Source organism: Paenibacillus sp. G2S3 (genome assembly GCF_030123105.1).
Taxonomy (GTDB): Bacteria; Bacillota; Bacilli; order Paenibacillales; family Paenibacillaceae; genus Paenibacillus_AQ.
In genome coordinates, this window is record NZ_CP126095.1 from 4,786,731 (window position 1) to 4,902,073 (window position 115,343).

102 protein-coding genes and 1 riboswitch (2 of these 103 cut by a window edge) are annotated in these 115,343 nt (G+C 43.9%); of the genes, 14 read left to right on the forward strand and 88 right to left on the reverse strand.

Translation table 11 applies throughout. From position 1 onward, the window contains the following. The 3 genes from QNH28_RS21095 to QNH28_RS21105 form a co-directional block, all read right to left on the reverse strand. A protein-coding gene (locus QNH28_RS21095) for an aliphatic sulfonate ABC transporter substrate-binding protein (RefSeq protein ID WP_283908406.1) crosses the window boundary here: on the reverse strand, window positions 1–531 show its 5' portion. It extends 480 nt beyond the left edge of the window; the window shows 531 of its 1,011 coding nt (coding positions 1–531); the start codon lies at window positions 529–531; its stop codon lies off the left edge, out of view. Between the two features lie 42 nt (window positions 532–573). Further along, window positions 574–1,350 carry an ABC transporter ATP-binding protein gene (locus QNH28_RS21100; RefSeq protein WP_283908407.1) on the reverse strand — a complete coding sequence of 259 codons (777 nt, stop codon included), beginning with the start codon at window positions 1,348–1,350 and terminating at the stop codon, window positions 574–576. A 292-nt stretch (window positions 1,351–1,642) separates the two neighbouring features. Continuing rightward, entirely contained in the window at window positions 1,643–2,131 is a 489-nt protein-coding gene (locus tag QNH28_RS21105) for a hypothetical protein (protein ID WP_283908408.1), read from the reverse strand. Window positions 2,132–2,442: 311 nt separating this feature from the next. Between QNH28_RS21105 and QNH28_RS21110 the strand changes: the two genes are divergently transcribed. Next, the gene (locus QNH28_RS21110) at window positions 2,443–4,185 is read left to right on the forward strand and encodes an ABC-F family ATP-binding cassette domain-containing protein (protein ID WP_283908409.1); all 1,743 of its coding nucleotides are present in this window, start codon (window positions 2,443–2,445) and stop codon (window positions 4,183–4,185) included. Window positions 4,186–4,353: 168 nt separating this feature from the next. Here QNH28_RS21110 and QNH28_RS21115 read toward each other — a convergent pair whose 3' ends face one another. The 27 genes from QNH28_RS21115 to QNH28_RS21245 form a co-directional block, all read right to left on the reverse strand. After that, complete coding sequence (locus QNH28_RS21115) at window positions 4,354–4,947, reverse strand: hypothetical protein (protein WP_283908410.1); 594 nt, start codon at window positions 4,945–4,947, stop codon at window positions 4,354–4,356. Window positions 4,948–5,355: 408 nt separating this feature from the next. Beyond that, on the reverse strand, window positions 5,356–6,171 hold the full coding sequence (gene spo0A, locus QNH28_RS21120; RefSeq protein WP_042129795.1) for a sporulation transcription factor Spo0A: 816 nt from the start codon (window positions 6,169–6,171) through the stop codon (window positions 5,356–5,358). Window positions 6,172–6,370: 199 nt separating this feature from the next. Then, window positions 6,371–7,483, reverse strand: coding sequence for a SpoIVB peptidase (gene spoIVB, locus QNH28_RS21125; protein WP_283908411.1), 1,113 nt, complete (start codon window positions 7,481–7,483; stop codon window positions 6,371–6,373). A 138-nt stretch (window positions 7,484–7,621) separates the two neighbouring features. Next, complete coding sequence (recN, locus tag QNH28_RS21130) at window positions 7,622–9,349, reverse strand: DNA repair protein RecN (protein WP_283908412.1); 1,728 nt, start codon at window positions 9,347–9,349, stop codon at window positions 7,622–7,624. Window positions 9,350–9,411: 62 nt separating this feature from the next. Next, window positions 9,412–9,861 carry a transcriptional regulator AhrC/ArgR gene (ahrC, locus tag QNH28_RS21135; protein WP_042190440.1) on the reverse strand — a complete coding sequence of 150 codons (450 nt, stop codon included), beginning with the start codon at window positions 9,859–9,861 and terminating at the stop codon, window positions 9,412–9,414. Window positions 9,862–10,009: 148 nt separating this feature from the next. Continuing rightward, window positions 10,010–10,375: a hypothetical protein gene (locus tag QNH28_RS21140; RefSeq protein ID WP_283908413.1), complete on the reverse strand. Its 366-nt coding sequence runs from the start codon at window positions 10,373–10,375 to the stop codon at window positions 10,010–10,012. Window positions 10,376–10,601: 226 nt separating this feature from the next. Beyond that, window positions 10,602–11,498 carry a TlyA family RNA methyltransferase gene (locus tag QNH28_RS21145; protein WP_283908414.1) on the reverse strand — a complete coding sequence of 299 codons (897 nt, stop codon included), beginning with the start codon at window positions 11,496–11,498 and terminating at the stop codon, window positions 10,602–10,604. 46 nt (window positions 11,499–11,544) lie between these two features. Then, the gene (dxs, locus tag QNH28_RS21150) at window positions 11,545–13,449 is read right to left on the reverse strand and encodes a 1-deoxy-D-xylulose-5-phosphate synthase (protein ID WP_283908415.1); all 1,905 of its coding nucleotides are present in this window, start codon (window positions 13,447–13,449) and stop codon (window positions 11,545–11,547) included. A gap of 99 nt (window positions 13,450–13,548) precedes the next feature. Beyond that, window positions 13,549–14,496 carry a polyprenyl synthetase family protein gene (locus QNH28_RS21155; protein WP_283908416.1) on the reverse strand — a complete coding sequence of 316 codons (948 nt, stop codon included), beginning with the start codon at window positions 14,494–14,496 and terminating at the stop codon, window positions 13,549–13,551. Next, window positions 14,483–14,740: an exodeoxyribonuclease VII small subunit gene (gene xseB, locus QNH28_RS21160; protein ID WP_283908417.1), complete on the reverse strand. Its 258-nt coding sequence runs from the start codon at window positions 14,738–14,740 to the stop codon at window positions 14,483–14,485. Before xseB ends, QNH28_RS21155 begins: the two co-directional genes overlap by 14 nt. Then, on the reverse strand, window positions 14,718–16,097 hold the full coding sequence (gene xseA / locus QNH28_RS21165) for an exodeoxyribonuclease VII large subunit (protein WP_283908418.1): 1,380 nt from the start codon (window positions 16,095–16,097) through the stop codon (window positions 14,718–14,720). Before xseA ends, xseB begins: the two co-directional genes overlap by 23 nt. Window positions 16,098–16,108: 11 nt before the next feature. Continuing rightward, window positions 16,109–16,966: a bifunctional methylenetetrahydrofolate dehydrogenase/methenyltetrahydrofolate cyclohydrolase FolD gene (gene folD, locus QNH28_RS21170; RefSeq protein WP_042129810.1), complete on the reverse strand. Its 858-nt coding sequence runs from the start codon at window positions 16,964–16,966 to the stop codon at window positions 16,109–16,111. A 50-nt stretch (window positions 16,967–17,016) separates the two neighbouring features. Beyond that, on the reverse strand, window positions 17,017–17,469 hold the full coding sequence (gene nusB, locus QNH28_RS21175; RefSeq protein ID WP_283908419.1) for a transcription antitermination factor NusB: 453 nt from the start codon (window positions 17,467–17,469) through the stop codon (window positions 17,017–17,019). Between the two features lie 299 nt (window positions 17,470–17,768). Continuing rightward, window positions 17,769–18,002: a DUF2273 domain-containing protein gene (locus QNH28_RS21180; RefSeq protein ID WP_094878590.1), complete on the reverse strand. Its 234-nt coding sequence runs from the start codon at window positions 18,000–18,002 to the stop codon at window positions 17,769–17,771. A gap of 15 nt (window positions 18,003–18,017) precedes the next feature. Further along, entirely contained in the window at window positions 18,018–18,557 is a 540-nt protein-coding gene (gene amaP / locus QNH28_RS21185) for an alkaline shock response membrane anchor protein AmaP (RefSeq protein ID WP_042129814.1), read from the reverse strand. A 74-nt stretch (window positions 18,558–18,631) separates the two neighbouring features. Further along, window positions 18,632–19,048, reverse strand: coding sequence for an Asp23/Gls24 family envelope stress response protein (locus QNH28_RS21190; protein WP_042132343.1), 417 nt, complete (start codon window positions 19,046–19,048; stop codon window positions 18,632–18,634). A gap of 114 nt (window positions 19,049–19,162) precedes the next feature. Then, the gene (accC, locus tag QNH28_RS21195; RefSeq protein ID WP_283908420.1) at window positions 19,163–20,506 is read right to left on the reverse strand and encodes an acetyl-CoA carboxylase biotin carboxylase subunit; all 1,344 of its coding nucleotides are present in this window, start codon (window positions 20,504–20,506) and stop codon (window positions 19,163–19,165) included. Window positions 20,507–20,560: 54 nt separating this feature from the next. Then, on the reverse strand, window positions 20,561–21,070 hold the full coding sequence (gene accB, locus QNH28_RS21200) for an acetyl-CoA carboxylase biotin carboxyl carrier protein (protein WP_283908421.1): 510 nt from the start codon (window positions 21,068–21,070) through the stop codon (window positions 20,561–20,563). A gap of 147 nt (window positions 21,071–21,217) precedes the next feature. Beyond that, a complete protein-coding gene (locus tag QNH28_RS21205) occupies window positions 21,218–22,135 on the reverse strand; it encodes a SpoIIIAH-like family protein (protein WP_283908422.1) in 918 nt (305 codons plus the stop codon). A gap of 67 nt (window positions 22,136–22,202) precedes the next feature. Next, the gene (gene spoIIIAG / locus QNH28_RS21210) at window positions 22,203–22,844 is read right to left on the reverse strand and encodes a stage III sporulation protein AG (protein WP_042190462.1); all 642 of its coding nucleotides are present in this window, start codon (window positions 22,842–22,844) and stop codon (window positions 22,203–22,205) included. A 40-nt stretch (window positions 22,845–22,884) separates the two neighbouring features. Further along, window positions 22,885–23,646 carry a stage III sporulation protein AF gene (gene spoIIIAF / locus QNH28_RS21215; RefSeq protein WP_283908423.1) on the reverse strand — a complete coding sequence of 254 codons (762 nt, stop codon included), beginning with the start codon at window positions 23,644–23,646 and terminating at the stop codon, window positions 22,885–22,887. 40 nt (window positions 23,647–23,686) lie between these two features. Then, window positions 23,687–24,928, reverse strand: coding sequence for a stage III sporulation protein AE (gene spoIIIAE / locus QNH28_RS21220; protein ID WP_283908424.1), 1,242 nt, complete (start codon window positions 24,926–24,928; stop codon window positions 23,687–23,689). A 42-nt stretch (window positions 24,929–24,970) separates the two neighbouring features. Next, entirely contained in the window at window positions 24,971–25,360 is a 390-nt protein-coding gene (gene spoIIIAD / locus QNH28_RS21225) for a stage III sporulation protein AD (protein WP_042129828.1), read from the reverse strand. Window positions 25,361–25,367: 7 nt separating this feature from the next. Further along, the gene (gene spoIIIAC / locus QNH28_RS21230; RefSeq protein ID WP_036682849.1) at window positions 25,368–25,571 is read right to left on the reverse strand and encodes a stage III sporulation protein AC; all 204 of its coding nucleotides are present in this window, start codon (window positions 25,569–25,571) and stop codon (window positions 25,368–25,370) included. A gap of 13 nt (window positions 25,572–25,584) precedes the next feature. Then, window positions 25,585–26,103 carry a stage III sporulation protein SpoIIIAB gene (gene spoIIIAB / locus QNH28_RS21235; protein ID WP_060622567.1) on the reverse strand — a complete coding sequence of 173 codons (519 nt, stop codon included), beginning with the start codon at window positions 26,101–26,103 and terminating at the stop codon, window positions 25,585–25,587. Next, window positions 26,096–27,097, reverse strand: a complete 1,002-nt coding sequence (gene spoIIIAA / locus QNH28_RS21240; protein WP_283908425.1) for a stage III sporulation protein AA — start codon at window positions 27,095–27,097, stop codon at window positions 26,096–26,098. Before spoIIIAA ends, spoIIIAB begins: the two co-directional genes overlap by 8 nt. A gap of 82 nt (window positions 27,098–27,179) precedes the next feature. Then, a complete protein-coding gene (locus tag QNH28_RS21245) occupies window positions 27,180–27,443 on the reverse strand; it encodes a YqhV family protein (protein WP_371915730.1) in 264 nt (87 codons plus the stop codon). Window positions 27,444–27,745: 302 nt separating this feature from the next. On the opposite strand from QNH28_RS21245, the gene QNH28_RS21250 reads away from it, so the two are divergent. After that, the gene (locus tag QNH28_RS21250) at window positions 27,746–28,612 is read left to right on the forward strand and encodes a YitT family protein (protein ID WP_283908426.1); all 867 of its coding nucleotides are present in this window, start codon (window positions 27,746–27,748) and stop codon (window positions 28,610–28,612) included. A gap of 97 nt (window positions 28,613–28,709) precedes the next feature. On the opposite strand, the gene QNH28_RS21255 is transcribed toward QNH28_RS21250, so the two are convergent. The 3 genes from QNH28_RS21255 to QNH28_RS21265 form a co-directional block, all read right to left on the reverse strand. Next, on the reverse strand, window positions 28,710–30,443 hold the full coding sequence (locus QNH28_RS21255) for an extracellular solute-binding protein (protein WP_283908427.1): 1,734 nt from the start codon (window positions 30,441–30,443) through the stop codon (window positions 28,710–28,712). 158 nt (window positions 30,444–30,601) lie between these two features. Further along, on the reverse strand, window positions 30,602–31,480 hold the full coding sequence (locus tag QNH28_RS21260) for a carbohydrate ABC transporter permease (protein WP_283908428.1): 879 nt from the start codon (window positions 31,478–31,480) through the stop codon (window positions 30,602–30,604). 11 nt (window positions 31,481–31,491) lie between these two features. After that, on the reverse strand, window positions 31,492–32,424 hold the full coding sequence (locus QNH28_RS21265; protein WP_283912222.1) for an ABC transporter permease: 933 nt from the start codon (window positions 32,422–32,424) through the stop codon (window positions 31,492–31,494). A gap of 180 nt (window positions 32,425–32,604) precedes the next feature. On the opposite strand from QNH28_RS21265, the gene QNH28_RS21270 reads away from it, so the two are divergent. Both QNH28_RS21270 and QNH28_RS21275 read left to right on the forward strand, forming a co-directional pair. Beyond that, the gene (locus QNH28_RS21270) at window positions 32,605–34,338 is read left to right on the forward strand and encodes a sensor histidine kinase (RefSeq protein ID WP_283908429.1); all 1,734 of its coding nucleotides are present in this window, start codon (window positions 32,605–32,607) and stop codon (window positions 34,336–34,338) included. A gap of 27 nt (window positions 34,339–34,365) precedes the next feature. After that, window positions 34,366–36,012 (forward strand): response regulator transcription factor, encoded by a 1,647-nt coding sequence (locus tag QNH28_RS21275; protein ID WP_283908430.1) that lies wholly within the window; start codon window positions 34,366–34,368, stop codon window positions 36,010–36,012. An 878-nt stretch (window positions 36,013–36,890) separates the two neighbouring features. Here the strand turns inward: QNH28_RS21275 and QNH28_RS21280 are convergent. The 4 genes from QNH28_RS21280 to QNH28_RS21295 form a co-directional block, all read right to left on the reverse strand. Beyond that, on the reverse strand, window positions 36,891–38,144 hold the full coding sequence (locus QNH28_RS21280; RefSeq protein ID WP_283908431.1) for an aspartate kinase: 1,254 nt from the start codon (window positions 38,142–38,144) through the stop codon (window positions 36,891–36,893). 302 nt (window positions 38,145–38,446) lie between these two features. Next, a complete protein-coding gene (gene efp, locus QNH28_RS21285) occupies window positions 38,447–39,004 on the reverse strand; it encodes an elongation factor P (RefSeq protein ID WP_042129835.1) in 558 nt (185 codons plus the stop codon). Between the two features lie 47 nt (window positions 39,005–39,051). Beyond that, window positions 39,052–40,122 (reverse strand): M24 family metallopeptidase, encoded by a 1,071-nt coding sequence (locus tag QNH28_RS21290; protein WP_283908432.1) that lies wholly within the window; start codon window positions 40,120–40,122, stop codon window positions 39,052–39,054. A gap of 74 nt (window positions 40,123–40,196) precedes the next feature. Further along, window positions 40,197–40,688, reverse strand: a complete 492-nt coding sequence (locus tag QNH28_RS21295; RefSeq protein ID WP_283908433.1) for a YqhR family membrane protein — start codon at window positions 40,686–40,688, stop codon at window positions 40,197–40,199. 205 nt (window positions 40,689–40,893) lie between these two features. Here QNH28_RS21295 and QNH28_RS21300 point away from each other — a divergent pair, with 205 nt between their 5' ends. Next, window positions 40,894–41,841 (forward strand): DUF1385 domain-containing protein, encoded by a 948-nt coding sequence (locus tag QNH28_RS21300; RefSeq protein WP_481858401.1) that lies wholly within the window; start codon window positions 40,894–40,896, stop codon window positions 41,839–41,841. Window positions 41,842–41,848: 7 nt separating this feature from the next. Beyond that, window positions 41,849–42,190 (forward strand): hypothetical protein, encoded by a 342-nt coding sequence (locus QNH28_RS21305; protein ID WP_042190481.1) that lies wholly within the window; start codon window positions 41,849–41,851, stop codon window positions 42,188–42,190. Window positions 42,191–42,271: 81 nt separating this feature from the next. Here the strand turns inward: QNH28_RS21305 and QNH28_RS21310 are convergent, their stop codons facing one another. The 3 genes from QNH28_RS21310 to mntR all read right to left on the reverse strand — a co-directional run bounded on the left by QNH28_RS21310 (window position 42,272) and on the right by mntR (window position 45,653). Further along, window positions 42,272–43,201, reverse strand: a complete 930-nt coding sequence (locus tag QNH28_RS21310; RefSeq protein ID WP_283908435.1) for a patatin-like phospholipase family protein — start codon at window positions 43,199–43,201, stop codon at window positions 42,272–42,274. Between the two features lie 91 nt (window positions 43,202–43,292). Continuing rightward, entirely contained in the window at window positions 43,293–44,924 is a 1,632-nt protein-coding gene (locus QNH28_RS21315) for a family 10 glycosylhydrolase (protein ID WP_283908436.1), read from the reverse strand. Window positions 44,925–45,227: 303 nt separating this feature from the next. Continuing rightward, window positions 45,228–45,653, reverse strand: a complete 426-nt coding sequence (gene mntR, locus QNH28_RS21320) for a transcriptional regulator MntR (protein WP_283908437.1) — start codon at window positions 45,651–45,653, stop codon at window positions 45,228–45,230. Window positions 45,654–45,846: 193 nt separating this feature from the next. Here mntR and splB point away from each other — a divergent pair, with 193 nt between their 5' ends. Then, complete coding sequence (gene splB, locus QNH28_RS21325) at window positions 45,847–46,923, forward strand: spore photoproduct lyase (protein WP_283908438.1); 1,077 nt, start codon at window positions 45,847–45,849, stop codon at window positions 46,921–46,923. Between the two features lie 62 nt (window positions 46,924–46,985). Here splB and QNH28_RS21330 read toward each other — a convergent pair whose 3' ends face one another. The 24 genes from QNH28_RS21330 to QNH28_RS21445 all read right to left on the reverse strand — a co-directional run bounded on the left by QNH28_RS21330 (window position 46,986) and on the right by QNH28_RS21445 (window position 83,484). Then, complete coding sequence (locus QNH28_RS21330) at window positions 46,986–47,699, reverse strand: cytochrome c biogenesis CcdA family protein (protein ID WP_283908439.1); 714 nt, start codon at window positions 47,697–47,699, stop codon at window positions 46,986–46,988. A 95-nt stretch (window positions 47,700–47,794) separates the two neighbouring features. Continuing rightward, the gene (locus tag QNH28_RS21335) at window positions 47,795–48,598 is read right to left on the reverse strand and encodes a metal ABC transporter permease (protein ID WP_060623240.1); all 804 of its coding nucleotides are present in this window, start codon (window positions 48,596–48,598) and stop codon (window positions 47,795–47,797) included. A 328-nt stretch (window positions 48,599–48,926) separates the two neighbouring features. Continuing rightward, complete coding sequence (locus QNH28_RS21340) at window positions 48,927–49,676, reverse strand: metal ABC transporter ATP-binding protein (protein ID WP_042129853.1); 750 nt, start codon at window positions 49,674–49,676, stop codon at window positions 48,927–48,929. 34 nt (window positions 49,677–49,710) lie between these two features. Continuing rightward, entirely contained in the window at window positions 49,711–50,700 is a 990-nt protein-coding gene (locus QNH28_RS21345; protein WP_283908440.1) for a metal ABC transporter solute-binding protein, Zn/Mn family, read from the reverse strand. A gap of 219 nt (window positions 50,701–50,919) precedes the next feature. Continuing rightward, the gene (metG, locus tag QNH28_RS21350) at window positions 50,920–52,932 is read right to left on the reverse strand and encodes a methionine--tRNA ligase (protein ID WP_283908441.1); all 2,013 of its coding nucleotides are present in this window, start codon (window positions 52,930–52,932) and stop codon (window positions 50,920–50,922) included. 350 nt (window positions 52,933–53,282) lie between these two features. After that, window positions 53,283–53,546 (reverse strand): membrane protein insertion efficiency factor YidD, encoded by a 264-nt coding sequence (yidD, locus tag QNH28_RS21355; RefSeq protein ID WP_283908442.1) that lies wholly within the window; start codon window positions 53,544–53,546, stop codon window positions 53,283–53,285. Window positions 53,547–53,548: 2 nt separating this feature from the next. Beyond that, on the reverse strand, window positions 53,549–54,010 hold the full coding sequence (locus QNH28_RS21360) for a Fur family transcriptional regulator (RefSeq protein ID WP_283912223.1): 462 nt from the start codon (window positions 54,008–54,010) through the stop codon (window positions 53,549–53,551). Between the two features lie 222 nt (window positions 54,011–54,232). Then, the gene (locus QNH28_RS21365) at window positions 54,233–56,479 is read right to left on the reverse strand and encodes a stalk domain-containing protein (protein ID WP_283908443.1); all 2,247 of its coding nucleotides are present in this window, start codon (window positions 56,477–56,479) and stop codon (window positions 54,233–54,235) included. 744 nt (window positions 56,480–57,223) lie between these two features. Next, window positions 57,224–58,015, reverse strand: a complete 792-nt coding sequence (locus tag QNH28_RS21370) for a response regulator transcription factor (protein ID WP_283908444.1) — start codon at window positions 58,013–58,015, stop codon at window positions 57,224–57,226. Next, a complete protein-coding gene (locus tag QNH28_RS21375) occupies window positions 57,990–59,846 on the reverse strand; it encodes a cache domain-containing sensor histidine kinase (RefSeq protein WP_283908445.1) in 1,857 nt (618 codons plus the stop codon). Before QNH28_RS21375 ends, QNH28_RS21370 begins: the two co-directional genes overlap by 26 nt. Before the next feature lie 28 nt (window positions 59,847–59,874). Then, on the reverse strand, window positions 59,875–60,705 hold the full coding sequence (locus tag QNH28_RS21380; RefSeq protein WP_283908446.1) for a carbohydrate ABC transporter permease: 831 nt from the start codon (window positions 60,703–60,705) through the stop codon (window positions 59,875–59,877). Next, a complete protein-coding gene (locus tag QNH28_RS21385) occupies window positions 60,705–61,589 on the reverse strand; it encodes a carbohydrate ABC transporter permease (protein WP_076120644.1) in 885 nt (294 codons plus the stop codon). The genes QNH28_RS21380 and QNH28_RS21385 overlap by 1 nt, the downstream gene beginning before the upstream one ends. A 127-nt stretch (window positions 61,590–61,716) precedes the next feature. Next, entirely contained in the window at window positions 61,717–63,126 is a 1,410-nt protein-coding gene (locus QNH28_RS21390) for an extracellular solute-binding protein (RefSeq protein ID WP_283908447.1), read from the reverse strand. 424 nt (window positions 63,127–63,550) lie between these two features. After that, window positions 63,551–64,288, reverse strand: coding sequence for a pyruvate formate-lyase-activating protein (pflA, locus tag QNH28_RS21395; protein WP_283908448.1), 738 nt, complete (start codon window positions 64,286–64,288; stop codon window positions 63,551–63,553). A gap of 215 nt (window positions 64,289–64,503) precedes the next feature. After that, window positions 64,504–66,765 carry a formate C-acetyltransferase gene (gene pflB, locus QNH28_RS21400; RefSeq protein WP_283908449.1) on the reverse strand — a complete coding sequence of 754 codons (2,262 nt, stop codon included), beginning with the start codon at window positions 66,763–66,765 and terminating at the stop codon, window positions 64,504–64,506. A gap of 252 nt (window positions 66,766–67,017) precedes the next feature. Continuing rightward, entirely contained in the window at window positions 67,018–69,639 is a 2,622-nt protein-coding gene (gene adhE, locus QNH28_RS21405; protein ID WP_283908450.1) for a bifunctional acetaldehyde-CoA/alcohol dehydrogenase, read from the reverse strand. 398 nt (window positions 69,640–70,037) lie between these two features. Beyond that, on the reverse strand, window positions 70,038–71,501 hold the full coding sequence (locus QNH28_RS21410) for an ABC transporter substrate-binding protein (RefSeq protein WP_283908451.1): 1,464 nt from the start codon (window positions 71,499–71,501) through the stop codon (window positions 70,038–70,040). A 132-nt stretch (window positions 71,502–71,633) separates the two neighbouring features. After that, window positions 71,634–72,506 (reverse strand): carbohydrate ABC transporter permease, encoded by an 873-nt coding sequence (locus QNH28_RS21415; protein WP_283908452.1) that lies wholly within the window; start codon window positions 72,504–72,506, stop codon window positions 71,634–71,636. Between the two features lies 1 nt (window position 72,507). After that, window positions 72,508–73,428, reverse strand: coding sequence for a carbohydrate ABC transporter permease (locus QNH28_RS21420; protein WP_283908453.1), 921 nt, complete (start codon window positions 73,426–73,428; stop codon window positions 72,508–72,510). A gap of 117 nt (window positions 73,429–73,545) precedes the next feature. Continuing rightward, a complete protein-coding gene (locus QNH28_RS21425) occupies window positions 73,546–74,874 on the reverse strand; it encodes a response regulator transcription factor (protein ID WP_283908454.1) in 1,329 nt (442 codons plus the stop codon). Between the two features lie 19 nt (window positions 74,875–74,893). After that, window positions 74,894–76,687, reverse strand: a complete 1,794-nt coding sequence (locus QNH28_RS21430) for a cache domain-containing sensor histidine kinase (RefSeq protein ID WP_283908455.1) — start codon at window positions 76,685–76,687, stop codon at window positions 74,894–74,896. Window positions 76,688–78,227: 1,540 nt separating this feature from the next. Continuing rightward, a complete protein-coding gene (gene pgmB, locus QNH28_RS21435; RefSeq protein WP_283908456.1) occupies window positions 78,228–78,866 on the reverse strand; it encodes a beta-phosphoglucomutase in 639 nt (212 codons plus the stop codon). Between the two features lie 32 nt (window positions 78,867–78,898). After that, complete coding sequence (locus tag QNH28_RS21440) at window positions 78,899–81,181, reverse strand: glycosyl hydrolase family 65 domain-containing protein (protein ID WP_283908457.1); 2,283 nt, start codon at window positions 81,179–81,181, stop codon at window positions 78,899–78,901. Further along, the gene (locus QNH28_RS21445; protein ID WP_283908458.1) at window positions 81,178–83,484 is read right to left on the reverse strand and encodes a glycoside hydrolase family 65 protein; all 2,307 of its coding nucleotides are present in this window, start codon (window positions 83,482–83,484) and stop codon (window positions 81,178–81,180) included. Before QNH28_RS21445 ends, QNH28_RS21440 begins: the two co-directional genes overlap by 4 nt. 418 nt (window positions 83,485–83,902) lie before the next feature. On the opposite strand from QNH28_RS21445, the gene QNH28_RS21450 reads away from it, so the two are divergent. Beyond that, window positions 83,903–84,628 (forward strand): Crp/Fnr family transcriptional regulator, encoded by a 726-nt coding sequence (locus QNH28_RS21450; RefSeq protein WP_042129903.1) that lies wholly within the window; start codon window positions 83,903–83,905, stop codon window positions 84,626–84,628. 174 nt (window positions 84,629–84,802) lie between these two features. Here QNH28_RS21450 and QNH28_RS21455 read toward each other — a convergent pair whose 3' ends face one another. The 9 genes from QNH28_RS21455 to QNH28_RS21495 form a co-directional block, all read right to left on the reverse strand. Further along, window positions 84,803–85,594, reverse strand: coding sequence for a formate/nitrite transporter family protein (locus QNH28_RS21455; RefSeq protein ID WP_283908459.1), 792 nt, complete (start codon window positions 85,592–85,594; stop codon window positions 84,803–84,805). A 53-nt stretch (window positions 85,595–85,647) separates the two neighbouring features. Continuing rightward, window positions 85,648–85,968, reverse strand: a complete 321-nt coding sequence (locus QNH28_RS21460) for a nitrite reductase (NAD(P)H) small subunit (RefSeq protein ID WP_481858333.1) — start codon at window positions 85,966–85,968, stop codon at window positions 85,648–85,650. A gap of 34 nt (window positions 85,969–86,002) precedes the next feature. Next, window positions 86,003–88,426 (reverse strand): nitrite reductase large subunit NirB, encoded by a 2,424-nt coding sequence (nirB, locus tag QNH28_RS21465; protein WP_283908461.1) that lies wholly within the window; start codon window positions 88,424–88,426, stop codon window positions 86,003–86,005. A 218-nt stretch (window positions 88,427–88,644) separates the two neighbouring features. Continuing rightward, window positions 88,645–89,355, reverse strand: a complete 711-nt coding sequence (locus QNH28_RS21470; protein ID WP_283908462.1) for a hypothetical protein — start codon at window positions 89,353–89,355, stop codon at window positions 88,645–88,647. A gap of 254 nt (window positions 89,356–89,609) precedes the next feature. Next, window positions 89,610–90,359, reverse strand: coding sequence for an iron-sulfur cluster repair di-iron protein (ric, locus tag QNH28_RS21475; protein WP_283908463.1), 750 nt, complete (start codon window positions 90,357–90,359; stop codon window positions 89,610–89,612). Between the two features lie 224 nt (window positions 90,360–90,583). Continuing rightward, window positions 90,584–91,315, reverse strand: coding sequence for a hypothetical protein (locus tag QNH28_RS21480; protein ID WP_283908464.1), 732 nt, complete (start codon window positions 91,313–91,315; stop codon window positions 90,584–90,586). Window positions 91,316–91,565: 250 nt separating this feature from the next. Further along, the gene (locus QNH28_RS21485; protein ID WP_042129916.1) at window positions 91,566–91,883 is read right to left on the reverse strand and encodes a winged helix-turn-helix transcriptional regulator; all 318 of its coding nucleotides are present in this window, start codon (window positions 91,881–91,883) and stop codon (window positions 91,566–91,568) included. Between the two features lie 124 nt (window positions 91,884–92,007). Continuing rightward, window positions 92,008–92,331, reverse strand: coding sequence for a protein YxiS (locus QNH28_RS21490; protein ID WP_283908465.1), 324 nt, complete (start codon window positions 92,329–92,331; stop codon window positions 92,008–92,010). Window positions 92,332–92,356: 25 nt separating this feature from the next. Next, window positions 92,357–93,292 (reverse strand): Gfo/Idh/MocA family protein, encoded by a 936-nt coding sequence (locus QNH28_RS21495; protein ID WP_283908466.1) that lies wholly within the window; start codon window positions 93,290–93,292, stop codon window positions 92,357–92,359. Between the two features lie 166 nt (window positions 93,293–93,458). On the opposite strand from QNH28_RS21495, the gene QNH28_RS21500 reads away from it, so the two are divergent. Together QNH28_RS21500 and msrA are read left to right on the forward strand one after the other, a co-directional pair. Continuing rightward, window positions 93,459–94,079: a TVP38/TMEM64 family protein gene (locus tag QNH28_RS21500; protein WP_283908467.1), complete on the forward strand. Its 621-nt coding sequence runs from the start codon at window positions 93,459–93,461 to the stop codon at window positions 94,077–94,079. A 99-nt stretch (window positions 94,080–94,178) separates the two neighbouring features. Further along, the gene (msrA, locus tag QNH28_RS21505) at window positions 94,179–95,165 is read left to right on the forward strand and encodes a peptide-methionine (S)-S-oxide reductase MsrA (RefSeq protein WP_283908468.1); all 987 of its coding nucleotides are present in this window, start codon (window positions 94,179–94,181) and stop codon (window positions 95,163–95,165) included. Between the two features lie 71 nt (window positions 95,166–95,236). Here the strand turns inward: msrA and QNH28_RS21510 are convergent, their stop codons facing one another. Further along, entirely contained in the window at window positions 95,237–96,367 is a 1,131-nt protein-coding gene (locus QNH28_RS21510; RefSeq protein ID WP_283908469.1) for a DUF4349 domain-containing protein, read from the reverse strand. Window positions 96,368–96,842: 475 nt separating this feature from the next. Between QNH28_RS21510 and QNH28_RS21515 the strand changes: the two genes are divergently transcribed. After that, window positions 96,843–96,995 carry a DUF1540 domain-containing protein gene (locus QNH28_RS21515; protein ID WP_076120659.1) on the forward strand — a complete coding sequence of 51 codons (153 nt, stop codon included), beginning with the start codon at window positions 96,843–96,845 and terminating at the stop codon, window positions 96,993–96,995. A gap of 138 nt (window positions 96,996–97,133) precedes the next feature. Here the strand turns inward: QNH28_RS21515 and metE are convergent, their stop codons facing one another. From metE to QNH28_RS21560, 9 genes are all read right to left on the reverse strand, one after another. Next, a complete protein-coding gene (gene metE, locus QNH28_RS21520) occupies window positions 97,134–99,434 on the reverse strand; it encodes a 5-methyltetrahydropteroyltriglutamate--homocysteine S-methyltransferase (protein ID WP_481858334.1) in 2,301 nt (766 codons plus the stop codon). Between the two features lie 154 nt (window positions 99,435–99,588). Beyond that, a riboswitch (cobalamin riboswitch) is annotated at window positions 99,589–99,794 on the reverse strand. Window positions 99,795–99,987: 193 nt separating this feature from the next. Then, window positions 99,988–100,848: an undecaprenyl-diphosphate phosphatase gene (locus QNH28_RS21525; protein ID WP_283908470.1), complete on the reverse strand. Its 861-nt coding sequence runs from the start codon at window positions 100,846–100,848 to the stop codon at window positions 99,988–99,990. A 50-nt stretch (window positions 100,849–100,898) separates the two neighbouring features. Beyond that, the gene (locus QNH28_RS21530; protein ID WP_283908471.1) at window positions 100,899–101,522 is read right to left on the reverse strand and encodes a DedA family protein; all 624 of its coding nucleotides are present in this window, start codon (window positions 101,520–101,522) and stop codon (window positions 100,899–100,901) included. A gap of 17 nt (window positions 101,523–101,539) precedes the next feature. Beyond that, the gene (locus QNH28_RS21535) at window positions 101,540–103,489 is read right to left on the reverse strand and encodes an ABC transporter permease (protein ID WP_283908472.1); all 1,950 of its coding nucleotides are present in this window, start codon (window positions 103,487–103,489) and stop codon (window positions 101,540–101,542) included. Further along, a complete protein-coding gene (locus tag QNH28_RS21540) occupies window positions 103,464–104,234 on the reverse strand; it encodes an ABC transporter ATP-binding protein (RefSeq protein WP_283908473.1) in 771 nt (256 codons plus the stop codon). The genes QNH28_RS21535 and QNH28_RS21540 overlap by 26 nt, the downstream gene beginning before the upstream one ends. A gap of 85 nt (window positions 104,235–104,319) precedes the next feature. Continuing rightward, on the reverse strand, window positions 104,320–105,318 hold the full coding sequence (locus tag QNH28_RS21545; RefSeq protein ID WP_283908474.1) for a sensor histidine kinase: 999 nt from the start codon (window positions 105,316–105,318) through the stop codon (window positions 104,320–104,322). Then, entirely contained in the window at window positions 105,315–106,016 is a 702-nt protein-coding gene (locus QNH28_RS21550) for a response regulator transcription factor (RefSeq protein ID WP_283908475.1), read from the reverse strand. Before QNH28_RS21550 ends, QNH28_RS21545 begins: the two co-directional genes overlap by 4 nt. 288 nt (window positions 106,017–106,304) lie before the next feature. Further along, on the reverse strand, window positions 106,305–106,775 hold the full coding sequence (locus tag QNH28_RS21555; protein WP_283908476.1) for an NlpC/P60 family protein: 471 nt from the start codon (window positions 106,773–106,775) through the stop codon (window positions 106,305–106,307). Between the two features lie 683 nt (window positions 106,776–107,458). Further along, window positions 107,459–107,647 (reverse strand): YitT family protein, encoded by a 189-nt coding sequence (locus QNH28_RS21560; protein WP_283908477.1) that lies wholly within the window; start codon window positions 107,645–107,647, stop codon window positions 107,459–107,461. 105 nt (window positions 107,648–107,752) lie between these two features. Here QNH28_RS21560 and trhO point away from each other — a divergent pair, with 105 nt between their 5' ends. Continuing rightward, window positions 107,753–108,649 carry an oxygen-dependent tRNA uridine(34) hydroxylase TrhO gene (gene trhO, locus QNH28_RS21565; RefSeq protein WP_283908478.1) on the forward strand — a complete coding sequence of 299 codons (897 nt, stop codon included), beginning with the start codon at window positions 107,753–107,755 and terminating at the stop codon, window positions 108,647–108,649. A 270-nt stretch (window positions 108,650–108,919) separates the two neighbouring features. Here the strand turns inward: trhO and QNH28_RS21570 are convergent, their stop codons facing one another. The 5 genes from QNH28_RS21570 to QNH28_RS21590 form a co-directional block, all read right to left on the reverse strand. Continuing rightward, a complete protein-coding gene (locus tag QNH28_RS21570; protein ID WP_283908479.1) occupies window positions 108,920–109,591 on the reverse strand; it encodes a YitT family protein in 672 nt (223 codons plus the stop codon). 317 nt (window positions 109,592–109,908) lie between these two features. Continuing rightward, a complete protein-coding gene (locus QNH28_RS21575; RefSeq protein ID WP_283908480.1) occupies window positions 109,909–110,409 on the reverse strand; it encodes a Crp/Fnr family transcriptional regulator in 501 nt (166 codons plus the stop codon). A gap of 175 nt (window positions 110,410–110,584) precedes the next feature. After that, window positions 110,585–112,513: a PTS fructose transporter subunit IIABC gene (locus tag QNH28_RS21580; protein ID WP_283908481.1), complete on the reverse strand. Its 1,929-nt coding sequence runs from the start codon at window positions 112,511–112,513 to the stop codon at window positions 110,585–110,587. Window positions 112,514–112,551: 38 nt separating this feature from the next. Further along, window positions 112,552–113,463: a 1-phosphofructokinase gene (gene pfkB, locus QNH28_RS21585; protein ID WP_283908482.1), complete on the reverse strand. Its 912-nt coding sequence runs from the start codon at window positions 113,461–113,463 to the stop codon at window positions 112,552–112,554. Between the two features lie 112 nt (window positions 113,464–113,575). Further along, window positions 113,576–114,376 (reverse strand): DeoR/GlpR family DNA-binding transcription regulator, encoded by an 801-nt coding sequence (locus QNH28_RS21590; protein ID WP_349655005.1) that lies wholly within the window; start codon window positions 114,374–114,376, stop codon window positions 113,576–113,578. 282 nt (window positions 114,377–114,658) lie between these two features. Between QNH28_RS21590 and QNH28_RS21595 the strand changes: the two genes are divergently transcribed. Together QNH28_RS21595 and QNH28_RS21600 are read left to right on the forward strand one after the other, a co-directional pair. Next, on the forward strand, window positions 114,659–114,961 hold the full coding sequence (locus QNH28_RS21595; RefSeq protein WP_283908484.1) for a hypothetical protein: 303 nt from the start codon (window positions 114,659–114,661) through the stop codon (window positions 114,959–114,961). Between the two features lie 200 nt (window positions 114,962–115,161). Then, window positions 115,162–115,343, forward strand: the start of a protein-coding gene (locus QNH28_RS21600) for an AI-2E family transporter (RefSeq protein WP_283908485.1). It continues 928 nt past the right edge of the window; only the first 182 of its 1,110 coding nucleotides appear in the window; it begins with the start codon at window positions 115,162–115,164; the stop codon falls past the right edge of the window.

A 115,343-nucleotide genomic window follows, 5' to 3' on the forward strand; every position in this document is an offset into this window, starting at 1 on the left:
TAGCTGAATCACTTCAAAATCCGTATCTTTAAGTCCTGATTCCTCAATACCGCGATAAAGGAAGTTGTATGCATTGCTGCCTTTTGTAACAGCTATCTTCTTCCCTTTCAAATCCTCTAATTTCTGAGCAGTACTGCTGCTAGGCACAAGAAGAGCAACGTTATTCGTTCCTTCTAATACTTGTGAGATGATCTTGATGGGGATACCCGCAGCTTGCGCTGCAATGATTGGCATATTACCAAGAGTCGCTATGTCCAGCTTATTAGAAGCAATCGCCTCAGTCATTGGAGGTCCACTCTGGAACTCCGTCCATTCTACTTTGACGCCCAGCTTATCAAACTCTTGCTCATACCATTTTTCCTCACGGGCTTTGCCAAACAATCCTCCGCTGCCCTGCACGCCAATCTTAATGGTTACACCTTCATATTTGTTGGCGTCGTTCTTAGCCGCACTCTTCTCATTAGAAGCGCAACCCGTTGCAAATACGGTCAAGACAAGCATAACAAGTAATAAATTGCGAAATAATTTCATGGATCATTTCTCCCCTTTTTATAAAAAATGGACTCTCTTTATCTAGATACCAGCTCCAACATCGATTGCCGGTTCTTCTACCTTCTCAAATTCACTCAGAACCAGTCGACGTAGCTCTTGGAATGAAGTACTGGATCTTTTTCGCGGAAACGGTAAATCGATAGGAAGAATATTGCGAATATGTCCAGGTCGAGGATTCATAATGACTACCCGCTCTGCCAGGAATACAGCTTCATCCAGATCATGAGTTACAAATAACATAGTCGTCTTATTGCTCTGCCATATATCAAGAAGCACCTCTTGCAGATGTGATCTAGTAAAAGCGTCTAGGGCACCAAAAGGTTCATCGAGCAGTAATACATCCGGATTACGGAGCAACGCCCTAGCAATAGATACCCGTTGTGCCATCCCACCTGACAACTCACGTGGATAGGATTTCTCAAAGCCCTTTAAGCGTACGAGTTCAATCAGTTCATCCACTTTTTTGCGAACCTCCGGGTCTTTAAGGGATAAATTCGCTGCAATATTATGCTCCACTGTTAACCATGGAAAGAGTCTTGGCTCTTGAAAAATAAATCCCTTCTCAATACTCGGACCGTCAATCTGCTTACCATTCAGTAGAACCGTACCGCTATAGCTTGTATCCAGTCCTGCCACAATTTTTAGCAGAGTGCTCTTTCCACAGCCGCTGGGGCCAATAATCGTAATCAATTCGCCCTTGTTCACCTTCAGCTGAATATTACTTAAAGCAATAACATCACCCGCAGGAGCAGCGAATACTTTGTTCAAATGTTCGATAACCAGCGTTTCTTTAGACACTCCGTCCACCCTTTCCATGAATAAATATCAATTATACATATGCGTTTAATTGGTATTGAATTAAAAAAAGAACGGGATCTTAAGAGATCCTAGAAAACCCTTTTATCCGATTATTCGCCTCGGTTTAATTTTAATTATCTTATCAGTGATATTCCTCACGTGTCAAACATTATTTGCCAAATCGGTGTCTATTATGTGATGTAGGGCTTTGTATGAATGGCAGGGATTTATCTAATTGCAAGTAAAAAAAGCCACACCAGTAATGGTGAGACTCTTCGTCATTATTCATTTATTAATCGCCGAGCTGCTCATTGAGCTGCGCAATTTCTGTTTCCATAAACTCAACACGTTTATTCAACTCCGCGATATAGTTTCTTCGAGCCTCTTGGTCTGCTGCGCTTGTTAGGTCGGCCGCAGTAGTTTCCACCAGTTTGATGGCTTCTTTGAGAACTTGAACGCTTGATTCTGCCCCTGCTAATCTTTCCCGGAGTTTAGCCACTGCAATACTTACTTTTAGCGCTGCCTTCTCAGTCTCCTTACTCTCCAATATTATCGTCTTTCCTTCTACCGTCAACCCTGCTCCGGTCGCTTCGGACATCGTGCGCACAGGTACGTAGGCCGAGTTATTTACTACAATCGCATCTGCAATCTTCTTTCCGTCTTGTTTTATCGTATACATTCCGGAAACTTTAGCGCCAATTAAAGACGAGCTCGCTGCGAATCCTATTGAACCACCAAGTAACAACGCCGCTGCTACAATCCCTACTATTTTCTTCTTCATATCTACGAACCTCCTGAGCTTATTATTCTTCCAATTATAACCAATAGATTCGTAACATGAAAGATATACTAAGAGACTCTGCCACAGCCAACCCAACTACTGGCCATATGTAATCTAGCTATAAGAAGCCATCTGAGTAAGCCTGATCCTATTGTTCTAAGTTGTGTTTTTCGATTTCACAAACAACTTTATTTCGAAATGATTGAAGTTGTATGTAAACAGTGTTACTCTATCAACGGTAAACTCAAAATCTATGATCTTCAATCCTTCTATTCATATTCACTAATTTAGTTATAAAGAAAGGTAATACTATGATAAAAGTTGATAACTTATCCTTCGCATTTCCGCAAAAAGAACTATATAAAAACATTTCATTTACGTTAGAAGAAGCACAACATTGCGCTTTTATAGGAACAAGTGGCAGTGGTAAAAGTACACTGATCGATATACTGATGGATCCAGAAAAATATTTGTTCGAAGGCAAGCTAGAGATGGACCCAACCTGCAAAATTGGGTATGTAAGTCAGTTTTCGCAACTAGACAAATCTAAAGAAACAACCGTTTTTGAATATATAGGAGAAGAATTTATTAAGATACAAAATGAAATAACAGCTATTCTCACTGAAATGGAAACATCATCAGATATTGATTCATTACTCGAAAAGTATCAATTAGCTCTAGATGCCTTTGATTTAATGGATGGAAATGATTTTGAAAGCAATATTAATAAGAAACTAAATTTAGCCAACCTCTTGAAGCTAAAAGATGCTAGGGTATCCGACCTAAGTGGTGGAGAATTCAAGCTTATTCAAGTGATGAAGGAAATGCTGACTAGTCCAGACTTAATGATTATGGATGAGCCCGATGTATTTTTAGATTTTGAAAACCTAAATGCACTTAAAAATCTTATTAATGCTCACAAAGGAATATTGCTAGTTGTTACGCATAACCGTTATCTATTGAATCATTGTTTCAACAAAATTATACACCTTGAAAACATGGAGATCCAAGAGTTCGATGGGCGATATATTGAGTATAACTTCTCATTACTTCAGACCAAAATTGAATTACAAGAAATCGCAGTCGCTGAACAAGAAGAAATTGAGAGATACGATAACATTATTGATAATCTTAGAGCGATCGCAACCTATAATTCAGAAGCATCTAGAGGGAGAGCGTTAAAAGCTAGGGTTAAGTTTCAAGAACGATTGGAAGCGCGAAAAATTAAAGCGCCATTCGTTGATATTAAGCAACCGAAAATCAGTTTTGGTGTGGACAATGAAATTGAAGAAGACATCACTCTTTTAAATGTGAATAATTATAGTGTTTCCTTTGATGAGTTGATTTTAGAAAATGTTAACTTTGAGATGAAACCTACAGATAAAGTAGCCCTTATCGGTCCAAACGGTACCGGGAAAACGACTTTACTCCGAGATATCTTTAAAAATAATCGTGATTCAATTGAAATAAATGCTGATATTAAAGTGACTTATCTTTCTCAGCTTCAAGACGAAGTGCTAAAGGATTCTAATACCATACTAGAAGACTTCATCGATGCTGGGTTTGCAACTTATGACGAGATTAGAGCACATCTTTCAAACTATGGTTTTGAAGGAGAAATTCTTAATCAAAAGATAGAATCTTTATCTGGTGGCGAAAAAAATATACTGCAATTGGCAAAAGTTTCTGCAAGCAAAGCAAACTTATTGCTTCTTGATGAACCGACAAGCCATTTAGACACCTATACACAAATCGCACTGGAGAAAGCCATTGAAGACTATAAAGGTGCGATTCTCATGATTTCTCATGATTTCTATTCTGTAGTAAATGGTATGGATTATGTATTAATCATTGAAGATAAGACGATTAGAAAAATGAGTATGCGAAAATTCAGAAAGATGATTTATGCCAGTCATTTTGATAAAGATTATTTAGAAAATGAACAAAATAAAAAAGCAGTTGAAATGAAAATAGAATTAGCTTTAAAAGACAATAATTTTGAACTTGCAAAAGGTATGGTTGACGAGCTAGAAGAGCTGATTAAGCTGCTTTAAACTACAAACCTCTGGTGGGAAAATGTCTATTAAAAAGACACTGATGAATAAGATCTCAGTGTCTTTTTACTGCATTGATTTGTTGATAGTTCTTGCCGCGGACAGTGGTTCACTTATCATTAAAAATCTTTTCCAACATATCAACGGGATTTTCAGAATCGCATTCATTTAATCAGTAATTTTTTTAAGTTCAAAAATAGTTGCCTCTGATAACAAGATAAGCCTATCGTTATTAACAACAAAAAAACTTAAAGGTATTCCAAGGTTTGTAGAAGGGTCACTTATATTTATTACTTTTACTACATCATTTATATTTAAGTCTGGGATATCTATTTTATATAATCTATAAAAAGAGTCAGAGTTATAACATGTCGCTGTAATCTCATATAATGGGTTTTTTAGTTCATATTGATAAACACTATAGTTTTTAAGTCCTTTTGATGAAAAAAAGTCTTTTTTGATGATAATTTCATCTCCAATAATTTTTTGCCCTGTTGGATATTCAGAAGCATCATTATATGAATTTGCAAATCCTAAAAGCTTCTCAACTTTCCAAGTTCCATAGAAATCTTTTTCAGTTTCACTATGCAAATTTATACTTTCTTGAGCACAATATACGGATGTGTTTTGGGGAATAATAGACTCATCTGTTTCAGGTTTAGGTTCACTAGAAGTATTTGGATTTGATGTCATTTCAACATTTCCACAAGCCGATGCTAGCATCAACATTATCATAATACAAACCAATAATATCTTTTTCATATTTCACACTCCTACTATTTTTTCAAGTTCAGATGTCTCCTTTTAGATAAAATATTTGTTTTATCAGATGCTAAATTGTTCCATTAGATAATCTCTATAATCAACTCTATTGAAGAAAGTTAACTATTCATGTGCTTCTAATTCATTTTACACAAGATGTTTTATAAGATATTACCTGCGAAGTACAGTACATCATAAAATTATCAATCTGAAATTGAAAATCAGTCATAAACAAACACTCCTCCATTGGATTTACCGAACCCAATAAAGGAGTGAAATTTATACATATACAAAAAAGAAATTGATTGGCTTTAAATTAAGCAAAAAGAAGTTTATAGGCAAACTCATTTTAGCCTAAACACCTACCAGAAACCTACAATCCCTTACCACGCACTGCCCCTAACCCTTTCAACTAACCTTATGCTCAATCCGCAGCTTATCTGCTACCATGGCAATAAATTCCGAGTTAGTAGGCTTAGATTTGGAGATATTAATGGTGTAGCCGAATAAATGGCTGATGGAGTCGATGTTGCCACGGGTCCAAGCCACTTCAATCGCATGGCGAATCGCGCGTTCAACGCGTGAAGGGGTGGTCTTGAATTTCTCTGCTATGGCTGGATACAGCGTTTTTGTAATTGCACCAAGGATCTCGATATTGTTATATACCATGGTGATCGCTTCGCGCAGGTACTGATAGCCCTTAATATGTGCTGGAACACCGATTTCATGGATGATCGAGGTAATGTTAGCATCAAGGTTCTTGCCCTTCGTAAGCGGCACTACATTCGATCTGGACGTCGACGAATAGTTGTACATGTTAGAGGATGAGCTCATGCTGCCTTGGACCCCTACAAGCTGACGTACACGATTTGCCAGGACCTCCATATCGAACGGTTTCAAAATATAATAGGATGCACCAAGCTGTACAGCTCTTTGAGTGATGTTCTCCTGACCAAAAGCGGTCAGCATGATGATCTTCGGTTGAGGATTCAGATCCATATCACGCAGACGTTCCAAGACACCCAGACCGTCTAAATGTGGCATGATGATATCAAGAATAAGGACATCGGGAACTTTGCGTGCTTCGCTCAGCATTTGAAGCACTTCTTCACCATTGTAGGCGATACCCGTTACCGTCATATCTTCTTGTTCAGAAATGTATTCGGAAAGCAAATTCGTAAACTCCCTGTTATCATCGGCCAACAACACTTCAATATTCTGCACTGGCTGCTTCCTCCTTAATTATATCTGCTATTCGAAAATAACATTTTTTTCTTGTCTCTTAACATTTTCGACATGGAGATTGAATTCCCTTCTGTCGAAAATTATTTTTCTTTATTTTTTTTCTGGCATGGATTATAATTAAATATTTTATTTCAAAGTTCGATGATCTTCGTAATGCTTCGACAAAAAAATCTTAAGGCTAAACCGCCTTAAGATTTAATGGATACCTATTCTCCTGTAGGGTTACACCAGAATCCTTAAGCATCCATTCGATGAAGCAACCGTAGCCGGACTTAGGATCATTTACAAATACATGAGTTACAGCGCCGATGAGACGTCCATTTTGAACGATTGGACTTCCGCTCATCCCTTGAACGATACCACCTGTCTTATCGATCAGTCGCGGATCTGTGATACGAATGACCATACCCTTTGTCGCTGGTGTCTGCTGATGTGCCACATGAATGATCTCAACCTTAAATCGCTCCACCTGCTGCCCATCTACAACGGTAAGAATCTCAGCAGGTCCTTCCTTGACTTGATTGCTCATCGCAACAGGAATAGGTTCTTTGTAAAGACTATGCTCGGGATTACGACTCATTTTACCGAAGATACCAAAATCTGTGTTGCTCTCAACATTGCCAAGGACTTGGCTTTCTTTCAAGAAATGAGCTCTTTTCTCACCTGGATCGCCATCCTGGCTTTTAGATATCGAAGTTACACTCGACTGAACAATATGACCGCTGCCAACTACGATTGGTGTTCCTGTATTCATGTCCGTAATAACATGTCCTAACGCTCCATAAACACCCTGTTTCGGGGCATAGAAAGTTAACGTGCCGACACCCGCTGCAGAATCTCGAATGTACAGGCCTAACCTCCAGACTTTGTCATTAATATCGTACGCAGGTTTGAGCTTGGCTGTATGCTCTTTCCCAGCACGTTTAAAGACAATCGTCAGAGAATTATTCGCTTTTCCAGCACGATCCACCAGCTTGGCTACCTTAGATAACTCGTCCAACTTCTCTCCATCAATGGAGATCATCAAATCACCTGGCACCAAACCGCTGATCTCACCTGGGGAAACCTTGGATTTCTCGGATACTTCAATCAGATGATGTCCTACAACCAGAACACCTGCTGATTTCACCTTTACTCCGATCGTTTGACCTCCCGGGATCACCTTCAGTTCCGGTTTCATTCCTTGCGCAGTCACCTTAGCAGGTTCACTGTTCAGTGGTGCGGCAAAACTTTGGTGGGTTCCCGTTATGCCCGATAAACTAAGAAAGAAGGCAAATAAAAGGCCTGGCATTAACTTCCTGAGGTTAGGCTTCAATGGCTGTCACGCTCCCTTTTGCTTCTTTCGCTTGACGAAAAAGGTGGTCGCCAATTGCGTACCTATAAGATAACCTTGCCCCCAGGCTTTTATTACTGTCAATCATTGTTCCGCTTAGCTTGTTGCAGCCTTACTTGCCTCAGCCAAATTGAGCATTTCCTGCGAATGGTGCAATGTTTTTTCGGTAATTTCCACCCCACCCAGCATTCGGGCCAGCTCCATTACACGTCCATCATTCGAGAGTGATTCCACTTCCGTCATGGTTCTTCCGTCCTCAACTTTTTTGCGGATTAAGTACTGATGATCAGCCATACAAGCCACCTGAGGTAAGTGTGTAATGGAGAACACCTGACAGGTGGAGGACAGCTTATACAGTTTATCTGCAATGGATTGAGCAGCACGACCACTCACACCGGTATCTACCTCATCAAAAATCAGAACTGGAATCGCATCATGACGCGCAAAAATACTCTTCATTGCCAGCATAATTCGCGACAACTCACCACCCGAGGCAATTTTGCCAAGAGGTCTTAGCGGTTCGCCAGGGTTAGGGGAAATCATAAATTCCGCACTGTCGATCCCTTGTCTTGTAAGACGAATACGCCGACCCTCATATTCAACTCCACGTGGGTCCTCCAGCGTGTCCAATTTAACCTGTAGCGAGGTTCTTTCCATCTGAAGATCCTTAAGCTCACTCTCCACTTGCGTGGCCAAATCAGACGCACAAAGCTTCCGGGCTTCACTTAATTCAGTTGCTGCTTCCATCAATACAGAGAGCAATGCATCTCGTTTGGTCGTCAGTTTCTCCAGATATTCATCTTTATTCTCAAGCAGATCGGTTTCCCGATGGATTTGTTCATAATAAGCCAGAATCTGTTCTACACTATCTCCGTATTTACGGCGGAGTCCGGTAATTAAATCGAGACGATTCTCGATTTCTTCGAGTCGCTGTGGATTGAATTCGATCTCTTCTCGGTAATCACGAAGCTGAAATGCAGCATCCTCCAGCTGATAATAGGAGGATTGCAACTGCTCGAGCACGGATTTAAGACCCTTTTCATCGTAACGAACCGCATCCTCGAGTCTGGAAATGACATTACCGATGGATTCTAAGCCTTGTCTATCGTACAGGAGCTCATAAGCACCAGATACGGAATCCATCATTTTCTCACTGTGGGATAGTTTGACCCGTTCTTCGGCAAGTAATTCATCTTCTCCCGGTTTTAATGCGGCAGATGAAATTTCTTCTAACTGAAAACGGTATAAATCAAGCATTTGGTAAGCCTTCTGGCTGGATTCCTGCAGCTCACGGAGCTCTTTCTCCACTTTTGCAAATGCTGAATACTTTTCCTGATAAACCACTTTAAGCGGCCCGATAATGGGTTCTCCGTATGTATCCAGCAGACCCAAATGTCGTTCTGCCTTCAATAAGTTTTGGTGTTCATGCTGTCCATGAATATTGACCAGCTGTTCACCAATTTCACGAAGCATAGTAAGATTGACCATCTGTCCGTTTACACGTGATGTACTTTTACCCTGAGAGGTAAGCTCACGACGTATAATAAGATGCTCCTCGCGCTGAGCCTCAATGCCAAGACGCTCTAAAGTATCCCAGACGGGATGACCGCTGGGAAGGCTGAAGAGCGCTTCCATCTCTGCTTTTTCACAACCGTAACGAATAGAGTCCGCGGAGCCGCGGCCTCCGACAATTAGTGCGAGCGCATCAATAATAATGGATTTACCTGCACCGGTCTCCCCTGTAAGCACATGGAAGCCAGGATAAAAATGCACATCTACCGCCTCAACGACGGCTAGATTGCGGATAGACAAGGTTTCTAACACTAATAGAGCACCTCCGAGAAGATGATAAGAATTTGATAGAATGAAATGAATACTTTCTATATTTAAGAAATGTAACCCATGATTTGTGAAATTACGGTCTTACTATCCTCAGGCTGGCGGCAAATAATAAGAATGGTATCATCACCAGAGATGGTCCCCATAATTTGTGGCCAGTCAATATTGTCAATCAAGGCAGCCACTGAATTAGCCGTCCCCGGCAAGCATTTCATCACCACAAGATTAGCCGATGAATCGATCTGCACAAAATTATCCACCAAAACGCGCTTCAGCTTCTGTATTGGATTGTACCGTTGGTCAGTTGGAAGCGAATATTTGTATCTTCCATCATCCATAGGAACCTTGATGAGCAATAGCTCTTTAATATCTCGAGATACTGTAGCTTGAGTAACCTGAAAACCAGATTCACGCAAGGCTTCTACCAGCTCGTCCTGTGTCTCGATATCTTTTTGCGTAATAATCTCACGTATCTTAATATGTCGTTGACCCTTCATTGTTGCCTCCTAAAAGTTTTGTAAGCGACACTTCCAGATTAGCAGCGACAAAACTACATCGGAAGCATGGACTTAGTTTTGTAAGCGATGCTCCCCGAATTGCTTCGGCAAAACTACTTCGGAAGCATACACCTAGTTAAATATGGACTCAGTTTGATTCTCCGTCATCTCTGCCAAGCTTAATCACTTGAATAGATCCCGATGCAGTATTTACGTACAAAACTCCGCTACATTCCGGATAAATCAGCAAGTACGGAAGCAAGGTATCTCGTAAGCCACTACCTGTGAAATCCAAAGGTTTGCGTGGTCTGGAAAGGATGACCAAATATATCGATCCTTCTTCCTTAGTCGCCACATAATCTATAAATAACCGGCTATACATCTGCGCCCCGTTTACGTTGAAGGACAACGGGATTTTTAATTTCCCTCCAACGACCTCATACCCTTCATCCTCTAGTATGTCTATAGATGGGTGAGGAATAATCACTTTATTAAACGGGATCTGATCCTTCATGAAAGAGCGTGGAGAACTTTGCAGCCATATATATATCCGATATATTATAAAAATCGATAATGCTACTCCAATAAACGCCATAACGACCTTGTCAGAGCTACCCGCCACTATCAATCACCTCGGTGATTTATTCGCGTGAGGCCATGCTAATTCCTTCTTCTGGTCCGTCTTTTTAGGAGCTTTCCGCATAATCGATCTTATTACTTGACCATATGGAAAAAGAAACTCACCGGCGCGATGAGTTTCCATGAGTTGAATTTACATTAAAGGTACCCGTAGCCTGCTTAATCACTTCATCCGCTAGAGATGGGAAATCCTCCACTGGAATGACTAGTGATACAGCCTCTGAAGGTATTAACACTTCTTCTTCCGCTGTTTCAGTCGTTAGTCTCCAGTGAGCAAGAAACTCAATATTGCCTTCCCCACCAGTAATCGGTGAGAAGGTTAAACCCTGTAGTTGGTAACCCAGCTCTGCAGCCATAGTCAGTACATTAATCAATACCTCTTTGTGGACAGCAGAATCACGAATCACACCTGATTTACCAACCTTCTCCCGTCCTGCTTCGAACTGCGGCTTAATTAGCGCAGCAATATCCGCCGGGCGCTTAAGCAAGGCTTTGAGCGGTGGAAGAATTATTTTTAAGGAGATAAATGAAACATCAATACTCGCGAAATCTGGAATCGGACCCACCAAATCCGGAGGCGTCATATATCGGAAATTCGTTCGTTCCATGACACTAACACGTTCATCATTTCGCAGCGACCAATCCAGTTGATTATAGCCAACATCAATCGCATACACATGGTTTACTCCATTCTGAAGGGCACAATCCGTGAAGCCTCCAGTAGAAGCACCGATGTCTAACATAGTCCGTCCTGTGAGATCAATATTAAATTGGCGAAGAGCCTTCTCCAGCTTTAGACCCCCACGACTGACATAAGGATGCACAGAGCCTTTAACCTTTAGGGTAGCCTCTCGGGACACCTTCATGCCAGCCTTTTCAATGCGTTCCTCATCCGCGAGCACCAGCCCTGCCATAATGGCGGCTTTAGCCTTCTCACGGCTTTCATAAAAACCTTGCTCAACAAGCAGTACATCTATCCGTTCTTTACGGTGTTCCATGGTCATCTCCCGATCGTTCAAAGGGTTACTAATTTCCGGCTTCCACTTAGGAAGACGAAGTTGTTTTGTAATTATAAGCACTTAAAGCCATCATCGACTTGATTCGTGCACATAGCGCTTCTACAGTAAGGCCCGTTTCCTGGCGTTGTTCTTTAATGGAGCCATGCTCCACAAAGATATCAGGTACACCCATCAGATGTACACGAGCGTCATAAATTTCATTCTCTGCATAGAATTCCAATACCGCACTACCGAGACTTCCCGCTTGGCTAGCCTCTTCCATAACAACCAAATTGGTTCCAGCGTGAGCCAAATCAAGCAGCATAGAGTTATCGAGCGGCTTCAGGAAACGCGCATTCACGACGCCCACCTGAATCCCTTCCCGCTTCAGCAAATCAGCGGCTTCTTCAGCCACTTGAACCATAGGGCCGCAAGCCACAACAGCATAACCTTCGCCGGTACGCAGCCGTTCCCAAGATCCGATTGGAATGGTATGCAGCTCAGCATCCATTGCCACACCTGTTCCGTTAATACGCGGATAGCGGTATGCAATCGGGCCGTCATTATATTCAAGCGCCGTCTTCATCATATGACGCAGCTCATTTTCGTCTTTTGGCATCATCATGACCATATTCGGAATATGGCGCATAAAAGCAACATCGTACACACCCTGATGAGTCTCACCATCCGCACCCACAAACCCAGCGCGATCAATGGCGAACATAACATTCGCGTTATGACGGCAAATATCATGGACGATCTGATCATAGGCACGCTGCATGAAGGTAGAATACACCGCATATACCGGCTTCATCCCTTCCATAGCCAAAGCTGCACACAGCGTAGCCGCATGCTGCTCTGCAATCCCGACATCAATCATACGGTCCGGAAATTCCTTAGCAAAAGGGAATAGGCCCGAGCCTCCTGGCATCGCAGGCGTAACAGCAATGAGGCGTGAATCTTCCCGGCCCAATTCAATTAGCGTACTGCCAAATACTTCGGTATACATTGGAGGACCTACAGCTTTGAGTGCCTGACCAGACTCAATTTTGTACGGAGAAATAGCATGTGATTTATAGAAATCGGTCTCAGCCGGTTTGTAGCCTTTGCCTTTAGTCGTCAGTACATGCACAAGCACAGGTCCTGCCACGTTATCTGCTTGATGGAAGGTGTCGATCATTTTCTCCAGATCATGCCCATCCACCGGACCGAGATACGTAAAGCCGAGCTCTTCAAACAATACGCCAGGTACCATCATATATTTAAGACTGTTCTTTAACTGTTCAGCGGTCTTGGCTAAACGACCTCCAATGGCAGGGATCTTCTTAAGCAGTCCTTCAACCTCGTCTTTGGCACGCAAATAGTGGCGATCTGAACGAATTTTGCTTAAGTAATTGTGCATTGCCCCTACGTTAGGAGCTATGGACATTTCATTATCGTTCAAAATAACCATCAGCTTACGCTTCTCATGACCAATATGGTTAAGTGCTTCAAACGCCATACCACCAGTAAGAGCCCCGTCACCAATTACGGCAATTACTTTGTTGTCTTCACCCTTGAGATCGCGGGCCATCGCCATCCCCATTGCTGCCGATAATGAGGTGCTGCTGTGTCCAGCTTCCCATACATCATGCTCGCTTTCAGAGCGCTTAACGAAGCCGCACAAGCCCTGATATTTACGCAGGGTGTCGAAGCGGTCTTGACGACCGGTTAGTATCTTGTGGACATAGGCTTGGTGACCAACGTCATAGATCATTTTGTCCTTAGGACTGTTATAGCAATAATGTAAAGCCAAAGTGAGCTCCACGACTCCAAGATTGGATCCAAGGTGCCCACCGGTTGCTGTAAGCTTCTCAATCAGAAATCGACGGATTTCCTCCGCAAGGGTAGTTAATTCATCGATGGACAGTGATTTCAATTGTTGTGGATCATTTATTTGTGGAAGCAGCACGTATAGTTCCCCGCTTTCCTAGATGTTGTAAATTATATAAAACCCATTATAACACAAACGAAACGGCTGTCGAAATACAGCCGTTTCGAAAGTTCTTAATTAGTGATCACGCGCCATTAAATAATCTGCAATTTCCAGCAGGCGCTGTTTGTCATGAAAGCCGCCGTTCAGCACAGCATTACGGGCTGTTTCTGTAAGCTGCTTCACTTCTTCGCGCGAGGCTTCGAGGCCAACAAAATAAGGATAGGTTACCTTATGCTGCTTGATATCACTGCCTGTTTTTTTGCCAAGTTTACCTTCGTCACCAACCAGATCTAGAATGTCATCCTGGATCTGAAAAGCGAGTCCAACGGCTGTTCCAAATTCATGCAATGCCTCAAGCTGTTGCTCGTTAGCACCTGCAATACGACCGCCGGCTAGCAAAGAAAAGATAATCAAATCTCCTGTCTTATGCAGATGAATGTATTTCAGCTGTGCATGATCGGTTAGACCCTGCTCGCCTTCCATATCTGCAATTTGCCCCCCGACCATACCGCGTGGACCTGCCATTTCCGCCAAATCCTCTACAATGGATAATGCACTTTCAGCGGGAATGCCAAATTTACGCGAGGCTTGTACTACACTATAAAAAGCATGGGTCAGAAGCGCATCGCCAGCAAGAATTGCTGTCGCTTCCCCAAAGACTTTATGATTCGTCAGCTTCCCGCGCCGATAATCATCATTATCCATGGCAGGCAAGTCATCATGAATCAACGAGTAGGTATGTACCATCTCAATAGCAGCAGCGACAGGCAAGGCAGCCTCTCTACTTCCTCCGAGTGCTTCACAAGCGGCAATCACCAGCAGTGGCCGGAGGCGTTTACCCCCAGCCATTAGTGAATACATCATCGCTTTCTGTAAATTCTCCGGAACTTTCCATTGCGTAGGAAGAATAGCCTCTAATTCATGTGAGACTACGTCACCAATAGACGCAATGTAATCCTCCAGTGGCTGCCGTTGTGATTCTCCTGCGGTGCTTCTCTCAAGATCATGATCAAATCGAGTCATCGGCGTCCCCTTCCAGACGTGCACCAAACGGCTTCTTGCGCAGTTCTCCGTCCTCTAGGGTAATCATTTCGATCTTTCGCTCTACCTGCTCAAGCTTGCTGCCGCAAAGCTGAGATAACTTCATGCCTTGCTGAAATAAATCGATGGCCTTCTCCAGGGGAACGTCGCCGTGTTCAAGCTCACGTACGATTTCCTCCAGCCGGTCCATGGCGCCTTCAAAATCAAGCTCCGCTTCCTTCGTCATCGTCTTTGCCATCCTCCTTCATTCCCCATACCTGGCAGTTCAGCTGTCCGTCATTCATCTTTATCACTACAAGATCGCCAAGCTGCACTTCGGTCAGCGATTTAATTAAATGCTCTTCTGCTTCGTCATAGACTAGGCTGTAGCCTCTCGACATGACTTTAAGAGGGCTCAGCGCATCCAGATGACGAATCTCCGCTACATAGCGAGATTTCTTCTCCTGCAAGCGTGCCTGCATCGCACCCATCAGCTCACGGCGAATGCTCTCGGTGCGCTGACGTGCAGCAGCAACACTGCTCTGCGGATGGAACCGCTGCAGACTATGATGCAGCACAGCTGTGCGCTCGCGGGAACGGCTGAGCCGTGCATCCGCAGAGCGCTGGAGCCGTTCACGCAGCTGATCCAGCCGCTGCGTGTGCTGCATCAGCGAGCGGCGCGGGCCTGCCAGCGCCAGCGAGCGTTCCAGCCCCGCGTGACGCTCGCGTCCGCGCTGGGCACGTCTTTGCAGCGCTTGGCGCAGCCGCTGCTGTTGCTGGCGAAGCTGCGCAGCAAGCTCGCCGGCGTGTGGCACGGCCAGCTCCGCGGCCGCTGTGGGCGTAGCCGCGCGGAGGTCGGCGGCGAAATCGGCAATCGTGAAGTCGGTCTCGTGGCCAACGGCCGAGATGACCGGAATCCTCGATGCCGATATCGCTCGCGCGACTTCCTCCTCGTTGAACGCCCACAGCTCCTCGAGCGAACCGCCACCGCGGCCGACAATAAGCACGTCGGCCTCACCCATACGGTTCAGCGCTCCAATCGCCTTCACAATCGAAGGTGCGGCGCCTTTGCCTTGCACCAGTACGGGATAGATTACAATAGCCACCTGCGGGAACCGCCGCTGGAGTGTAATCACGATATCCCGCACAGCTGCTCCTGTTGGCGAAGTAATCACGCCAATGCACTTTGGAAAGCGAGGCAAAGGGCGTTTACGCGCTTCTGCAAACAACCCCTCTTGCTCAAGCTTACTCTTCAGCTGCTCATAGGCTAAATATAGACTACCAATTCCATCAGGCTGCATATGTGTGGCATAGAACTGATACTGCCCGTCCCGTTCATATACAGTCACATTACCTCTAGCAATTACCCGAGCACCTTCCTTCGGGATAAAGGGTAGGCGCTGGTTATGAGAAGCAAACATAATCGCCTTGATCCGGCTGCTCTCATCCTTTAGCGTGAAATACATATGACCGCTACCGTGATGTGTAAAGTTGGAAATCTCTCCGCGAATCCATACATCCGAAAGTAAATTATCCGAGTCTAGCTTCATGCGGATGTAACGGTTGAGTTCTTTTATCGAATAGACCTGCCGCTCTGCCGCCATGAATCCTACCCCTATTCCAGGCCGTGACGGCGTTTAGCCGCAATCAGCGTGTTGCTCATCAGCATTGTAATAGTCATCGGTCCAACCCCACCCGGAACAGGTGTGATGTAACCGGCAACTTCTTTTGCACTATCATAATCAACGTCACCCGCAAGCTTACCGTTATCCAAACGGTTCATACCCACATCAATGACAACAGCACCCGGCTTCACATACGAAGCGTCAATGAAATTGGCGCGTCCGATCGCAACTACGAGAATATCCGCTTGACGGCTAATCTCTTGCATATTAGCTGTACGGGAGTGGCACATCGTTACAGTAGCATTTTCACGTTGCAGTAACAAAGATACTGGCTTGCCCACAATATTACTGCGGCCAATGACCACAGCATGTTTACCAGCCATACCTGTTCCTGTACGTTTGATTAGTTCAATTACACCAGCAGGTGTACAAGGAAGCAGACTGTCAGCACCAATCACTAGGTTACCTACATTTACAGGATGGAAGCCGTCAACGTCTTTCTCCACGGAGATAGCATCAATAACAGCTTTTTCCTCAATATGCTTAGGCAACGGAAGTTGAACCAGAATCCCATCAATATCATCGCGTCCATTAAGCTGCGCTACGAGAGCCAGCAATTCTTCTTGAGTAGTAGACTCATCCAGTTTATGCACTTCCGAATGGAAACCAAGGCTGATACAGGATTTCTCCTTATTGCGAACATAAACTTGTGATCCTGGATCTTCACCTACTAGAATTACTGCCAGACCGGGCTTCACGCCACGTTTCGCCAGTTCAGCAACCTCCTGGGCAATACCAATACGAATTTCCTCAGATACTTGTTTACCACTGATGATTGCTGCTGTCATGATAGTCTCTCCCCTTTTATATACTTTACTATTACTAATGTATAAAAAAATTAAGAATGGTCAGCTTTAATTGTATCTATCTCCTGAATCATCTTACCAAGCACACCGTTTACAAACTTGCCGGAATCATCCGTTCCAAAATGCTTAGCCAAATCAATAGCCTCATTCACAGCAACCTTAGCCGGAACATCATTTGCGAACACCATTTCATACGCCGCAAGACGTAAAATCTGACGATCCACACGTGACAGACGGCTCATTTGCCAGCCCTTCAAGTAATGCTCAAGCATATCGTCAATAGCAACCTTGTGCTCCCACACACCGTTTACATGCTCCACCACATAGTGCTTGAGCTGAATTTCGTCCGTAATTACACGATCGGTTTCATTTTCCTCTGAAGCTTCCTCCAGCAGCATTTCTACGGCATCCGCGCTTTCTACATCGTTCATTTCCATCTGATACAGGCTTTGGACAATAATCTCTCTCGCTATACGTCTTTTCATGTGTTCCTCCTAAAATCTTATATCGCATTAACATCTTTATTCAACCTTCTATAACGTCGGGCAACCATAAATATAACTGCACACCACTAGTGTAATAATAATTTAGACTTTATTCACATCGCCTATAATTATTTTAAGCCCAAATCCTTCGAATTCTATCCCTAATCCTTAGAGGATTATTGTCCGATGTCCGTTAAAGATAACTTTCACAATTTAAAAAAACCGCAAAGCCTTTCTTCCAGGGGCATTGGACAACACAAACTTACGGCTTCCTGCTCCGGGAAAAAGACTATCGCGGTTCACTTGAAGGGACGCCAGCGTCCGGATAGACGCGCAATCAGCTCTTGCCACTGAAACAGTGGAGCCTCTGCGTTATCCTTTCTTTTGCCGAACGTATATCCGATGAACACTACCAGTGCAAAGAACAACATATCCCAAAAACCGCAAATTAAATATATCAAACCTAGACCAATGCCGAAAGTCACTCCGGCGATTCTACCCCCGTGACTTTCCCATACTTCTTTCCAAGACATAAGGGAAATTCACCTCTATTCCACTCGACTTTTGAAGCTTGGAGACTGCGTAAGGTTAGCAATATATACAGACACATCCGCAACCGGAATACCGGTTGTCTCCTGCACAAAATCATGCACCTGACGTTGCACTTCTGTGGTTAGTAGCGGCAATGAATGCTCACCGTCCACTACTGCGCGAATTGTAATTTCAAGGCCCGCCTGAGAAACGCGAATACGCGATTTGAGATCTCTGATTCCCTTCACTTTACCGGCAGCCTTAAGACTCAGATTCTCAATGGTCTCCACTGAAATCTGGATATCCCCATACTCTGTACGCTGATCAACAGAAGGTAAAGAAGCGCGATCACGACGCAAAGAGATGTAGAAAAATCGGATGCTCAGAAGGAACAAGACAACTGCTACTACAATTGCAGTAATATAAGCTGCTGGTCCATTCTCAATCTCCAAAGTTTTAGGAATAGCACCGCTCAAGAGGAGGATGGCAATAACAGATAATATTCCGATACTTAAGCTGTAGACAAACAGCAAAAGTCTGTCCAAAATTTTTGCCACGAGTCTCATAACCTCCTTAAATTAGAGTAAACCCTCGACTTTGCTGTCGGGGGTTTATGGAAGAACGACGACTGTTATTTCACGCGAAGAACCGTTTCAGCTTCCTCGTTCTTGTCTACAGTGTTGTTGTTCTTGAATTGTACATCATGAATATGCACATTCACTTCCACAACAGTCAGACCAGTCATAGTCTCGATGGAACGCTTAACATTACGCTGAATTTCAGCAGCCACTTCAGGAAGACGGTTACCATATTCAATGATTACAGAAACATCCACCGCAGCTTCGCGTTGTCCAACCTCTACTTTAACTCCTTTGGACAAGTTCTTACGTCCGAGAAGCTCAACAATACCGCCGGCGAAACCACCGCTCATGCCAGCTACACCTTTAACCTCAACGGTCGCTAAACCTGCAATCACCTCGATCACTTCAGGAGCAATCTGGATCTCACCGATTTCTGTCCGTTCGTATTCTGTCGGCAATGTACTCATTTTAGACTTCACACCTTTCAACAAAGATTCTCATAAATTCAAGCGTAAAGCACGTCTCTTATTAAACATACTATATCATTTGACGAACTTTATGACAAACAAAGCGAAGTCGTCCTAAATTTCATACTCTTCCAGAAACTTGATGTCAAAATTACCATCCAGAAATACAGGATGCTCCAGCAGTTTCTGATGGAAAGGGATCGTAGTATGGATTCCTTCCACCGCGAATTCAGCCAAGGCGCGCTTCATCTTTGCAATCGCTTCCTGACGTGTGGGTGCCCATACAATCAGCTTTGCAATCATAGAATCATAGAAAGGGGAAATCGTATAACCAGGGTACGCTGCGCTATCTACACGAACACCGAGACCTCCAGGCGGCAAATAAAAGCCAATTTTACCTGGTGAAGGCATAAAATTACGCTCTGGATCTTCCGCGTTGATACGGCATTCAATTGACCAGCCATTAATTACGATATCTTCCTGTGTAAAAGACAAAGGATTTCCTTCTGCAACAGAGATCATTTCCTTGATCAAATCCACACCCGTAACCATTTCTGTTACCGGATGCTCCACCTGGATACGAGTATTCATCTCCATGAAGTAGAACTGTCCATCCGGTCCAAGCAGAAATTCAAGCGTCCCCGCTCCCGAATAGTTTACGGCAAGTGCTGCGCGAACTGCAGCATGACCCATCGCTTCACGGATATCCGGTGTAAGTACAGAACAAGGTGCCTCTTCAATCAGCTTTTGACGGCGACGCTGTACGGAACAGTCGCGTTCACCTAAATGCACTACATTACCATGCTTATCTGCAATAATTTGAATTTCTACATGCTTCATACCTGTAAGGTACTTTTCCAAATATACACCAGCGTTACCAAACGCCTTCTGCGCTTCCTGTTGTGCAGCAGTAATCTGCTTCACCAATGATTCCTCGTCCTCAGCAATCCGAATGCCCTTACCCCCGCCACCTGCGGTAGCCTTAATGATAATCGGGTATCCGATATCACGACCCAGCATGACGGCTTCCTCAACATCACCTACAAGGCCATCTGAGCCCGGGATAATCGGAACTCCAGCCAGCTTCATGGTTTCCTTCGCCACAGCTTTATCGCCCATACGGTTAATTGCATCTGGAGATGGCCCTATGAAGATAATATTGCAAGATTCACAAATCTCTGCAAAATCTGCATTCTCAGCTAAAAATCCATAACCAGGATGGATGGCATCACATTCTGTTAAGGTGGCTACACTCATAATATTTGTAAAGTTCAGATAGCTGTCCTTGGACGGCATCGGACCGATGCAGTAAGCCTCATCAGCCAACCGGACATGCAGTGAATCCCGGTCAGGTTCCGAATAGACCGCGACGGTGGAAATGCCCAGTTCTCGGCAGGCCCTAATAATGCGGACCGCGATTTCGCCGCGGTTGGCAATCAACACTTTTTGAATGTTCATGCGTTTCCTCCCAAAGTTTTGCGAAGCTTCCGCTCCATTAGTAATCTGCGGTATTTATTCCGGTTTAACCAGGAATAGCGGTTGACCGTATTCTACAAGCTGACCATTCTCGGCTAGTACAGACACGATTTCACCTTTAATTTCCGCTTCCAGCTCATTCATCAGCTTCATCGCTTCGATAATGCATACCGTTGTTTTCTCACCAACACGGTCTCCAACATTAACGAACGATGGCATTTCCGGAGAAGCAGCACTATAAAACGTTCCCACCATTGGAGATACAATTTTATGTAGTTTGCCTTCTGCGACGGCTTGTGGCTGCTGCGCTGGAGGAACCTCACTGATTACTGGATAGGACACTTGCTGCACGCTCTGCGGCTGCGGGGCAGGCGTAAAGGGATAGGCATTATAAGGAGTCGCCTGTACTGCTATTCCATCAGCTTCAGGGCGATCCGGTTTACGAATTGCAAGCTTCATTCCTTCGCTTTCGATCTCCAACTCATGTACAGAGGAGGTCTGGTCCAGCAATTTAATTAATTCCTTAATTTCGCTCAACTTGAACATACATCAGTTCACTCCTTCAGCTTTCTCTCAAAGCCACTTCTTAAGCGGACAAGATAACTTTATGTATTATATCATAAACGCTAGAAATGGAAAGAGCCCGGGATAACCCGAGCTCTTTCGTCATTTTCCCTATAATTTTTCGTCTTATTATTTCTCAGAAACGTATTGAACACTAACTTTATCCTGAGACACACTCAGTTCTTTCATTACGAGATCAACGATACTAACCGCTTGTTTCACATCCAGCTTGTCACTGAGTACGACTACTTTATAGCTGTCTCCAGCTTCTTCCTTCACGATGGCTTCCCCATATTTTTGTTGAAGCTGTTCTTCGATACCCGTAATTTTAGATTCTTTTTCTTCAAGGTTAAGGAGCTGCTCTTGAGCAACCGCGTTATCAGCAGGTGTCTTCTCCATATCGTTAATCAAAGCGAGTAAGTCTTGTTGGCTCTTTAGATTCTTTTGCTCACGTTCATACAGATAGTTAGTGAACATGCTGCTCGCCGATACACTTTGTGAAGCTACTTCATCCAGGATTTCTTTATCATTCTTAGCAGGGGTTTTGGATGTTGTAGTAGCTGCGGTATCTGTAGCCGCTGTATCCTTAGCAGCTGTATCCTTAGCAGCTGTATCTTTAGTTTTACTGGAGTCTTTCGCAGCAGTGTCCGTCGAAGCTTTTTCTGAGTTACCACTGTCTGTTGCAGCTTTACTGCTATCATCCTTAACAGCAGTAGTTGCACTGTCATCAGTAGTTGCACTGTCATCAGTAGTTGCGGTAGCTGCACTATCGTCAGTGGCAGTGTTGCCGCTAGCTTTATCTACGACTCCTTCATCAGCAACTACATCTCCTTGATTGACCACTTCGTTTACAACGATACCTTTGTCGCCAACCGTTGGTAATGCTGCATTTGCTGTGTCTTTTTTCAAGGAGTCTACCTGCATAGTTCCTGCTGTGTCTTTTGGAACCGATGCACCTGAATCTTCAGTAAATAAATAGTATGCCGAGAGTACAACCATCAAACTGAGCATAGAAACCAACCATATTGTTTGTCTTTTGCCGTTCATTCTTTATTCCTCCTAAAATTTAATCTAGTGGCTGCTTCGGAAGCACTCACTTCTTAACTTTCTCCTGCTACTCTTGTTTGCGTGGTACTACTGAAATGCGCTGGATTGGGACATTCAAGCCTTTTTCTATTGCTTGCTCTATAAGTCCACGAACGACTTTGTTCTCTGCCCCTTTGGCAACTACCAGTACGCCGCGTACCTGAGGCTTAATCCGCTTCGTCACAATAGGTGTTTCATCACCCGATTGCGAGTAGGTTACGATTTCGCCATCCCTCGTATATTGTGTCGTGTGACGTTTTCCACCACTGGCATCCGTCTCCTCACTAAGCTGCTGGGAATCGTTCATATTTCGCACCACGACAATTTCTTCCGTGGATTCCACAGTGACCATGATATCGACGGTACCGACGCCAACGATTTTTTCCAAAATCTCCTTCGTCCGGTTCTCCAGTGTCTGTTCAATGCTCTCGAACGAGTTAGTCGCTCCAGGATCACTCTGCACCAGCGCCGTTTGGGAGGACTGATTCAGCGGCGGCTCACGCCCCGTATTTTCGTTATCAATCTTTTTCACATTGACGAAGGAATTAAACAGCATAATCGCTGCGCCCAGCAGACCCAGAATGATTAGCCAGCGAAAAGTATGGCTTCTCTTCGGACTGCCAGCCCCGCCCCCAGCCCATTGCTCCAGCTTTTTCAGCCAATTGCCCACTCCTATCCCTCCTAAAATTGATAGTTTAGAAGCTAGAGACTCATAACTTGACGTTATTCATACCGCCGCTATCCACTTGAATTACTTTGGGATCCAAATCCCATTTTTGTTCCAACAGCTTTACGATAGAATCCGTTTCACTTGAAGAGGTGTTATCTTCTGTTACATTTCCGTTCACTGCTTTGGGTTCATCTGCAGATGCCGATCCATTCTCTGGATTCGTACCAATTTTTACTTCTACAGGCTCTACAGGAGCGATTGCAATCGGCGGAGCAGCCGCTGCGCTGGAAGTACCGGAAGCACCTATGGAATTAGCTGTTGCTGGGGACATTGAGACCTTCACTGCAGAGATGACAGGAATATCTTCGTTGCCAGAGCCGCCGGATTTCCCCATGCCAAGCGTTACAGCGACATTAACCCCGCGTTTGCCGGTCTCGCTGATGATCTGCTCCCTCATTTGCTCAGCAACCTCTTCTGCAGCCAGCTTTAGGCTTTGATCCTGGCGCCCTTGTGCAAGCTTTTGACCATCTGCCAGAATTTTTTCCAAAGAAGGATCTCCACTTCCCCCTCCTGTGAACAAACCCCCTTCTTTCTCCTGCCGCCCCATGGCTATACTCAGCTCGGCTATTGCATCACCTTTAAGGAGAGAGACGATCGGGCTAAGCATCGTAAGTAGGATTAGGAGGCTCAGCACCAGCCTCGCATAACGCTCCATGGATTTGCTTGGGAGCAGTAATTCAACGAATGATGCTAGCAGCACGACAAGTATGATCTCTCGTAGCCAATCGCCCAACCAGCTCATCGTTTCCCTCCTAAATGTTTTGTTAGCATAGCCATCAAGCTCACCTCATCATGACGGTTAAATTGCCAGCCGTTAGCATGATCGTGACAGCCATAAAAAACATTAACGATACAGCTGCCAAAGCAGCGAATACGTACACCATGCTTTTTCCGATCGTCTGAAGGCAGACCACAATCGGTGTCTCTCCTAACGGCTGCATTACAGCAGCAGCTACATTGTAGATCAGAGCAAGCACCAGGATTTTGATCGCTGGAAAAGCGCAAAGGAACAAAATGATGATCACACCGGATAGCCCAATAGCGTTCTTCACCAGAAGTGAAGCTGAGATCACTGTGTCTGTAGCATCTGCGAACATTTTTCCGATGACCGGAACAAAGTTGCCTGTAATATATTTAGCGGCCCGAATCGTAACACCATCTGTCACTGAACTCGTAATTCCCCTGACTGAAATCACACCGAGGAACACAGTGAGCAGTACGCCTAGCAATCCAGCCCCGATATTTCTTAGCAGATTCGCCAGCTGGGTCAGCTTGTATTTCTCTGACAATGCACTTACGAGATGCAGCACCGCCGAGAAGAATAATAGTGGAAAGACAATGGTGTGGATCAAGGTGCCAACTGTATGAATCATAAAAACAATTAGTGGATGTGTGACTGAAACGGTGACGATGTTCCCCATGGAAGCTAGTAACGCGAAGAGCAGCGGAATCATGGCCATCATAAAATCAATCATCCGGTCGATAGCATCCTTCGCATAACCTATAGCGACATTGAAGCTGTTCACGGCAATAACGAGCACTACCATATAACAGAGCGTATAAGCCACCTTGCTGACTGTTTTTCGCTCAAAAGCGGTTTGTAGCGTCTCCAGTATCATGCTGAGCACACTGACCATGACAATCGTGACCAGCAGCCTTCCGTTGTACAGCACCTCATGCCACATAAAACCAAGAAGCCCAGATAATACACCCTGCAAGCTGAGTCCCTTATCCCCTGGAAGCAGCATGTCCATAAGTGATGGTGTTGCCCCGTCTGGAAAAAAACCTCCGTAATCCTTCATCAGTTGATCCCAGTACGACTCCACCTTATCTGTGGGCAGATTGTTCACCTGACCCTTGACCCACTGGTCTACTGGGGAGGAGTTCCCAGATCCAGGTGCTGGAGTTGCTGGAGAAGCTATGGCCACCTGAGCTGTACCTGCAAACCATAGAATGAAAAAGCATGGGAGCAGCAGCAGTATTATTTTTAACTTTGGAGGACGAAAAACACTGCGCTCTTCCATAACTTCTCCTCCCTAATCGTTGCTTAGCTTTATTGGGTTGCTTTAAGCAGGTAGCAGCTTCATGACCGTTTCAATAATGATGCTGATAATAGGTACAGCTAGTACCATAATCAGTACTTTTCCGGCAAGCTCTATTTTGGAAGCAATCGATTCCTGTCCTGCATCACGCACGATCTGTGCTCCAAATTCAGCGATATATGAAATTCCGATGATTTTGAACACGGTCTTTAAATAGATCATTTCCATACCCGACGACTCTGCCACCCGCTCCAATGTGGAAAGAATCATTCCAATCTTGCCGATTAGAAACAGAAAGATTAGAATCCCTGTGGCCGTAGCGAGGAGGAAGGCGAACATCGGTTTTTGTTCTTTCAGCACGAGAATCAATATGGTCGATATCAGCCCTATTCCAACAACTTGAATGATTTCCATAGCACGCCTATTGAAAAAGAAAGATCGTTTTTATTTCCTGTAGCAGTCCGTCCAGCATTCGAATAACCATAAACAGCACGACGACGAACCCGATCACCGTAACCCAATGTGCGAAATCCTCTTTTCCCATCTGTTTAAGCACCGTGTGTATCATGGCGATAATTATGCCAATGCCGGCAATTTGAAAAATCGCATTGACTTCAATATTCATTCCTGGCACCTCGCTAAAAGATCAAAATGACGATCAATGCTCCAAGCAGCAGACCCAGGCTTTTACTCAATTTTTCATATTTGCCTTGATCCTCTCTGGCCACCGACTCCTCCTGCTTCAATTGCTGCAATGCTAACGCGATATGAGTGCTCTGATTCGACCTATCGCTTGTGCCGAGAGTACAACTGAGCTGGCGGAGAATCTCTTTTTCTGTCCCCTTTAATGCGGTAGACTTCCAATGCGCCTCCATAGCCCTCTGTATGGCATCCTGGGCGCTTCGATCATGAGGTGGGCTCATCTCCTCAGCTGTTTTAACAAACAACGTTTTGAGTGGTTCCTTAGACTGAATTCCAATACGCCGCATAGCTTCAGGCAATGGGGTAAAGCCGTACATAATTTCTGTTTCCAGCCGCTGTAGCGCTGCTATTAAGCCTCTAATATGTCTTGGCCTGTCTGCATATTGCTTTGCAAATTGGAGCCCTGCCAGCGTGCCAGCCAGCACAATCAGCACGGCACCGAATAGCTTAAGCATGTAAATCACCACCTAATCGATCCCCGGGAGAGATAAGAAGCAATCCGCGTTTCTGCCCATCCAGAATACGAAAGGTGAGTCCCGCTTCTGTGCGATGCAGAATGACGTATCTCTCGAACATCTTTTGTTCCAATAGCCCGCCAAGCCCCGGCCTACGAGCCAGTTCTATTACCTCTTTACCGTGAGCCGAAGCAACGACTGATATTCCAGCATGCAGCGCTTCGGTGACTGCATCGGCATCTTCAGGACGACCAATCTCATCAGCGATTAATACATCAGGTGACAAGGAACGAATCATCATCATCATGCCTTCAGCTTTGGGGCAACCGTCGAGGATATCTGTGCGCGGACCTACATCAAAGGCGGGAATCCCGCGTCTGCTTCCGGCAATCTCAGAACGTTCATCGACAATCCCTACCTTCAAGCCGGGTCTTCCGCCTTCACGCTTTCCCAAATCTCCTAGAGAGATTTGTCTTGCAATATCGCGAAGAAGTGTTGTCTTCCCATGCTGTGGGGGCGAGAGGATCAAGGTGTGCAGCATTCGCTGCCTCCCCTTGTCCAGCAGATAAGGAAGCACCTTATCCGCGACACCGGGAACCTCACGGGCTATGCGGACATTGAAGCTTGTAATGTCTCGTAGATGCTCCACACCACCACCACTTAGCACCGTCCGACCAGCCAGTCCTATTCGATGGCCGCCGGGAATCGTAATAAATCCCTTCCTCAGCTCTTCTTCCATCGTATATAGTGAATGGTTGCTGATCAGATCTAGCAGTCTATGACTGTCCTCTCGATCCGGCCTATACGCTTCTTCCGGCCTTTGCGTCAAGCTGCCATTTGCTCTTAGAAAGTGATATTTACCTGAATAGTTAATCTCCAGCGGACGACCTTCACGAACCCGAATCTCTTCCACCATTCCAAGTAGCGGAAGGGGAAGGCACTTTAAGAGTGCTCTTACCTTTTCAGGAAACAATTGCAGCCAATCATCTGCCATACAAAGTACCCCCAAGTTGTCCTCTATCTAAATGCTTTATTCCATATTTATGCTTGTACGCGCTCAATATGCCTATCATCTATCATTTTTTTAGAATCCCGATTAAGAGAAAGGCTACACCACAGCCGACCCAGCCCAGTTTGCTCCAGGACAACTGCTGAGCCATCCCTGTAAGTCCGATTGCTGTCGTCAATATCAAGATCGTTGGTCCTACCAAAGCTAGTCCAGAATTGACTGCGAGCGCCTTATCTACCTGATTCAACCGCAGCATAATCAGTGCAGCTATAATCTCCGCACTACCTGAGAACAGCCGAAGAGTCGCCATCCAGCTTACATACTTGTCCAATCCACTTCACTCCTAACTTTTACTAATTCATACCAAATGATATTCAGGGCTTGTTTGTCCTTCTCTTATCCATGGATATGCGAGAATTACTCACTTTAGACAAGAAGAAATGACAGAATTACAAGTCCTACTGTGAAAGAGTTCATAGTGCACCCCTATATAAATAAATATAATCAGTACGATAAAATTATTTTTTACGAACACTTCCATCTGTGGTATCCTTGTTAATTGGAAATATAGTGGGTTTATATTTTCAAAAAGAGCAGACTATAAAGACATAAGAAAAAGAGGGGATTTGTGTCATGCAAGTTCGAAGTTACGGGTTACCGCAAAACATGCGGACCGTAGTCAAACCACTTAAGGAAGTAGCTATCATTATTTTTTCAGCCTTTTTAGTTGCAAGTGGGATGCGATTGTTTCTAATTCCTCATCAGCTTCTGAGCGGTGGGGTAGCAGGGGTGGCTTCGGTCGTCGGTTATTTAACGGATCCGAAGTATATCTCTAAGCTTTATTTTGTAATAAACCTTCCTTTAATTGTCTGGGGATTTATTGCAGTGGGGAAAAAATATATCTTACTAAGCTTGCTTTCCGTCGTGGCTACCACCTGGTTCATGACTATTATTCCTGAGGTGCAATTGACCAAGGACCCGATTCTTGCAAGTATTTTTGGCGGAGTAATTATTGCTGGCGGCGTTGGTTTTTCTCTCCGTACTGGGGGCTCTTCTGGGGGATTTGATATATTAGGCTCAATTATTTCACGTAAACGGGATATTCCCATGGGGAATATCATGTTCTTAATGGATGGATTAGTTATTCTGAGTTTAGGCTTCTTTAAAAGCTGGGATTCCGCCTTATACGCTATGCTTTGTATTTTTGTAAAGAGTAGAGTAGTCGATATGATCCATATTCGCCATGTGAAGCTAACCTGCTTCATCGTTACCAAAGAACGGGAGATGATGCTAATCCGTCTCAGAGAGTTACCTCATGGCATCACTGTCGTCAATGCAGAGGGTGGATACAGTCATGAGGGAAATACCATGCTTATGACGGTAACGACTCGGTATGAACTTGCAAATCTGCGGAGAACTATTCTCGAGGCAGACCCAAGCTCCTTCGTCAATGTTGTGGAGACTGTAGAGATTCAGGGCCGGTTCAAACGATTAGGATAAATTCAGGGGCTCATCTCCCATGCTGTTATATAAATGAAAAGGAACGCTGCATTCAAATCTGCAGCGTTCCTTTTCATTTATAAGTGATGCTATTTACTTATTTTTTACTAGCGGAAATATACCAGTCATTCACTTCCTTAGTAATTTGATCCCCACCAGATTTCTTCCAGTTAGCCACCATCGTGTCGAACTCTTCGATAGGAGATTGACCATAAATGATCTTGGAGTACGTTTGGAGTACCAGTTTCTTCAATAACTCATTCTTGGATTTCATGGTTTCGGTCAGAGGTCCTTGGAAGTAATTCTTCATACGGATATCCTTCTGCTCCATGACGATCTTCATCGCTTCAATGTTCTCCGGTTTACGAACCGCAGCGGTTGCAATCTCATACGGTGTTTCCGGCGTATCACCGTTTGCCAGCTTGCTCATTGTTTCTGCGTACAATCCTGGCTCACGAGCACCATCAAAAGTAAGGGAATAGTAGATAGGCTCAACCAAATGTGTACGATCACCATAGCCTGGGAATAGATCTGGATATTTCGCTGGATCTTTGACTACAGTACCATCTGCTTGCTTGGCATAGTCATAACCTTCAGCAAAGCCATTTTCGAAAATGCTACCCTTTTGTGGATTCGCCCAGTTATCGAATAAGAAGTTATAATAACGCAGCAATGCTTCAGGATTCTTCGAATCCTTATTGATTAGCATCCATCCGTTAACAGACGGATTACCACTTTGTGTTCCTATTTTGCCATCAGGACCTGCCGGAATAGCATAAGCTTTATATTTGGCACCAGGAACGTTGTTCAGCAGATCGCCAAACGGCCAGTCAGGAAGCCAGTTACGGCCTACAATTGCACCCGCTTGACCTTTGGTGAATTGTTCATAGCCACCATTTTCATCGACAAGACCTGCATCTTTGGTGATGTAGTCTTTTTCCATCCATGTCTTCAGTGTAGTAAGCGCCTGCTTAGCACCTGGATCGATCGAACCGTAGCTCAGCGTACCATCTGCACCTTTGTTCCATTGTTCTGGCAGTGTACCGAAATCACCGAACAACCAGCTAATATCAGCAATCCAGTTCAAGTAAGTGTTTTTGAAACCCGTCGCAAGACCAAGCGTATCCTTCTTACCGTTGCCATCAGGATCTTTGTTTACAAAAGCGTCCATGATGGTCTCAAAATCAGCTAGTGTCTTAGGAGCCTGCAGACCCAGCTTATCCATCCAATCTTGACGCAGCCAGAGCACCATGTCGTCATTATAAGCGTAATCCAGAACCGGAAGCGCCATAACCTTGCCATCGCGTGTTACTGGTAACAATGTATCCGGATTAAGCTCCATACCCTTCTTATATACATCGCCAGCATACTTGTCGATCAATCCACCAACATCTGTGAACTGTCCGGAGTCAATCAGCATATTGACCGTTTCCATATCGCCGCGGTAAGTGATCACGTCCGGCATTTTATCACCTGAAGACAACATAAGTCTAATCTTCGTCTGATAGGCTTGGTTGGTGTCGGTGACAACCCAATCATATTTTACATCAATGCCTAGATTATCTTTCATGTAAGTGTTAAGTACGTTGTTCTCCATACTCTCGCCGGTTTTATAGTAATAGTTGTTACCAATAGCCTTAACTGTTGTAAGTGTGATTGGCTCAACATATTTACTGCCATCCCAACCGGTTTCGTCAACATTACTTTTTGGCTGTGCCGCATTATCAGTGGTGCTGTTTTCTTTTTTTGTCGCATCGTTTGAAGCTGCCGGACTGTTGTTATTATTGCTTGAGCAAGCCGCCAGACTTAGCGTCATTATCGTAACCAGCATTATGTTGCTTATCCGTTTGTATTGCATTTTCTTCTTTTCCCCCTAGAACGTATTGAGAGCGCTTCCCCCTGCTCTACATATCAAACTATAATTCTCGATGAAAAATTTGGAAATACCCGATATTTGGTGCAGATACTAATTTTTTTATCTTTTTACTATTACTCTTTAATCGCTCCTAATACGATTCCCTTCACGAAAAACCGCTGCAGGAATGGATAAATCAACAGTACTGGCAGCATGCCTATGAAAATCTGTGCAGCTTTCACTGTGCGCTGAGAGATATTCAGCAGATCACGAGGATTCGCAGTCAGCTTACTGAAATCCTGCGATACAATAACCGTCTGTAGGAATGTAGCAAGTGGATAGTTACGGTAATTGTTGATATATAGTAAACCATCAAACCACGCATTCCAGCTACCTACCACCGAGAACAACGACAATGTGGCAATGGAAGCCATAGCCAATGGGAGATACACACGGAACAGCACGGTAAAGTGCCCTGCTCCATCAATCAATGCAGCCTCCTCCAGCTCTTTTGGCGTAGCCTTGAAGAAATTCATGAGCAGAATCATATTAAATACTTGCACTGCACCCGGTAACACAAGCGCCCAGATCGTATCCATCATATGCAAATTCCGTACGACCATATATAAAGGGATCATCCCGCCTGTGAACAGCATCGTGAAGACAAAATACCAAGCGTAGATGTTACGACTTTTGAGTACTGACGAATCTTTAGATAATGAATAAGCGGCAAGGGTAATCACGCTCATGGTCATAAATGTACCCAGAATCGTCCGACCCACTGAAATAAAGAATGCACGCAAGAAATTGGGATTGTTCAAGGTTTTAGTGTAGGATTCGATATTAAAATCGACTGGCCAGAGTCCGACCAGATGAGCATTAGCCGGTGCGCTTGCGCTGAAGCTGATCGCTAAAATATGAATAATCGGTAGGATACAGAGCAGTCCAGCAATGACAAGTATGCAATAGTTAAGTATTGTGAACAGCTGGTATCCTCTTGTTTTGTAATACATCCCTGAACCTCCTAGAATATTTTATAGTCCGCCAATTTGTATGCCACTCTGTAACCAACCACTATGAGTAAAAAGCCAACCAATGATTTAAACACGCCAACAGCCGTAGCGAAGCTGTACTGGCCATTTAATATACCAGTCCGGTATACAAACGTATCAATGATATCGCCTTTATCGTAAACTAGCGGGTTATACATATTAAAGATTTGGTCAAAACCAGCGTTAAGAATATTACCAATAGCCAAAGTCGCAACGACAATGATGATAGGTACCAGCGATGGAATCGTTACGCTTAGCGTCTGTCTCCAACGGTTCGCACCATCTACCTCCGCCGCTTCATAGAGAGATGGATTCACTCCGGCTAACGCTGCCAAATAGACGATCGTACCATACCCAAATTGTTGCCACACATCGGTCACCACCACGATAAATCGGAACCAGTTGCCGCTGGCTAGAAATAGGATGGGCTCCATGCCAAACCAATTCTGTAATACGGAATTAATCATCCCGTCGGCGGATAACATATCCGTCAAGATGCCTCCGAGAAATACCCAAGAGATGAAATAAGGTAAGTATACGAGCGTTTGCACCGTTCTTTTAACCGAATTTCTCCGGACCTCATTCAACAGAAGCGCAAATGTAAACGGCACGATGACATTCAATATAATTTTCAAACCGGCGATCAGAACGGTATTAACGATAACTTTCTTACTGTCCGGGTATTCAAACATAAAGCGAAAATGTTCAAGTCCAACCCATTTCGATCCCCATATTCCGTCATAAGGCTTGAAGTCTTTGAAAGCGATCACAAGTCCTCCAAGTGGCAAATAACCAAAGATGAACTGAAGCACAACAGCAGGTATCAACATTACATGGAGTGGCCATGTTCGTTTTAGGAATCCTTTCAGCCAGGGCCGTGAGACCAGTGTGCCTTTTACATTCATCTTTTTTGCTGTTTCCATCCCCATAATCCTCTCTACCGTCATTTTTTTAGGATTGACATCTGCAACATCATCCTGCAATAGTAAGTATACAATCGCCTTATAAGGTCGTCTGCGCCGAGAATTTTGGAACAATGCCTGATTTTTTGTTTCCTTACTTCATGAAGCGAAGGAGTCGCAAGCATGAACACACGCTTTAATACATTTACAAAAATCATCTCTTTGGTCCTGATCCTACTAATTCCACTCGTGGGACTATATTGGTTCTCCAACCAGACAAGCCTGCGCGTGGTCTCGGACGAAATTGAGAAATCGATGTACAAGGATCTTACATACTTTGCCGTGCAGACTGACAATGTCGCTGGACAGCTCTCTAAAGGCGGACTCATCCTCAGCGAAGATATCAATGTACGCGCGCTCGAATTCATCGAAATTATGACACTGTATGAGCAGACTAATGAAAAGCTCAAAATTGATGACAAGCTGAAACTTGTAATCGCTTCCTCAACATGGGACACAACCCTTAGCATCTATGCCCCCGACACACGAACTTTTGTTTCCTCCAATGTTTCCAATGTGTTTGACAACAACCAACTACGACGCAACTTCTCTCGGACTTGGAAAGTAACGACCGATGTACCCTCCTTCTATCGTGGGCAGCAACGCTTTGTTCGTCATATTACCGAGCCATTTAATTCCTCCTTGGAGCAGGCGAAGCTAATTGTAGAAATGAGCTTTCCTGCCACGGATTTGATCAAGGCGCTGGATCGTTTCAAAAAAGGAGGGAAAGGCGACCCTTTCTTTATTTCGTCCGATCATAGTGTGATACAAGCCATAGATGCGGATGAGAAGCTACAGAAAGAACTGATTGAAAAGATCGATTTGAAGGTGCTCGCTAAACATCCGTTCACTCGACTTACACTCTCCGGAAGCGAATACGCTGTCAGTTGCGTCTGGATGCCGGAGCTCAGACAATATCTGGTAGATTATTTGCCAATTCAGGATGTAGTGCGGCCGATTACAACAAACAGCTATTTATTCTACGGCTCGATTTTCTTCTTGCTTGTAGGTAGTACTATCGCAGCGTACTTTCTATACAACACCGTTCAAGTGCCTATTCGTGAACTTATTCGTGGAGTACGCAGAGTCAAACGTGGGGATTACACAACGATCAATGTCTTGCATCCAAATAACGAATTTCACTTTCTACTGGTCAGCTTTAATGATATGGCCACACAAATTGAACAGCTTATACAGAATGTTTACCTGGAGCAGATTGCTTCAAGGGACGCTAACCTGAAGCAGTTGCAATCACAGATTAATCCGCATTTCCTATACAATTGCTTCACACTCATTCGCAGTCTGACGCGACTAGGTGAGAAAGAGACGGTTATGCAGCTGACGATGCACCTCAGTAAATATTACCGCTATACTACCTATTCAGAGCGGCAAACGGCTGAGCTGAAAGAGGAGATCGATTTGGTTCAAAGCTACCTAGCCATTCAGGCGATCAAAGTTCAGGATTTAAAATACAAGATTGATATCCCCAGTGACTTTGCAGGGCTTAAGCTACCCCGTCTTATCCTTCAGCCACTGGTTGAGAATGCCGTATTGCACGGTATAGAACCGGTAGGCTGCGGAAGTATTCATATCAGTGCCTATGTCAACGAAGAGTATAATATTATCGCAGTACAGGATGACGGTATTGGTCTTACGGAAGAAAAGCTTATCTCATTGCAGCGGCAAATTGCCTTTCCTCCTGTCGAAGATAAGGGCTGTGCTTTATGGAATACACGGCAGCGGATACAACTGCAGTTTGGGAAAGAAGCTGGGCTGCGTATTATCAGGCGGGAGGAAGGCGGAGTTGAGACCCAGCTGTACTGGCCTAATCAGTCAGATTACGATAGTGCCTCATAATTAGCTTACAGCAAGGAGGAACATGAAATGCACCAACTGTTAATCATAGATGATCAGACAGCACTTGCAGATGATTTAGCTGATATGCTTCCATGGCACGAAATAGGCGTCGACATTGTTCATAAAGCCTACTCTGGACGTGAAGCACTAGAACTACTCTATGAACATTCAATAGACGTCGTTGTGACTGATATTTGCATGCCGGGAATGTCTGGGCTCGATCTCATTGCCGAAATCAAACGTAACTGGAAACATACTAAATGCATTCTGCTCACAGGTTTTGCCGATTTTGAATATACCAAGCAGGCGCTAAAGCTGAGATCCAGTGATTATCTACTTAAACCTGTTGAAGACGAAGAATTAATGAGCTCCGTTCGCAAAGCACTAGACGAGCTTGAACAGGAGTGGCAGGAGATCATTTCGATCCAAAAAATTAATTATACGCTTAGAGAGCAGCTCCCTAAGCTGCGGGAATATCTACTGCGAGATCTGATTACCGGCAAGCAGGACCCTGCCATCGGTCCACTTTCAACAAAACTTCAACTGTATGAAGTCCCCATTACCAGAGGTGCTTCCTATAGCATGATGCTGCTGAGGATCGACACAACAGAAGGCGAGTACGATCAGAGTGATGAAACACTCATTGAATATGCTCTGACTAACATTGCCGCTGAGCTGTTCGGCCCCCGTATGGTGCTATGGCATTGTACAGATATGCACGGATTTATCGTCTGCTTACTGTCAGACAAGTCCCTTCCAAATACGATGGAACCAACAAAGATAAGCGACGAAGAAGAACTCGACGTCTGGATTGAAACACAAGCCTTTCAGCTCCAACGTGCGGCTAAATCCTACTTAAAGGTGGGCGTATCCGTTCTAACGAGTAAAAGAGGCCAATTCCCGCAAAATATCCGGACCATGTATCAGTCCTCACTGGCGAGTTTCAGGCATTTTATCGGAAGGGATACGGAATTGTTCATCTCACTAGCCAAGGATCCGAACCGCGGTGAAATGCAACAGCTAAATGAGCTCTACCTAACGCCGACCCTCGGCTTGCTGTTGGAAATGGGTCAATGGGAAGCAGCCAACGAGAAGCTGGCGGCAATCCTGAAAGAGCTGGAAGAAGAATGGCGAGACTCGCAAGAGCATATCCTTGAAGCTTATTTTGCCATTGCCTCTTCCATTTCTTCTCTTATTCATCGCACAAAAAAATGGCTGGCCGACACGATCGGTGAAGATTTCTACACCGTTACTAGCGGGCAGCCTATGCAAACAGTCGATGAGCTACGCAACTGGAGTGAACGGGTCATCGCCAGCTACCGCCGCTCGGTCAGCAGTGTGGAGAAGGATTCCCGAAACTCCATTATCCGCAAGGTTCAGGATTACATCGCGCAGAACCCGGGTACAGCTTCGCTACAGACGATCTCTTCAAGTGTATTTCTGAATCCTTCATATCTCTCGAAGATTTACAAGCTTGAGACTGGTGAAGGAATCAGTGAATATACGCTTCGTGTTCGTATGGAGAAAGCAATCCTCTTGTTAGAGCAATCACCTGAAAAAATCTATGAAATTTCAAACCTGCTTGGCTATCAGAAACCCAGCTATTTCATTCATCTCTTCAAGAAGCATTACGGCATAACGCCGCAGGAATATCGCAACAAACTCGGTTTATAAGTCTAAACAAGAAAAACGCCTGACGTCGTCCTTGGAGGTAGAGTTACAAGCTGAGTACATCCGTAATTCCATACTCGTATCCATATACACCTTCGTAGTGAGGTTCCGCTTACGGACCGAATGACTTTATTTCGATGAAATGAGCACATATATTAGGGACGGACCGTATTGCACTTATTCCTAATAACAAGCCCCTTCCCGGGTGATCTGGGGCGAATAACAGCGCTGGCTCATTTACGTTACCGGCGGCACATTGTATTCGATTTTTCGCATACATTTGGCTCGTTTACGCTACCGGCGGCACATTGTATTCGGTTTTTCGCATACATTTGGCTCGTTTACGTTACCGGCGGCACATTGTATTCGGTTTTTCGCATACATTTGGCTCGTTTACGTTCCTGGCGGCACATTGTATTCGGTTTTCCGCATACAATTGGCACATTTACGTTACCGGCGGCACATTGTATTCGATTTTTCGCATACATTTGGCTCGTTTATGTTACCGGCGGCACATTGTATTCGATTTTCCGCATACATTTGGCTCGTTTATGTTACCGGCGGCACATTGTATTCGGTTTTTCGCATACATTTGGCTCGTTTACGTTACTGGCGGCATATTGTATTCGATTTTCCGTATACATTTGTCCGTAGGCTCGACTAAAACATGCATTTCGGAGGATATAAGTTCCGCTCGGTTTTTAGAATCTGACGGATGACTCCTCGTTTATTTCATGTCTCCTGCTTCTTCACGTTCACCCCTCCTTCCTCTTTCTTCGGAGTTATCCACATTTTTTGTATTGTATAATTTCCTAAACAATAAAAAAAGATGCTTACAGCCATTTAGCTGTAAGCATCCCTTTTTATTTCCCCAGCAGTTCTTATCGGCGATCCTTAGGACCTCCGACGAAAGCCTGCTCAGTTGTATCAAGATTGTAGGCGGTATGAAGCGCCTGTATGATAGATGGCAAATTGCCTGATTCAATAACGCAAGATACTTTGATCTCAGAAGTGCTGACCATCTTGATGCTTACACCCTCTTGGGAGAGTACATCAAACATTTGAGCAGCTACCCCTGGATGGCTGACCATACCAGCACCAACGATAGATACCTTCACCAGGTTATCCTCGGAGGTAACTTCACGATAAGGCAAAGTTTTATGAATTTCTTTAATAACTTCCTTCGCCCGATCCAGCTCATCAAGAGAAACTGTAAATGAGAAGTCAGCCTGCTCATTCTGTACACCACTTTGTACGATGATATCTACGTTAACGCCCTCTTCAGCGAGCTTGCCGAAGACCTGAGCGAGTACACCTGGTACATCAGGAACTCCAAGAATACTGACACGTGCTACATTCTTATCAAATGCAATACCACTAACTACGATTCCCTGCTCCATGCTTGTTTCCTCCTTCACAACGGTACCTTCATTATGATTAAAGCTCGATCTAACGACCAGCTTAACTTGATGACGCTTAGCGTACTCCACTGCACGTGGATGTAATACAGCTGCTCCCAGATTGGCAAGCTCTAGCATTTCATCGTAAGAGATTTCCTTCAGCTTACGTGCCGTCTTCACGATACGTGGATCTGTGGAGTAGATACCATCTACATCGGTATAGATCTCACATACGTCTGCTTCAATAGCAGCAGCCAATGCTACGGCTGTAGTGTCCGAACCACCACGGCCTAATGTGGTAATCTCACCGTCCACAGTCATCCCCTGAAAGCCTGCAACGATCACGATCTGTTCACGTTCCAAAGACGCTAATACACGACGTGGGTCAATTTCATTGATGCGAGCTCTGCCGTGGGTTTCGTCTGTTCGGAATCCAGCCTGCCATCCTGTATAAGAAACTGCATTCCGCCCGATCCCATGCAGGGCAATGGACAATAGAGCGACGGAGATTTGTTCTCCTGTCGTCATCAACATATCCATTTCACGTGCGGGCGGCTGCCCGTTTAGTTGCTTCGCCGTATCGATCAAATCATCTGTTGTATCCCCCATTGCAGATACAACCACAACGCAGCGATGTCCCTCATCTTGCTTGTCTGCGATGCGCTTGGCGACGCGTTTCATTCGTTCAGTGTCGCCGACGGAGCTGCCTCCGAATTTCATAACATAAAGTGACAAAGTCCCATTCACTCCCCATATCGGTCTATGTAGTTGCTTCTAATCGGTTTCCCGCTTTAAATCAGTATAATACGAAAACAGTGCCTTGCGTTAATGGTTTCATAAAAAATTTATTAAATTTCTCCGCTGTATAAAAAAAGATAAGGGCAGCATCAACCCTTAAGCTGTGCTTATTTTACTCATCTTCCAGTATTTTAATGTGAGGTTTCCTTAACACATTTATCCGTTACTTTTCATAAAAAAACCTCCACCGTATAAACGGGGAGGCTGTTCTGGTAATATCTAGGTTATTGTTCTGTTTCCTACGCGCGGGAAATATATTTACCTTCACGAGTATCAATGAGCAAGATGTCTTCTTCGTTGATGAACAATGGAACCTGAACACTATGTCCGGTTTCGAGCTTGGCCGATTTCGTAGCGCCTTGAGCCGTGTTACCTTTAACGCCAGGCTCAGTTTCAACAACCTTCAACTCTACGCTGGTAGGAAGGTTGATTCCGAGAATCTCACCTTTGTAACTAACGATGTTTACAGTCATGTTCTCTTTAAGGAAATTCAATTCCCATTCCAATTGCTTTTCGGACAATTCGAATTGGTCATAAGTTTCGTTATCCATGAATACATGGTCCGATCCACTTGCATACAGGTATTGTACACCGCGGTTTTCGATAATAGCACGGCCAATCGTTTCACCTGCACGGAATGTGCGCTCTACTGTGTTACCGTTACGCAAGTTCTTAAGCTTGGAACGAACAAAAGCTGCGCCTTTACCTGGCTTAACGTGTTGGAAATCAATAACGGTAAAAATATCTCCTTCTACCTCTACGGTCAAACCTGTCTTAAAATCATTTACTGAAATCACTAAAAATCCCTCCAAAATTCATAATTAAGCTAATACATCCCACTTACTTACAGTACTGTATATTCTTTAGACGAATGGGTCAGCAGCGATATTCCGCTCTCCGTGATCACAATGTCGTCTTCAATACGTACTCCGCCAATTCCCGGCAAATAGATACCAGGCTCCACAGTTACGACCATCCCCGGCTGCATAATATCGTCACTAAGCTTGGACAACCGCGGCCACTCATGAACTTCCATTCCAAGTCCATGACCTGTGCTGTGTCCAAATTGTTCACCATATCCGTAGCTAGCAATGATATCACGTGCCAAGGCATCACATTCCCGTCCGGTCATACCCGGTTTGATATGTGCTAAGGTATGTAGCTGAGCTTCCAGCACAATATCATAGATCTCTTTCAGCTTCGGATCCGGTGCTCCGAGAGCGATGGTTCTTGTCACATCTGAGCAATAGCCATCAAGTAATGCACCAAAATCAAGGGTAATGAATTCATTGCCTTGAATTACACGGCTGCTTGCTACGCCGTGCGGCATGGACGAACGTTCGCCTGAAGCAACAATCGTATCAAACGATGAAGAAGTTGCACCATGGGTACGCATATAAAATTCCATTTCCAAATCAACATCGCGCTCAGTCATACCCGGCTTGATCACGTTCAGAATATGACTGAATGTAGCATCGGCCAGATCTGCTGCACGTTGCATAACCGCAAGCTCTTCCTCATCCTTGAACATACGAAGGTCTTCCACAGCTTTGGAAATTGGAACTAACACTGCTGGCTTAAGTGCTTCTGCATATGAGGTGTACGCGCTGAATGAAACCTCATCCTGTTCGAAACCGATACGTACCTCTTTACCAGAAGGCAGAAGCTCACGAACTGTATCAATGAACTTAGTTGCATGTTCTACAACTTTAACCCCCATTGCTTGGTCCGCGGCCTGTGTCATATACCTGAAGTCAGTCAGCAGATAACAATCATCACTTGTCACCAGTACATAACCGGACGATCCGGTAAATCCACTTAAATAGCGGCGGTTATAACCGCTAGTTATCAACATTGCATCCAATCCTTTATCCTGCAAAACCTTACGCAGCTTGGAGACACGCTTGTTACCCATTTTCATTCTCCTCTCGAAATAGCCACATTGTATTTTAACATAGGGATATCCCCTTGAGAAGTTTTTTCGCGCCGTTAGGCAAGCGCTGTACTTTGCTCACGCTTCCGTTCGTCCGTATACTCAATTGCTGCTGTATATCCAATGAACATTCCCCATAGTAGAAAAATGCAGAACTCACTAATGACCGTGTTCCATGGCAGCTTGAATGGGGGCTGCATAAGAAACATCTGAGAACCAGGAATAAATATTATCGACCACCATAAAATGCCGTAGACCAGCCCAGGCCAAGGTCCTTTCAGCTTGCGCAGAAGTAGTACATAGAGCATGGAAGCGATGACTGAAAATACAATAAACATCATATATCCCACGAAATGTCCAAACGCTGTTGTCAAAAACTCATGTCTGAAAAAAGGCTCTGCCATAAAGCCAGGACTGACTTTGGTAAAACTTAACCAATAGACTAGCCAATGAAGCCCACCCCAAATTAATCCTGCAAAAAAACCTAATTCCAGTGCGAAAAACCAAATATTTGTATGCCCCGATTGTTGTTGATGAGATTTACTCATGAAATTGCCTCGCTTTCTTTATTTTCAATGCCGATTTATCTCTCGCTCTCTAGAAGATAGTATGTACAGCAAAAGGCGATCCAACTAGTAATGTCTTCAAAAATTAGTTACAATGTATTATATAAATCATATTAAATACGAGAAGGTGAATTGGTTGTCCCAGGAAACTCCCAGTTACGGCGGCCAAGCCGTCATTGAAGGTGTCATGTTCGGCGGTAAGCATATCAATGTAACAGCCGTTCGACGTAAGAATCAGGAAATCACATTTTTAGAAGTACCCAAAAGCGATAAGAGCTGGGTCACGAAACTGCGCAAGATTCCGCTGCTTCGCGGCCTTGTCAGTATTATAGATGCCAGCGCTAAAGGCTCTAAGCACTTGAACTATTCAGCCGAATCCTACGCTGAAGATGAATTGGAACCGGAAGAACTGGAGAAGGAAAAAGCGAAGCCGAAGAAAAAGGATGAGGGCTGGAGCCTTGGAATGATTTTTGGTGTTGCTGTAATGGGTATTCTCTCCTTCTTGTTCGGAAAGCTCATATTTACACTTGTACCGGTATTTGTAGAGGATTTTTTATTTAAGAATGTATTTGATAACTACGTACTGCACAACCTCATAGAAGGCGGCATCAAAATGATTCTCTTGCTGGTCTATTTATGGGCGATTTCTCAAACACCTGTGATTAAGCGATTGTTCCAGTATCACGGTGCCGAACATAAAGTCATCAGCGCTTTTGAAGCAGGCGAAGAACTGACTGTTCAGAACGTTCAGAAATACAGCCGTCTGCATTACCGCTGCGGAAGTAGCTTTATGATGCTGACGATTATCCTCGGAGTGATCATTTACTCCGTCGTCCCTTGGGATAATCTTTGGGAACGTGTAATCCAGCGAATTATCTTGTTGCCAGTCGTAATTGGCGTATCGTTTGAAGTTCTAAAGGGAACCAATGCAGTAAGAGAAGTGCCAGGCCTTAAATATTTGGGTTACCCTGGATTGTGGCTGCAACTCCTTACAACCAAAGAGCCAAAAGACGACCAGGTAGAAGTATCTATTGCCTCTTTCAACCGTATGCGTGAGCTTGATGCTGCGATTGAAGCAAGAGGATATTCGGAGGCAAGTGTGTCAGGCGGCATATTGGATCCTGCGAAAGGATGAGTGATCTATGATCAGGCATGCTTTAATTTTTTGGATTACGGTTACGCTTGCGATTTTCGGTTTTGTGATTGGAGTCTTGACTGAGCCCTTCTTTACGCTGTCGAAGCTGATTCTCCCCTTAGTCCTGTTAGCAATCATTTATTATGCTTACAAAAAAATGGGGCCAGGCAAATACGCTCGTAGCAGCAGTGGATCTAAGGTTAAAGTGAAGCCTTCCCAGAAGACCATGTCAAAGGTAGCAGGAATTCGCAAGACTCAAGCTGCACCAGGCAAACGCAAAAGCTATCCTTTCCAAGTGATCGAAGGAAGTAAAGGGAAAAATGATGATCAGCTTCCGAAGTATCACTAACTTCACAAGAACTCCAAAAAGCATCTCCACGTTTTAAATAACGTGCGGGATGCTTTTTTCTACTATGGATGCTGCCGCTCGTTATCTTGGTCGCCACTCCTTAAAGAAATCTTCTCCTGCTTTAAGTCCAGCAGCATACAATTCATCGCTTTGCGCTTTTGTAATTTCAAACTGAGTCGTCCCAATCCCTAGCGTAGGAATTTTTACCGTACGAACAAATTTATCCCCTTCAATAAACTTCTCATCATGAGCAGAGAGCATGGTAGTTACCATAGCCTGAAGCATACTGAATGGCCCTCTAATTTTATGAGGCAGTGGATCGGTCTTACCTACCGTTTGATAACCTACCGTAGGAATTCTGCTCCCTGGTTGTTTGCCCCCATTATTCTTGCCGTCAAATAGCCACAAAGGGAAATTACTCAAGAGCCCACCATCCACTACATACACAAACTGCTCGGCAAAAGACTTCCCTCTTGCCGCTTGCCCGTTTAGCCTTAGCATCACAGGATCAAAAAAATATGGAATGCTGCAGCTCATTCGCACTGCCTTTGCCACTTCAAAATGCTCCGGAGAGAGCCCATATTGCTCCAAGCCATCTGGCAAGACCAATATCCTTCCATTTGTGATATCGGATGCGATGATAGATAATTTACCGGCAGGCAGATCACGGAAGGTGATGATACCCTTTTTCAGTAATAATGCTCTTATCCAGGACTCCAAGGCTTCCCCAGAATATAATCCTTTCTTCAATAACACTCGCAGCGCAGGACCAACGATAGCCGTATTGTAAATCGGACCTCGCTTCAGAAACGATGAAAAGGATGTTCCTTGGATTATCCGACACATTTCCTCCCCTTCATAGCCCGCTGCTAGTAAAGTGGCTACAATCGAACCCGAGGAGCTTCCTGCTACCCTTTTAAAAGTCCGGCCAGCCCTTTCTGTAGCTTCGACTGCTCCCGCAAGTGAAATCCCCTTTACGCCTCCTCCTTCAAATACTGCGTTAATCTCCATACAGACAAATCCCCCGTTTCTCATAGATTCTATTGCTTATCTATGAGCACGGGGGAACATTCATGACTCCTTATGAATAACAGCTAAACTATTAGGACTTAAAATAAAAGGTCAACAAGCTCGACAAGCCGAACGGATTGCGGACTACGACATCATTTGCTCTAAACATAATACTACCTGCAACCTCTTCATACTTCTCATTATATTTGAGCTGATTAATAATTTGATCTCCACTTTGCCATTCTGCCTTTTGGTCACTTGCTCCGACCTTATATCCGGCTAGCCCGATGTAGAGCTTAACGTTTGTATTCTCGACTTCTTTTACCCACCAATCTACTAACTTATCATAACGAGCTGTGCTAAAGGACAAACTCCAATAAATTTGCGGCGCGACATAATCAATCCAGCCCTGCTTAATCCATGTCCGAACATCCGCATACATGCTGTCATAAGCAGATACTCCTGCCGTGGTATCCGAACCTGTGCTATCATTTTTAATATTTCGCCATACTCCAAAAGGACTGATCCCATAAGAAGCCTTCGGTTTCACCTTATGAATCTGTTCTCCCAGCTGACGGACAAATTCGTTAATATTATCCCGGCGCCAATCAGCTTTAGAAAGATTGTTCGTATTGTAGGTCTTATAAGCAGCATCATCGGCAAAAGTAACATTTGAAGGATAAAAGTAATCATCCAAATGGACGCCATCAATATCGTAACCTTTAACCACTTCCATCACCGTGTCGATGATATGTTGACGAGCCTCCGGAATACCTGGATTAATGTATTTCTTACCATCGGCATTCACAATCCATTCTGGATGTGCTTTTGCCACATGGTTACTCGCTAAAGCTGAAGTGGAAGCATCCGTTGTTGCACGGAATGGATTGAACCAAGCATGAAACTGCATGCCGCGGGAATGCGCAGCACTGACCATGTAGCTTAAAGGATCATATCCCGGATTCTTCCCTTGTGTACCCGTCAATACCTTAGACCAAGGCACTAATGTCGATGGATAAAGACTGTCTGCTGAAGGTCTAACCTGAACAAATACAGCGTTAAAGCCTACAGCCTTTAGCTTGTCTAACAGATTATCAAACTCCTGCTTTTGTTTCGCTTCATTTCCCGCCGAAGACGTTGAAGGCCAGTCCAGATTAAATACAGTAGAGATCCAGGCCCCCTTCATCTCCTTACCAGTCGATCCACCAGGGATAGTAGGTAGCGTTGGCAGGGTTGGTACTGTTGGCGTCGTTGGTGTTTCTGGATCGACAGATTGTGGCGGTTCAGTGTTGGAGAACAAGGAAATATGCTTATTAACCTGATCCCATAACACCTGCAGTCCCAATTGCTCACTTACAAAACGAATCGGTACCATTACCCGCCCCTGCTTAATCTGCACGGATGTATCCAGCGCTACCGAAGCATCGTTCACCCATGCATTTTTCTGACCGCTAGTCAGCTTGAGGACCGTATCGCCTTGAGTAATCGTTACAGTCTTACTATTTTGATTCCATACTACCCCGGCATTTAATCCTTTACTGATCACACTAATTGGCACCATCGTTACATTGGAAGTTGTGATATACGGGGGCACATCACTAACAAGTGCCTCTCCATCCAGTTCAATGGTAATTTGCACCGCTGCCGCGCGTGCACCAGGAGACCATAAAGGCAGAAACAACATAAGTACTAACAAGCTCAACATCCATTTACGATAATTCATAATTCCTCCCCAAATCTAAAAAATATGTATCCAAAAAAAGAAAAAACGGATAAATCCTTCATGCAGATGAGAGAATGCCTCCTTCAAAAAAGGCGGTGTCTGTCTCTGCAAAAAATATAAGAAGTATCGAATAATGCTCATACTCTCTTATATTTTAAAAAGGACTGTATCCGTTTTGACGCTAAAAACTGGGAAAGGTTGCACTAAACAAAATAGAAACGGCTATACTATCCACTAATTATGCTCACGAAAGCCTTGCTGCGCATAACTTTTAGGACAGTATCCGTTTCGGGAAAAAACATTTCAGGATTCGCTTGCCAGTTCGTTGTGAATCGCATATAAAGTCTGTACACGTTCTTCGTCGCGGCGGAAATATTCTACCAACGTTTCAATACGCGTAATCGAATCCCAACTTAAGTGATGCTCAATTCCTTCAACATCATTATAAATGTATTCCTGCTGTACTCCGATCAATCCGAGGAATTCCTCCAATAGTTGATGACGATCAACTAGACGTTTTCCTACTTTTTTCCCTTTGTTGGTTAGGACAAGCCCACGATATTTCTCATAGATGAGATATTCGTCCTTATCCAGTTTTTGGATCATCTTGGTCACAGAGGAGGGGTGTACTTCCAGTCCCTCGGCAATATCCGAGACCCGCGCATAACCCTTCTCATCTATGAGCTTGTATATGCGCTCCAAATAATCCTCCATGCTGGGTGTTGGCATTAAACTTTACCTCTTTTCTATAATGAGCATGGCGCCGGGCCAAACCTTGCTCTAACAATGATACATGTTTCTAACGCACCTTGGCAAGTCCTTCAAAGGAACTTACAGATGAGTTGCACATGTTTGCCATGCTTCTATTGGGACTGAGTTAGACATAATAAACATACTCGTCATTCAAAAGGAGCGTGAATTTATGACTATAGTGACGCCAGAGCCCGCTACTGTAAAAAGACCCAGAAAACCTACTGCACTTTTTCTTCCTGAACTTGTTTTTTTCGAGCCGAATGCCTTAAATTACCCTAAAGGTGAAAAAATCATGGAATGGGTAAAAGCTAACAATATTCCTTATCGTATGACCACATCACATAATCGTATTATGAATTTCCCCGGTGAAACGGAGGTCGAGCAATATAAAATAGCCAAAAGAACACTTGTTGTCGGCCTGCGTAAAACTTTGAAATTTGACCAATCCAAGCCATCGGCTGATTATGCCATTCCGATCGCCACCGGCTGTATGGGTCACTGCCATTATTGCTATTTACAGACCACCTTAGGAGCAAAGCCCTACATTCGCGTATATGTAAACACAGGTGACATTATAGATGCTGCCAAAAAATATATCGAGGAACGCAGTCCAGAAATCACCACATTTGAAGCTGCCTGCACGTCAGATCCTCTAGGACTGGAGCATATTACCGGCTCTCTGGCAGAACTAATTACATTTATGGCAAAAGAGCCCCTTGGCCGTCTGCGCTTTGTGACCAAATACCAACATGTTGACCCACTGCTTGCTTTGGAGCATAACGGACATACCAGAGTTCGCTTCAGCGTGAACGCAGATTATGTAATCAAAAATTTCGAGCCTGCCACCTCCCGATTTGAGGAGCGTATTGAAGCCGCTGGCAAGATAGCACGAGCAGGTTATCCACTTGGCTTTATCATCGCTCCAATTATTTGGTATGACGGCTGGCAAGAAGGCTACGCTGAGTTACTGGCCAAATTAGCTCATGCCCTCCCCCCTGAAGTTGGAAAAGGATTAACCTTCGAAATGATTCAGCATCGATTCACTAAAACCGCTAAGACGGTAATAGAGAAGCGCTACCCCAAATCCAAGCTTGAGATGGACATGGAAAAGCGCAAAAAGAAATGGGGGCGCTGGGGACAAAATAAATATGTCTATCCCGATGAACAACAAACCGCCCTGCGAGAGTTTATCACAGAGCGGATATTCGAACATTTTCCAGAAGCAGGGATTGATTATTTCACCTAACCTTATCAAGCATAAACACCTTCGGCGTCCTTACAAGGACCTTAGGTGTTTATGCTTATTTTTCAAAAAATGAGCCAATCAGGTGTGATTCCCTGCAGCCAGACTGTGATCCGAAACATTTGATCCGTAAAGAGCAAAACGCCCATAAATACCATGAGAACACCACCAATCTTCATTAGCGCATTCGAATACTTAAGGATACGTCTGGCCCCACCAAGAAAGAAGGCTAAGACAAAGAAGGGTAGCGCAAACCCGATGCTATAAGCCGTAATCAATGTGAACCAAGTGCCAGGCTCGCTTGCGGAAAGTGCGATAATCGCGGTCAGAATCGGACCGATGCATGGAGACCAGCCCGCTGAAAAACCGATCCCAAAAATAAACGATCCCACATAACCCGCCGGCTTCCATTTTAGATCAAGCTTTCGTTCGCGAAGTAGAAATTGCGGCTGAAAGATCCCAAGCAGAAATAATCCCATCACAATAATTAGAATCGCCGATAATTGCCGAATCAGATCACGCTGTCCATTAAAAAATTGTCCGAAAAGTCCTGCGCCAAATCCCAAGGTGTAAAAAACCGCTGAAAAACCTAAAATAAATGCTAATGTATGGGTTATTGTGCGTATACGGACCTCTTTGGTATTGCTGCCTGACTTCAATTGCTGAACGGATAATCCGGTAATATACGATAAATAAGAGGGATAAAGCGGTAAACAGCAAGGTGATATAAACGATGCTACCCCTGCTGCTAAGGCTATTCCTACATTGATATTAGACAAGGTAGCGGCTCTCCTTCCAGCATTCGAGTCACTTCAAGGAAATATTTGTAGCTTTTTCATGTAAAAAAATGCATACCCTATATTTTATTCGCTGTTTATGCTGGTAAACCCTTTTTACCGATCAAAGTCAATACTAATAGAGAGATGAGTAAAAGCACAATGGTAGCACCAGGGGCCAGATTCCAAACTCCTGCAACTACTAGTCCGCCTACAACAGCAATTTCCGAAATGATGACGGAGAGAATGACCGAGGATTTAAAGCTTCGAGACAGCAATAAGCTAATGGCCACCGGAATAGTCAGTAGAGCAGATACTAGCAATGATCCAACAATTTTGATCGCAGTACTGATTACAAGCGCCGTCAGAATGGTAATTAGCATGTTAAGCAGCTTCACTGGCAGTCCACTGACACTCGCAGCATCTTCCTCAAAGCTAAGTAAGAAGAACTCCTTAAAGAACATCGTAACGACTACTACAACTGCTATTGTTACGATCCCTACTACGACTAAATCAGTATTGTCTAGCGTATAAATGCTACCGAACAAGTAACTCATAACATCTGCATTATAGCCTTTTCCTAAGGTGAAAAAGAGTGAGGCTAAAGCCACTCCGCCCGACATAATTATGGCAATCGAGAGTTCTGCATAACTCTTATAAGCCTTGCGCAGCTTCTCTATCGCGAAGGAAGCCACCACTGCAAAAATAAGACCTGCTCCCAGCGGGTAGAATCCGGTTAAAAAACCAAGTGCCACACCCGCTATCGTAACGTGAGCCAGCGTATCCCCAATCATAGATAAACGTCTGAGCACAAGAAAAACGCCTATAAGCGGCGCTGTAATGCCAATCAGAAGACCGCCCGCAAGCGCCCGCTGAAAAAAATCGCTAAATAGAATTTCCAACTTTAACTCTCCTCCGTAGAACAATTGAAACATTTTTAAAAGCTTTTATTAAAATCTTTTTTCGATCCCTCCCAAACCCTCCCTTCCAAGGGAGGGCCCCAAGGGCTCTGCCCCTCAGGACACCCGTTAAGTGCAACTGGCGTAGGAGGTGGGGTTACTGAACTTAAATCAATCTGGGAAAGATCGCTTTCGCCCCTTTCGGGGCACGCTTACAGCGTCGCTGTATCTAGATACGGAAAGGATTAAGAATGAGATCATCTCTGCTCCCATGCTATGTAGAGCTCTGATAGCAGAGCTACCCTCTAGCTACTCAGAGTTTGACTATGACCTAAGAGAGCGTGTGCTGCAGGTTCTCCTCCGTACAATTCTGCAAATCATGAGAATGTCGAGAGAAGAAGTTAATCTTACCGTTCGTTTGCACAGGTTCATTACCTAAGTAATTTTTAATCATGTCGATATCATGCGACACCATCAGGAAGGTCATATGATGATGGGCATGCATATGTGTAATTAAATCAAAGAATCCTGCTTGTGATTCAGCATCAATACCGACTGTAGGCTCATCCAAAATCAGCAGATCCGGATGGTTGATCAGCGCACGTGCCAGAAATACACGCTGCTGCTGACCGCCTGATAGCTGGCCTACTCTTTTCTCTGCAATATCTTGTATCCGCATCACTTCCAGCGCATCTTCACACTGGCGATGCTGAGCCTTAGATACTCTTCGAATAAGATTCTTGTTGTTGTACAAACCAGATAGCACTACTTCACGCACCGTTGCTGGAAACAGCGGGTTGAAGGCGTTCTTTTGTGGAACATAACCTATCCGTTCCCAGTCTTTAAACTTGCGGACAGGCGTTCCGAATAATTTGATTTCACCACTGCTTGCCGGAAGCAAACCAACGATCATCTTCATCAGTGTTGTTTTACCTGCGCCATTAGAACCAATGATACCAAGGAAGTCTCGTTCTCTGACACTATAGTTAAGATTCGAGATCACCTTCTGTTCACCATATGAAAAAGAAAGATCCTGTATATCGATGATATGCTGATGGCAGTCCAAGGATACCGATTGCATGCTTTAGCACCGCCTTTTCCTTATACTTTCCTTTTTATTGTAAAGCCATAATCAGATTTTGCAAATTTTTCTCCATCAAGGTGAAATAGTTATCCCCGTTCTTTTCTTGCTCCGCAGTAAGACCCTCTACCGGATTAAGAACCATAGTTGACACACCAGCTTCAGCTGCTAACATCTTAGCCAGTTTATCGGAGACAAGCTCTTCAAAGAAAATATACCGAATGTTCTCCTCTTTAACCATCTTCGCCAGATTTACTATATCCTGTCCACGCGGCTCAGCATCTGGGGATAATCCCATAATCGCATGCTGCTCAAGCTTATAGTCACGGGCAAGGTAGGCAAAAGCTTGATGAGAAACTACAATTTTGTGGTTAGGCAGCTTGGTAAGCTCCTGTTCAAATTTACTATCCAAAGCCTGTAAACGTTCAGCAAGCTTATTGTAACGCTCTTCATAACCATCTTTATGCTCTGGATCCACGGACTGTAGGCTGTCTTTAATATTGCGGGCCATGATGATCGCTGATTTCGGGCTTACCCAGGTATGGGGGTCTTTATGTAGGCTATCCCCTGAAGAATTGCTATTATGTTCAGTATCTTCCTCATGATGATCTTCTTCGCCGCTTCCACCATGATCATGTCCGTCCTCTTCATCGGTCATTATTAAATCAATCCCTTTACTTACTTCAACGGCTTCCACCTTGCTGCTACTATCAAGTCCTTTTAGAAAATTAGGAACCCAGCCCTCAAGCCCTGCTCCATTGTACAGAAATAGTTGCGCTTTAGAGGTGTTGACAATATCCTGACTGCGTGGTGTCCAATCATGCGGCTCTACGCCAACCGGAAGCAGATTAATGGCATTTATATCATCTCCACCAATTTCCTTCGTAAACTCGTAAATAGGATAAAAAGTAGTTACAACATTTACTTTCCCTTCAACTATACTTCCACTGCTCTTGGGTCCACATGCAGTAAGTGTAAATACAAGCACCAGTGCAAGTACGAGCAGACTTATTCGTGACTTCATAGCAACCATTAAATTGATCTCCCTCTCAAATCGTAATCTTTACTATTAGAAGTATAATAGTAATCATTACGATAAGTCAACAATAAATCCTGATTAGATGACTATGAACCTTATCCCTGCTTTTCCTTTGAAAAAAAGGAATGTTCCCACAGCCTATCCGGCTGAAGGAGCATTCCCTTTCTTATATAACAATTATATATAGATTCTACATAACAAATCTTACTTCACAATAGCTCCATTTGGCATGCTATCTGGAACTGTGGCGATGGTTAACTGATCACCTTTAGAAGCCGCTAAAATCATCCCTTGGGACAATTCTCCGCGCAGTTTCACTGGCTTCAGGTTCACAATACAAATCACTTTTTGTCCTACCAGCTCTTCCGGTGTGTAAAACTTCGCAATACCAGAAACGACTTGACGCTGCTCATAGCCTAGATCCAGCTGCAGCTTCAGCAGCTTGTCGGCTTTCTTTACAGGCTCTGCTGCAATGACCTGAGCTACTCGAAGCTCAGCCTTGGCGAAATCGTCGATGCCGATCTCTTCTTTATGCTCTTCCTCAGGCTCGGATACCACAGGAGCCGCAGGTGCTGCTTCGGTCGCTTCAGCAGCTGGTTTACCAGCGCCCATGGCTTCGGCGATATAAGCTACCTCTTGCTCCACATCCAGGCGTGGGAAGATTGGATTGCCTTTCACCAGCTTTGTTCCTGTTGGAATCAGACCAAAGGTCTTGCCGCTGTCCCAAGACGTTAATTCACCAACTTCGATGCCAAGCTGTTCCCAAATCTTCGCTGGGGTTTGCGTCAAGAACGGCTGCAGTAGAATGGAAGCGGTGCGAAGACCTTCCACAAGATGTCTCATCACGGAAGCGAGCTCAGCTGTTCTACTCTCATCCTTAGCAAGCATCCAAGGCTGTGTCTCATCAATATATTTATTGGTGCGGCTGATAAAGGTCCCGATCGCTGTTAGCGCTACGGAGAACTCCATTTTTTCCATCGCTTCTTCTACTTTGGCATAAGTGTTCTCTGCCGCAGCTTGAAGCTCACCATCAAATGCTGTTACATTTCCTTCATACGCTGGAAGCTCTCCATCGAAATACTTCTCCACCATCGCACCTGTCCGGTTTAACAGGTTACCAAGGTCATTAGCAAGATCATAGTTAACTCGATCTACAAAGCTTTCCGGTGTGAATGTACCATCCGAACCAAACGGTACTTCCCGTAGCAGGTAATAACGAAGTGCATCCAGGCCGTAACGATCAATCAGTGTAACTGGATCTACTACGTTCCCTTTGGATTTTGACATTTTGCCATCCTTCATGAGCAGCCAGCCATGCGCAAATACCTTTTTCGGAAGAGGCTCACCTAGCGCCATTAGAATGATTGGCCAGTAAATCGTATGGAAACGGACGATTTCTTTGCCGACAATATGTACATCTGCAGGCCAGAAATTATCGTACAGACTGCGATCCTCGGAGCCGTAACCCAAAGCCGTAATGTAATTTGTCAAAGCATCGATCCATACGTACACTACATGCTTTTCATCGCCTTTAACCTTAACACCCCAATCGAAAGTCGTACGGGAAACCGCAAGATCCTCCAGACCAGGCTTGATAAAGTTGTTGATCATTTCGTTCTTACGGGATTCCGGCAAAATAAACTCAGGATTCTCCTCATAAAATTGCAGCAATCGATCTGCATATTTACTCATCCGGAAGAAATAACTCGCTTCCTTCACCAGTTCAACCGGATGACCGCTATCAGGGCTTTTTGCGCCAATGATTACGCCATTGTCATCTCGAACGATATCAACCAATTGTGTTTCTGTATAGAAGGTTTCATCCGGAATACTGTACCAACCTTCGTATTCACCTTTATAGATGTCACCTTGCTTGAGCAGTCGATCAAAAATATCCTGAACTACCTTTTTATGACGCTCTTCCGTTGTGCGGATAAAGTCATCATTGGAGATGTCTAGCTTGCGCCATAATTCCTTAATGCCAACAACGATGTCATCTACGAACTGCTGAGGGGTTTTGCCAGCTTCCTCTGCCTTCCGTTCAATCTTTTGACCATGCTCGTCTGTACCTGTAAGATACCTTACATCATAGCCGCGTAGACGTTTGTAGCGGGCCATTGCATCTCCAGCTACGGTAGAATAGGCATGTCCGATATGCAGCTTATCACTCGGATAGTAGATAGGTGTAGTTAAGTAAAAAGTTTTCTTCTCGCTCATTGATTAATCATCCTTTCTTTCATAAAAAGACAAAAAACTCCCGCCCCTATAATGGGGCGAGAGTATAACTCACGCGATACCACCCAAATTTCCTGTCTCTTCACAGAGAACAGGCTTCGCCAGTTCCCTCTCGGGAACTGTCCATTAACGCTGGAACACGCCGTTATCTTACGTGAACCTCAATTGCAGTTCCCGCTCGAACACAGTTCCTCCCGGACCATATTCAATCTAACGCTCCATGCCGGCTTTCAGCTCGTTCCGGCTCTCTGTAATGGACGTACCGATTTACTCATCCGTTCCTCGGAATTCATACTATTATCTGTGAATATACCCAATGGCAAGGGCTCGTGTCAAGTCGCGCGAGCAGAATCCTTCTTCGTGGGGTGTTCCTCAAGAGGCGGAACCGGATCAAGTCCCCCTGGATGGAAGGGATGGCATCTAGCAATCCGCTTGGCAGCAAGCCATGAGCCTTTCATTGGACCATGGACTTCAATAGCTTCTAGTGCATAGGCAGAGCAGGTTGGATAGAAGCGACAAGTGGCAGGCTTAATCGGGGAAATGTACTTGCGGTATACCCGAATGGGAGCCTGAATCGTTCTACGAAGGGTAGCCATCCTTAGACCCCTTTTTTCTGATTAGCTGCTGCGACTAGTTCTTCTTCCCGGTTCTCTTCACATTCTTTGCAATAACCGAACACCTCAAATTTATGCTTGACTACCCGGAATTGATCAGGTGTATCCGTTAAATTCATCGGGCAGAAATTAATCGGGTAGGTTTTCTCGCATTGAAGGCAGATCATATGATGATGGTGATCCTGATGATTACAGCTTCCCTTGAACTTCACTCCGTCTTCAAAGACGATTTGTTCAAGTACACCAAGCTCTTCCATTACACGCAGATTGCGGTACACGGTATCAAAGCTAAGTCCGCTATACTTGCGGCCCATATGCTCATAGACATCCTTCGCTGACAAATAACCCTTATTCTCGCCGAATAACTTGGCAAGCGTTTTGCGTTGGTCGGTGATTCGCAGACCTTGCCCCGACATGACCTCTAATATTTGTTCTGTCGACAGCATACGCTCATCTCCCATAACATTCAGTTCATTTATAATTCACTCTCTTAATAATGCCCCAAAATAAATGCCCCGTCAATGAAACAACCAAGCGTTTGAGTGTTCATCAGAGTTAAATCATACATTTAAATACAAAAAGTCCAGCTGAGTATTCCTTTGCGGAATATTCAGCCGGACTTTTATTTCATGTGAATCCCAAATAACTTAAAGGATGGACCTATTTTGTTATTTCTTCGCTGGCAGTGGTGTAACCAGGAAATTCACCGGCAAGTTACTACCAGAAGCTGCTGTAAACAAAATCTCCACGGAGCCGCCATAATCGCCAGTACGATAAATCACACTGTTCATGTCAGCACTAGAGAGACTTCCCGAAGTCGGCATTTGTACGATTTGACCGTTAACCATAACAGGTCCCATGTAATTACCACCACGTGGATTAAACGTAATCAATGAATTAGGTGCAACACGATCAAATTTGATTTTGTATAACACGCCGAAATTACCTGCATTGGATGCTTCAGTACCATTCATTGGGTCTACGCCGATCAAATTCAAATCACTCGAATTGTCACCGAGAAGAAGTCTTGCAGGAGTTGTTCCTACTTCGTCGGTAACCGTGATGATACGTGTAGAATCAGCATAAGTTCCTCGGTTATGCACCCCATCACGATCCAATATTGGAAGTGTTGGAAGTGTAGTTAGAGGATCTTTATTCGCATCGATCATCATAACATTATATTCAATAGGATAATCGCTAAATAAATCCGCTTGTAGTGATACAATTTCGCCTGGCTTCATGGCAATTTTGTTTAGATCCGTAAGAATCGAGACACTTTCTCCTGGTTGTAGGACCGTTGTCTTATAATGCTCCCTAGTAATCATAGACTTCCAGTAACGTTCCACAGACATTTTACCAGTTCCTTCAGGGTAAGAGTTTGGACCGCCAAAGCCTACATACTCTGTTGTAATTGTCGTAGGGTACAGATTGTTATTCTTAGCAATCACATACACCTTCGTTTTAATATTCATATTATTCTTGTGGTGGACCAAGAAGCGAGTTCCGCCGAATGATGTTTCTTTATACGTGATCCCTTCCGTATTCACTGTTTCTGGACTGTTACTTCGGATAAGGTTATAAGGCTCAGAAGAAAGATTATAAGCTACCTTCTGCCAAGTTGGAACCATCGATCCGTCGATGTTAAATACGCTACCTGGAACACCGAATAATCTATAGAAATCTTCTTTACTGTACAAGATTTCATCTGAAATATTAATGGTCTTCTCAAAAGTGCTGGTTGCGCCATGTGAATCTTTGACTTGAATGGCTACTGTTGCTGGACCTGGCGTGAAGAACGCTTCTGCTTTGTTCGTCCAAGTCACTTCAATTGGATCACCGTCTGGGTCGCTACTCAGATCCGAATAAGTGATCATTTCACCCATCTTGTAGGAGTCCTTGTCAGTAGTAAAATTAGCAACTGGCGGTGTATTAGGTTTAAGTACATTGATGGTCACGGAGTAAGGATCGCTCCACTGTCCATTCGCATCCATAACGGAATAGGACACTACATAAACCCCTGGTGTATCATAGACATCCTGCTTATTTCCATCCCAACGTTCATCGACAATGGCCGTACCATTCGGTGAAGAGCTGGAAGTCACAAAATTCACAGGATCACCAGCATAAATTTCAGTTGGCACTGTAAAAGAAGCTTTAGGCTTCGTGTTCAATGTAAGTATCACTCGTTTTTGCACATTATCAACAGTGTAAGGAATGCCTAACGCTCCAGTGATGGACGTCAATGGAACCATGAAAGTACCTTTGAATTGGTAAGCTGGACCTTTCATCGTCACATTTTTACCGTTAACGGAATAAATCTTACTGTCCGTCTTAAAGCGCATTACGTCGGTTCCTTTGGTAACAATGGTTTCTTTCGTTTTATAATCGTAAATGTACTTCACACCTACGCGTTCTACCATAGCTCGGATCGATACGTATGAGACCCCATTCTTCACGGCCATTGGCTGATTAGCCAAATATTCAACGCCGTTTTGGTACATTTTGTTGCTGTTCATCATAAGTACAAGCTGATTACTAGCTGCAGCACGAACACCATCCGTTGGTATAGGCTGTGTAGTGGTTCCAGGTGTTGCAGTAGGAATTGGTGTAGCCGTTGGTACGGTTGTTGATGTAGGCTCGGTTGTTGTGGCAGGCTCAGTCGTCGGTTCAGTTGTTGCCCCAGGAATTGGAGTTGGAGTTGGTGTAGGTGATATTACTCCCCCTGGTACCTCAGTTGGCATTGGTGGCAATGGGTCAGTTGCTTCTGGCATTAGATTCGTCTCAGATGTAGCAGCTGCTCCTACTGCATTGGTATTACCGGAGGTATTATTGACAGCTTCGGCAAAAGCCGGCACTGCCGAGGCGGCCTGAGAAATGGCCAAAACAGCAACTAACGTTAATTTCTTTAAATCCATGATATAACTCCTCTGCTCCTATTTGTAAATATAAGTAGGTCTCTGTCTTTTTCATACTCCTCTTATATTCCCCGCAAAAACGCAACCGCCCTCATCAGAGCGGAAGAATTGCTTTTTGCCACGTTCGTTATAACAAAACATAGTATTAGACGCATTCTGCCGCAAAAAGTTTCATTTTAAAGTAAAGAAAGATTAACTCAGTATTAAAACAAGCAAAACAACCTTTCAGCCGCTACCCGAAAAATATGAGATTCCACAGCTTTACCATCACAAGTATCCCCGGTCAATATTGCGACTATAAATACCATTCAATTGGATCTACTCCAAAGACGATCCAAGCTGTCTCCATTGAGAATAGATACTTAAAGTTGCAGTATAGGGATCATATTATATTTATATAAAAAAAAGACATAATTATCCTTAATAACTAAGGATAATCATCTCTATGTTTTAAATCATTAATCTTATGTACCTTTTTCACAGCCTCAGGCTGGTCGATAGTCCACGCATCCCCAAGGGAGTCCCCACATCCGCAGGAGTGGGACGACCCCATTCCCACAACGAAGTGTGATTAGGGAGAAGGAACGGAGAGGAAGTTCGGAACTGTAGGAGCGGAGCGTTCGCCTAAAAGCTTTCCTTGGAAAGCTACCTCGGAAGCATATGCTATTCTCGGATTTCAACCGCGAGCAGCGGTTTCCAATCAAGAAATCCGAGGATAACAGCGACCGGAAGTCCAAACATTCCTCACAGTGACGCCGACCTCACCGCGTTTCGATCACGATACTCCTTAGGAGACATCCCCGTCTGCTTCTGAAATACCTTCGTGAAATAACGTCGTTCCTGATAACCGACTCCGGAACCAATCACCGTAATGCTCTTATCGCTGTTTGTAAGCATAAACTTGGCAGCTTCAATTCGCTGTTGCGTTACGTATTCCACGAAAGTCAAAGCAAAGCGGTTTTTAAACAAGAGGCAGAAGTAACTGCCGCTAATCCCGATCTTATTCGCCACTTCCTCAATCCCGATATCTGAATGAAGATTTTCAGTGATGTATTGAGCGGCCAAGTTCATTAGCTGATCCGGTGTTTTTTTACCATTGTCCGCTTCAGGAATCTCCTGAAATAAAGGGATGCTATTATACAGTTTATTCTTAAACTGTTTACTACGGATATTAGCTCCGATCTCACGCACCTTATTGCCAAGTTCCTCATAATGTATCGGCTTACAAATGTATTCCTTTACCCCAAGACGGATCGCTTCCCGGGCATAATCAAACTCCTGATACCCGGTAAGAAGCAGTACCTCACTATCCAATCCTAATTCCCGCAGCTTTCCTACAAACGTTAATCCGTCCATCACTGGCATACGAATGTCGCTTAACACAAGATCGGGTTGCTCCTCTTCAGCAATACGCAAGGCGTCCATACCGCTTCGCGCCATACCGACGACCTCCATCCCCATCTCCTGCCATGGCAACACTCTTTTTAGATTGTTCAGAATTGGGGCTTCGTCATCTACCAATAATACTTTTAGCATAATGATCTTCCCCCTGCTCGTATTTAGGTATGACACATTGAATGATAGTACCATATCCTGGACTGGAACAAATAAATATTCCATACCTGTCACCGTATTCAATGCGGATGCGATCCGCTACACTGCGAATACCAAGACCTCGACGTTCAAGATTCATCCGGTTTTCCCGTTCAACTTCAACCTCTTGCTCCACAGGATCATTCACAATATATTGGAAAATGGACAACTGAGATGGTGTAATCCCAATACCGTTATCTTCAATCCGTAAAATTAAGTCCCCTTGCTTCTCCCAAACCTTCACAGAAACTTGACCTTTGTAATCAATTCCCTCAAATCCATGCTGAATGCTATTCTCTACAAGCGGTTGCAAAGTAAGCTTTAGAATGCCGCAACTCATCAATTCTTGTGGGATATCAATATCGTATTCAAATAAATCCTCAAATCTAAATTTTTGAATATCTAAATAATTACGCAGATGTTTAACCTCTTCATCCAGTGTAATTTCTTCCCGATCCTGAATGCTGATACGTAAAATACTGGCCAGTCTGTAGACCATCTCACTAACTTTCTTGCCTTCATTCTGTATAGCCAGAACATTAATCGACTCTAACGTATTAAATAAAAAATGCGGTTTGATCTGCGCCTGTAAAACACGCATCTCGGCTTGATTCTTGCGACGCTGCTCCACATGGATTCTATTAAACAATCGATTAATTTTATCCATAAGATCATTAAAGCCCTTACCAAGAAGCGTTAACTCGTCATTCCCCTTCACTTCTACCCGCGTAGTCAAATCTCCATCCTCAACACGTCGCATAAAACGAACAATAACGGCAATTGCGCCAGTAATTCGATTCATGAAGAATAGATTGAAGATCACCGCTGCCAAAAAGCAAAGGAAGATAACCCCAACAAACCAGCGTGCAAATACTGTAACTTCACGAGACAAAGTGTTCCAGGAAGTTACAGACACTAAACTCCAAGGATAATCTTTCAAATGATACATAGAGAGAATACTCTTCTCCCCGTTGTACTCCGTTTTAAAACTCTGAAACCCTTTTTTAAAGGTAATCTCTTTATTCGCGAATGAATCAATATCCTGTCCATCCAGTTTTTGATCTGGGTCGAATAGAATCATTCCGTCATCATTTACAAGCATAAACGAAACGTCCTGATTGCTATCCCCAATTTTTAAATTGCGAAATATCGATTCGAGCTCCCAATTTTTGATCTGCACAACGAGGATACCTATGTTCTGAAAGAAGCTCAGTTCCTTCACGAGTCGAATTTGTGTAAACACAGGTTCAGTTCCTGTAAGCTCGGGATACTCATGAGGAGCCAGCCATTTCGGCACGCCATTCAAATCCATTACTTCCTGGTACAAATCACTTTTTTTGAAAGTATCATAGGGTAGCGTTCGGAAATTTTCCTTATTAAAAAGCGACACGATTTCAGAGTTACCTCTACCATTAAAATTGTACAAAAAAGCATAGCTAATCGATGGATGGTTAAACAACAGACTACGGAAATTGCGCTGGCTTGCATTCAAATTGAGTTGCTCAGCATCAGTCAAATCTTGATTAGAAGGATCTTCTGCGCTAAGGGCCATATGAAACACCGAGGTAGCAATTCCGTTGTCTGTAACGTTATCCATATCTTTTAACACATTTGAAATACTGTAACTAATTGCTTTGAGTGAGTATTCCGACTGTTGGCTGTACTTCTTCTCAATAGAGTTATAAGTCACGAAAAACATAAGCATGCCTAGAATAAATAAGGGAATGATTATCAGGCCCAAAAATGCCGTAAATAATTTATAGCGCAAATTCATCGGCTAGTGCTCCTGACTGAGAAAAAAGTTATCCTTTTACGCCACCCGCTGTTACGCCTTCAATAATTTTCTCCTGTAAAATCGCATAAATAACAATTACTGGAAGTACGCTGAAGACGATACCCGCCGACATTTGTGCGTAGTTCATCTGGTATTGATCACGGAATTGAACCATACCAACTGGAAGTGTACGCAGTTCGTCATTCGATAGGAAGTAGTTTGCCAGCAAGAATTCGTTCCAATTGCCCAGGAAATTAACAATGAATACAGTAACCATGGCAGGTACGGTTAGAGGTACAATAATTTTAGCAAAGATACCCGGTGCCTTCAACCCATCCATAACCGCCGCCTCTTCAATTTCTCTAGGCAACGACCGCATAAATGCAGCCAATATTATAATCGTAAATGGAATTGCATTCGCGATATAAGGGATAATCAACGCCCAGTGCGTGTTCAGAATCCCCATCTTACGTACAATCGTATAAATAGGAAGCATCAATGCGTTATTTGGAATGAGCATTCCCACCATAACTAACGAGAATAAAATCGTATTCCATTTGCCTTGGCGCATCCGTGTAACTGCAAAAGCAAACATAGACGCTAGAATGATAGACACTACAGAAGCTAATATGGAGATGTACAAACTGTTAAAAAAGTAGGTGCTGATCTTGGCGTTCACCCAAGCTTCAACGTAGTTATTGAAGACAAACTCCTTTGGAATCCCAAAAGGATTAAGCGCTATTGCATTGTTATCCTTTTTCACAGATGAGAATAACACGAACAGGAAAGGAAATAGAATAACTAGTAGATAAGACAAAAGTGCGACATGTGGCAGACTCTTTTTGAGGGCGCGTGGCATCAGTATTCAATCCTTTCTGTGCGTCGGGCTATCAGCAGCTGATAAAGGGCTGTAACCACCAGTGTAAATACAAAGATCAGGACTGCGATGGCATTACCGTACCCGTATTTAAAGTTAGTAATTGCATATTTAATCATGTAGGTTGCCATTACATCGGTTGAACCAGCAGGTCCACCCTTAGTCATTACAATGACGATATCCGCTGCTTTCATTGCCCCTGCAATGGATAACATGATTACTACAGAGATGATTGGAACGATTAGGGGAAGCGTGATGCGAGTAGCACGTTGGAATCCAGTTGCGCCATCAATGGCAGCAGCTTCGTCCAATTCACCTGGTATCGACAGAATAGCTGCAAGTACCATTACAATATAAAATCCGGTCCATTGCCAAGCATTCGTGATCAGGATGGACAACATTGCGAATCTTTCATCTGACAGCCAGTAAAGTGGATCAATACCAACTAAGCCAAGAACCTTATTTAAAAGTCCAATGTTGGGCTCATAAATGAAGCCCCATAGAATCCCGATAACTGCTGTAGACATAATGGAAGGCATGAAGACTGCTGTCTTGTATAAGCCTTTTAGCTTCTTTACATTTGATATTAATAGCGAGAAGAATATAATTAACGGCACCTGTACAAAACAGGAGAAAAGAATGAACCAACCGTTATTTTTGACGGATATCCAGAATCGTTCATCTCCTAATGCCTTCTCAAAATTACTGATTCCGGCAGACTTGACTGTATCAGATACACCATTCCAGCTAGTAAAGCTGTAATAGATTGAACTGAAGATGGGATAGATGAAGAACATCGTGAACAGGATCAGTGCGGGAAGAATAAAAAGGAAAAATACCAATGGATTTCTTAGTGCTTTATTCATGACTACCTCCGGTTGCTTTGACATCTGGCGAACATTGAATGCTTTAGATTTGTGCAAACACATAAATTCCTTGAGTTTAAAAATGTACCCTGGTTCTAGCACCAGGGTACATTCAGTTTGCAGCTACTTATTCAACTGCTGCGTTTGCTTCTTCTTGTACCTTCTGTAATGCTTCGCCCATCTTCTCTGGAGTCGTCTGACCACCAATCAGCTTTTGAATTTGAATGTTACTGATTTCTGTTGTTACATCAGCTTGAACAAGAGAGTCAAAGGCTGGGAACGAAGATTGTGAGTTGTTAAGTACGCCTACGATTTCGCTCATCAGATCATCAGTAATATTTTCATTCAGAACGTTTTGGTCAATTTTCATTGCTGGCAATACGCCATCTTCAACAAGTCCACGTAATTGCATTTCTTCATTAAACAAGTTTTTGATAAATGACTTCACAGCAGCCAGTTGACGTGGATCTTTCTCAGCAGAAGCAGAGAAGCCATAGCCATTGTTCACGTCACGCATCAATGCAGTTTGGTCGCCCACGCCACCATCAACTGGAGGAATATTGAAGAATCCAACTTTACCGATCAAACCTTCGCCAGATTGTCCAGTTTTAAATACGGAGGATTTCCAAGTACCATCATATAACAGGATTGCTTCACCACTAGTGAATTGTGTTGTATATTCAGCATACTCAAAACCAAGTTCGCCTTTTTTGAAGTATCCTTTGTCAACCCATTCTTTGTACTTCGCAAAGCCTTTTACAACGTTTGGATCAGTCCATTTAGCTTCGCCTGTTGCAAATTTAGCAGTTACATCTGGACCTGCATAACGTGACCACAAGTGGTTAGCTAGCATAAGTGGTACCCAACCAGCCTTAGATGCACCAGCCAAAGGTACTTTTCCGTCAGCCTTGATGTCTGCCAATTGTTGTTCCAATTCAGCAAATGTTGTCGGAGCTTTCCAACCCTTGCTACCGTAGTATTCTTTGTTGTAGAAGAATCCTTCACCAGATCCACCGATCGGCAATCCGTAAATTTTTCCTTCATAAGTAAAAGGATCAAGATTCGAGAATTTATCCTTAATTCCAAGCTCCTCAAGAATTGGAGTCAGGTCAAGTAATTTACCTTCTTTAGCATAGATCTTAGAGTCAGGGCTACCGAACAGATCGAAGATCTCCGGTGGATTACCTGCAGCCATTTCACCACGCAATTTTTCTTTACGGTTTACATCAGAATCTACTCCATCAAGCTTAAAGGTCAGACCCGGTACATCGCCTTCTACCTTTTTCACTACTTCTTGCAGAATAGCCAGACGTTTCTGTTTGTCTGCACCGATTTGAGTGTGACGAATCGTCATTTCGAACGGCTCGCTACTTACCGGTTCTTCTGTTGCTGGAGCATTTGTAGCATCCGCTGAATTCGTCGCGGTAGCGTTTCCATCTCCTTTGTTAGAAGACGCATTATTGTTGCTTCCGCAACCTGCCAGTAAAGCTGATGATACAAAAATCAGGGACAATAGCAAAGTCATACCTTTTTTCATTTCTTGTGACCCCCCATATAATGTTGTGCTTTACATTTCTTATTATAGAAAACAGACTCCATTCTCGTAAGGTTAAGATTCATCTACTATAGGGATAAAAATCTCTAATGAAAGCGGAATCAACTACACAACATGTAATGTAATATAACTTAGTTTTAGTAATTATTACGATTAATCGCTATATTACGTGATCTAACCATACATACACTTAGGAAATAATAATACAAATTTAAAATAATGATATAATATCTATCACAACGTATTTTCGACTCGTTAATTAACAGCTGTAAATATATCATGTTTTTAAAAGAGAAAATACAAAATTACCCCTTTTAAAGGCATCCGACATCCCTCATAACAAAAAAAAGCCGTTCCTTCAGCAGTAATTCACTGAAGGAACGGCCCCACTTAATGTAGGTAACAATTATACCAGCGCTGTCTGCTTACGACCTTCTTCGACCAAGCGGTAAGCCCGCTGAACTTCTTCATCCGTAGGGGATGGCACTCCATCTAATTCATAAGCCTTGCCGAGCATTTCCCATTTATAGATACCCATTTGATGATAAGGTAAGATTTCAAATTTCTCAACGCCATTTAAGGTTCCAATATAACGACCTAAATTGATAAGGTCCTCTTCACGGTCATGAATGCCTGGAACATATACATGCCTAATCCACATCTTACGGTTATGATCCGACAGCCAGCGTGCAAGCTTCAAGGTCCGATCATTAGATTTTCCAGTTAACTTAATGTGTGCATCTTCATCAATATGTTTCAAATCAAGCATCACTAAGTCTGTAACATCTAATAAGTCATTAATCTTGTCACCCTCATTATAACCATTACTATCTAATGTGGTGTGCAAATTCCAACGCTTCTTAACTTCCGTAAATAACTGCTTTACAAATTGTGCCTGCAAAGTTGGTTCTCCGCCGGATACAGTTAACCCACCACCGGATGAACGATAGTAGTTTAAATAAGGCTCGATCTCTGAGAGCACTTCTTCTAGAGTCATTTCTTTACCTTCATCTAAAGCCCAAGTATCAGGGTTATGGCAATACTGGCATTTCAACAAGCAACCTTGCATAAATAAGACAAATCGAATACCAGGTCCATCAACGGTTCCAAAGGTTTCCAAGGAGTGTATACGACCTTTAATCATAGGATGTCACCCTTTCGCCACGTCAGATTAACAGCTCTTTCACGAAGAAGCTCCCTGCCCTTGAGACTGTCACTTCCCTTGATCGCGGCTGTGATATTTAAAATTTTAACGATTCTCAAACAAGATATTACCGCCCTTGTTTCAAGGGCGGTAACTTCCTTGCAATTATTTCAATGTAGTACTTCATTCAAAGATCTTCAATGAATAGGAACGAATTACATCGAACCATGGAACGTACGGTTAATTACATCCATTTGTTGTTCGCGAGTCAACTTGATGAAGTTAACTGCATAACCGGATACGCGGATAGTCAATTGTGGATAATTCTCTGGGTGATCCATAGCGTCCATCAGCTGTTCACGATTAAATACGTTAACGTTCAAATGCTGAGCGTTGTTATGGAAGTATCCGTCCATCATGTGTACCAGGTTAGACTTACAGGATTCTTCGTCTTTACCTAGTGCCTTAGGTACGATGGAGAACGTGTTGGAGATACCATCTTGTGCATCGGAGTAAGGCAGTTTGGCTACAGAGTTCAGCGAAGCCAGAGCACCTTTCTTATCACGTCCGTGCATTGGGTTAGCACCTGGTGCAAAAGGTTCGCCTTTCTTACGTCCGTCAGGTGTAGTACCTGTTTTCTTACCGTATACTACATTCGAAGTAATGGTCAATACCGATTGAGTCGGTACAGCATCACGATAAGTTTTGTTTTTACGGATCATTGTCATGAAGGTTTCAACCAATTCTACTGCGATGCTGTCTACAGCATCGTCATTGTTACCGTAGCATGGGAATTCGCCTTCGGTTTCGAAGTCAATTGCAATACCTTGTTCGTTACGAATTGGTTTAACTTTCGCGTATTTAATAGCACTCAGGGAGTCAGCTGCAACGGACAGACCAGCGATACCGCAAGCCATAGTACGCAGAATATCACGGTCATGCAGTGCCATTTCAATACGTTCGTAAGAATATTTGTCATGCATATAGTGGATGATGTTCAAAGTGTTAACGTAAGTCTTAGCCAACCACTCCATCATCGGTTTGAAGCGTTTCATTACTTCGTCATAATCCAGATATTCAGAAGTGATCGCTGGGAATTCCGGTCCAACTTGTGCTCCGGATTTCTCGTCTTTACCGCCATTAATAGCATACAGCAAAGCTTTTGCCAGGTTAGCACGAGCACCGAAGAACTGCATTTGTTTACCGATGCGCATTGGAGATACACAGCATGCAATCGCATAATCATCACCCCAGTATGGACGCATTAAATCATCATTCTCATACTGAATTGCACTAGTTTCAATGGAAACCTTAGCACAATATTTTTTGAAGCCTTCAGGCAATCTTTCGGACCACAGAACAGTTAAGTTTGGTTCCGGAGCTGGACCCAAGTTGTACAGGGTGTTCAGGAAACGGAAACTGTTCTTGGTAACTCGAGTGGTTCCGTCTTCAGCCATACCACCAATGGATTCAGTTACCCAAGTAGGGTCACCGGAGAATAGATCGTTATAGTCAGGTGTACGCAAGAATTTCACGATACGCAGTTTCATTACGAAATGGTCGACAATTTCTTGTACTTGTTCTTCAGTCAAAGTACCTTCTTCAATATCTCGTTCTGCATAAATGTCTAGGAAGGAGGATACACGTCCCAGGGACATCGCCGCACCATTCTGCTCTTTAACCGCTGCCAGATATCCAAAGTATACCCATTGCGTAGCTTCCTTGAAGTTCGTCGCTGGTTTGGAAATATCCATACCGTGAGCAGCCGCCATTTCCTTCAATTCGCCAAGTGCACGAATTTGCTCGGACAGCTCTTCACGCAAACGAATTACTTCTTCAGTCATGGAATCCACTTCAAGCTCAGTTAGTTGTTGTTTTTTGTCTTTAATCAAGAAATCAATACCGTACAGAGCAATGCGGCGGTAGTCGCCGATAATGCGTCCGCGGCCGTAAGCATCAGGAAGACCTGTGATAACGCCGGATTTACGCACTGCTCTCATGTCTGGTGTATATGCATCAAATACGCCTTGGTTATGCGTTTTGCGAATGTTCGTGAACATATCAACGATGTTTTGTGGAAGCTCGAAGCCATAAGCCTTCGTAGCATCGACCATCATCTTGATTCCGCCGAATGGCTGGATAGAACGTCTGAAAGGAGCGTCAGTCTGCACGCCTACAATTTGTTCCTTGTCCTTGTCAATGTAGCCTGGAGCATGTGAAGTGATTGTGGAGACAGTATCTAGGGAAACATCCCATACGCCGCCTCTTTCTCTTTCTTCCTTGCTCAGTTGGGAAATAATCTTCCACAGTTCAGTTGTGTTACTAGTAGGTCCTACGAGGAACTGCTCATTACCTTCATAAGGCTTAATGTTACTAGCGATAAAGTTGTTAACGTCAACTTTCTTAGACCATTTACCTTTTACAAAATTACGCCATCCCGACTTAACCTCTTGTACATCTTTTTCAATCACCGACATGCTAAATCCCTCCATCTATATTTATTATATTTGTAGAGATCGCGGGCTTGAAGGTTGATCCCGTGTCTCGTGATCCCCAAAAGATGTGGTTGTTCCAAATTTCACAATCAACATTTCATATGTGGGACCGTTGTTTATATAAACATTCTAGTTTATTTTCTATAAAAACACTGTGACAAATATCACCTTTCGAGTGATATTTGTCACCTTTATCTAAGTCCACAACTATCCTATTCTCTATTTAACCATTTGTTAATTATCAAATCTTCCGTAGAATGCATTACGGTATACATCAGCAAGCTCAGATACCAGTGGCAGCTTAGGATTGGCAGTTGTACACTGATCTTCAAACGCACGGTCAGCCAAGTAATCTACACGCGATTCGAAGTCCTTAGCATCAAAGCCCAGTTGTTGGAACGATTCTTCGATACCCAATTTTTTATTCATATCGCGAATCGCATTGATCAGGCTAGTTACACCTTCTTCAGTTGTGCGAGCTGGCAATCCCAGAATACGGGCAATTTCAGCGTAACGCTCATCAGCTACGAAGTGCGAATATTTAGGGAATGAAGCGAACTTCGTAGGTTTTTTAGCATTATAGCGGATAACGTGTGGCATAAGGATCGCGTTAGTACGACCATGAGCGGTGTGGTATTGTCCGCCCCATTTATGCGCCAAACTGTGGTTAATACCCAAGAACGCATTCGCGAAAGCCATACCAGCCAATGTCGATGCATTGTGCATTTTCTCACGGGCAAGCTTGTCACCTTGAAGTGCGGATCTTTCTAGATATTGGAACACCAGTTGAATCGCTTTGATAGCCAGACCATCTGTGTAGTCACTCGCCATAACAGATACATAAGCTTCGATAGCATGTGTCAATACGTCCATCCCTGTATCAGCAACCGCCGTTTTTGGCAAGCTGTAGACGAACTCAGGATCGATGATGGCTACGTCTGGAGTTAATTCGTAGTCAGCCAAAGGATATTTAGTGTGCTGTTCCGTTGTTTTATCGGTAATAACTGCGAAAGATGTTACTTCCGAACCAGTACCCGAAGTAGTTGGAATTGCAACGAATTTCGCTTTATTTCCCAGTTTAGGGAATTTATAAACCCGTTTACGGATATCCATGAATTTTTGCTTCAGACCGTTAAAGTCAGCATCTGGATGTTCATAGAATAACCACATTCCTTTTGCAGCATCCATTGGGGAACCGCCGCCAAGTGCGATGATGCAGTCCGGTTGGAATCTGTTCATCATTGCAGTACCTTTTTCAACTGTAGTTGTCGATGGATCTGGTTCAACTTCTGAGAACACTTCGATAGCTACAGGAGTTTGGCGTTGACGCAGGTAATGTTCAACTCTTTCAACATATCCAAGCTTAACCATCATTGGGTCAGTGATAATTGCAACACGTGTAATATCAGGCATTTTGGTCAGGTACTGAGTAGCGCCTTTTTCGAAATAAATCTTGTCAGGTACTTTAAACCATTGCATATTCACGGTACGACGATTCACCCTTTTCACGTTGATCAAATTGATTGCTGTAACGTTTTGCGATACGGAGTTGCGACCATAAGATCCACAGCCCAGTGTCAGTGAAGGGATATTAGTGTTATAGATATCGCCGATAGCGCCATGTGTCGAAGGCGAATTGACGAGAATACGTCCTGTTTGCAGACGGTTAGAGAACTTCATGATCACTTCTTCGTTGTTGGAGTGGATAGCCGAGCTATGACCCATACCGCCAAATTCAACGATTTCAGCTGCGCGTTCGATACCTTGATCAGCATTCTTAACTTTATAGCAAGCAAGAACCGGACTCAATTTTTCCGCAGATAATGGGTATTTAGTGCCTACGCCTTCGAGTTCTGCTACCAGAATCTTTGTGCCAGCAGGAACTTGAATGCCACACATTTCAGCAATCTTCACTGCCGATTGGCCAACGATTGCTGGGTTAACCGCACATTTATCAACGTTCATTGCACCGCTAGTCAGCTTACCAGCTTCTTCTTTATTAACAAAGTAGCAGCCATTAGCAATCATTTTCTTCTTCACTTGGTCGAAGATTGGTTCTTCAATAATAATCGCTTGCTCGGAAGCACAGATCATACCATTATCGAATGTTTTAGAAAGAATGATGTCCGTTACCGCTTGATCGATATCAGCACTCTTTTCAATGAAGGCTGGTACGTTACCAGGGCCTACACCAAGAGCAGGTTTACCACAGCTATAAGCTGCTTTTACCATTGCAGATCCGCCAGTTGCCAGGATAAGAGCAACGTCTGGGTTGTTCATCAAAGCGTTTGTCTTGTCCATTGTTGGCATTTCAATCCATTGGATACAGTTCTCAGGTGCGCCAGCTTTCACGGCTGCATCATGAAGAATTTTAGCTGCTGCAGCACTACACTCTTGCGCAGATGGGTGGAAACCGAATATAATAGGGTTCCGTGTCTTAATCGAAATCAACGCTTTAAACATCGTGGTGGATGTTGGGTTGGTTACTGGAGTGATGCCCATAACGATTCCGACGGGTTCAGCAATTTTTTGAAAGTTCTCATATGGATTATCTTCAATAACGCCTACTGTTTTATCATATTTAATTCCGTGCCAGATATATTCTGTCGAGAAGATGTTCTTCGTAATTTTGTCTTCGTATACGCCGCGTCCTGTTTCTTCGACGGCCAATTTTGCGAGGTACATATGTTTGTCGAGTCCAGCCAACGCCATTGCATGAACGATTGTGTTAACTTGCTCTTGGTCTAGCGCCATGAACGCCTCATGCGCTTTTTTCGCTTTATCCACTAAATTCTGTATATACTCTTCAGCGGTAACTTGTTTAACTTGGGCGGCGACTTCATTCTTAACTGCCATCTCCCTCGTCCTCCTGTCAATTTTTAGTTGTTTTTCTCTACACATTTATCTTATCACATGATTTCTACCTTGTATAGTGAAATCTTTCACAAAGTATAAAGTTTTTTTGATTTGTTTTCAAAGCGCTTTCATTCGATCATATTATAGTCTTTTTACCATATTATGTGCTATAAAACCCTTAAAATCTTAGAATTATACTTTGATAAGCAAAATATTAAGCCCATTTTGTCCCATACTTCTAAATACACCCTCAAAAAAACATCCCCTACAGCAAAAAAAATTCGATTCTTCTACGCCATAATAATTTCCAGTTTATTATCACTATTTCTAATCATTTATAAATTTATAAATCATCACAACAAAAAAATCGACCCAAAGGGACCGATTTTTTCACTTGCCTATTCCGCTTTAATCGTATCAAAGAATTTCTCTTGAACTGTTTTAGCTGCTGCTTCAAGCTGGCTCTTAGAATCCGTTCCTTTTTTGGAGAACAGCTCTTGAATGACATTAGACATGGTTGCGTAGTAGTCCTGTGTATTGTATTGAGCTTCAGGCTTACCATCCAAAAGTCCCATAATATCAGGGCTGTATTGGTATACGTTTGTATACTTGTCATAAACAGCTTTAGTCTTCTTACCGAACTCAGAATCTGCTGAGTAGTAATCTAAGAGCGGCGGGATAAAGTATTTGCCATCAGCTGTACGTTGTTGAAGAACTGCATCCAATGCTTCCAAACCTTTATCAGAGAAGTAATCAAATGTGATATAACGGAATGCCATTTCTTGCTCGTCAGGTGTTGCATTAGGATTAATTACGAGGTAATCGCCACCAAGTACCCCAGTATGCTTGCCGCCTTTTTCCATAGCAGGCATTGGATATGTGAGCACATCCTCAGGTTTCAGTCCACCTTGATTCAGCGCTTGCTCGATTACGCCATCGGATCCAGCCATTACCATTGCTGTACGACTTTGTTGGAATGCGCCTACAGCATCGCCCCAGCCCAGAGCCCAGTCCTGAGGAATCGCGTTAGCTTCCCATCTAAGTTTCTTGTAGAAATCCAGCGCTTTAATACCAGCATCGGAATTAAATGTAGCTACAACTTTACCGCCTTCAACCTTTTGGATTTCGCCGCCAGCTTCGAACAGGAAGTTGGTCCAGTTCCAGCCTGCTTCGTTACCCTTACCCATTGGAGCAATACCGGAAATACCTTTTTTAACATCAGCTACGCCTTTAGCCGTATTCAGCATATCATCCCAAGTCCAATCCATTGGTGGGACCGCAACGCCTTTTTCATCCAGCATTTTTTTGTTGATCATCGTAGTTGTTACATAACCTTTTTGAGTTACGCCGAAAACTTTACCATCAATGATAAATTGATTTTGCAGTACTGGGTTAATTTGATCCTTAAATTCATATTTATTCCAAAGATCCGTAATGTCCGCAACCCAGCCCTTTTCCACCAGGAATTTAGCTTCTGTAGCGTAGGTGTTAAAGAAGGTTGGTGCTTCATTCGCAGCCATTTTGATTCCGATTTCACTTACATTGTATTGCCAGTCGTCTTTAACGATTTCAACGTTTGGATATTCAGCTTGAAAACGCTTAATCTTGTCATCTTCTTGTGCTCTCACTTCAGTCAAGTCAGGTGTTGGGTAGTGAATCTTGATCGTCACTTTTCTTTGAGTAATGTCATCCACCGGCGCATCCGTAGCGGTTGCTGTATTATCCGTTACCGCATTTGTTGGCGCAGTGGATGCTTCCCCGCCTTTGTTTCCCGCTGTGTTTCCGTTATTGTTGCCGCTGCAAGCAGATAGCAATGATCCGGCTACAAGTACGCTTAGTAGAACGCTAGAGTACTTACGCATTGAAACTCCCCTTTTCAATTCATAATTATCTTACATATTGATCATAAATTAGAAACCGTTTACAAACGAGGTGCATTTATATTCCTTTCATGTGCATGTTTACGATCCATGGTTAAATTCGTCGATAATTGCTTACCCTTTCACTGCTGATAAAGCAACCCCACGCATAATGAATTTCTGGAAAATCAAGAAGACAATAATTGGAGGCAACGATACTATAAACAGGATTGCAAATTTAATATTAGTATTGAGTGCCTTCACATTAATAACGTATTTATAAATCGCTGTCGCAAGCGTATATTTCTCTTCACTATGCATAACTAGAGATGGCCAGAACCAGTCATTCCATGCGGTAGAAAAGATAAAGATCGCTAGTGTAGCAAAAATCGGAATCGATAGTGGCACGGCAATGGAGAAAAAGCTTCTCGGCTCAGAGGCCCCATCAATGCGTGCGGCTTCAAAGATTTCTGGATGAATCCCGTCAAAAAAGTTCTTTAACAATAAAAAGTAAAAGGTGTTCGCACCCGCTGGCAGCCAGAAAGCCGCATACTGATTCAGCAATCCGAGCTCCTTCAAATTGACAAAGTTCGGAATCATGTAGCTGGTAGCCGGAATAAACAATGTCATTAGAAAGAAGAAGTAAATCGCTCTTTTGTACGGAACATTCATACGGGAAATACTAAAAGCCGACATTCCCAATACGACTAGAGTCACAACCATATTCCCTAAAAAGATATAAATAGTGTTTCTAAGGAACATCGGCAGATCAATGTAATTCATAGCATCCTTAAGATTGCTGAAGTGCCATTCCTGAGGAAAAAAATGCGGTGGGAATGAATTCACCTCTTGATTCGACTTCAACCCGTTGAATAACGTCATACAAATCGGGTACAGCATGCTAAAAACCATAATCAAAATGACAATGCACATCAAGCCATAAATGATCTTATTACTTGTTTTTTTCAAGTCGTGTTCTGAAAGAATTCCTCTATCTGCGCTCTTCATCTTAATAGTCCTCCTTGTTAAGCTTGAACTGTAAAATGCCCAAACCACCTAGGACAATGAACATTAACATACCAAGCGCAGTAGCTGTTCCATAATCAAGTCTTGTAAATGCATATTTTACGATTAACAATGCGTAGGTAAGTGTAGTATTATTTGGTCCACCATCAAGCAGCGCCATCTGTGACTGATACCCTTGTGAAGTACCTATAATTTGTAGGATTAGCATCAAAAAGATTAAATTACGCAGTGAAGGCAATGTGATGTACTTTATACGTGCCCATATACCTGCTCCATCAATCTCGGCGGCTTCATACCAATCTCGTGGAATGCTGAGTACTGCAGCCAAGTATATTAGCATCCCTGATCCGAACTGCTGCCACGTCTCCATAAACACAAGGGAAATCATCGACCACCTTGTATCTGTCAAGAAGGCAACCTGGTCCACACCCATCGAGGTTAATAACGCATTGATCGGACCTACCGGATCATAAAGCCATCTCCACAGTCCATATAGAACCACACCAGGCATTACGAAAGGAAGGTAAGCCGCTACACGTACAAAGCCCCCAAACTTTCTAAGCTCTGAGATCATAATGGCAAAAGCAATCGGAACCCAGAATCCAATAATAAGACATAGAAACATGTAATACCCAGTGTTCTTTAATGCGGTCAAAACATCTGGATCACTAAGTGCTCTACTGTAGTTCTCAAAGCCTACAAAGCTGTTCCCTTTAACAAAATCAACATGGTAGAAGCTGTACAGTAAGCCTTTGAAAATTGGAACCCATAAGAACATAATAAAAATAATAACGGCAGGTACGAGGAACATATATCCCCAAAAGTTTTTCTTCCAGCGGTTTTGCTTGTACGGTGTTCCCTTCAGCGTCGCCGGGTTTTCGGTTACTACTGCGGTTTGATTCATCAGACTCCCTCATTCCATTGTTCTTTCAGCATTTTTCGCAAAATGCTTCCTACCTTAAATTGTAGGAAATGAGGGTTGTACTGAACATGTCTATATCTACCGAAGTAAGGAGTGTTTTTACTTCTTCAATTCGCTGGGACTAATCCCATAAAATTTTTTGAAAATTTTACTAAAATGCTCCGGCGATTCATAACCCACACGTTCTGCAATTTCGTATCTGCGAAGATCGGTATTCAAAATCATCTCCCGACTTTCTTCCATCCGGAGCTTGATTACATATTCCCACAGGTTATAACCTGTATTTTTCTTAAATAGGTAACTCAAATAATTGGGGCTAACATGATTCTTCTTAGCCACATCGTGAATCGTCAGTCCTTTTTGCGCATAGTTCTCGTCGATATATTCTTTCGCTTTTTGTACGATCAGATTGCTATGGGTATGAAGCTCTTCTACAGATGGATCACTCGTGTAACTGTTCCAGTTGAAATCCCCATAATAAAACACATAATGGTCACTGTGCGCATTGTTCCAGAGAATTGCATTGGAGGCCTGACGGTTCAAAACGGCCATAAACGAAAGCCCCTTTAAAATCTGGCTGATGCCAATGACCACGTTCAGATGTAAATATTTATGGATATTAAAATGAAGACTACGGCCAAGAATATCTAGTCTATTGATTTGGCCGGCAGATGAATCCTCATAGCTTTTTTCATCCCATTGAATAATGATCGTAATTTCTCCATCCGGTGCATAAAAAGCTATCGAATTCCACTCCTGATCCATTAATTCTTTGGCAATGTTCAGCGCAGCATAATAAAGCAGCCGTCTGTCCCGCATAGTATACTGCTTCTCCTGGTTCACTCCAGACAGGGGTACCTTAAGTTTTAAGACGGAAAAATACGGCCCTTGCAGCTTCAGGTTATCCAGCTTCTGCAAGTTATCTGCTTCAGCTAGTACAACCCCAGGGTCAATGAGCAATTCGTTCAAGAGCTTGCTGTATTCCGGAAGCGGCTCTTCCAGTCGAAAACTTTCATTAATCCCAGACATGAAGACATCTAGTTCTGGAGAGGGCTTACCCATCTTAAGGAGCACATTTCGGACCGAATCCAAAAACTGCTCACTATTCAAAGGCTTAATTAAATAATCCTTAGCCCCGAGCCTAACGGCCATTTGAGCATATTGAAACGTCTCATGAGCAGAAATCACGATGGTCTGTACCCATGGTTTTGTCAATTTGGCATGCTGCATCAATTCAATGCCACTCATTGCACCCATCTGTATATCCGTAACGAGCAGATCAATTTCCTCCATACGGATACAGTCTAACGCTTCAAATCCGCTATTAGCTGTATAAATATTAGAAATATCGAGCCCGGATGAAGCTAATAAATTGCTAAGTCCTTTACAAATCAATGGTTCGTCATCTACTACCAATATATTGAACATATCTGTATGCTCCCCTTCCTTATTCCTGATTCTCTGATTTCGGAAGCTTAACCGTTACTAGCGTTCCGCCTTCTGTACGAGGAGTGTAGCTGATACCATAATCAGAGCCAAAATGTAAATGAATACGCTGGTTAATGTTGCGGATACCATAACCACTAGTGGGATTTGGGCTGTCATCATTTAATACAGCTTCAATGGCTTCGTAATCAACCGACTTATAGCCGTTATCTTCAATAGTGATCATAACGGTTTCGTCCTCACATACTGCAGTGATGGTGATCTCACCATCCTCGCCCATATTTTTAACCCCATGAATAATGGCATTTTCTATTAACGGCTGCAGTGTGATCTTAGGAATTAAATTGCTTTTCGTATCCGGATGAATATCCATTATTACTCGAAATACATAATCATATCGGTGCTGCTGCAGCTTGATATAAGCCGTTGCATGCTCCAGCTCTTCTTCAAGGCTTATTAGCTCCCTCCCCCGACTAAGACTAATCTTCATTAGTTTAGACAATTCCTTGATCATCTCGGCGGATTCGACATTTCCTTCTAAAGAGCTTTTCCAATAAATACTCTCTAGGGTGTTATAAAGCAAATGGGGGTTGATTTGTTGATATAGCAGTTGAAGCTGCGATTCCTTCTGTTTGAGCTCCATCTGGTATTTGTAGGTGATTAATCCGTTCAGCCTTCGGGCCATATCATAGGTAGAAGCAATCAGCACACTGACCTCATCGTTGCTCCCCCTCCGAGGCGTTTCTGGGACACGATTACCCGGCTCGTATTTGCGCACGAAAAAAGCCAGCTTTTGCAGAGGGGTCATTAATGAACGCCAGAAGTACGTAATCATAATTAATCCAAATACAGCATAAGCCACGGTGATATATTGAATAACACTTTTCATTTCATTCTGTTGCTGCAATAGCGCCTTTACTGGAACTTTGTAGACCAGCTTTTGTCCAAGCGCATGGTTATTGTTAACCACATAGATAAAATCAGAGGTAATCACATCCACTGTACCTTCCAAATCCTCAGCAACAACCGTCTCCGGCAATGTAATCATTTCTCCGGTATTATTCGTAGTGGAGGCGAGAACACGATTGTTCAAATCTGTTAAGTAAATTTCGCCGTCAGGCAAAGATATCGATTTGAGAGATTCTCCAATTTTAGAGTCCATTTTTGTGATGACCAAGACGCCAATGGTCTCTGCTTTTCTGGAAATGTTGTTCACAGCTCTCATATATGTAAGTGTCTTTAAATTCTCCGCTTGTGCGCTTAGCCTCTCCGTGAACTTCAGCGAGCCGCGCCCTTTCTTCTGCACAACCTCCTCAAACCAGTAAGGCTCTTCGGCTTTGGAAAAGAAATACACTCCCGCTTTCTTAACCTGTGGAAAATTGGGAGCAAAAAAGTAATAATCACTCGGATCGTATATATAGAGGGAGTAATAGATGCCGTCACCACGTTCAGCCCCCTGTGAGTAACTGACCAACAGCTTTTCTATCGTCTCATATCGTTTGACTCGCTCCAGAATGGTATCTGAACCGCTCATATTAATTTGCTGAATTAGAGGATTCTGAATCACGGTGGTAGTGATTTTATTTACTGTGTCGATATCCCGATTAATGATTGTAAAGTTTTGCTTGTTCAATTCCACATATGCATTCGTAACATGGCGCTTCAGTATTTGCTCCGCCTTCATATTCCCATATATGTTCAAAAAGAAAATGGGAGAAATCATGATTAGAAATAGCAGGATGAGCTGCTGCTTGACGTTCAGCTTTCGAATCAATCTAATCAGCCTAGACAACATTGAGTCACACCTCCGGGTTCAATAACTATATCAAAGTGATAAACGCTTACATATGTTCATTTTAAAGTTTTTTATGGTCATTTGTATGTAGTTTTTTTCTGTTGTGCGGATTATAAGAGCACGGTGATATAGACGTCACTGCGTGGAGTGTTTGGGCTTACGATCGCTGTTATCCTCAGATTTCCTGATTTTATACCGCTTGGCGGTAGAAATCCGAGGATAAAGGCGACCACTTCGTTTCTCCAGCTCCAAACCTCCACTCCGCAACTTCATCACCGGAATTCTTGAAAAACGAAAACAGAAAAAAGGGAGGGAGAGTGAAGGCCACTGCGTGAGGCTATGAGAGGCATTGTTCGCCTCTGTTTTACACTGCTGTGAGCTTCACATATGTTGAACTTTTGGATTACTCAATAAGCGATATTGCTGCTTGTTGTGCGCTCGCACTCTAGTAAAATCTCATCACGATGAGCCATCGGACTCAGATGCAGCTATTTGGTCTAATTTTGCTTTTTCGTCGATTTTTGGACTCCAGTGACGTTATTCGTACCAAACACATGCGAAATGAGGTGTTTTAGGGCACATAGCGACTTTGGAGTCCGATAGGCTCTCAAATGAGCGGAGGTATTGGTAATAACGACTATGAGGTCCGATTGACTGCCTGAGCTTTTAACTAACCTTCTGAATCGCTTTCTGAGCTACACCATACGTTGATCTATCGGACCCAAATGCAGCTATTTGGTCTATTTTCGGCTTTTACGGAGAGTTTCGGACTCCAGTGACGTTATTCATACCAAACACATGCGAAATGAGGTGTTTCAGGGCACATAGCGACTTTGGAGTCCGATAGGTTCTCAAATGAGCGAAATTATTGCTAATAACGACTATGAGGTCCGATTGACTGCCTGAGCTTTAACTAACCTTCTGAATCGCTTCCTGAGCTACACCATACGATGAACCATCGGACTCAGATTCAGCTATTGGGTCTATTTTCGGCTTTTACGGGGAGTTTCGGACTCCAGTGACGTTATTCGTGCCAAACACATGCGAAATGAGGTGTTTTAGGGCACATAGCGACTTTGGAGTCCGATAGGCTCTCAAATGAGCGGAGTTATTGCTAATAACGACTATGAGGTCCGATTGACTGCCTGAGCTTTTAACTAACCTTCTGAATCGCTTTCTGAGCTACACCATACGTTGATCTATCGGACCCAAATGCAGCTATTTGGTCTATTTTCGGCTTTTACGGGGAGTTTCGGACTCCAGTGACGTTATTCGTACCAAACACATGCGAAATGAGGTGTTTTAGGGCACATAGTGACTATGGAGTCCGATAGACTCTCAAATGAGCGGAGTTATTGCTAATAACGACTATGAGGTCCGATAGACTGCCTGAGCTTTCTGCCGAGCTTTTGGAGCTTTATGTCCTGCTAGCTTTCGATGCTGAATACACAGCGTGAGCGCAGGAATTTAAAGCAAAAAAAGACCGACCCTCAGTAGCATCAGCTACCTTGGAGTCGGTCCCATGTTTCTTTTTGATACCTTAGTCTGTCAGCAGCTCATACAATCCTTTTACAACCATATCGGCTTCCTTCAGCACTTCCGGCTTCCCTATACCTACTACCTTCATACCTGCAGCCTTACCTGCTTGAACGCCTGCCTCCGCATCCTCGAACACGACACATTCATCCGGCTGTAAGCCCAGCTCCTGACCAGCAATCAAGAATACCTCCGGGTCTGGCTTGGCAAGTGACACTTTGTTACCGTCAACAACGGCATCGAACAGATCCGTGATGTTCAGCTTATTCAAAATAAACTCTGCATTCTTACTAGCTGAACCTAACGCAATTCCAATCCCGCGCGTTCTCAGTCCAGTTAAGTATTCTTTGACTCCGGGAAGCAGTTCCGACTCCTCAAGCTTAGAGATGTACTCTACATATAGGCGATTTTTCTTCTCCGCCATCGCAAGCTTCTCCGCTTCTTCAAATTGTAAGCCGCCAATCTCCAGAAGAATATCGAGCGATCTCATTCGGCTCACACCCTTAAGGCGTTCGTTATCCTCCTCTGTAAATATAAAGCCTAGCTCGTCAGCAAGACTCGCCCAAGCCAAATAATGATATTTGGCCGTATCTACGATAACGCCGTCCAGATCGAAAATGGCGCCTTTCATATTTTGCAGCATGAATTTACTTCCTCTCCGTTGTTAATGAATGTCTATACTGTTGTTTCGGCCAAGATAAGCCGCAAGCTCTCACCTGCACCACAGGACTTTCCTTCTCTCCCTTGTACGGAGAACACCAGAGTCCCGTTGTAGTCGGCTGCTGTGGTAACTGTAACCTCATCCTTGCTAATCCGCAGCTTAAAGGTATCCCCCCGAAGCGTAACCGGAAGCTCAACAGACTGCCAATGTTTAGGCAGTGAAGGTTTGATATGGACAGTTCCCCCATCATAATCCAACCCAGCAAAACCAAGCACCGCAGCCATCCACGCACCACCATTCGCGGCTGGGTGGGTACCACCGATATATAAATCTCCTACATACTGCTTAGATTCTCCCGTAAGATCCACAGTAGCCGTGCGCATAAAATATGGATATCCCCAATCCGGCGAACCAATATCAGCAGCTACCAAAGCGTAGATACAAGGACTAAGACTTGACCCATGCTCGGTGCGCGGTTCGTAGAATTCCCAGTTCGCTTGTTTCACTTCCTTTGTAAAGGAATGTTTGAATAGATTTAACATCAACACGACGTCTGCTTGCTTCAGTATCGTTGTTGTTGTAGCTAGCCCATTACCGCCACCTAAATACTCATTTTTGTTAAGTACACGAGATTTCAATTCTGGCAGCTTAACATCTTCCAAGGTGAAGTAACGGTCGAATTGTTCGATAACAAGGCTGGCAGAGTCTGGCTGCGGAACATAGAAGCTATCCAGCATAGCTTTGAACTCTGTCAGAAACGGACCTTCACTAAACTCTGTAGACAGTTGGTTGTACACTTCCGGATACTTATCTTGCAGCAATTCTGCTGTGCGCAAGGCAATCTCCAGTGTCTCCTTAACCAGAGCATTCGTAAAAGCATTATTGTTCACACGCTCATGATATTCGTCTGGACCTGTTACATCTAGAATCTCGAAGCGTTCTTTTACTGAATTATAGTAAGCATAAGAGTAGAAGAACCGGGCACATTCCCAGATCACTTCCGCCCCTCCGCTAGTCAGCAGACTCTCGTCACCTGTAAATTGAACGTATTTCCATATCCCGTGTACAACATCCCCACTGATATGAACCTGCTTATCGCGGAAATAAGTCCGCATTGGTCGGCCAGTAAATACATCATTCACATTAAACAGAGTACAAGCATCGTCTCCTGTATCCTGACTTTCCCAGGCATAGAATGCTCCCAAAAAACCATATTCCGCAGCCTTACGGCGAGCTCCGTCCAAGGTATGAATTCGGTACATCATCAGGTTGCGAGCAACCTTAGGATCCGTATGCAGGAAGAAAGGCAGCATAAACATCTCTGTATCCCAGAATACGGCCCCTTTATAGACCTGACCCGATAATCCACGAGCCGGGATAGAAACCTTTTCCGAAACCGTAGGGGCAATAATTAACAGCTGATAAATACTGTATCTGAGAGCAAACTGGGCATCCTCGTCACCTTCGATAATGACATCGCTAAGTGCCCATCTCTCTTCCCATAGCTGGGAATGAGCCTTTAATAACTCGTCATATCCCAGCGTTTCAGCAGCCTGGACAGACTTTACTGCTTCTGACTCTGGTACACTGACATCAAGTCCAGTATATACCGAGACGTACTTAAACCATTCATAGGTCTCACCCGCACGCGCTTCAAAAGCAATCCGGCGAATACTAGTACTTTCATCCAGCTGCTGATCTCCGAAATTAAATACGGCTCTCTCCGCCACAACTACTGGAATATTCAATTCTCCACTAGTAGAGGAAGAGACTAGCACCTCACCTTGCGACTGTACCTTTTGACCGTAGAGATGGGGACCATTGATATCCCATACATCCACGTCAATTCCCGTTTCAATCACAATTTGGCAATCCTGAGTACTGTGAATAGAACACTTACTAACGAGCAGGTGAAGATTGTCCTGACTTACGAAACGATCTGCAGTAAATGTCAACATCCCACCATCAGATAGACTATAGCCAGTGGCCCGATGATGAATGGCACTACGAATATTCAGCTCCTGCACATGAGCGCTCGGTTCATGCTCTAGCACACTTAAGGGCTGACCGTTGCAGACAATCTTGGTCCATAATCCATTAGGGGCATTGACAGGCTCTCTCCACTTCTCTCCCGCTTTGTCATATAGACCAGCTAAAGTAACAGCAACCAGCTCACTTTTTCCGAATTCCTCCAGTGTACCGCGATATCCCATATAGCCATTGCCTAACATATATTTGTTCCCGTTCGTCGTCACAAGTTGCTTGTCAAAACAGCTATCTCTAACCGCCCAGCTCATCGAGTCAACATCCCTTCACCTAGCGGAAGCGTCGTCCCGGAAGCGTCCACTGTAATTGACTGCCCATACACTATAATATCAGTGCTACCCCCATGAATTGCGTTGAGCGTTACTGAAGTCTTGTTGACCAAAATACGTAGTAATACCCCTTCATACATAACTTGGAAGCTATACTCGTTCCAGCGCTCCGGCAATGAAGGTTGGAAGGACAAACGATCCCCATCTGAACGCATACCGCCAAAGCCATACACAATGTTCATCCAAGCGGCTGCAATCGAAGTCGTGTGCAGTCCTTCGCGTGTGTTACGGTTGTAATTGTCTAAATCCAGTCTTGTCGCAAATTCAAAGAACGAATAGGCTTCTTCTGGCTTGCCGATTTCGCTTGCCAGTATGGAGTGGATCGAAGGTGAAAGTGAAGACTCATGAATACATCTAGACTCGTAATATTCATAGTTAGCCAGCTTCTCTTCTTTAGAGAATTGTCCATTGTATAAGAACATAAACATGAGGACATCTGGTTGCTTAATCATGTCATAACGGTAGAGCCGATCATACGACCAGTTCGAGTAGAGCGGAAACTCTGTTACAGGAATGGAATGAATATCAATATGTGGCATATCGAAGAATCCATCATGCTCCTCAAATACTCCTGTCACTTCGTCAACCGGAATCTTCATATTGTCTGCTTTATTTTTCCAATCGTTAAGCTCTTCGTCACGGAGCCCCGTCTTTTCCGCAACCATTGCAAAAGCCTCAGGTGCCTGTTCTTTCATTTCACTCAGGGTATCCAGGGTGTATTCAAATGATTTTTGGGCCATCAGATTAATATAGCAGTTATTATTAACCATCAATTGGAACTCGTCAGGACCCATTACGCCAAAATAGCCATATTTCCCGCTCTGTTGACCCCATTGACCGCGTGTAGCATAGAATCTACTGATCTGGATCAGCATTTCAGCCCCTTTATTGTGCAGGAATTCTTTATCCCCAGTATTTTTGACATAATGCCAGATACCATAAGAAATAGCAGTTCCTACATGAAGCTGAAGATTCGAATGCTGCCAGAGATCACAGCTTTCTGTACCGTCTATAGTAGCAATAGGGTAACAAGCTCCCTCGCAATCAACATCTTTAGCACGTTGCATAGCCTGAGGTAACGTCTTATATCTAAAGTCCAGCAAGCTCCGAGCGGCCTTAGGATTATTGAACATATAGAATGGTAAGCAATACGACTCTGTATCCCAGAATGCCAAACCACGATAGACTTCTCCCGTTAACCCTTTAGCGCCGATGTTGAACCCTGGATGATCGCCATGATAAGTCTGATATAGCTGGAAAATGCAAAAACGAATGCCCTGCTGATTCTCAGGATCGCCCTCGATCCGAATATCACTTGTCTCCCAGATACCATTCCAATAAGCCGTCTGATCCGCGAATATTTGGGTTTCATTCAATTGGCCTGCCGTTTCAGCAAGCGCTAGCCCTTTGCTCCACAGTTCTTCAGCTGTATGTGCAGATTCACTATCTGAATAGTTGATAACCAGCTTTGTAAAATGGGCCGATTCTCCTTGCGCAAGCTCCAAAGTAAAGCTTTGCCCTATAAATTTATCATGTTCAGTTCGGGTAAGCTGAAGCGGCTGCGAAGATTGTAAAGTAAAGCTGGAGAATAGCTTGTTAGCTGTGTTCACTGTTCTCGCCATAATAGCAGTGGTAGCTCCTTGTTCTCCGCTGCGGAGACTACTCCACATACATTCGCCGCGTTCCTCATGAATAATGCTGAAATCAAGACCCGCACAAATGTCTACGCTGCCCGAAAAATTAAGTGGCTCAAATTCCACCCGCTGTAGCCCCAGATGAGACATCGTCATGCTGACTAAGCGTGTAAAGACAACTTTTAAGCTTTTTCCATCATTTAGGTGCCAGATCAGCTCCCGCCGGTAGGTTCCACTACGAAGATCAAGTTTACGTACATAATCCGATATTTTACTTTTTGCCAGATCCAGCTGTTCACCATTCACAGTGATCCGCGTATATAGCCAGTCCACCGCATTCACCATGTATCTCAGCGAGCGAATGATTCCTTTATAATGATTGCCAATGTCCAATTGTTCATTTAGCCCGTTGAAATAACTACCTTGCAGGGAATCTCCGGAGTAGCCTTCCTCAGCATACCCCCGCACACCCATATACTCATTTCCTAGTGAAAAAATAGATTCCGAGGTCCGATTTCGTTCTGGATCAAAGCCCTCTTCAATAATTGCCCAAGGATCTACCTTAAGATATTTGTCAGCCACTTTAGCCATGTATGATTTCCCCTTCTCCTGGTTTTTGCTCCATTCTCAGGATATCGTTCCATACCCGTTGCGCCAATGTCTGACCTTAATGAAGATGTGTGCGTTTATACGGAGTTGAAATCGAACCGATTTCTATATCATGAATTTTTGCAGTATAATATGTAGAATCTAATAAGAACCCAAAAAACAGCGACAGACCCATTATTTGAGAATAATGGATTGCCACTGCTGATATATAAAGAACATATACTTCTTACTCCTTTTTAGTTAAAAATCATATTACATCTAGCACTTTTGAAGTGAAAATAATCACAATGTTGAAAATTCGACACTTTTAAATGGTTTTTCTTACCCAAATTGAAGATTAAAGAGGTATAATTAATTTAAAATTTACTGAAAAACTGAGGGAATAAAGGGGATGTCGATTATGCTAAAAGAACATTACAATGTCATCGAAGCCCACGGAAATACAAACTGTTTCTCCGAACAGAATTTCAACAGACTTCTTGTTACTATGAAAGAGCGCGTTGTTCCAGAGGGTTCACATCTTTTCTGGGAAGGCGACTACTCGGATAAATTGTTTTATATCAAACGTGGACGTGTGAAATTAACTAAATCAACGGATGAAGGTAAAGAACTTATTCTTTATATGTACCAAGCTGGCGATATGGTAGGTCAAGCGGACCCATTCTTCAGCACCAAGCACAGCTTTACTGCAGAAGTGATTGAAGAAAGTGAAGTTGGCGTTATCGAGCAAAAGGATCTAGAAATTCTCATTTGCCAACATTGTGATTTTGCCATCGACTTTATGAAATGGATGGGCATTCATCACCGCCTAACTCAAACGAAATTCCGTGATCTGATGATGTATGGCAAACCAGGCGCACTTTGCTCCACTCTCATTCGACTTGGTAATACTTATGGTGAGAAGAGCAGCGATGGTGAGAATATCCTCATCAACAAAAAAATTACGCATACTGATCTGTCCAACATGATCGGCGCTACTCGTGAGAGTGTGAACCGGATGTTGAGCGACTTGCGTAAAAAAGACGCGGTTGAGTACGAGAACGGTATGATTGTCATCAAGGATCTTGGCATGCTGCAGGAAATTTGCCACTGCGAAATGTGCCCAAACGAGATCTGCCGCATCTAATTTCCGTTTATAATATACCCTCTATTCTCCTCAATGAAACACATATGACCCAATTATTCTGCACATTATAAAATAGAGTGGTCTAAGGCGCCTATCAAGGCGTCTTTTTTTATAGCATAAGATGAAAAAGAACTGATCCCGAATTGGGTCAGCTCTTTAATCATAAATATACTCTTAACGCTTGGTCTGAGTACCACGCACGGGAGAGATCATCCAGTAGGCCATACCGACGAATACGCCACCACCAATTATATTTCCTAACGTAACGGGTATCATATTGTGTATCCAGCCGGCAATTGTAACGGTGTCCGGGTGATTCGGGAGCAACACAGCAACACTCAGCAGCGTCATATTAGCCACACTGTGCTCATATCCACTCGCAATAAAGGCAAATAAACACCACCAGATTAGAACCAGCTTGGCAGTTTCCCTTTTGGCGCGTGAGGCCATCCATAGCGCTAGACAGACCAGCCAGTTACATAGAATCCCACGGAAAAATAGCTCTGAAAACGGAAGGCTCATTTTCTTGGCTGCAGCCGCAAAGATCAAATGCTCTGGGGGAGCCGCACTGAATAGTCCAGTTCCTCGAATCAAAAGTGCTAAAATCACTGCCCCTACCACATTCCCTACAAACACAAGCACCCAGTTCTTTACAGTATCCCAGATACTTGTTCTACCAGCTAGTGTACTAACCGTAAAGAACATATTATTTCCCGTAAACAGCTCTGAGCCTGCAAACACAACAAGAGTCAAGGCAATACCGAAGGATGCACCCATAATGAGGGGTTGGAAAGGCGATTTAGCAGCCGCTAGAGGCGCTCCCAGCGAGAAAATAAGGATAATCCCAATGCCTACATATGCCCCTGCCAAAAGGGCTGCTAGAAAATATCTTGGTAAACTTTCATTCATTTGGTCTCGCTTGCTGACTGCCGCCTCGACAATGTTCTCCACACTTTGAGTAAACATAATACTCCACCCCACCGTTTTTCTATTTCATCCTTTACTACAAGCTTCGGTGTCTACAAGCTCACTGTCACAATGTCTCCGACAAGGGAGACTGGATAAGTCACAATGATACCTTGATCCGGTGCCTGAACTTCACCCGTACGAAGATCTATTTTCCAATCATACAGTGGATCATAAAGAAAGTGACCCGAAACGATCCCTTCAGCAAGCGGCCCCCCTTTTGGATGAGGGCTCCGATTCTCCAGCGCATAGATCGCTCCGTCAGAGGTACGAAATACAGCCAGCTCCACATTTCCAGCCACAACTACCCGGCCAATCTGTAACAGGAAATCCTGTACAGTTCCTATCGTATATATCTGCGTTGCCATTTTCATTGTTCTGCTCCCTTCTGTATGCGTAATCTATCCGTTAGAGTCTTGTTTCCTCAAAAAGTGCAGCACGAGTACTGTTGTCATTCAGCATTTTTTTCCAAGGATCAGTGACCTGAGTTAGGGCAAAATCAATCCGCGCCGCAAGCTCTTTACGGTTCTCTTCATTGTTCAGAATGACCGTTTGAATCTGCTCAAGTCCCATACGCTCCACCCACTCGGAGGTTCGCTCCAAGTAATTTCCGGTCTCGCGGTAGTATTGCATCACAGCCGAACACACTTCGATTAACTCTTCATCGGTCTTCACCTTGCAGAAGGCGTCCGCGATCCTCGGCTTGATACCGCCATTACCACCGATAAATACTTCCCAGCCACCATCGTTGCCGACGATACCGATATCCTTCGTGCAAGATTCTGCACAGTTACGAGGACAACCGTTAACAGCCATTTTAAACTTTGCTGGAAAATCAAGCCGCTCATACTTACGTTCCATAAGAGCGCCCATTCCCATCGAATCTTGTGTGCCAAAGCGGCAGAACTGGGAGCCCACACAAGTCTTAACCGTACGCAGGGATTTGGCATAACCGTAGCCTGAAGGCATATCCAGCTCTTCCCATACCTTAGGTAAATCTTCCTTCTTCACACCGATTAGATCCAGGCGCTGCCCTCCAGTTACCTTCACAACTTTCACATCATATTTAAGGGAGACATCGGCGATTTTCTTCAAATCCTCTGGTGTTGTTACCCCACCATACATGCGTGGTATCACGGTGTAGGTTCCATCCTTTTGAATATTGGCCCCCATTCTTTCATTTACAAATCGGGATTCTTTCTCATCTTGATGGGTATCAGGGTTCATCATCCCTAGATAATAGTTAATCGCCGGACGACACTTAGAGCAGCCTTCCTCTTGTTTCCAACCGAGTACATTCATGACCTCTTTTGTTGTTTTAAGATCTTTAGCTGTGATTTCAGCAACAATTTCATCACGGCTAAGCGTTGTGCACCCACAAATACCTTGCTTAGCAGCTTGCTGGAAACTGTCACCTAAGACAAATTGCAGGATTTGTTCTACTACGGGTTTACAACCACCACAAGAGCGAGTAGCGCCAGTGCATGCTTTGATCTCATCCACAGTAGTAAAACCATGTTCAGTGACAGCATCTACGATCGCTTTTTTAGTTACACCATTACAGCCGCAGACAATTTCTTCGTCCGCCATTGCTTCTACGGATGTGCCCTTCTTCGCTCCTACACCGCAGCAGCCTGCTCCCATAACCTCCGTATAAATCTCATCGGTCATTACCGCGCCTTGTTTTACTAACTTTTGCAGATTCGCGGACTCCGTCACATCACCGAACAAGACCGCACCGACAATCACATTATTTTTGAGCAAAATTTTCTTATAAGTTCTCTTCCATTCATCTTTGCTTGAGATTACAGTGTGTTCAGGAGAATCCAAAAACTCACCTGCAGAAAATACATCCACCCCAGATATTTTAAGCTTCGTGGAAACAATCGAACCTTCATAAGGCTTGGTATCACTACCACATAAATGTTTAGCTAAAACCATGCCTTGTTCAAATAGTGGAGCCACCAGTCCGTAACACATACCGCGATGCTCGGCACATTCACCGATGGAATATACATTCTGCATGGAAGTTTGCAAATAATCATCCACCACGATCCCACGATTTACAGAGATTCCGCTTTCTTTTGCCAATGTCACGTTCGGTTTGATTCCAACAGCCATTACCACAAAATCTGCAGCAAGCGTACTGTCATCACTAAAACGCAATCCACTTACTCTCTGTTCCCCGCTCAATTCTACCGTTTGTTTGCCCATAGCAAATTTCACGCCTTGACGCTCAAGCTCAGCTTGCAGCATCGAGGAGGCATTCCGATCAAGCTGACGCTCCATCAGATCTTCCATCAAATGAACTACAGTAACATCCATACCAAGGTTCACAAGACCTTTTGCCGCTTCCAACCCAAGTAAACCTCCGCCGATAACAGCTGCTTTGCGGTATTGTTTGGCAGCTACCAGCATCGCATCACAGTCTGAAATATCCCGGAATCCTACAACGCCCTCTTTATCACTGCCAGGCACAGGTAAAATGAACGAATTCGAGCCTGTCGCAATAATTACTTTGTCGTAGGGGACTATCATCCCATTATCCGTAACAACTTGCTTCGAGCCTTCATCAATTCGTATCACCGTTGTTCCCGTGTGTAGAGCTATATTATTGTCTTCATACCAATTCCAGTCGTTTAGGATGATATCATTAAGGGTCTTACTTCCTTCAAGAACATAAGACAACATAATCCGATTGTAATTGGGATGAGGTTCACTTCCAAAAACCGTGATGTCATAAGCTCCACCCAGCTTCAATATCTGCTCAATCGTACCTATGCCTGCCATACCGTTGCCGACTAATACTAGTTTTTCTCTTATCGTTGTCATGGTTAGGTGCCTCCTCAAGCTTATGAATACCTGATCAATCTCTCTTCTACATATTGGAATTATACGGTTCAAATTCAGGTCGTCATTGTGATTGCAGTCACTTTAATTGTGAATATTTTCACACTTTAATGTACTGATAATTGTTAGATATCTTTTCCACATAAAAAGCCAGATCAACGATTCTGAACAACCGTTGATCTGGCTTAATGTACGATTTTTTAGCGTAAAGTCAATAAAATCTCCAATTCATCTTGAGCCCTGAGCTTCATATCCATTCCATCATCGAGCAATTGCTTTCCGTTCACCTTCAACTTCCATTCTTCATTACTAAGAGGGGTATAATCGTTGACGGAAAGCACCTTTTTATTGTCATCGGCCAACTGTACCCTACTACAGCTTTTGAGCAAATCTCTTACAGTTGAATCCTCTTTAAATAACATAATATGCGTATGATGCAAGTCTACTTCTACACTTCCACCGTTCAAAGTCAGCCTTACAGTTTGAAGTGGTGCTTGATGGTCCTTCGACTTCGCAGTGAAGACTAGCTGTGAATCATACCCTACAGTATTATTCCAATCCGCATTCCCAATGATTTGGCCACCCATCTGAAGCTCCCAAACCATCCCCGACTCTAGCGAAAAATCCTTTACCGAAAGAATGCTTGAATTATCTTCAGCAAATGTGGCAATATTACTACCTTTCAGTAGCTCCATGATCGATATTCCATTTCTATAACTCCCACTAAGTGACCTATCCGCTGGTTTGGTAAGCAGTTCATGATCTCCAACCCTTATCGATATTGTCGGTCCCTCTGATCCTGCCGCACCATTATTAGCATTACTATTGCCGTCATTGTTAGTAGAGCATCCACCTATTATGAATACGATGACTAATCCTAGCATCAATTTCCACAAAGATCTTATGGGCATCCTGGCACCGCCTTGTCCCGCCTAATGACCATATAGCGTCTTAGGCTTGTAAAGTTATGTATACTGTCTTTTTAAGAATAACTTAAACAAGCCTTGTTCTCAAATAAGTAATCTTTATCCCCTCTTTTTGCTGATTCGCCGTCATCTCATAGTCATTTCTTCACCTTTTCAATGGAGTTTGACCACATTTCTTTACATTCTATAATTCCCTATAAAAAAAGCCCCCTAAGGGACTCTTTAGAACTCTATAAGCTTTACTGAAACCTAGGGAACAATATATTATTTTCCAGATGTACATGCTCAAAAGTCATACTCTCCAGCTCTTCCAGCCGGGCATATGTCAATCGATAGGTTGTGCAAGCATGCGCCGGTGGAGTGAAATCATCTGTAATGCTACGTATTTTTCTCAAAACATCGCCTGCACCATCATGTTCGCTCTCCAGCTCAGACAATGACACGCGGAGTGCTGTCAGACCTCCTTCACTAGGATTAGCAGTGTATGTCAACAGCTTAGGAAACTCATCTTTTTCTTCTTTAGCCGTATGCTCAAGCAAATCTTCCTTAAGTGTGTTGAACAAATTATATAACTCCACCAAATGGGGGGAATCCCCGCCATGCACTCGATACACCTTAGTTACATTTTGGCTAATGAGGGGTAGCTCTTCACGCAGATAACGGTGATGTTTGTTTATGATATGGTCAATTAACTCTTCTGAAGGTGCGGTATTCCAAGCGATTTCCTCCTGGGGGACCGGATATTCTTCGAACAGCTTGTTAAGATCACTGATGATTATCTCTTGATCCAGTCCACGCTCAGTAGCTGCTTCAGCAAGAGGCTTAGCTCCACCGCAACAGAAATCAATCCGTTTTGCTTTAAAATAATCTGCCGCTTTAGGGAACTCCAATACAATATCCCTCACCAGTGCTTCTGGGGTAAACCCAGCCTGTACCGATTGTGCTTGCTTCGAATCCGAAATTCTATCATTAAGTTGTTTGGTTTCCATTATAGCTCCTCCTTGGGTTATGGGATTAGGTTCTGAATAAATCTTATCCACCTGTTCACCTTAACTCTGAAAGGAACTCTGACTTGTGATTGTACGCACGGAAATTGTATCTTATTTTTGAACGAAATTGAGAAAGGAATACAGTATCAGGATAGATATACGTGCAAAAATAAACGCAAAAAAGCACCTTTACCTACAAAGGTGCTTTTATCATTCAACTCTCTTTATTGCACATAAGCCTGCATATAGGTCCGCTGTCCCTTCGAATCCTTTAAATAAGGTCCCAAACCGGCAAATCGGGAGTGATCCATATAGACACCGGTCATCCATCTGCCTTCCTTCAAGCCGCCATTCCATTTGAGGACAAGATCAGGTGCTGAAATCCATTCCTGAAAGACACGTATATTCTGGTCTTTGTATTCTTTACATGGCTTAGACCGCTCAATCAGGTGAAAATCGTTAAGATAAGTTGGAACGAAATAAGAGGATATCGTATGCAAATCATCATCGTCAAAAAAAGGCTCGTCACCTAAAAACGGTTTGAATAATACGGTATTCTCGTACATGGACCAAATTAAAGCTTGAAGTACCATACTCTGGCGAATGCCGTTATGAAACTTATATTGTCGCCCATGATTCGCCGCATTTTCATCTTGAAGAGGTTCCGTAGACTCCAGACAGTGCCGTTCACAGCCGATACATTTCCAGCCCGTCGGACTTTGAATCCATTTTTGGAAAATAGTTCCGCTATCATTGTTCCCTTTGTAGAGTGAAGAGATAATGCTGTAAGGCACGCCAATCCATGCATCCCATAAGGAATCAGGAAGATGGCTATGCAGCATGAACAACGTCTTGTCATAGATGAGCTGTACCTTGATAGAAGCGTTCTCTAGCTCAGCAACATCCTTTTTTCCATACGTTATTTCCCGGGAAAACAGGGTCGTCTTCGTCTTCATCTCCCTCGCCTCCTAATAGTTTTGCTATGCCTGTACTCCAGCTGAGTAGATTTGAGCAAAAACCAATACGCGAGCGCTTCCATTTAAGGATCATACAATGTTTTTCTATTATATTACAATTATTTTTAAACTGTGCAAGTTTTTTTCAAGCATAAAGGATTGGAACAAAGCTGTCACTGTCTAATATTTAGAAATTGAAAAGCCCCTTTTCCACCATTCCGGAAAAAGGGCCACAACATTACTGTGATTTTTAGTCTACCCAGCTCTCAGCCCAAGACTGAATCTGCTGCATAACAGGCTGCAACGCACGGCCTTTGTCTGTTAATTCGTACTCAATACGTACGGGTGTTTCTGGGTATACATGTCTAACGAGGATACCCTCACCTTCCAAATCCTTCATCCGCTCGGACAGCATCTTATCGCTCATTGAAGGAATGAGGCCGGAGATATCTTTAAACCGCTTCGGTCCACTCATCAATGTCTGAATAATAAGTCCATTCCAACGTTTGCCTAAGAAAGAGAAGGCTGTCTCAAATCTGGGACACATCGCAAATTGATGTTCTTCCATTGTTCTCACCTCTCACTAGCGAAACTTACTATTAGTTAGTATATATAATATTAACACATTTTAACCATGATGAACATCGTTTACCGAAAAAAGTTCATCTGACTCTATTATTATATCCCCAATGTCAATCCCCCACAGGTCCTTTAGATCCCCTTTGAGCAATCGCTTCAGTTACGATTTGTGCCAAGTCATCATTTCCAAATAAAGAAAGTACACCTAGAACGGTGTCATCGGAAATGTCCCCCGCTTCCTCCGCAGAAACCGTGAGGGTAAGCGCATGACGCAAGGCTTCATTCCCTTCCTGCTGCGGATAAGCCTGCAAGTATAGAGCATGTGGATCGAGTCCATTATTTACACACCACTGAGCGAATACAAGAATCATCATCTCTTCTTCGCGCTTATAGCTTTCGATGATCTGTTCCTCCACTAATTTACGGTTATCCTCCATATATTCTTCTCCTTTCTCAGAGACCTCATTCAGTAAGCTGTGCCGCCAGCATATGACTAGGCAGTACCGCTGAAGCAGCAATGCTGCATTTCTCCGGTGTATTTATGTTGCTTAGAAAATCGTTCACCACTCCACTAAAACCTCTTCTATCCAGCACAGTATCCCAGCTTCCAAAGCTTTGAATATGCGGTAAGGCATCCTTTTCATAAAGAATGGCCTTGTCCAGATCCACTACTTCCACCGATCTGCCATTTCCGTGCAGCTCAAGCTTCTCCAGATTCACTCCAGCTTGACGAACCATGCTGTACATCCCTACTGCGCTATGATTCCAGCCCAACATTCCAGATGCCTGTAGTAGACGACCTTCTCCACTAGAGTGAAGATGACTACGAAGCAGTTCATAATGATCTCCGCACAACCACAACAGCAGGTCAAGCAGATGGATCAGATCATCATGCACGGTTTCGCGGGTGCTGCCTGTTTGTAGCTTCGTTCGATGTTTAATCGCATTACAATGGCTAATTCCACCGACTTCCTCAAGCCATTGCTTGGCGGTGACATACATAGGGGCAAAACGTCGATTAAAGCCCACTCCTAGTAAAAGCCCTTTATCTTGTGCTAGCTCCGCCATCCTTCTGGACTCTTCAAGATCATAGGAAAGTGGCTTATCTACATATACCGAAATCCCACGTTCGAGACATTTTGTTACTATATCATAATGAGTAGTCGTTGGGCTATGTACAAATACTGCATCCAGATCCCAAGAAAATAGTTCTTCCAAATTCGTTGTCCCTTTAGGAAAACGGTAGGTATGAACGGCTTGCTCCACCGTTGTCGGTGAATGACTAAGAACACCAACTACCTCTGCATGATCATGCTGAGAGAGCAGTGGCAAATATACTTTGCGGGCGATATTGCCGATTCCTACTATGGCGACTCTTTTACGTTCAGGTGCAATCACTGATCTTTCCCCCTCTTATACACTTCAATAACTCGTACTTTTCTCTTTGTTCTCTACAAATGCTATTATACCTGCTTCTCATTCTCTGACAATTGATCTTTACTTCAATATTTATTCTTTATCCCGTATGATGAGATGAATGAATGGAAGAAGGGGCATATTATCTATGAAGAAATGGTTCTCGATTATTCTTTATGTTTCGGGTACAATCCTTGCGTTTATCTACAGATATGACATCCTAAGCTGGATGAAAGAGGATCATAATCTTTTCAGTTCTATAGGGATCGCAACTTTACTTGCTTTGTTTCCAGTTGTTCCTTATAAAGCTGTCATCGGATTCTTCGGTTATGCATACGGAAGTTTAGCGGGTGCCTTGATTTGCTGGCTAGCTACAAATTTGGCTGCCGCAATCCTTTTTGGCGTTGTGAAGTACTTATTTCAAAACCAAGCGAGAGCTTATTTAGCCTCTATTCCCGCACTCGAAAAGTTCACAGTAGGCATTGAGCGGCGACCTTTCGCTTCGATTGTCCTAGCACGACTCGTGCCTATCATTCCCCAAACAGCGGTTAACATCTACGCTGGAGCTGCTGGTCTGCCTTTTTGGAGCTATATTGCAGCTTCCGGCATAGGAAAAATACCGGGGATTGCATTATACGCTTTCCTCGGGGATCATCTGTTCCAGGACCCTGTAAGTACGATTATTGCCATCATCGCCTATGTCGCTGTGCTAATTATCGCTGGACTAAGCTTGCGTCCGCGCTCTCAAGAAGCGAAGAATAGCCGATAGCGAAAGAACTTATCGATTACAAACTGGCAGGCAGTTAGTATTTGCTTTATAATTAAATTGTGATCTATTTAATTGCATTATGTGAATGGAGGGATATCAATGAGTGAACATCAGACTAACCATATAAGTACCAAGACAGAAAAAGCAACCTTTGCAGGTGGATGCTTCTGGTGCATGGTCTCGCCGTTCGAAGAATTGCCAGGTATCATTAGTGTCGTCTCTGGCTATACCGGCGGTCATACAGTGAACCCAACCTATGAAGAGGTTTGTTCTGAAACGACAGGACATGTTGAAGCTGTACAAATTACGTTCAACCCAGATATTTTCCCTTATAGTAAGTTACTTGAGCTGTTCTGGCAGCAAATTGACCCTACCGACGCAGGTGGACAATTCCATGATCGCGGGACTTCTTACGGAACAGCAATCTTTACCCATTCGGAGGAACAAAAAGAACAAGCAGAAGCTTCCAAGGCAGCTCTGCAAGCAAGCGGTCGGTTCTCTAGTCCGATCGTAACCCCGATTCTCCCGGCAGCCACCTTCTATCCTGCCGAAGAATATCATCAAGGTTACCATCATAAGAATCCAGGCCACTACAAACGGTATCGCAAAGGTTCTGGCCGAGAGGATTTTATCGAAACCCACTGGACACATAAAGAGGACAAACAAAGTTTGAAAGAACGTTTAACCCCTCTTCAATATGAAGTCACTCAGAACAGTGCAACAGAATCTCCTTTCCGGAATGATTTTTGGGATCACCATGGAGATGGTATTTATGTAGACATCGTATCTGGCGAACCGTTATTCAGCTCGCAGGATAAATACGATTCCGGTTGCGGCTGGCCAAGCTTCACTCGTCCGATCCGGGACTACGCTGTGAAGGAAAAGACGGATCTCAGCCATTTGATGGTTCGGACAGAAGTGCGCAGCAAAGTAGCGGATTCCCATCTAGGGCATGTCTTCGACGATGGTCCCGGAGAAAACGGCCTGCGCTATTGCATAAATTCAGCGGCGCTACGTTTTATTCCGAAAGAGGATTTAGAGAAGGAAGGCTATGGGGAGTATCGCGTACTCTTTCAGCCTGCCTAAATATCAATCCTAAACACACAAAGAAACGGTTGTCGTCCTTTTAGGATGACAACCGTTTTTCTTTATTAGGGCTATTCTTTCTTTGAGTCCTCTGAGTCCTCACTTACCTTTAGATCTTCTTCTGAAATTTCCTTCTTAGGCTCTGTTGCTGCAGGGATGACTTGCTCACTGTTCATTTCTTTATTTCGCTGACGAATCCGCTGGGCCTGCTGCTCCCGACGCTCGCGTATATTTTTACGGGAAACTAATACAATAGCTAAAATAATGGCAGCCCCGATAAGTATCGGTAACGCTCCTGCAAGGATAACGACAATCCACTGAAACATCACAGATAATGCATTTAAGCTTCCATTTAGAGCATCTGAAGCACGTTCCAGTAACGGCCCTTGCTCCTCCTTCTCCTTCACAGCAATGCTTTCATCTGTCTGATACACTCTCAGTTCTACCGTAGAGAAGGATACATTCTGATTGATATAACGCATTCTGCCTTTAATCTGCTCAATGCTTTCCTGAATCGAACCAAGCTCGTTCGCGAAGGCGACCAGATCAGTGGATTTCGTTGCTTTTTTCATAAATTCTGTATATTGTGCTTCCATTAGCTGCTTTGCTTTCAAACGCGACTCCAGATCAACATACTCTTCAGAGACATCCTGACCTTGAATGCTGCGCTGTAGAGATTCGTGTTTTACTTGTTCCAATTTATTCAGAAAAGGTGAGAACCCAGAGGCAGGCACCTTAAGGATAAACGTTCCACCTTGCTCGTACTGCGACATGTTTTCATTAAATTCAATAATATATCCATTAGCCATAGTTACTAAATTACGTATTTCAGTCTGTGCTTTTCCATAGTCTTCTACTTCCATATTAAGATTCGCTTTATAGATTAGCTTCTTGTTCAAACCTGCTACTACATCACTACCAGTAAATCCTGCACTTGCTTGAACTGTATTTTCTGATGTGGAACCCTTTACAGCCAAGTTCTCGCTGCCACCTGCTTCTATCTCAGGCGCTGCCGCGGTACTTTGATCCGCAGATGAGGCTATCGAGTTTTGCGATTGTACCTCTGCTGCTGCCTCATTACTCATACTACCATTTTGTTTTGCCGAACTATCTGCCGCTGAATTCCTATCCGCTGAGCCACAACCCGCCAAGATTACCGCAAGAATTAATAAACATAAGTAATGCAGACCCCATTTGCGCATTCTCATTCCTCCAAAAAATGTAGTAGATACCGCTTGCACGGATCATAATATCGTTACGGAATGTCTTGTTCTAAGCAGATCTCTTCCGTCACTCTTTATTATGACGTTCCAAAACTTGGAAGGTTGCACTGAAAAATGGAATTGTTGAACAATTTCTTTAGAATTTTTAAGCATTTTGTTGAATGACATAAACGCCATCTGGTAGAGAGATGTCTAATAATCAATAGGGACATTTTCAATTATATTTTTATAAAGATTTGCATAATTATATAACATTTCTGTTATTGGATAACCCGTTTGCTTACATGCGCTTTATTTGGTACAATTACGACGTCTAGCCACACAGAAAACACCAAATACCCTCTATTCATAATGAATGAGGGCGCGGCACGGTTCTGTTCGGACAAGCTCCACCTTGCTGAACAGAGAATTTTTTAATGATGCTGTCTATCACTATAAGGGGAGGTGAACCCTCATGGCAAAAGACGTAATTTGCGAAGTTAACTCCTGCACCCACTGGGCAGAAGAGAACAAATGCAGTGCTGATTCTATCTTTGTAGCTTTCCACAGCTCCCAAGAACCTACACGTGCAGAAGAAACAGATTGCAAGACTTTCGAAAGTAAATAAGGTGATGATTTGAAGGGACCCTCCACGGTTCCTTCTTTTCTTTTCTCATTCTATCAAGAATGAGAATTATTATCAAGTGGCTGAAATAAAAAGCCAGGGAGAAATTCCCCGGCTTTAATTTATTGTATAACTCTTATGCTATTTAGAGGCACTAACTCCTGCCTTTTCTCTTGCAATAGCAGCAGCTTTTACCATGTTACGAAGAGCATCTTCTGTCTCCTGCCAGCCACGTGTCTTAAGACCGCAATCCGGATTAATCCAGAACTGTTCCGGATCCAGCACCCGCAGCGCACGATCAATATTAGCTGTCATTTCTTCTACAGCAGGAACCCGTGGACTATGGATGTCATATACACCAAGACCGATTCCTTTATCATACTCCTGCTCCTCAAAGCTAACGATCAGTTCCCCATGGCTACGTGAAGTCTCAATAGAGATAACATCCGCATCCATCGCTGAAATAGAGTCTATCATGTCATTAAACTCGCTATAACACATGTGGGTATGAATTTGTGTCGTAGCCTTTACATGATTCGTCGCGATACGGAACGACTTCACCGCCCAATTCAAGTATGCCTCATGATCTTCAGCCTTCAAAGGAAGTCCTTCACGGATAGCCGGTTCATCTACTTGAATCATCTCTATGCCTGCATCCTCCAACGCTTTAACTTCATGACGGAGCGCTAAGGCAATTTGATTCGCTACTGCTTCCCGACTAAGATCATCACGTACGAAAGACCAATTGAGAATCGTAACCGGACCAGTCAACATGCCTTTAACAGGAAGGGAAGTTAACGACTGAGCATAGACGCTTTCTTTTACAGTCATAGGTTCAATAAAAGCTATATCCGCATAAATAACTGGTGGCTTAACGCAGCGTGATCCGTAGGATTGAACCCAGCCATTACTAGTAAATAAGTAACCATCCAGCTTCTCCCCGAAGAACTCCACCATATCGGTTCTTTCGAACTCACCGTGCACGAGTACATCCAGACCCAGCTTTTCTTGGAAGGTGATTGCATCTGCAATCTGCTCACGAACGAACCCGTCGTAACGCTCTTGATTCCATACGCCTTTACGCCATTTCAACCTTGCCTGGCGCACTTCTACGGTCTGTGGAAAGCTTCCGATTGTTGTTGTTGGCAGAAGTGGCAGCTGCCACTTCTCCTGCTGCACCTTTAGGCGCTCAGCAAAAGGTAGGCTACGTTGGTCTGGTAAATCTGTAAGTCCGAGAACTTGCTCGGCCACATCCTTACGACCACGTTCAGGAAGTGCACGGAAGGCAGTAAGGGCTTCACGACTGGCTGTCAACGCAGCAGCAGCTTCTGCTGTACCCTCTAAGGCTGCAGCAAGCAGTCCAAGCTCTCTAAGCTTCTCATCAGCAAAAGCTAAAGCAGCCTTAACGGTGGCCTTCAGCTTCACCTCACCCTGAACAGTAACCGGAACATGCAGCAAACTGCAAGAAGGCTGTAGAATAATACGGTTATGCGGTACATGTGCACTCAGCTTCTCGATCAGCTGCAGCTTAGCGTCCAGATCCGAGCGCCAGATGTTGCGTCCGTCAATAATACCCGCTCCCAGCCATTTATCCTCAGGCCAGCCAAGACGTTCAATCGATGCCAGATTTGTTCCACCATCATGGACAAAATCAAGACCTAAACCCTGTACAGGAAGCTTAAGCAGTTCTTCCAGCGGTTCAGCAGCTTCAAAGTAAGTTTGCAGAATAATATTTAAGCCTGGCACGGAGTCAGCAATTTCAGTGTATATCGAGTTAAGTAATGATAATTCTGATTCATTTATTCCTGTAACAATCGCCGGTTCATCAATCTGTACCCAGCCTACTCCTTCTTGCTTCAATTCCTGCAACAGCTGAACGTAAACCGGAAGAAACCGAGCAGCAATCTTCGCAATATCCGCAGATGCAAAACCTTTTGACAGCTTAAGGAAGGTATAAAGGCCTAAAACCACAGGTTTACCCTCAATTCCCGCTTGGGACTTGGCAAAACGATAAGCTTCCAGTGGTTTATTCTCGGTCAGACGCGGCGTTTGTGCACCGATCTCTGGAACGATGTAATGATAGTTCGTATTGAACCATTTAGTCATCTCGCAAGCGGTAGCCTCAGCATTTCCTCTAGCCATCGCAAAATAAAGATCAAGCCCAATGTCGCCACCATCATACGCATAACGTGGAGGTACGATCCCGAACATTACAGCTGTATCTAGCACATGATCGTAGAATGTAAAATCGTTTACCGGAATTAAATCAATTCCTGCCTCCTGCTGAGTCTTCAAATGCTGAAGCTGAATTCCTGCCATTTCAGTACGGAACTCTTCCTCATTTATTTTTCCCGCCCAGAAGGCTTCCAACGTTTTCTTCCACTCGCGGTTTTTTCCGATTCTTGGGTAACCAAGATTACTTACTTTTACTTTGTTCGTCACTTTGCAGCTCCCCTTCTCCATCATCTTATTTTGGACTCGATATCACTTGCATTCCTATAAAAAAGAGCGCCCTTCCCTAAAAAAGTCAAAGGGAAAGACGCCCATAATATACCTATGGTTAACGTCTAACACCTTCCTATCCTCCGTAGGTGAAGCAGTGCTGTTGAAACAGGCAGGTCTCCTGGCTAGCGGTGTCAGCATCCTTAGCAGTCTTCCCAGCAGTAGTAAATTGCCAGTGACATATGTTGCTATGGACTCTTCCGTTACAGTGGCGGGACCGCATCGGCTTCGAACCGAATTTCCCTATTAAGCCTACCGAATTACTAATTCCCGGCAAGCACCTGTCTCCGATATTATCAAGCTAAAACGCCTTCGGCGTCCTTTTAAGGACGGTAAGCGTTTATGCGAGAATTATAAAGATAAAGTGAAACTTTTACTTTATCCTTATAATTAATAAAGTGAGTGTCTTAATCTGATGTCATCATACGTGAAAGCCCCCATCATCTGCAATAGATTACGGGGGCTTCTGTTATATCGATTCCTTATAACGGATTTAGAAAAATACGAAATATACTACAGCAGCAAGTATTATCCGGTATATAGCAAATGGTAAAAGCTTAATCCGGTTGATCAATTTCAGGAAGAAACGCATCGATAATAGCGCAAACACAAAGGCACTGATAAAGCCTGCGATGAAGAACGGCAGGGCATCGATGGTGAAGTATTCCCAGTTCTTCATCAGGGAGAGTAGACTGGCCCCTGCCATGATTGGAACAGCCATGATAAACGTGAAATCAGCAGCAGCCCGGTGACTCATACCAAGGAGGACACCACCAGAAATCGTCGACCCGGACCGTGAAAATCCCGGCCATAACGAGAAGCATTGGACAAGACCAACACCTAGCGCCTGCTTGTATGTAATCTGATCGACACTCTCTGTTTGAATCTTCTTTGGTCCGAACAGATCCGCAATAATCATTAATACAGCACCAACTACTAGACCGATTAACACGGTGGATGTAGAGAATAAATGCTCATCAATATAATCATTAAACAGAACGCCCAGCACACCTGCTGGCACTAAACCTACAAGCACCTGCGTAAGCTTAAGGTGGCCGCCTTTTTCAAGCTGTGGTTGTTCCTCGGTTACAGGGTCTAACTGCTTGCGACTGAAACGCTTTAAGCCCAACAGTTCAAAGAATCGATTTCTAAAAATAACAACAACCGCTAAGATTGACCCTAGCTGTATAACCACTTTGAACGTATTGGCCGTATATTGCCCAAATAACTCTGTCGATTTCAACCACATATCATCAACAATAATCATATGACCTGTGGAGGATACCGGAGCAAATTCGGTCAACCCTTCAACAATTCCCAAAATAATAGCTTTAATAATCGTTAATAGCTCCATTTGTTCTCCTCCTTTTTAATCATAACTTTTATCTATAAGTTCTCCTCAGCTCAACCCTCGGTGTTCATTTTCCGGCTGCGCTTGCGGAAGTACAGATACCCAAGGATAACTAATCCCACTGCCAGAAGCACGTACACTACGTTGGAGTACATATCCATATACATGGCAATGTCTTCCCAGGATTCACCCAATGCCGCGCCTATAAGCACAAGCAGCAGATTCCACCCCAGTGTACCAATCGTTGTGAAGAGCATAAACACTCCAAATTTCATACCCGACATCCCTGCCGGGATCGAAATCAGACTTCGCACCAATGGAACCATCCGACAAAATAATACGGTCCAATAGCCATATTTGTCAAACCAAGCGTCAGCCTTGTGGATGTCTTTTTTGCTAATTCGGAGTAGACCGCCCCAGCGTTCAACGATCTTTTCCAAGCGACTTACATCCAACAAACGACCGATATAATAGAGAATCACTGCACCGAGCAGTGAGCCAAGCGTAGCAGCAATGATTACACCAGGAATGGTCAAATTCGTTGTGGTTGTCATGAATCCGCCAAAAGGGAGAATCACTTCAGAAGGAATCGGTGGAAATATATTTTCAAAAGCGAGCATCAGGAAAATACCAAAGTAACCAAACTGCTCCATAAAATCTGTAATCCATGCTTGCATTTCGTAACCCCCATTATTTAGATCAAGTTCTTCTTCAAGTTGCGTAAATAACGGCTGCGAATAAAAAAGAAGTAAAGCCCCTGGACAGCCAGATATCCCAATAATACCGCCCCGGTCTCCACAGCAATTGATAAGTAGAACAACCGCTGAAGCGCAATAAAGGCAAACACACTATGCAAAATGGCCACCCCAACCGGCACAAAAAATAACAAAGACAATTGAATCGTTACAATTCGGTTTAGCTCCTGATCTGTAAGTCCCATTTTGGACAATGTAGAATATTGAAGACGATCATGATCTAGATCTGTATACAACCGGAAGTAAAGGAAGCTGCCGGCTGCAATGAAAAAGACAGTACCCACCAATAAAGAAGCGAACAGCATCGTATTGTACAGTGTTCTCTGTATTTCAAACAGCGTGCCGCTAACAACAATCGCGTATGGCGAGTTACTTTCATAAGACCTTTTGCCTTTATGGGCAAGATCTGCCGCTATCCCTACCGTTCGCGGAAAGTCATCCATATAAAATCCTGTATACAAATCGGTCTGTACGGGATCAATAGCCTTGTAAAGCTCATCGCTAATCACAACACCACTGAAATCTCCCCCATCCCTTCCATCCAGCTCCGGCAATAGATATTCGGCAATCGGAACATGCTGGGTATAACCCGTTTCTTGAATGGAAAGACCTTGCTTCAAGGTGTATACCGGCTTTAGTCTACCCGCTTGCAGACTCCGGTCTCGTTGCGAACCGATCATCACCAGACCTTCATCTCCACTAAGAGGGTGCTCATCCGTCGTAAACCCTGCACGAAGCAAAGCAAGCTTATAATCACTGTAAGCAATCAAAGGAAGCCTTAACGTGCGATCTGGCCCGGTCTGAGATTCTACCTCTGCGTATTTGATCGGAATGCTAAGTGTCTCATAGGGTAAACCGAGCATTGTAAGCTCTTCCTTAATTTCGTCCAAATGCTGATCAAAAGGTACCGCCGACTGATTGCCTTTAGCTACATAACCAACAGCTGCGGGATAGTCCAATTTCAGCTCTCTAGAAAGCGTATGGATCGATGCGAATACCCCCACTGAAGTAAAAGATACTGCGGATACAATCGTCACCATAAAGAACATTCGGGCATTTTCTTTCCAGCGGTAGGATAAACCCGATAAAGTAATGATATTGGTATGGTTCCAATACAGGCGCCGGATCGTCTTAAGTAGTTTAACAGTGTAAATACTCAGCTGAGTATAAAAGAGATAGGTACCCGCTACCGTAATCACAACGACGGGGAACATCACCTTTTCAACCGAAGCCGCTTGTGCTGTAGCTGCCATATAATAGCCCGTTAGCAGCAATAAAGCAGATAGTATAGATAACACTAAGGAAACTTTAGGCTCCTCTTCTGCTTTTCGTTCTCCCTGAAACAGCCGCATCAAAGATTCATTCCCAATAAAGAAGAACGTGCTCAGCGAGATTAGAATAAATAACAGCGCAAAGCTGCATATCGTAAGTACAAGCGCCTGCCATGGAAGATGAAACGTTAAAAGAGGTATTCCTAGAAAAGTAGATCCAATCATCAAAAACAGCTTGCCAAGAATTAACCCTAATAAAGTACCTGTCAGGATGGCAGAGGTGCCGATCATCATATTTTCCAAAAAAACCATCGTGTTGAGCTGGCGCTTCGTCATTCCATGCATCAATAAAATCCCAAACTCCATCTTACGAGACTGTAGGAACGATCCGACCGATACGAGAACAAACAAGGAGCAAAACACATAAATAATGGCTTCTGCCGCCATCATCGTATGAGCTGCCGTACTGTACACCAAGCTTTTAGAGATATCCGGATGGTAAATAAACAAAGCGCACACAAAAAAGATCATCACTGAAAAAGCACTGACGACAAAATAAGCCGCATATTTACGCTTGTTACGTGTAACATTCCTATAAGCGAATTGCCGAAAGGTCATGGCTAGTTCCCCCAAGCAGAGACAACATATCAATAATACTTTGGAAGAAAGCGCCTCTACTGCTCCCCCTGTACATTTCACTATAGAAACGTCCGTCTTTAATAAAGATGACTCGGTTACAAAAGCTCGCGGCCACTGCATCATGTGTGACCATCAGCACCGTTGCCCCTTCTTCCTTATTCACCTCTGTCAGCATATTCATGACTTCACCTGAAGCTTTGGAATCCAGATTCCCTGTAGGCTCATCTGCTAAAATCAGAGCAGGACGATGAATCATCGCGCGGGCGATGGCAGTCCGCTGCATTTGTCCACCAGAAATCTCGTATGTCCGTTTTTGCAGCAAATGCTCAATGTCCAGCATACTTGCTACTTCTTTCAACCTGCTCTCCATTTCCGTTACATGGACACCAGCAAGTGTGAGAGGCAGTACAATATTCTCCTCTACAGTGAGCGTATCCAGTAGATTGAAATGCTGAAAGACGAAACCGAGCTCATGACGGCGAAAGAGTGCCTTTTCTTTTCTGCTAAGCAGATTGGGATCTCGCTCGTTGATCAGAATCTGACCGGAGGTCGGCTGGTCGATGGTGGCGATCGTGTTGAGCAGCGTTGTTTTTCCACTCCCCGAAGGACCCATGATGCCAACGAACTCCCCCTTTTCAACAGAAAAGCGGATATGATTCAATGCCTGAGTGGACACTTTACCCTCATATATTTTTGATAAATTATGAACATCTAGAATGGGCAAGTGTTACCTCTCCTTCTTTCGACTGGATTGCCTTCATTATACAAAGTGTCTACTCAGGCTGCCATTTCTCTAACTTACAATGACCTTACATATTTGTAAGGTAGAACTCCCTAAACACTATCCGCACGGTCGTGCCCTTACCTTCTTCTGAGCAAATGCTCACCTCGTGACCCAGCTTGCCGCAGATCTGTTTCACAAGATATAAACCCATCCCCGTGGATTCTTGAAAGGTTCGTCCATTCACACCTGTAAAATAAGGATCAAACACACGCGGCAGATCACCTGCTGGTATGCCAACTCCTTCATCTCGTATCTCCAGTACAGCTCTTTTTTCCTCTTGTATGTACCCATGAAAATATACATGCTTGCCGACTTCCGTCGTATAACGGATTGCATTCGTAATGATCTGCGTAAGCACAAAACTTAGCCACTTTTCGTCTGTGGTTACGGCAATTCGCTCATCTATTTTAATAGTAGGAAATATTCGGTTACGTATGAACAGACGCTTCTGCTCTGAGGTCACGCCACGTACGAGGGTTTCCAACTCCAAACGTTCCACGTAAAAATCATGCTCAAAAGTATCTAGCCGAGCCGTATAAAGTACGGTGTCCAGTCCTTTTTTCAGACGATCGAGTTCATCTCCTATCGCCGTAAAAGGCGGTCCGTCCTTATCTTGAATCATTAAATGGATGACAGACAATGGTGTCTTCATCCCATGTACCCACTGATTAATAAAGTGAATATGTTCTTCCAGCTTGTGGCGGTAGCTATGTAAATCATTTTTGTAGAGTCGGAATTGTGACCCTAGTAGACCTCGCAAACTCACGGCAAGTGGAGAATCCTGTGAAGGGCCACCCGCTTCATCTAGAGAGGAAGGTACAGTTTCCAGTCGTTCATAGAACGTACGATTGCTGATATACCGATAAGCGAGGTAGCCAAGCAGCAGACAGGTACTGAGAAGAGCAGCGTACAGACTTACGCTCACACCACTGCCCCCATCCAGCCGATATACTAGTGTGATCAAGATGAGCTGTGCTAGATAGATAACAATTAAAGGGATCTGCTCCCTTAAAAATAGCTTCACTCCTCATCCCCCCAATTCGGAATCAAGCGATAGCCTTGACCTCGAACGGTTTGTAGACCGTCCGTAATCTCAAGAGCGGCAAGCTTTTTACGCACACGAGTGACATAGACATTAAGTGTATTCTCATCCACGAAGGCTTGATCATCCCAGATTTTTTCGAGCAGTCTGTCGCGGGTAACGATAGTTCCCGACTTTTGCATCAGCTCATCTAGAATCTTGGCTTCTGTGTGACTTAAGTCCACTTTGGTTTCTCCTCTAGTAAGGATTAGTCGCTCCACATCCAGCGTCATTCCGGCAACGGTCAGGGTTCGCTCATTGTTGCTTCCCGCATAGGTACCGTATGCGCGTCGTAGCTGGCTTTTGATTTTAGCCATCGCAATTTCGTAATCAAAAGGCTTCGTAATATAATCGTCAGCCCCGTTCTCTAGCGCCATCACCTGATCCATTTTGCCGTCACGGGCAGATATAAAAAGGATAGGGCAGGTAGAAATGCCTCGAATCTGGCGACACCAGTAATACCCATCGTATTTTGGCAAATTAACATCTAATAGAACCAGGTGCGGAGCGAACGTCTCAAACTGAGCACGAACCCGCTCGAAATCATTCACAGCCTGTGTCTCATATCCAAACTTATGTAAATAATCCTGTAGCAGAGCCACCAGTCCACGGTCATCTTCTATAATAAATATTTTGAACATATCATGCCTCCGGTCAGAGCCTTAACAATATAGGGGCTTGCCAAATAATATATACATCGTGGACAGGGTTAGTCAAATTGTGAGGGGGAATGTGAGACAGTTCTGCGAGCGTATGTGAGGCAGATCGGCGAGCGTAGACAGTGCAAAAAGAACCCTTGATACTCCCTATTGAAGGGTTCAGGGTTCTTAGGTATTTAAAAGGAACTGATTGCTCAGCAGCTAAGTTCTAGAGACTTCTATTTAAGTAACTCTATAATGTAGATTAGACCCACATAATGCAAATCACACCTACTGTTTCTTCTGCATCCCAGCGAGTACTCTCTGAACTGGCGCCCAGCCGATAAACTCAGGTTTCGTCCAACCAGGAGCAGCTTGCAGATGACCAATCTCTAAATAATGATCTATTCTGACTTTATCCCATGCATGAATCGCCTCACCATTCCCAAGGGCTAAGGCCACATGCCCCCAATGCTTCAGCTCTCCCTCTACCATGCCGGAGCAGGAATAAAAAACAAACGCGCCAGCTGGTGGATTACCAGTATTCTTGTGTGCTTCGTACAGATCAGCCGATTCTTGTGCATCGCTGCCTCCCCACATTTCGATTCCATTGCTTCTCTCATAAGCGTCTTCTACAAATGCTAGACAACGCAGTGGATAATCCTGCGAATCCAGCCGCTCCTTAGCCCAGGTTAATGCATTCTTAATTTCTTGGTCAAATTCATAATCTAATTTCAATTCCAGTTCCAATTCCAGTTCCAATAGACATTCCTCCAATGTGTTAAATAGTATTGGACTCATCATACCTGAACCAGCCTCTCATAAGCCGGTATTTAATGGTTATGAACTAAACTATGCCAAGCCTGCCCTTAGAAAAAAGACCCATGAATGAGCATAACCATTCATGGGTCCCACCATATAGTTAGTTGCAGATACATTAGCGGTAGACATCACAGAGTCGATAATATAAACGTCGAACGGCGATATCACATCGAACATAAGTAACCCATGTCATGTTGAAGTAAACTGAACTGGTACGAAGGCCGGTCGATTCAGCCCAATTCAGCTTTTCTACGGGATTTATACCGTTCTTTTGGCTGGATTCGCTCAATCCGAGCTTCTTTCACGCCATTTTAGATAATTCCTACAAATCTAGGGTATTTCTGCCCCTCTTTCGCTCCATTCAGGCTAATTCAAACAAAACAAGGGCATTTTTGCCCTTGTTTCCCTCCCTAATAAGCCAGCTCGCTAAAACCGCTCATTCTGTGCTTCGAATGTTGTACCCCTTAACCACGCACAAACTTATCTGCCGTCCAGCAGATTGTCGATCCCGCTAAGCACGCTTCCCTATGCTTTGCGTCCGCTGTTACCGGCAGCGTACAAAATGCGGTCAGCCATACGGCTAAATGGCAGCGACTGCTCAATTTTATAATCCACCGAAGACGTCATAGCGACAAGACAGCCGCTACGACTACCGCCATCACCGTATAACTTGTTTCTTTTGCAGGCATACAAAAGAGTGATATTGCCCTAACTTCTGCGTCCAACAGTTTGAATACTGTGCCTACCCTGGTTCCCTTCCATTCACTGATCAGCAGCGACAAAATATCGTCTCCACCACTTGTTTTAACCATTACCGATTCAAGAGTATCTTTTTCAAGTCCTGATAATATGTTACAATACTTTTTATACTTAAACGTTTATTTAGTAGTCTAATTCTAATGATAAAGGTGAAAAGAATGAAACCACAATCGGAATATGCAATTCTGCTATACTATAAATTTGTAAACGTGCCGGATGCAGAACTATTCGCCCAGGAGCATTTGGCTTATTGCAAAGAGCTTGACGTAAAAGGACGAATTCTCATCTCAGATGAAGGCATTAACGGGACACTATCTGGTACGATTGCCCAAACCGAGCAATACATGAAGGATTTGCGCGCAAATCCGCTGTTTAGCGATATCGTCTTCAAGATCGATGAGGCCGATGGTCATGCCTTCAAAAAGATCTTTGTTCGTTATAAAAAGGAACTTGTGACCTTCCGGGTCGAGGATGAACTGGACCCTAACGTGATCACCGGAGAGCATCTGGCGCCTAAAGATTTCTATGAGATGATGCAGCGCGATGATGTGGTGATACTAGATGGTCGTACCGGCTACGAATACGATCTTGGTCATTTCCGCGGTTCCATCCGCCCCGAAGTAGACAGCTTCAAAGAATTCCCGGACTGGATTCGCGAGAATATGAGCGAGCTTAAGGATAGACCAATCCTGACCTACTGTACAGGCGGAATCCGCTGCGAGAAATTAAGCGGGTTTATGATGAAGGAAGGTTTTGGGCAGGTGTACCAGCTGGATGGCGGCATTGTGACTTATGGTAAAGACCCTGAGGTACAGGGCCAACTGTTTGATGGAAAATGTTATGTCTTCGATGAGCGGATCTCCGTACAGATTAATCATACCGACGAGGATATCGTTGTTGGTCGTTGCCATCACTGCGGTCAGCCAGCTGACAAATTCATCAACTGCGCCAATGATGCTTGCCATCTTCAGCATATTTGCTGTGAGGACTGCGAAAAGGAGCATAGTGGTCATTGCTCAGACGAATGCGCCGCTATCACGAATGCCGCAGGCTAAACAAAAGGACAAGGTTGTCTATATGTCCCTACAAGATTCAAAGGCGGACACAAGAGTTATAGGTTAACTAAAAGGTGGCGCACAGGATTTTCACTGTGCGCCACCTTTTAGTATGGATGAAGCGTCTGAGGCCTTGATTTACACTGGCAACGCCTGATGTCTGCAACTCTATAAATTACTTCTCATATCCAACAAAAAAAAGTCAACCAGAAATTCTGGCTGACCTTAATTATAGTATATCCCCGAAATAAGCTGTTTATACAGCCTTATTCACATTACCGTACCATCATGTGGTTTTCGCAGCGTAGACTGAATCTTTGGCGCCTTCACTAACTTCGGTTTGCCTAAAGAGGTTGTAAAAGTGATCACATAGCCAGCTACGACTACCGCCATCACGGTATACATCGTTTCTTTAACAGGCATATAAAAGAGTGATAACGCCAGAACGATTACGTCCAACATGATGAATACTGTACCTACTTTGATTCCCTTCCATTCACTGATCAGCAGCGACAAAATATCGTCTCCACCACTTGCGCCGCCGCTTCGCAGAATAATTCCCGCGCCTAAACCTGTCAGTACGCCAGACAAAAGGGCTGCTAATGCCAAGTTGCCCTGCAAGTTGATGACCAAACCGGAATAACGTTCCATGAGTCCGTAAAAGATTGTAAAAGCTCCTACAGAAACAAAGGTGTTGCACACGAACGCTTTCCCTTTGAACATCCATGCAATCAAGAGTACTGGAACGTCTAGAAGCAGAGTTGAAATTGAAGGTGAAATTCCTAATACGTATTTGCCAAGCAGCGATAATCCTACGAATCCGCCCTCTGACAAATGATTCTGAAAATTAATGTGATAATAAGTAAATGCAAGCAAAAATGTTCCAAACAAAATGACTGTCAACCGGAGCAGTATATTCACTCCGTAATTGTGGTTCCTCATACAGGTCTCCCCTTATCGTATATGGCGGCTAAACGTCCCACCAACCTCTACGACGGGTAAAACCGGAGGTATTGCTCCTTCGCATATATATACTCCTTCCCCTCGCAGAGGCGGTTCGTCGAGTAACAACGGTTCACGCACCTTCTACAGGGAAGCTAAGTATAAGACAGATCATAACGTTTCCAAATCGTCCTTTGGGGAATCGTCCTTCGGGGACACATGGTATCCTGATCCTTTCTCTAATTTAATAAGTTCTGAATACATTATACCACGGAGATCCCCCACTCTAAACAGTTAGCTATAAAAATAGGCAGGAATCACTCCACGGTACGCAACAAACGATTGATTGTTTCACGTCTCACACCGATCAATTGTCCAATTTCTTCCTGTGTCAAAAGCTCTGTTAGCGCTGCGCCATGAGAGTAGTCATTGAACCAACGGGTTAACAGTTCCATACGTTCTGCGGGTGTTCCAACAGTAAGGTGATCTAGCCGAGTCTGCATAAACCGTACCTTCTCCTGAAGAAGGATGGCGATTTCCATCGCTCGACCTGGCTCATCACGTACCTGTTGATACCATTCCGCTGAAGGGACCGCCTCCACCTCGCTCTTCATCATCGCAACCGCTGTTCCATGCGCCTCCTTTGGCGAAATGAGTGAATGATGGGGAACCATCTCACCGGGATACAAGATGTTGAAGAGCACCATGTTCCCATTCTCATGAAGCCTTGTTACCTTGAACAGCCCACTTTTCACCTTGTATAAGAATTCGCAGCTGTCCCCTTGACGGAACAAGACCTCCCCCTTATGCAGTATCATCTCGCTCGCTCCTTTGCCCTCTGGTTATATATATTTTCAATTATACAAAAATAAACCTCAATGAAGGAGATTATTCTCGCAAGCGTTGAGGGCATACATGGTCAAAATTCAAACAAAAAACTGCCGGACACCAGAATAAGCATCTGGCACCCAGCAGTTCAAATTATTTATTTTATTACTTTGCCTCAAGAGGTTTCTTCCATAATCCGAGCATTAATCCAGAAATAACAGATCCGATCAGAACGGCCAAAAGGAACAATAACGCATGGCTCGAAAGCGCGGCTACGAAGATCCCACCATGCGGCGCTGGAACGTTGATATTCCACAGCTGTGTAAGACCACCAGCTACAGCTGAACCTAGGATACAAGAGGTTAGAACACGCAGTGGATCGGCAGCGGCGAATGGAATCGCCCCTTCTGTAATGAACGACAAGCCCAGTACATAGTTAGTTAACCCAGATTTGCGTTCTGATTCTGTGAATTTATTCTTGAAGAAGGTAGTAGCAAGGGCTATTGCGAGTGGAGGAACCATACCGCCTGCCATTACAGCCGCCATCATGAATCCGTTAGTATTTCCACTGGTAGTGAATACCCCGATGGCAAAAGTGTAGGCCGCTTTATTGAAAGGGCCCCCCATATCAATGGCCATCATTCCACCGAGTACGAGACCCAGAATCACTGCATTAACGGTTCCTAGGTCATTAAGCCAATTAATGAGACCTACGTTCATCCAGCTAAAGATCGGATCGAACAGGTAGTACATCAATCCCCCGGTAATCAAAAGACCGAATACCGGATATAACAGAATCGGCTTTAGTCCGTCGAGCGTTTTCGGCAGACCTGCAAATACTTTGCGCAAACCGATAACAACATAACCAGCCAAGAAACCTGCAGCCAGACCGCCGAGGAATCCAGCATTGGAATTCAAGGCCATGTATCCGCCAACCATACCTGGCATTAGGGCTGGACGATCCCCAATACTAATCGCAATAAATCCAGCAAGAATAGGAATTAGGAAATGGAAGGCCCCATCGCCGCCACCAATCGTCTGCAGCAACTGGAATAGAGGGTGATTCTCTCCAGCGACTTGTTCGATCAAGAAGGAAATCGCCAGCAAAATACCACCGCCGACTACAAACGGCAGCATGTGGGAGATACCGTTCATCAAGTCCTTATATATTTTACTACCGATACTGCCAGACTTCTCATTTGACTCTCCGTCATTGCCGCTGCGACCTTCATTATGGTAGATGGGTGCATCGCCGTTCATAGCTTTGCGAATGAGCTCTTCCGATTTGCGAATACCGTCACTAACCGGTCTTTGCAGCACTGGCTTACCATCGAAACGAGCCATTTCCACTTGTTTATCTGCTGCGACAATTACGCCACTTGCTCGACGAATCTCATCGGGTGTTAATACATTTTTAGCACCCTCTGAACCATTCGTCTCTACACGGATATTGACTCCCATTTCAAGAGCCTTCTTCTTAAGTGCATCTTCAGCCATAAAGGTATGCGCAATTCCAGTAGGACAAGCAGTAACAGCTACGACGAATGCTTGGGAATCTGGGTTGCCGACGATCAGCTTTTCAGGCTCTGACTTCGCGACAGTTTCAGCAGCTTCGTTCTCTTTCTCCTTAGCTTCCCCTTCCGCTTGCTTGGCATCGAACAAAGCAGCTACCTCATCTGGCGTTCGGGTATTCATCAGCTGTTCAATGAATTCGCTATCGATCAACAGTCTGGACAGCGAGGCCAAAGTACGAAGATGCATGTTGCCCGCTCCTTCAGGGGCGGCAATCATAAAGAAGATCCGAGCCGGCTCATCATCTAACGATTCAAATTCCACGCCCGTCGCACTCTTAGCAAACACAACCGTCGCTTCATTTACCGCTTTAGTCTTGGCATGAGGCATTGCGATACCGCCACCAATCCCAGTACTGGACTGCTCTTCACGCTTCAGAATCATCTCTTTAAATAGAACAGGATCATTAATTCGACCACTAGCGGCGAGACTTGCAATCAATTCATCAATTGCGCCTTCTTTAGTGGTTGCTTTTAAATCCATAATCATTGTATCTTTTATCATCAAATCCGTAATTTTCATGTCTTTCAACTCCCTTGAGTACTTTGAATGCTGTTTGCTTACACTTCTGAGATGTCGATCAGCGGTCTAAGTTTCTCGATGAATTCTCTATTTGCCAAGTCATCAGAGAACGCGGTTGCGCTGCCCGAGGCGACTCCTGCACGGAAAGCCTCCATTAAATCTCCAGTCAAGGACAGTGTGCCAACGAATCCGGCGATCATAGAATCCCCTGCGCCTACAGAATTCTTTACTGTTCCTTTGGGAGCATTGGCGTGATATACCCCCTGATCCGTAATGAACAAGGCACCTTCACCAGCCATTGAAACTAACACATGCTTCGCGCCAGCTTCGAGTAGCTTGCGACCATAAGTAATAATTTCTTCCTTAGTCTGTATCGTCACGCCGAATAGCTCTGCAAGCTCATGATGATTAGGCTTAACGAGCAACGGCTGATGTGGGAGTGCCTTTTCCAGAGCTGAACCTGTAGTATCAATGACGAATTCGGCCCCTCTCTGCTTGCAAACAGATATCAACCTGTCATAGAAATCAGCACCCAGTGATGGGGGAACACTTCCGGACAAAATCACAATATCCCCTCCATTCAGAGCAGACATTTTCTGTAATAATGCCTCTGCCTCCGTATCTCGGATGATGGGTCCTGCACCGTTAATCTCCGTTTCCTCTCCATGCTTAAGCTTGATGTTAATTCGGGTATCATCAGAAACAAATACGAAATCACTTGAAATCGATTCTTTCTGCAGCCATTCCTCAATATATCTCCCGGTGAATCCACCAAGGAAGCCTATAGCCTTATTCTGAACTTCAAGCTGATTTAACACGCGTGATACGTTAATCCCTTTACCGCCGGGAAGCTTCAAATCACGTTTCATCCGGTTCAAGTTACCTAGTCTCAAATCTTCAACTTCCACGATGTAATCAATGGAAGGATTAAGTGTTACTGTATAGATCATAATTATCCCTCAATTATTTTGGTTTTCTAAGCCATAGATTACCGCCAAAACATGCGGCAAATGTAATTTCTCCAAACGATCTTGCGATGATTCCTCACCCTTCAAATTAAGGTCATACCAGTGAGACATCAACGCCCATTTGCGTGAGCTCACGAATGAACTTGTCAGATGCACCAGCATCAATAATGCAGTGATCCATTTCCATCACATCGGCAACCTTGCAGAAGGATACCTGACCCAGCTTGCTATGATCAGCCAGCAGAATCACTTGCTTCGCAACCGAGATCATCTTGCGCTTAGTCGCAGCTTCAAGCATATTTGGTGTTGTGATGCCATCTCGCAAATCCAATCCGTTGGTTGCAAGAAACGTTTTATCCACCCGCACCATGTCTAATGAACGTTCAGTCATCGGTCCTACAAAGGCCAACGTATCCGGTCGCAACATACCGCCTGTAATCGAGACTTCAATATTGCGACAATCCCGCAGTTCATTAAGCGCCATGATCGAATTCGTAATAACCTTGATATTAGAAAAAGTCTTCAGCTCTCTGGCGATCTGCAGAGTTGTCGTTCCAGCATCCAGCAAAATAGCGTCGCCTTCCTGAATCATCTCTACAGCCTTGCGTGCAATCCTCTGCTTCTCATCCAACAAGCGATCTTCCTTATCTGGATAGGTCGCCTCAAAGTTGACACTCTGCAGTGAAACAGCCCCGCCATGCGTTCGTTTCAACAGCTTAGCTTCTTCAAGCTCCTTCAGGTCACGGCGCACAGTAGACTCGGATACACCCAGTTCCTGACTTAGCTCTTGGACCGAAGCTCTTGAATTCTTTTCTACAAAAAGCACGATTCTTTGTTTTCTCTCTTCCTCAAACAACATCGTGGTTCGCTCCTTTAAGGTACAGCGTTTTGTCATCTATTAAATACGCTTATCTTTGGAATTTCTTGACCATGATTTGATTAAATATGACTGATGTTGATCATTTGTGCTCGTTTATGATTTTAACAGCGTTTTCATCATCTGTAAAGCGCTTTATCATTAAAAATAACACTTCGACAGATTGTAATAACTGGAAGCTTTTCAGCTTTTCTTAAAGGTGAAACTGCCCCTTTAGAAAATTACTTACCAATTGCCTATCTCATCACGGGTGTTTAAAACATATTAATACTACATATAGGAAAAAGTGGGTGATCAGAAATGGCTAACGGAAGAAATAACGGAAGAAACAACAAAAAAAACAACAGTAAAGGCAATACGAATAATAATGGAAATAGTAATGGAAATGACAATGGGAATGTTACTAGCCGTGAGGAAACAGCAGAATTAAGCGCTGAAGATTATGAGATCATTGCTGCCGGACTGGCCACTTTAGGTGAATTTTTCGCCTTTTTATCTCTCGTCAAAGCAAGACAAGTTACGAAGGAAAGCGGAGGCGAGATTGAAGTGCCAGAAATATTCACCCTATCCACGAAGAAATCTTCTAAGAGGAAGTTAAGATAATTCACGAAGCCCCCGAGTGATTGAAATGATGATGTTTAGGGCATGAGTTGTGAACCTTTTACTTGGCGTAGCCTTCGTCATATGGTCATCCTCTACGGATATTCCAGAAATTACTTATAAGGGAGTAATCCAATCTTTTGAATCAAGACCTGTGAATTAGGGTTATTAAACTACATAGATTGTTATTTTAAACTTGGGGGATGTTCCTATTGCAACAACAGAAGTATTTTCGGACAAGTCTTGCTATTATCGCTTTTTTACTTATTTTGTACTTAGGCTCCAAAGTAATGTTTCTATTCGCACCACTGGCTGCCATTTTCAGATTATTACTCGTTCCCATGGTACTATCAGGTTTCATGTACTACCTGTTACGACCTTTAGT

What these genes read in the sequence shown, in the direction of transcription:
- QNH28_RS21105 (WP_283908408.1), bottom strand. Translation starts at nt 2,131, where the DNA reads ATGAAGAAGAAAATAGTAGGGATTGTAGCAGCGGCGTTGTTACTTGGT.
- QNH28_RS21110 (WP_283908409.1), top strand. Translation starts at nt 2,443, where the DNA reads ATGATAAAAGTTGATAACTTATCCTTCGCATTTCCGCAAAAAGAACTA.
- QNH28_RS21115 (WP_283908410.1), bottom strand. Translation starts at nt 4,947, where the DNA reads ATGAAAAAGATATTATTGGTTTGTATTATGATAATGTTGATGCTAGCA.
- spoIVB (WP_283908411.1), bottom strand. Translation starts at nt 7,483, where the DNA reads ATGCCAGGCCTTTTATTTGCCTTCTTTCTTAGTTTATCGGGCATAACG.
- ahrC (WP_042190440.1), bottom strand. Translation starts at nt 9,861, where the DNA reads ATGAAGGGTCAACGACATATTAAGATACGTGAGATTATTACGCAAAAA.
- QNH28_RS21140 (WP_283908413.1), bottom strand. Translation starts at nt 10,375, where the DNA reads ATGAAGGATCAGATCCCGTTTAATAAAGTGATTATTCCTCACCCATCT.
- QNH28_RS21145 (WP_283908414.1), bottom strand. Translation starts at nt 11,498, where the DNA reads ATGGAACACCGTAAAGAACGGATAGATGTACTGCTTGTTGAGCAAGGT.
- QNH28_RS21155 (WP_283908416.1), bottom strand. Translation starts at nt 14,496, where the DNA reads ATGACTCGATTTGATCATGATCTTGAGAGAAGCACCGCAGGAGAATCA.
- xseB (WP_283908417.1), bottom strand. Translation starts at nt 14,740, where the DNA reads ATGACGAAGGAAGCGGAGCTTGATTTTGAAGGCGCCATGGACCGGCTG.
- xseA (WP_283908418.1), bottom strand. Translation starts at nt 16,097, where the DNA reads ATGGCGGCAGAGCGGCAGGTCTATTCGATAAAAGAACTCAACCGTTAC.
- folD (WP_042129810.1), bottom strand. Translation starts at nt 16,966, where the DNA reads ATGACAGCAGCAATCATCAGTGGTAAACAAGTATCTGAGGAAATTCGT.
- nusB (WP_283908419.1), bottom strand. Translation starts at nt 17,469, where the DNA reads ATGAAAAGACGTATAGCGAGAGAGATTATTGTCCAAAGCCTGTATCAG.
- QNH28_RS21180 (WP_094878590.1), bottom strand. Translation starts at nt 18,002, where the DNA reads ATGTCTTGGAAAGAAGTATGGGAAAGTCACGGGGGTAGAATCGCCGGA.
- QNH28_RS21190 (WP_042132343.1), bottom strand. Translation starts at nt 19,048, where the DNA reads ATGAGTACATTGCCGACAGAATACGAACGGACAGAAATCGGTGAGATC.
- accC (WP_283908420.1), bottom strand. Translation starts at nt 20,506, where the DNA reads ATGAACATTCAAAAAGTGTTGATTGCCAACCGCGGCGAAATCGCGGTC.
- accB (WP_283908421.1), bottom strand. Translation starts at nt 21,070, where the DNA reads ATGTTCAAGTTGAGCGAAATTAAGGAATTAATTAAATTGCTGGACCAG.
- QNH28_RS21205 (WP_283908422.1), bottom strand. Translation starts at nt 22,135, where the DNA reads ATGAACGGCAAAAGACAAACAATATGGTTGGTTTCTATGCTCAGTTTG.
- spoIIIAF (WP_283908423.1), bottom strand. Translation starts at nt 23,646, where the DNA reads ATGAGCTGGTTGGGCGATTGGCTACGAGAGATCATACTTGTCGTGCTG.
- spoIIIAE (WP_283908424.1), bottom strand. Translation starts at nt 24,928, where the DNA reads ATGGAAGAGCGCAGTGTTTTTCGTCCTCCAAAGTTAAAAATAATACTG.
- spoIIIAD (WP_042129828.1), bottom strand. Translation starts at nt 25,360, where the DNA reads ATGGAAATCATTCAAGTTGTTGGAATAGGGCTGATATCGACCATATTG.
- spoIIIAC (WP_036682849.1), bottom strand. Translation starts at nt 25,571, where the DNA reads ATGAATATTGAAGTCAATGCGATTTTTCAAATTGCCGGCATTGGCATA.
- spoIIIAB (WP_060622567.1), bottom strand. Translation starts at nt 26,103, where the DNA reads ATGCTTAAGCTATTCGGTGCCGTGCTGATTGTGCTGGCTGGCACGCTG.
- spoIIIAA (WP_283908425.1), bottom strand. Translation starts at nt 27,097, where the DNA reads ATGGCAGATGATTGGCTGCAATTGTTTCCTGAAAAGGTAAGAGCACTC.
- QNH28_RS21250 (WP_283908426.1), top strand. Translation starts at nt 27,746, where the DNA reads ATGCAAGTTCGAAGTTACGGGTTACCGCAAAACATGCGGACCGTAGTC.
- QNH28_RS21255 (WP_283908427.1), bottom strand. Translation starts at nt 30,443, where the DNA reads ATGCTGGTTACGATAATGACGCTAAGTCTGGCGGCTTGCTCAAGCAAT.
- QNH28_RS21260 (WP_283908428.1), bottom strand. Translation starts at nt 31,480, where the DNA reads ATGTATTACAAAACAAGAGGATACCAGCTGTTCACAATACTTAACTAT.
- QNH28_RS21265 (WP_283912222.1), bottom strand. Translation starts at nt 32,424, where the DNA reads ATGAATGTAAAAGGCACACTGGTCTCACGGCCCTGGCTGAAAGGATTC.
- QNH28_RS21270 (WP_283908429.1), top strand. Translation starts at nt 32,605, where the DNA reads ATGAACACACGCTTTAATACATTTACAAAAATCATCTCTTTGGTCCTG.
- QNH28_RS21275 (WP_283908430.1), top strand. Translation starts at nt 34,366, where the DNA reads ATGCACCAACTGTTAATCATAGATGATCAGACAGCACTTGCAGATGAT.
- QNH28_RS21290 (WP_283908432.1), bottom strand. Translation starts at nt 40,122, where the DNA reads ATGGGTAACAAGCGTGTCTCCAAGCTGCGTAAGGTTTTGCAGGATAAA.
- QNH28_RS21295 (WP_283908433.1), bottom strand. Translation starts at nt 40,688, where the DNA reads ATGAGTAAATCTCATCAACAACAATCGGGGCATACAAATATTTGGTTT.
- QNH28_RS21300 (WP_481858401.1), top strand. Translation starts at nt 40,894, where the DNA reads ATGTTCGGCGGTAAGCATATCAATGTAACAGCCGTTCGACGTAAGAAT.
- QNH28_RS21305 (WP_042190481.1), top strand. Translation starts at nt 41,849, where the DNA reads ATGATCAGGCATGCTTTAATTTTTTGGATTACGGTTACGCTTGCGATT.
- QNH28_RS21310 (WP_283908435.1), bottom strand. Translation starts at nt 43,201, where the DNA reads ATGGAGATTAACGCAGTATTTGAAGGAGGAGGCGTAAAGGGGATTTCA.
- QNH28_RS21315 (WP_283908436.1), bottom strand. Translation starts at nt 44,924, where the DNA reads ATGAATTATCGTAAATGGATGTTGAGCTTGTTAGTACTTATGTTGTTT.
- mntR (WP_283908437.1), bottom strand. Translation starts at nt 45,653, where the DNA reads ATGCCAACACCCAGCATGGAGGATTATTTGGAGCGCATATACAAGCTC.
- splB (WP_283908438.1), top strand. Translation starts at nt 45,847, where the DNA reads ATGACTATAGTGACGCCAGAGCCCGCTACTGTAAAAAGACCCAGAAAA.
- QNH28_RS21340 (WP_042129853.1), bottom strand. Translation starts at nt 49,676, where the DNA reads ATGCAATCGGTATCCTTGGACTGCCATCAGCATATCATCGATATACAG.
- QNH28_RS21345 (WP_283908440.1), bottom strand. Translation starts at nt 50,700, where the DNA reads ATGAAGTCACGAATAAGTCTGCTCGTACTTGCACTGGTGCTTGTATTT.
- metG (WP_283908441.1), bottom strand. Translation starts at nt 52,932, where the DNA reads ATGAGCGAGAAGAAAACTTTTTACTTAACTACACCTATCTACTATCCG.
- yidD (WP_283908442.1), bottom strand. Translation starts at nt 53,546, where the DNA reads ATGGCTACCCTTCGTAGAACGATTCAGGCTCCCATTCGGGTATACCGC.
- QNH28_RS21360 (WP_283912223.1), bottom strand. Translation starts at nt 54,010, where the DNA reads ATGCTGTCGACAGAACAAATATTAGAGGTCATGTCGGGGCAAGGTCTG.
- QNH28_RS21365 (WP_283908443.1), bottom strand. Translation starts at nt 56,479, where the DNA reads ATGGATTTAAAGAAATTAACGTTAGTTGCTGTTTTGGCCATTTCTCAG.
- QNH28_RS21370 (WP_283908444.1), bottom strand. Translation starts at nt 58,015, where the DNA reads ATGCTAAAAGTATTATTGGTAGATGACGAAGCCCCAATTCTGAACAAT.
- QNH28_RS21375 (WP_283908445.1), bottom strand. Translation starts at nt 59,846, where the DNA reads ATGAATTTGCGCTATAAATTATTTACGGCATTTTTGGGCCTGATAATC.
- QNH28_RS21380 (WP_283908446.1), bottom strand. Translation starts at nt 60,705, where the DNA reads ATGCCACGCGCCCTCAAAAAGAGTCTGCCACATGTCGCACTTTTGTCT.
- QNH28_RS21385 (WP_076120644.1), bottom strand. Translation starts at nt 61,589, where the DNA reads ATGAATAAAGCACTAAGAAATCCATTGGTATTTTTCCTTTTTATTCTT.
- QNH28_RS21390 (WP_283908447.1), bottom strand. Translation starts at nt 63,126, where the DNA reads ATGAAAAAAGGTATGACTTTGCTATTGTCCCTGATTTTTGTATCATCA.
- pflA (WP_283908448.1), bottom strand. Translation starts at nt 64,288, where the DNA reads ATGATTAAAGGTCGTATACACTCCTTGGAAACCTTTGGAACCGTTGAT.
- pflB (WP_283908449.1), bottom strand. Translation starts at nt 66,765, where the DNA reads ATGTCGGTGATTGAAAAAGATGTACAAGAGGTTAAGTCGGGATGGCGT.
- adhE (WP_283908450.1), bottom strand. Translation starts at nt 69,639, where the DNA reads ATGGCAGTTAAGAATGAAGTCGCCGCCCAAGTTAAACAAGTTACCGCT.
- QNH28_RS21410 (WP_283908451.1), bottom strand. Translation starts at nt 71,501, where the DNA reads ATGCGTAAGTACTCTAGCGTTCTACTAAGCGTACTTGTAGCCGGATCA.
- QNH28_RS21415 (WP_283908452.1), bottom strand. Translation starts at nt 72,506, where the DNA reads ATGAAGAGCGCAGATAGAGGAATTCTTTCAGAACACGACTTGAAAAAA.
- QNH28_RS21420 (WP_283908453.1), bottom strand. Translation starts at nt 73,428, where the DNA reads ATGAATCAAACCGCAGTAGTAACCGAAAACCCGGCGACGCTGAAGGGA.
- QNH28_RS21425 (WP_283908454.1), bottom strand. Translation starts at nt 74,874, where the DNA reads ATGTTCAATATATTGGTAGTAGATGACGAACCATTGATTTGTAAAGGA.
- QNH28_RS21430 (WP_283908455.1), bottom strand. Translation starts at nt 76,687, where the DNA reads ATGTTGTCTAGGCTGATTAGATTGATTCGAAAGCTGAACGTCAAGCAG.
- pgmB (WP_283908456.1), bottom strand. Translation starts at nt 78,866, where the DNA reads ATGCTGCAAAATATGAAAGGCGCCATTTTCGATCTGGACGGCGTTATC.
- QNH28_RS21440 (WP_283908457.1), bottom strand. Translation starts at nt 81,181, where the DNA reads ATGAGCTGGGCGGTTAGAGATAGCTGTTTTGACAAGCAACTTGTGACG.
- QNH28_RS21445 (WP_283908458.1), bottom strand. Translation starts at nt 83,484, where the DNA reads ATGGCTAAAGTGGCTGACAAATATCTTAAGGTAGATCCTTGGGCAATT.
- QNH28_RS21450 (WP_042129903.1), top strand. Translation starts at nt 83,903, where the DNA reads ATGCTAAAAGAACATTACAATGTCATCGAAGCCCACGGAAATACAAAC.
- QNH28_RS21455 (WP_283908459.1), bottom strand. Translation starts at nt 85,594, where the DNA reads ATGTTTACTCAAAGTGTGGAGAACATTGTCGAGGCGGCAGTCAGCAAG.
- QNH28_RS21460 (WP_481858333.1), bottom strand. Translation starts at nt 85,968, where the DNA reads ATGAAAATGGCAACGCAGATATATACGATAGGAACTGTACAGGATTTC.
- nirB (WP_283908461.1), bottom strand. Translation starts at nt 88,426, where the DNA reads ATGACAACGATAAGAGAAAAACTAGTATTAGTCGGCAACGGTATGGCA.
- QNH28_RS21470 (WP_283908462.1), bottom strand. Translation starts at nt 89,355, where the DNA reads ATGCCCATAAGATCTTTGTGGAAATTGATGCTAGGATTAGTCATCGTA.
- ric (WP_283908463.1), bottom strand. Translation starts at nt 90,359, where the DNA reads ATGGAAACCAAACAACTTAATGATAGAATTTCGGATTCGAAGCAAGCA.
- QNH28_RS21480 (WP_283908464.1), bottom strand. Translation starts at nt 91,315, where the DNA reads ATGAAGACGAAGACGACCCTGTTTTCCCGGGAAATAACGTATGGAAAA.
- QNH28_RS21485 (WP_042129916.1), bottom strand. Translation starts at nt 91,883, where the DNA reads ATGGAAGAACATCAATTTGCGATGTGTCCCAGATTTGAGACAGCCTTC.
- QNH28_RS21490 (WP_283908465.1), bottom strand. Translation starts at nt 92,331, where the DNA reads ATGGAGGATAACCGTAAATTAGTGGAGGAACAGATCATCGAAAGCTAT.
- QNH28_RS21500 (WP_283908467.1), top strand. Translation starts at nt 93,459, where the DNA reads ATGAAGAAATGGTTCTCGATTATTCTTTATGTTTCGGGTACAATCCTT.
- msrA (WP_283908468.1), top strand. Translation starts at nt 94,179, where the DNA reads ATGAGTGAACATCAGACTAACCATATAAGTACCAAGACAGAAAAAGCA.
- QNH28_RS21510 (WP_283908469.1), bottom strand. Translation starts at nt 96,367, where the DNA reads ATGCGCAAATGGGGTCTGCATTACTTATGTTTATTAATTCTTGCGGTA.
- QNH28_RS21515 (WP_076120659.1), top strand. Translation starts at nt 96,843, where the DNA reads ATGGCAAAAGACGTAATTTGCGAAGTTAACTCCTGCACCCACTGGGCA.
- QNH28_RS21525 (WP_283908470.1), bottom strand. Translation starts at nt 100,848, where the DNA reads ATGGAGCTATTAACGATTATTAAAGCTATTATTTTGGGAATTGTTGAA.
- QNH28_RS21530 (WP_283908471.1), bottom strand. Translation starts at nt 101,522, where the DNA reads ATGCAAGCATGGATTACAGATTTTATGGAGCAGTTTGGTTACTTTGGT.
- QNH28_RS21535 (WP_283908472.1), bottom strand. Translation starts at nt 103,489, where the DNA reads ATGACCTTTCGGCAATTCGCTTATAGGAATGTTACACGTAACAAGCGT.
- QNH28_RS21550 (WP_283908475.1), bottom strand. Translation starts at nt 106,016, where the DNA reads ATGTTCAAAATATTTATTATAGAAGATGACCGTGGACTGGTGGCTCTG.
- QNH28_RS21560 (WP_283908477.1), bottom strand. Translation starts at nt 107,647, where the DNA reads ATGGTTAAAACAAGTGGTGGAGACGATATTTTGTCGCTGCTGATCAGT.
- trhO (WP_283908478.1), top strand. Translation starts at nt 107,753, where the DNA reads ATGAAACCACAATCGGAATATGCAATTCTGCTATACTATAAATTTGTA.
- QNH28_RS21570 (WP_283908479.1), bottom strand. Translation starts at nt 109,591, where the DNA reads ATGAGGAACCACAATTACGGAGTGAATATACTGCTCCGGTTGACAGTC.
- QNH28_RS21575 (WP_283908480.1), bottom strand. Translation starts at nt 110,409, where the DNA reads ATGATACTGCATAAGGGGGAGGTCTTGTTCCGTCAAGGGGACAGCTGC.
- QNH28_RS21580 (WP_283908481.1), bottom strand. Translation starts at nt 112,513, where the DNA reads ATGAAAATTACGGATTTGATGATAAAAGATACAATGATTATGGATTTA.
- pfkB (WP_283908482.1), bottom strand. Translation starts at nt 113,463, where the DNA reads ATGATCTATACAGTAACACTTAATCCTTCCATTGATTACATCGTGGAA.
- QNH28_RS21590 (WP_349655005.1), bottom strand. Translation starts at nt 114,376, where the DNA reads ATGACAAAACGCTGTACCTTAAAGGAGCGAACCACGATGTTGTTTGAG.
- QNH28_RS21595 (WP_283908484.1), top strand. Translation starts at nt 114,659, where the DNA reads ATGGCTAACGGAAGAAATAACGGAAGAAACAACAAAAAAAACAACAGT.